Source organism: Streptomyces sp. RK62, assembly GCF_018070255.1.
GTDB lineage: Bacteria > Actinomycetota > Actinomycetes > Streptomycetales > Streptomycetaceae > Streptomyces > Streptomyces nigra.
This window is the reverse complement of the sequence record NZ_JAGPYD010000001.1, coordinates 115343-229954: the sequence shown is the minus strand read 5'-3', so window position 1 is coordinate 229954 and position 114612 is coordinate 115343. Positions and strand designations below refer to the sequence as shown.

At 72.2% G+C, this 114612-nt stretch carries 100 protein-coding genes and 2 pseudogenes (1 of these 102 running past the window's edge); 53 read left to right on the top strand and 49 right to left on the bottom strand.

Features of this window, described 5'->3' with window-relative positions:
- Positions 1-18 precede the first annotated feature (18 nt).
- A complete protein-coding gene (locus KBY32_RS00915) occupies positions 19-399 on the bottom strand; it encodes an MmcQ/YjbR family DNA-binding protein (protein WP_181890274.1) in 381 nt (126 codons plus the stop codon).
- Positions 400-490: 91 nt separating this feature from the next.
- Between KBY32_RS00915 and KBY32_RS00910 the strand changes: the two genes are divergently transcribed.
- Positions 491-1669, top strand: a complete 1179-nt coding sequence (locus KBY32_RS00910; protein ID WP_210978456.1) for a trans-acting enoyl reductase family protein — start codon at positions 491-493, stop codon at positions 1667-1669.
- A 4-nt stretch (positions 1670-1673) separates the two neighbouring features.
- Here KBY32_RS00910 and mmpA read toward each other — a convergent pair whose 3' ends face one another.
- From mmpA to KBY32_RS00890, 4 genes and pseudogenes are all read right to left on the bottom strand, one after another.
- Positions 1674-1820 carry a morphogenic membrane protein MmpA gene (gene mmpA / locus KBY32_RS00905; RefSeq protein WP_181890273.1) on the bottom strand — a complete coding sequence of 49 codons (147 nt, stop codon included), beginning with the start codon at positions 1818-1820 and terminating at the stop codon, positions 1674-1676.
- A gap of 523 nt (positions 1821-2343) precedes the next feature.
- Positions 2344-3027: pseudogene (locus KBY32_RS00900) on the bottom strand (endonuclease V); the annotation flags it as partial.
- Positions 3028-3209: 182 nt separating this feature from the next.
- Entirely contained in the window at positions 3210-3533 is a 324-nt protein-coding gene (locus KBY32_RS00895) for a plasmid stabilization protein (protein WP_115506050.1), read from the bottom strand.
- A gap of 45 nt (positions 3534-3578) precedes the next feature.
- The gene (locus KBY32_RS00890) at positions 3579-4664 is read right to left on the bottom strand and encodes an oxidoreductase (protein WP_210978455.1); all 1086 of its coding nucleotides are present in this window, start codon (positions 4662-4664) and stop codon (positions 3579-3581) included.
- A gap of 240 nt (positions 4665-4904) precedes the next feature.
- Between KBY32_RS00890 and KBY32_RS00885 the strand changes: the two genes are divergently transcribed.
- From KBY32_RS00885 to KBY32_RS00870, 4 genes are all read left to right on the top strand, one after another.
- Positions 4905-5321 carry an SsgA family sporulation/cell division regulator gene (locus KBY32_RS00885; RefSeq protein WP_055619186.1) on the top strand — a complete coding sequence of 139 codons (417 nt, stop codon included), beginning with the start codon at positions 4905-4907 and terminating at the stop codon, positions 5319-5321.
- Between the two features lie 322 nt (positions 5322-5643).
- On the top strand, positions 5644-7269 hold the full coding sequence (locus KBY32_RS00880; protein ID WP_210978454.1) for an ABC-F family ATP-binding cassette domain-containing protein: 1626 nt from the start codon (positions 5644-5646) through the stop codon (positions 7267-7269).
- Positions 7270-7433: 164 nt separating this feature from the next.
- Positions 7434-8210, top strand: a complete 777-nt coding sequence (gene ddaH / locus KBY32_RS00875) for a dimethylargininase (RefSeq protein WP_210978453.1) — start codon at positions 7434-7436, stop codon at positions 8208-8210.
- A 219-nt stretch (positions 8211-8429) separates the two neighbouring features.
- Positions 8430-9404: an acyl-ACP desaturase gene (locus tag KBY32_RS00870; protein ID WP_210978452.1), complete on the top strand. Its 975-nt coding sequence runs from the start codon at positions 8430-8432 to the stop codon at positions 9402-9404.
- A 46-nt stretch (positions 9405-9450) separates the two neighbouring features.
- Here the strand turns inward: KBY32_RS00870 and KBY32_RS00865 are convergent, their stop codons facing one another.
- Positions 9451-9720 carry a WhiB family transcriptional regulator gene (locus tag KBY32_RS00865; protein WP_210978451.1) on the bottom strand — a complete coding sequence of 90 codons (270 nt, stop codon included), beginning with the start codon at positions 9718-9720 and terminating at the stop codon, positions 9451-9453.
- Positions 9721-9946: 226 nt separating this feature from the next.
- Here KBY32_RS00865 and KBY32_RS00860 point away from each other — a divergent pair, with 226 nt between their 5' ends.
- Positions 9947-10753, top strand: a complete 807-nt coding sequence (locus tag KBY32_RS00860; RefSeq protein ID WP_210978856.1) for a VOC family protein — start codon at positions 9947-9949, stop codon at positions 10751-10753.
- Here the strand turns inward: KBY32_RS00860 and KBY32_RS00855 are convergent.
- Together KBY32_RS00855 and KBY32_RS00850 are read right to left on the bottom strand one after the other, a co-directional pair.
- Entirely contained in the window at positions 10750-11787 is a 1038-nt protein-coding gene (locus tag KBY32_RS00855; RefSeq protein ID WP_210978450.1) for a LacI family DNA-binding transcriptional regulator, read from the bottom strand. The two genes, KBY32_RS00860 and KBY32_RS00855, sit on opposite strands and share 4 nt — an antisense overlap.
- Positions 11788-11882: 95 nt before the next feature.
- Positions 11883-12878 (bottom strand): multicopper oxidase domain-containing protein, encoded by a 996-nt coding sequence (locus tag KBY32_RS00850; RefSeq protein ID WP_210978449.1) that lies wholly within the window; start codon positions 12876-12878, stop codon positions 11883-11885.
- A 178-nt stretch (positions 12879-13056) separates the two neighbouring features.
- On the opposite strand from KBY32_RS00850, the gene KBY32_RS00845 reads away from it, so the two are divergent.
- A complete protein-coding gene (locus KBY32_RS00845) occupies positions 13057-15534 on the top strand; it encodes a ThuA domain-containing protein (RefSeq protein WP_210978448.1) in 2478 nt (825 codons plus the stop codon).
- 35 nt (positions 15535-15569) lie between these two features.
- Positions 15570-17735: an OmpL47-type beta-barrel domain-containing protein gene (locus KBY32_RS00840; RefSeq protein WP_210978855.1), complete on the top strand. Its 2166-nt coding sequence runs from the start codon at positions 15570-15572 to the stop codon at positions 17733-17735.
- Here KBY32_RS00840 and ligD read toward each other — a convergent pair.
- Positions 17722-18771 carry a non-homologous end-joining DNA ligase gene (gene ligD, locus KBY32_RS00835; protein ID WP_210978447.1) on the bottom strand — a complete coding sequence of 350 codons (1050 nt, stop codon included), beginning with the start codon at positions 18769-18771 and terminating at the stop codon, positions 17722-17724. The genes KBY32_RS00840 and ligD overlap by 14 nt on opposite strands.
- Positions 18772-18845: 74 nt before the next feature.
- On the opposite strand from ligD, the gene KBY32_RS00830 reads away from it, so the two are divergent.
- Complete coding sequence (locus KBY32_RS00830; protein WP_210978446.1) at positions 18846-19916, top strand: ATP-dependent DNA ligase; 1071 nt, start codon at positions 18846-18848, stop codon at positions 19914-19916.
- A gap of 22 nt (positions 19917-19938) precedes the next feature.
- Here the strand turns inward: KBY32_RS00830 and KBY32_RS00825 are convergent, their stop codons facing one another.
- A complete protein-coding gene (locus KBY32_RS00825) occupies positions 19939-21129 on the bottom strand; it encodes a zinc-dependent alcohol dehydrogenase (RefSeq protein ID WP_055619196.1) in 1191 nt (396 codons plus the stop codon).
- Positions 21130-21366: 237 nt separating this feature from the next.
- Between KBY32_RS00825 and KBY32_RS00820 the strand changes: the two genes are divergently transcribed.
- The gene (locus tag KBY32_RS00820) at positions 21367-22332 is read left to right on the top strand and encodes a DUF3048 domain-containing protein (protein ID WP_258873031.1); all 966 of its coding nucleotides are present in this window, start codon (positions 21367-21369) and stop codon (positions 22330-22332) included.
- Positions 22333-22355: 23 nt separating this feature from the next.
- Here KBY32_RS00820 and KBY32_RS00815 read toward each other — a convergent pair whose 3' ends face one another.
- Positions 22356-22820: a MarR family winged helix-turn-helix transcriptional regulator gene (locus tag KBY32_RS00815; protein WP_210978445.1), complete on the bottom strand. Its 465-nt coding sequence runs from the start codon at positions 22818-22820 to the stop codon at positions 22356-22358.
- 246 nt (positions 22821-23066) lie between these two features.
- Between KBY32_RS00815 and KBY32_RS00810 the strand changes: the two genes are divergently transcribed.
- The 7 genes from KBY32_RS00810 to KBY32_RS00780 all read left to right on the top strand — a co-directional run bounded on the left by KBY32_RS00810 (position 23067) and on the right by KBY32_RS00780 (position 29168).
- Positions 23067-23849, top strand: a complete 783-nt coding sequence (locus KBY32_RS00810) for a CoA transferase subunit A (RefSeq protein WP_210978444.1) — start codon at positions 23067-23069, stop codon at positions 23847-23849.
- The gene (locus KBY32_RS00805; protein WP_210978443.1) at positions 23849-24508 is read left to right on the top strand and encodes a CoA transferase subunit B; all 660 of its coding nucleotides are present in this window, start codon (positions 23849-23851) and stop codon (positions 24506-24508) included. Before KBY32_RS00810 ends, KBY32_RS00805 begins: the two co-directional genes overlap by 1 nt.
- The gene (pcaH, locus tag KBY32_RS00800) at positions 24505-25278 is read left to right on the top strand and encodes a protocatechuate 3,4-dioxygenase subunit beta (protein WP_210978442.1); all 774 of its coding nucleotides are present in this window, start codon (positions 24505-24507) and stop codon (positions 25276-25278) included. Before KBY32_RS00805 ends, pcaH begins: the two co-directional genes overlap by 4 nt.
- Before the next feature lie 3 nt (positions 25279-25281).
- Positions 25282-25887 carry a protocatechuate 3,4-dioxygenase subunit alpha gene (gene pcaG / locus KBY32_RS00795; RefSeq protein ID WP_210978441.1) on the top strand — a complete coding sequence of 202 codons (606 nt, stop codon included), beginning with the start codon at positions 25282-25284 and terminating at the stop codon, positions 25885-25887.
- Positions 25884-27182, top strand: a complete 1299-nt coding sequence (gene pcaB / locus KBY32_RS00790) for a 3-carboxy-cis,cis-muconate cycloisomerase (protein ID WP_210978440.1) — start codon at positions 25884-25886, stop codon at positions 27180-27182. Before pcaG ends, pcaB begins: the two co-directional genes overlap by 4 nt.
- Positions 27179-28312, top strand: a complete 1134-nt coding sequence (pcaD, locus tag KBY32_RS00785) for a 3-oxoadipate enol-lactonase (protein WP_210978439.1) — start codon at positions 27179-27181, stop codon at positions 28310-28312. The genes pcaB and pcaD overlap by 4 nt, the downstream gene beginning before the upstream one ends.
- A gap of 64 nt (positions 28313-28376) precedes the next feature.
- A complete protein-coding gene (locus tag KBY32_RS00780; RefSeq protein ID WP_210978438.1) occupies positions 28377-29168 on the top strand; it encodes an SDR family NAD(P)-dependent oxidoreductase in 792 nt (263 codons plus the stop codon).
- 7 nt (positions 29169-29175) lie between these two features.
- Here the strand turns inward: KBY32_RS00780 and KBY32_RS00775 are convergent, their stop codons facing one another.
- Positions 29176-31845 (bottom strand): AAA family ATPase, encoded by a 2670-nt coding sequence (locus tag KBY32_RS00775; protein WP_210978437.1) that lies wholly within the window; start codon positions 31843-31845, stop codon positions 29176-29178.
- Between the two features lie 319 nt (positions 31846-32164).
- Here KBY32_RS00775 and KBY32_RS00770 point away from each other — a divergent pair, with 319 nt between their 5' ends.
- A complete protein-coding gene (locus KBY32_RS00770) occupies positions 32165-33115 on the top strand; it encodes a DUF2510 domain-containing protein (RefSeq protein ID WP_210978436.1) in 951 nt (316 codons plus the stop codon).
- 150 nt (positions 33116-33265) lie between these two features.
- On the opposite strand, the gene KBY32_RS00765 is transcribed toward KBY32_RS00770, so the two are convergent.
- Positions 33266-33880 carry a TetR/AcrR family transcriptional regulator gene (locus tag KBY32_RS00765; RefSeq protein WP_055619208.1) on the bottom strand — a complete coding sequence of 205 codons (615 nt, stop codon included), beginning with the start codon at positions 33878-33880 and terminating at the stop codon, positions 33266-33268.
- Between the two features lie 233 nt (positions 33881-34113).
- On the opposite strand from KBY32_RS00765, the gene KBY32_RS00760 reads away from it, so the two are divergent.
- Positions 34114-34920: a phosphatase PAP2 family protein gene (locus KBY32_RS00760; RefSeq protein ID WP_210978435.1), complete on the top strand. Its 807-nt coding sequence runs from the start codon at positions 34114-34116 to the stop codon at positions 34918-34920.
- Positions 34917-35882, top strand: a complete 966-nt coding sequence (locus KBY32_RS00755) for a DMT family transporter (RefSeq protein ID WP_210978434.1) — start codon at positions 34917-34919, stop codon at positions 35880-35882. Before KBY32_RS00760 ends, KBY32_RS00755 begins: the two co-directional genes overlap by 4 nt.
- 48 nt (positions 35883-35930) lie before the next feature.
- Here the strand turns inward: KBY32_RS00755 and KBY32_RS00750 are convergent, their stop codons facing one another.
- Positions 35931-37982 (bottom strand): phosphocholine-specific phospholipase C, encoded by a 2052-nt coding sequence (locus KBY32_RS00750; RefSeq protein ID WP_210978433.1) that lies wholly within the window; start codon positions 37980-37982, stop codon positions 35931-35933.
- Positions 37983-38233: 251 nt separating this feature from the next.
- On the opposite strand from KBY32_RS00750, the gene KBY32_RS00745 reads away from it, so the two are divergent.
- From KBY32_RS00745 to KBY32_RS00735, 3 genes are read left to right on the top strand one after another with little or no spacing between them, the layout of a single operon-like run.
- Entirely contained in the window at positions 38234-39304 is a 1071-nt protein-coding gene (locus tag KBY32_RS00745; RefSeq protein ID WP_210978432.1) for an aromatic ring-hydroxylating dioxygenase subunit alpha, read from the top strand.
- Positions 39301-39471 carry a hypothetical protein gene (locus KBY32_RS00740; RefSeq protein ID WP_107096642.1) on the top strand — a complete coding sequence of 57 codons (171 nt, stop codon included), beginning with the start codon at positions 39301-39303 and terminating at the stop codon, positions 39469-39471. The genes KBY32_RS00745 and KBY32_RS00740 overlap by 4 nt, the downstream gene beginning before the upstream one ends.
- Entirely contained in the window at positions 39468-40406 is a 939-nt protein-coding gene (locus KBY32_RS00735; RefSeq protein WP_210978431.1) for a PDR/VanB family oxidoreductase, read from the top strand. The genes KBY32_RS00740 and KBY32_RS00735 overlap by 4 nt, the downstream gene beginning before the upstream one ends.
- Before the next feature lie 15 nt (positions 40407-40421).
- On the opposite strand, the gene KBY32_RS00730 is transcribed toward KBY32_RS00735, so the two are convergent.
- Positions 40422-41210: an IclR family transcriptional regulator C-terminal domain-containing protein gene (locus KBY32_RS00730; protein ID WP_210978430.1), complete on the bottom strand. Its 789-nt coding sequence runs from the start codon at positions 41208-41210 to the stop codon at positions 40422-40424.
- 157 nt (positions 41211-41367) lie between these two features.
- Here KBY32_RS00730 and KBY32_RS00725 point away from each other — a divergent pair, with 157 nt between their 5' ends.
- Genes KBY32_RS00725 through KBY32_RS00710 form a run of 4 tightly spaced genes read left to right on the top strand, consistent with a single transcriptional unit; the run spans position 41368 to position 44732 of the window.
- Entirely contained in the window at positions 41368-42336 is a 969-nt protein-coding gene (locus KBY32_RS00725; RefSeq protein WP_210978429.1) for an ABC transporter substrate-binding protein, read from the top strand.
- A gap of 13 nt (positions 42337-42349) precedes the next feature.
- On the top strand, positions 42350-43123 hold the full coding sequence (locus KBY32_RS00720) for an ABC transporter permease (RefSeq protein ID WP_055619215.1): 774 nt from the start codon (positions 42350-42352) through the stop codon (positions 43121-43123).
- Complete coding sequence (locus tag KBY32_RS00715) at positions 43120-43899, top strand: ABC transporter permease (RefSeq protein WP_210978428.1); 780 nt, start codon at positions 43120-43122, stop codon at positions 43897-43899. Before KBY32_RS00720 ends, KBY32_RS00715 begins: the two co-directional genes overlap by 4 nt.
- A 20-nt stretch (positions 43900-43919) precedes the next feature.
- Positions 43920-44732 (top strand): ABC transporter ATP-binding protein, encoded by an 813-nt coding sequence (locus tag KBY32_RS00710; RefSeq protein WP_210978427.1) that lies wholly within the window; start codon positions 43920-43922, stop codon positions 44730-44732.
- Here the strand turns inward: KBY32_RS00710 and KBY32_RS00705 are convergent.
- The 13 genes from KBY32_RS00705 to KBY32_RS00645 all read right to left on the bottom strand — a co-directional run bounded on the left by KBY32_RS00705 (position 44701) and on the right by KBY32_RS00645 (position 59306).
- Positions 44701-46878: a discoidin domain-containing protein gene (locus KBY32_RS00705; RefSeq protein ID WP_210978426.1), complete on the bottom strand. Its 2178-nt coding sequence runs from the start codon at positions 46876-46878 to the stop codon at positions 44701-44703. The genes KBY32_RS00710 and KBY32_RS00705 overlap by 32 nt on opposite strands.
- A 46-nt stretch (positions 46879-46924) precedes the next feature.
- On the bottom strand, positions 46925-48526 hold the full coding sequence (locus KBY32_RS00700) for a glycoside hydrolase family 13 protein (RefSeq protein ID WP_210978425.1): 1602 nt from the start codon (positions 48524-48526) through the stop codon (positions 46925-46927).
- Positions 48527-48581: 55 nt separating this feature from the next.
- Complete coding sequence (locus KBY32_RS00695; protein ID WP_055619220.1) at positions 48582-49442, bottom strand: carbohydrate ABC transporter permease; 861 nt, start codon at positions 49440-49442, stop codon at positions 48582-48584.
- A complete protein-coding gene (locus KBY32_RS00690; RefSeq protein WP_210978424.1) occupies positions 49439-50395 on the bottom strand; it encodes a carbohydrate ABC transporter permease in 957 nt (318 codons plus the stop codon). The genes KBY32_RS00695 and KBY32_RS00690 overlap by 4 nt, the downstream gene beginning before the upstream one ends.
- A 6-nt stretch (positions 50396-50401) precedes the next feature.
- The gene (locus KBY32_RS00685; protein WP_210978423.1) at positions 50402-51751 is read right to left on the bottom strand and encodes an ABC transporter substrate-binding protein; all 1350 of its coding nucleotides are present in this window, start codon (positions 51749-51751) and stop codon (positions 50402-50404) included.
- A 143-nt stretch (positions 51752-51894) separates the two neighbouring features.
- On the bottom strand, positions 51895-52893 hold the full coding sequence (locus tag KBY32_RS00680) for a LacI family DNA-binding transcriptional regulator (RefSeq protein ID WP_181890270.1): 999 nt from the start codon (positions 52891-52893) through the stop codon (positions 51895-51897).
- Between the two features lie 88 nt (positions 52894-52981).
- Positions 52982-53686 (bottom strand): GntR family transcriptional regulator, encoded by a 705-nt coding sequence (locus KBY32_RS00675; protein ID WP_055619224.1) that lies wholly within the window; start codon positions 53684-53686, stop codon positions 52982-52984.
- 62 nt (positions 53687-53748) lie between these two features.
- Positions 53749-54750, bottom strand: coding sequence for a proline racemase family protein (locus KBY32_RS00670; protein WP_210978422.1), 1002 nt, complete (start codon positions 54748-54750; stop codon positions 53749-53751).
- A gap of 6 nt (positions 54751-54756) precedes the next feature.
- A complete protein-coding gene (locus tag KBY32_RS00665; RefSeq protein WP_210978421.1) occupies positions 54757-55653 on the bottom strand; it encodes a dihydrodipicolinate synthase family protein in 897 nt (298 codons plus the stop codon).
- Positions 55650-57089 (bottom strand): NAD(P)/FAD-dependent oxidoreductase, encoded by a 1440-nt coding sequence (locus tag KBY32_RS00660; protein WP_210978420.1) that lies wholly within the window; start codon positions 57087-57089, stop codon positions 55650-55652. The genes KBY32_RS00665 and KBY32_RS00660 overlap by 4 nt, the downstream gene beginning before the upstream one ends.
- Positions 57082-57384, bottom strand: a complete 303-nt coding sequence (locus tag KBY32_RS00655; protein WP_210978419.1) for a (2Fe-2S)-binding protein — start codon at positions 57382-57384, stop codon at positions 57082-57084. Before KBY32_RS00655 ends, KBY32_RS00660 begins: the two co-directional genes overlap by 8 nt.
- The gene (locus KBY32_RS00650) at positions 57381-58532 is read right to left on the bottom strand and encodes an FAD-binding oxidoreductase (protein WP_210978418.1); all 1152 of its coding nucleotides are present in this window, start codon (positions 58530-58532) and stop codon (positions 57381-57383) included. Before KBY32_RS00650 ends, KBY32_RS00655 begins: the two co-directional genes overlap by 4 nt.
- Positions 58533-58643: 111 nt before the next feature.
- On the bottom strand, positions 58644-59306 hold the full coding sequence (locus KBY32_RS00645; RefSeq protein WP_210978417.1) for a hypothetical protein: 663 nt from the start codon (positions 59304-59306) through the stop codon (positions 58644-58646).
- Between the two features lie 223 nt (positions 59307-59529).
- Between KBY32_RS00645 and KBY32_RS00640 the strand changes: the two genes are divergently transcribed.
- The 3 genes from KBY32_RS00640 to KBY32_RS00630 all read left to right on the top strand — a co-directional run bounded on the left by KBY32_RS00640 (position 59530) and on the right by KBY32_RS00630 (position 61097).
- Positions 59530-60180, top strand: coding sequence for a helix-turn-helix transcriptional regulator (locus KBY32_RS00640; RefSeq protein ID WP_210978416.1), 651 nt, complete (start codon positions 59530-59532; stop codon positions 60178-60180).
- 38 nt (positions 60181-60218) lie between these two features.
- Positions 60219-60743, top strand: a complete 525-nt coding sequence (locus KBY32_RS00635) for a toxin-antitoxin system, toxin component (protein ID WP_108709523.1) — start codon at positions 60219-60221, stop codon at positions 60741-60743.
- A gap of 129 nt (positions 60744-60872) precedes the next feature.
- Positions 60873-61097, top strand: a complete 225-nt coding sequence (locus KBY32_RS00630; RefSeq protein ID WP_108709522.1) for a hypothetical protein — start codon at positions 60873-60875, stop codon at positions 61095-61097.
- A 22-nt stretch (positions 61098-61119) separates the two neighbouring features.
- On the opposite strand, the gene KBY32_RS00625 is transcribed toward KBY32_RS00630, so the two are convergent.
- The gene (locus KBY32_RS00625; protein ID WP_210978415.1) at positions 61120-61794 is read right to left on the bottom strand and encodes a 4'-phosphopantetheinyl transferase; all 675 of its coding nucleotides are present in this window, start codon (positions 61792-61794) and stop codon (positions 61120-61122) included.
- Entirely contained in the window at positions 61791-62660 is an 870-nt protein-coding gene (locus KBY32_RS00620; protein ID WP_210978414.1) for a metallophosphoesterase, read from the bottom strand. The genes KBY32_RS00625 and KBY32_RS00620 overlap by 4 nt, the downstream gene beginning before the upstream one ends.
- 262 nt (positions 62661-62922) lie before the next feature.
- On the opposite strand from KBY32_RS00620, the gene KBY32_RS00615 reads away from it, so the two are divergent.
- Both KBY32_RS00615 and KBY32_RS00610 read left to right on the top strand, forming a co-directional pair.
- Positions 62923-64050: an ATP-grasp domain-containing protein gene (locus KBY32_RS00615; RefSeq protein ID WP_210978413.1), complete on the top strand. Its 1128-nt coding sequence runs from the start codon at positions 62923-62925 to the stop codon at positions 64048-64050.
- Positions 64051-64198: 148 nt separating this feature from the next.
- Positions 64199-65887 (top strand): carbohydrate binding domain-containing protein, encoded by a 1689-nt coding sequence (locus tag KBY32_RS00610; RefSeq protein ID WP_210978412.1) that lies wholly within the window; start codon positions 64199-64201, stop codon positions 65885-65887.
- 232 nt (positions 65888-66119) lie between these two features.
- On the opposite strand, the gene KBY32_RS00605 is transcribed toward KBY32_RS00610, so the two are convergent.
- The 3 genes from KBY32_RS00605 to KBY32_RS00595 are packed head-to-tail and all read right to left on the bottom strand — an operon-like array spanning position 66120 to position 71307.
- Positions 66120-69167 (bottom strand): glycoside hydrolase family 38 C-terminal domain-containing protein, encoded by a 3048-nt coding sequence (locus tag KBY32_RS00605; RefSeq protein ID WP_210978411.1) that lies wholly within the window; start codon positions 69165-69167, stop codon positions 66120-66122.
- A 35-nt stretch (positions 69168-69202) separates the two neighbouring features.
- Complete coding sequence (locus KBY32_RS00600; RefSeq protein WP_210978410.1) at positions 69203-70546, bottom strand: 6-phospho-beta-glucosidase; 1344 nt, start codon at positions 70544-70546, stop codon at positions 69203-69205.
- Positions 70543-71307 carry a DeoR/GlpR family DNA-binding transcription regulator gene (locus tag KBY32_RS00595; RefSeq protein WP_055619240.1) on the bottom strand — a complete coding sequence of 255 codons (765 nt, stop codon included), beginning with the start codon at positions 71305-71307 and terminating at the stop codon, positions 70543-70545. The genes KBY32_RS00600 and KBY32_RS00595 overlap by 4 nt, the downstream gene beginning before the upstream one ends.
- Before the next feature lie 154 nt (positions 71308-71461).
- Between KBY32_RS00595 and KBY32_RS00590 the strand changes: the two genes are divergently transcribed.
- From KBY32_RS00590 to KBY32_RS00560, 7 genes are all read left to right on the top strand, one after another.
- Entirely contained in the window at positions 71462-72481 is a 1020-nt protein-coding gene (locus KBY32_RS00590; protein ID WP_210978409.1) for a carbohydrate kinase family protein, read from the top strand.
- 63 nt (positions 72482-72544) lie between these two features.
- On the top strand, positions 72545-73831 hold the full coding sequence (locus KBY32_RS00585) for an ABC transporter substrate-binding protein (protein ID WP_210978408.1): 1287 nt from the start codon (positions 72545-72547) through the stop codon (positions 73829-73831).
- Positions 73831-74790: a carbohydrate ABC transporter permease gene (locus KBY32_RS00580; protein ID WP_210978407.1), complete on the top strand. Its 960-nt coding sequence runs from the start codon at positions 73831-73833 to the stop codon at positions 74788-74790. The genes KBY32_RS00585 and KBY32_RS00580 overlap by 1 nt, the downstream gene beginning before the upstream one ends.
- A 12-nt stretch (positions 74791-74802) precedes the next feature.
- Positions 74803-75642, top strand: coding sequence for a carbohydrate ABC transporter permease (locus tag KBY32_RS00575; protein WP_210978406.1), 840 nt, complete (start codon positions 74803-74805; stop codon positions 75640-75642).
- Positions 75639-78566: a glycoside hydrolase family 2 TIM barrel-domain containing protein gene (locus KBY32_RS00570; RefSeq protein ID WP_210978405.1), complete on the top strand. Its 2928-nt coding sequence runs from the start codon at positions 75639-75641 to the stop codon at positions 78564-78566. The genes KBY32_RS00575 and KBY32_RS00570 overlap by 4 nt, the downstream gene beginning before the upstream one ends.
- 152 nt (positions 78567-78718) lie before the next feature.
- Entirely contained in the window at positions 78719-79480 is a 762-nt protein-coding gene (locus KBY32_RS00565; protein ID WP_210978854.1) for an IclR family transcriptional regulator, read from the top strand.
- A 236-nt stretch (positions 79481-79716) separates the two neighbouring features.
- Positions 79717-81114: a glycoside hydrolase family 16 protein gene (locus KBY32_RS00560; protein WP_210978404.1), complete on the top strand. Its 1398-nt coding sequence runs from the start codon at positions 79717-79719 to the stop codon at positions 81112-81114.
- Positions 81115-81172: 58 nt separating this feature from the next.
- Here the strand turns inward: KBY32_RS00560 and KBY32_RS00555 are convergent, their stop codons facing one another.
- Together KBY32_RS00555 and KBY32_RS00550 are read right to left on the bottom strand one after the other, a co-directional pair.
- On the bottom strand, positions 81173-81571 hold the full coding sequence (locus KBY32_RS00555; RefSeq protein ID WP_210978403.1) for a GerW family sporulation protein: 399 nt from the start codon (positions 81569-81571) through the stop codon (positions 81173-81175).
- A gap of 93 nt (positions 81572-81664) precedes the next feature.
- Positions 81665-82603 (bottom strand): AraC family transcriptional regulator, encoded by a 939-nt coding sequence (locus tag KBY32_RS00550; protein WP_210978402.1) that lies wholly within the window; start codon positions 82601-82603, stop codon positions 81665-81667.
- 177 nt (positions 82604-82780) lie between these two features.
- On the opposite strand from KBY32_RS00550, the gene tkt reads away from it, so the two are divergent.
- The 7 genes from tkt to KBY32_RS00515 all read left to right on the top strand — a co-directional run bounded on the left by tkt (position 82781) and on the right by KBY32_RS00515 (position 92644).
- On the top strand, positions 82781-84856 hold the full coding sequence (gene tkt, locus KBY32_RS00545; RefSeq protein ID WP_210978401.1) for a transketolase: 2076 nt from the start codon (positions 82781-82783) through the stop codon (positions 84854-84856).
- Between the two features lie 18 nt (positions 84857-84874).
- Positions 84875-86020 carry a transaldolase gene (tal, locus tag KBY32_RS00540; RefSeq protein ID WP_055619251.1) on the top strand — a complete coding sequence of 382 codons (1146 nt, stop codon included), beginning with the start codon at positions 84875-84877 and terminating at the stop codon, positions 86018-86020.
- A complete protein-coding gene (gene zwf / locus KBY32_RS00535) occupies positions 86017-87546 on the top strand; it encodes a glucose-6-phosphate dehydrogenase (RefSeq protein ID WP_055619252.1) in 1530 nt (509 codons plus the stop codon). Before tal ends, zwf begins: the two co-directional genes overlap by 4 nt.
- Positions 87543-88478: a glucose-6-phosphate dehydrogenase assembly protein OpcA gene (opcA, locus tag KBY32_RS00530; protein WP_210978400.1), complete on the top strand. Its 936-nt coding sequence runs from the start codon at positions 87543-87545 to the stop codon at positions 88476-88478. The genes zwf and opcA overlap by 4 nt, the downstream gene beginning before the upstream one ends.
- Complete coding sequence (gene pgi / locus KBY32_RS00525; protein WP_210978399.1) at positions 88471-90189, top strand: glucose-6-phosphate isomerase; 1719 nt, start codon at positions 88471-88473, stop codon at positions 90187-90189. Before opcA ends, pgi begins: the two co-directional genes overlap by 8 nt.
- Before the next feature lies 1 nt (position 90190).
- Positions 90191-91066: a phosphogluconate dehydrogenase (NAD(+)-dependent, decarboxylating) gene (gene gnd / locus KBY32_RS00520; RefSeq protein ID WP_055619255.1), complete on the top strand. Its 876-nt coding sequence runs from the start codon at positions 90191-90193 to the stop codon at positions 91064-91066.
- A 111-nt stretch (positions 91067-91177) separates the two neighbouring features.
- Positions 91178-92644: a membrane-associated oxidoreductase gene (locus tag KBY32_RS00515; RefSeq protein WP_210978398.1), complete on the top strand. Its 1467-nt coding sequence runs from the start codon at positions 91178-91180 to the stop codon at positions 92642-92644.
- Between the two features lie 21 nt (positions 92645-92665).
- On the opposite strand, the gene KBY32_RS00510 is transcribed toward KBY32_RS00515, so the two are convergent.
- Positions 92666-93076: a VOC family protein gene (locus KBY32_RS00510; protein ID WP_210978397.1), complete on the bottom strand. Its 411-nt coding sequence runs from the start codon at positions 93074-93076 to the stop codon at positions 92666-92668.
- A gap of 150 nt (positions 93077-93226) precedes the next feature.
- Here KBY32_RS00510 and KBY32_RS00505 point away from each other — a divergent pair, with 150 nt between their 5' ends.
- The 3 genes from KBY32_RS00505 to KBY32_RS00495 all read left to right on the top strand — a co-directional run bounded on the left by KBY32_RS00505 (position 93227) and on the right by KBY32_RS00495 (position 96483).
- Complete coding sequence (locus KBY32_RS00505; RefSeq protein ID WP_247688865.1) at positions 93227-93847, top strand: TetR/AcrR family transcriptional regulator; 621 nt, start codon at positions 93227-93229, stop codon at positions 93845-93847.
- A complete protein-coding gene (locus KBY32_RS00500; RefSeq protein ID WP_210978396.1) occupies positions 93844-95187 on the top strand; it encodes an MFS transporter in 1344 nt (447 codons plus the stop codon). Before KBY32_RS00505 ends, KBY32_RS00500 begins: the two co-directional genes overlap by 4 nt.
- Positions 95188-95250: 63 nt before the next feature.
- Positions 95251-96483, top strand: coding sequence for a serine hydrolase (locus KBY32_RS00495; protein WP_210978395.1), 1233 nt, complete (start codon positions 95251-95253; stop codon positions 96481-96483).
- A gap of 7 nt (positions 96484-96490) precedes the next feature.
- On the opposite strand, the gene KBY32_RS00490 is transcribed toward KBY32_RS00495, so the two are convergent.
- The 4 genes from KBY32_RS00490 to ribA all read right to left on the bottom strand — a co-directional run bounded on the left by KBY32_RS00490 (position 96491) and on the right by ribA (position 100626).
- Entirely contained in the window at positions 96491-97648 is a 1158-nt protein-coding gene (locus tag KBY32_RS00490) for a saccharopine dehydrogenase family protein (protein WP_210978394.1), read from the bottom strand.
- Positions 97641-98702 carry a saccharopine dehydrogenase gene (locus tag KBY32_RS00485; RefSeq protein WP_210978393.1) on the bottom strand — a complete coding sequence of 354 codons (1062 nt, stop codon included), beginning with the start codon at positions 98700-98702 and terminating at the stop codon, positions 97641-97643. The genes KBY32_RS00490 and KBY32_RS00485 overlap by 8 nt, the downstream gene beginning before the upstream one ends.
- Entirely contained in the window at positions 98699-99844 is a 1146-nt protein-coding gene (locus KBY32_RS00480; protein ID WP_210978392.1) for an FAD-binding oxidoreductase, read from the bottom strand. The genes KBY32_RS00485 and KBY32_RS00480 overlap by 4 nt, the downstream gene beginning before the upstream one ends.
- Before the next feature lie 113 nt (positions 99845-99957).
- On the bottom strand, positions 99958-100626 hold the full coding sequence (ribA, locus tag KBY32_RS00475; RefSeq protein WP_115505694.1) for a GTP cyclohydrolase II: 669 nt from the start codon (positions 100624-100626) through the stop codon (positions 99958-99960).
- A gap of 41 nt (positions 100627-100667) precedes the next feature.
- Here ribA and KBY32_RS00470 point away from each other — a divergent pair.
- A pseudogene (locus tag KBY32_RS00470) lies at positions 100668-101417 on the top strand (creatininase family protein); the annotation flags it as partial.
- Here KBY32_RS00470 and KBY32_RS35190 read toward each other — a convergent pair.
- The 5 genes from KBY32_RS35190 to KBY32_RS00450 form a co-directional block, all read right to left on the bottom strand.
- A complete protein-coding gene (locus KBY32_RS35190; protein ID WP_247688864.1) occupies positions 101300-102583 on the bottom strand; it encodes a lysylphosphatidylglycerol synthase transmembrane domain-containing protein in 1284 nt (427 codons plus the stop codon). The pseudogene KBY32_RS00470 and the gene KBY32_RS35190 overlap by 118 nt on opposite strands.
- Positions 102580-103536 carry an SAM-dependent methyltransferase gene (locus KBY32_RS00465; protein ID WP_374224876.1) on the bottom strand — a complete coding sequence of 319 codons (957 nt, stop codon included), beginning with the start codon at positions 103534-103536 and terminating at the stop codon, positions 102580-102582. Before KBY32_RS00465 ends, KBY32_RS35190 begins: the two co-directional genes overlap by 4 nt.
- A 116-nt stretch (positions 103537-103652) precedes the next feature.
- Positions 103653-104852, bottom strand: a complete 1200-nt coding sequence (locus tag KBY32_RS00460; protein ID WP_210978390.1) for a glycosyltransferase family 4 protein — start codon at positions 104850-104852, stop codon at positions 103653-103655.
- On the bottom strand, positions 104849-105247 hold the full coding sequence (locus tag KBY32_RS00455; protein WP_055619267.1) for a 6-carboxytetrahydropterin synthase: 399 nt from the start codon (positions 105245-105247) through the stop codon (positions 104849-104851). Before KBY32_RS00455 ends, KBY32_RS00460 begins: the two co-directional genes overlap by 4 nt.
- A gap of 151 nt (positions 105248-105398) precedes the next feature.
- A complete protein-coding gene (locus tag KBY32_RS00450; protein WP_210978389.1) occupies positions 105399-106379 on the bottom strand; it encodes a zinc-binding alcohol dehydrogenase in 981 nt (326 codons plus the stop codon).
- A gap of 108 nt (positions 106380-106487) precedes the next feature.
- On the opposite strand from KBY32_RS00450, the gene KBY32_RS00445 reads away from it, so the two are divergent.
- Both KBY32_RS00445 and KBY32_RS00440 read left to right on the top strand, forming a co-directional pair.
- On the top strand, positions 106488-107261 hold the full coding sequence (locus KBY32_RS00445; protein WP_055619269.1) for a CDP-alcohol phosphatidyltransferase family protein: 774 nt from the start codon (positions 106488-106490) through the stop codon (positions 107259-107261).
- 42 nt (positions 107262-107303) lie between these two features.
- Positions 107304-107909, top strand: a complete 606-nt coding sequence (locus tag KBY32_RS00440; RefSeq protein ID WP_210978388.1) for an HD domain-containing protein — start codon at positions 107304-107306, stop codon at positions 107907-107909.
- Positions 107910-108174: 265 nt separating this feature from the next.
- Here the strand turns inward: KBY32_RS00440 and KBY32_RS00435 are convergent, their stop codons facing one another.
- From KBY32_RS00435 to KBY32_RS00420, 4 genes are read right to left on the bottom strand one after another with little or no spacing between them, the layout of a single operon-like run.
- Positions 108175-109539: a GH1 family beta-glucosidase gene (locus tag KBY32_RS00435; RefSeq protein WP_210978387.1), complete on the bottom strand. Its 1365-nt coding sequence runs from the start codon at positions 109537-109539 to the stop codon at positions 108175-108177.
- A 47-nt stretch (positions 109540-109586) separates the two neighbouring features.
- Complete coding sequence (locus KBY32_RS00430) at positions 109587-110426, bottom strand: carbohydrate ABC transporter permease (RefSeq protein WP_055619272.1); 840 nt, start codon at positions 110424-110426, stop codon at positions 109587-109589.
- Between the two features lie 37 nt (positions 110427-110463).
- Positions 110464-111453: a carbohydrate ABC transporter permease gene (locus tag KBY32_RS00425; RefSeq protein ID WP_210978386.1), complete on the bottom strand. Its 990-nt coding sequence runs from the start codon at positions 111451-111453 to the stop codon at positions 110464-110466.
- Between the two features lie 5 nt (positions 111454-111458).
- A complete protein-coding gene (locus KBY32_RS00420; protein WP_210978385.1) occupies positions 111459-112778 on the bottom strand; it encodes a sugar ABC transporter substrate-binding protein in 1320 nt (439 codons plus the stop codon).
- A gap of 207 nt (positions 112779-112985) precedes the next feature.
- Here KBY32_RS00420 and KBY32_RS00415 point away from each other — a divergent pair, with 207 nt between their 5' ends.
- Positions 112986-114612, top strand: partial view of a coagulation factor 5/8 type domain-containing protein gene (locus KBY32_RS00415; protein ID WP_210978384.1) — the 5' portion only. 173 nt of this gene lie beyond the right edge of the window; the window shows 1627 of its 1800 coding nt (coding positions 1-1627); the start codon lies at positions 112986-112988; the stop codon falls past the right edge of the window.

The following is a 114612-nucleotide window of genomic DNA, read 5'->3' as shown; positions in this document are numbered from 1 at the left end:
CCGAGCCGCCCCGCGCGGTCAGCGGGCGTCGAGCTCCGCCGCCAGCCGTTTCGGGGCGATGACGCGATAGCTCTCCTCCACCCACTCGCACAGCAGTCCGGCCGCCGGGGCGCCCGCCGGCTCCAGGGGCACCCGCACCCAGCCCGACCGGCCCAGCCCGTACCCGGCGGGCTCCGCGCCCGGGCTGGTCAGGGCGTGGGCGTGGACCGCCTCGTCCGTCAGCTTCACCGTCACCCCCAGGGGGTAGCCGCTGTCGGGTGCGCCGAGGAAGACGAACACCTTCTTGTTCACCTTCGCCACGGTGTCCCCCCAGGGGAAGTCCTCCGTCGCGCTCGGCAGGCCGAGGGCGAACTCGCGCACTTTTTCCCACTTCTTCAGGGCAGTCCTGGGCACGGTCACGCCCTCACCTCCGGGCTCGTCGTCGGGCTCCGCGTCCCTCACGCTAGCCTCGGCCACCGACAACGGCGCGTGGTGCGGAACGAGGGGTGTCATGAGCAGGCTGAGCAGGTCGGATCGTCCGTACGACATCGTGCTCTTCGGGGCGACGGGGTTCGTGGGGGTGCTGACCGCGGAGTACCTCGCCGCGCACGCGCCCGAGGGACTGCGGTGGGCCCTCGCGGGGCGCAGCAAGGCGAAGCTGGAGGCGCTGCGCGCGTCACTGCCGGACGCGGCGGGGGTCGACGTGCTGGAGGCCGACGTGGCCGACCCGGCGTCGGTGCGCCGGCTCGCGGAGCAGGCGCGTGTCGTGGCCTCGACGGTGGGGCCGTACGTGCGGTACGGCGAGGACCTGGTCGCGGCCTGCGCGGACACCGGCGCCGACTATCTCGACCTGTGCGGCGAGCCGGAGTTCGTGGACCTGACGTACGTCCGGCACGACGCACGCGCGCGGGAGACGGGCGCCCGGCTGGTGCACGCCTGCGGGTTCGACTCGGTCCCGCACGACCTCGGGGCGTACTTCACCGTGCGGCAGCTGCCGGAGGGGGTGCCGCTGACGGTCGACGCGTATGTGACGGCCGACGCCGCCTTCTCGGGCGGTACGTTCGCCTCGGCGCTCGGCCAGTTCGCGCGCGGGCGCCAGATGGCCGCCGCCGCCCGGGACCGCGCCCGGCACGAGCCGCGCCTGATGGGGCGGCGGGCGCTGGCGCCGACGGGGGCGCCCCGGTTCGCCGGGGAGGTCGGCGCGTGGGCGCTGCCGCTGCCGACGATCGACCCGCAGATCGTGAAGCGGTCCGCGCGGGCGCTGGAGCGCTACGGCCCCGACTTCCGCTACCGCCACTACGCGGCCGTACGGCGGCTGCCCATCGCGGTGGGCGGGGTCGCGGCGATGGCCGCCCTGCTCACGGCGGCCCAGTTGCCGCCGGCCCGGCGCTGGCTGTCGGACCGGCTCAAGCCGGGTGAGGGGCCGGGCCCGGAGAAGCGGGCGAAGAGCTGGTTCTCGGTGCGGTTCGTCGGCGAGGGCGGCGGGCGGCGGGTGTTCACCGAGGTCGCCGGGGGCGACCCGGGCTATGGCGAGACGGCGAAGATGTTCGCCGAGTCGGCCCTCTGCCTGGCCTTCGACGACCTGCCGGACACGGCCGGGCAGGTGACCACGGCGGTCGCGATGGGCGACACCCTGATCGAACGGCTGCGCGCGGCGGGCATCACGTTCCGGGTGGCCGCCACCCGCTGACCCCTCAGACCGGCCAGTTCACCAGCGTCCAGACCATCCCGACGATCCACCCGAGCCCCGCGAGCACCCCCACGACGAGCGCGGCCGTCACGGCCCGCTCGACGGGACGCTCGGGATCGGCAAGCGGCTTGTGCGCACGGTGAGTCGTCATGCCCCCCACCCTGCCGAGCCCCCTGGGACGACCACATCCGTACGGGTACTCAGTCGGGCTACTCAGGGTTCCCGTCCGGCGGCCACTCCCCCAGTGCCTCGGCGATCCGACTCCGGACCGCCGGGTCGCCGCCGGCCTCGGCCAGGCGGATGGCGAGCGGAGCGATCCGCCAGCCCGTGTGGTGGTCGAAGAAGGGCGCGGGGCCGGCCTCGTTGTGCGCGAGCTTCGCGACCAGTTCGGCCAGAAGGAAGAGGAGGAAGCGCTGCTCCCCCGCCACGTCGGCACCGATCGGTATGGCGGCCCGAACCTGCTCGAACACCTGGCGGCCATCGCTCCACCGGTCGCGGTCGGCCACCAGGTCCAGGACCGCCGAGATCTCGGGTGCGGGCGCGGTGCCCTCGACCGCCGCCGCGAGGACTCCACCGGCCCAGGTCACCGGGTCCCGACGGCGTTCGAAGACGGAGCGGCCCCAACTGACCGTCGGGTCGGCCGCGGCGCGGGCCGCTGGTTCCGGTCGGGGCGCCGTCGCCTGCTTCAGGGCCCGGCGGCACAAGGTGTCCGCGTGGCGGGTCGTTTCCGGGAGGCGGTACTTGGGGGTCAGGGTGAGGACGTGGGCGCGGGCCCTGGTGAGGGTCGTGCGGTGGCCCACCGAGACGAAGACCGGTTTCACGCCGTCCTGGGTGCGCAGGGCGCTGCCCACCTGCTCGGCGCCGGACAGGAGCGGGGTGGCCGAGCCGCGTGCGGTGGCCGGGGCGTCGTAGGTGAAGGTGAACGGGTTCTTGGCGACGCCGATCGTGGGCAGGCCGGTGAGCACGCCGAGGTGGCTGGCGAGGCCGAAGCGGCGGGGGTGGGCGAGGCCGTAGCCGTCGCAGACGACGAGGCCGGGCGGGCACGGCAGGGCGTCCAGGGCCGCCAGCACCGTCGGCAGCTCGCGGAAGGCGAGCAGGCCGGGGACGTACGGGAAGGAGATCCGCCCGACCGCGGTGGCCTCGGCGACGACGTCCAGGGTCGCCGCGTCCAGGACGACGGCCGCCGCAGCCACCACGTCCCGCTCATCGTCGTAGGCCACGTCCACCCCGGTGACATGCCCGGTGCCGGGCGCCGGCCCCGGTTCGTCGAGCACGACCCGGCGCCGCAGCTCGTCCTGGACGGCGCGGGCCTCTTCCTCGGTCGCGGGCCAGCCCGCGGGCACCCTCACGGTCGTCATGCGGAGAAGCGTACGAGCGCGGTGAAGACCCCCGTGACGGCGGAGGCTGGTTGGCCGTCGCGGGGGTCGGTCCAGGGGGGCGAACGACGTCTCGTGTGCGGTGCGTTCGCCCGGTCACCGGGTCCGTCGCCAGGAGGACGGGGCCCGGACGCGCACGGTCCCGTGGGACGCGGCGCTCAAGCTCACTTGCCCAGTGCCTGCTTGAGCTGGCTCTTGTTCATGTCCGAACGCCCGTGGATGTTCTTCTTCTTCGCCTCCTCGTACAGCTGGTCCCGGGTAGGGCCCTGCGGCCCCTTTCCCGACCGCTCGCCGCCCCGCTGACCCGAGGACTTGTCCTGGATCGAGGTACGGCTCGCCGTCCTGGACTCACCGGAGCGGGCGCGCTCCTTGTTCACCGTCCGCGAGGCGATCTCCTTGGCGCGCGAGGGGCTCTCGCCCCGGTCCTGGGCGCTCTTCTTGATGTGCTCGTACTGGCGTTCCCGCTTCGGGCTCGAACCGGCCGGCATGGTCATCTCCTCTCGCCGTCCGGTTCCGGGTACCCCGATTCCGGCTTATCTCTCCAGCCGCGCGACCCTGCCCTTCTCGCCGGCGGCCCAGCAGCCTCCGTCGGGCGTGCAGTCCACGGTGTCGAACGAGCCGGTGTCGACCGTCCGCCAGGTGCGGCCGCCGTCGGTGGTCAGGTCCGTGCCGGTGGGGCCGACCGCGAGGGCGGCGGAGCGGCTGTGCGGCAGCCAGGCGACGCCGGAGCGGTAGGCGGGCGGGGGCGTGCCCGCGGGACGCCAGTGCCGTCCGCCGTCGCCGGTGCGGGCGGCGGCCACCGGGGAGGACTGGTCGGGGCGGTAGTCACCGCCGACGGCGAGGCCGTGCGCCCGGTCACGGAAGGCGAGCGCGAACACCCCGCGGGCGGGGTCGCCCGCGGGGATCGGCGCGTCGGCGGCCGTCCAGGTGAGCCCCCGGTCGGCGGAGTGCAGCACACGCGCGCGTGCCGCCCCGCCGGTGGCCAGCCAGACGTCCTTGCCGCCGGCGGCGGTCAGGCACTGCCCGCTCGCCGCGAACCCGGCCTCACCCTCCAGCGCGGGCGGCATCCCGGCGTCGGGCAGGACCGTCCACGAACGGCCGCCGTCCTTGGTGGACAGGATGCGGAACCGGCCGTCGACCGGGTCGCTCATGGCCAGGCCGTGCCGGTGGTCGAAGAAGGTCATGCAGTCGTAGAAGGCGCGTGCGTCGGTGTTGCGGAAGGTCTCCGTCCAGGTCGTGCCGCCGTCGTCGGTGCGGTACACCCGGGACGCCTCGCCCTCGCCGATGGCCAGCGCCACGGCACGCCGCGCGCCGAACGCCTCGACGTCCCGGAACTGCAGCTCCCCGGCGCCGGGCGGCGACACGTTCCGCCAGTTCCGCCCGCCGTCGGTGGTGCGCAGGACGGTACCGGCGGTTCCGGCCAGCCACGCCGTGCTCCGGCTGACCGCGGCCAGCCCCCGGAAACGCACCTCGGGCGCGCCGCTGTCCTTCAATGACCAGCGCGGCTCCGGACCCCGCGGTTCCCGCGCCTGCGCGGGCGCGGCCGTCAGCGCGGCCAGCACCGCCCCGCACACCGCCGTCACCGCCAGAGCCCAACCCGTACGTCCCGGCCGTCGCATGCTCCCCGTACGCCTCATGGCGCGCGAAGCTAGTCCACCGTCATCCCCGCGTCCAGAGCGCCTCATCGGGCATGGACGACCTTCCGGGCACGGCGGGGCGAAGGCGGCACCCCGGTGCATGAAGGCGGTGACAGAGGTCACTCGCCCTCCGGGTGCACGGAATGGCCGATTCCATCGTCTCTACAAGTGCCGTCCCCGCCCGCCCGTATCTCCGTCCCGCCGTCACAAGGGAGCAAGGCGTTGTCCACCGTCATCGAGCAGCCCGTAGAGGCCCGCCTCGTCGCCGCCGCGCCGCGGATGCAGCGCATCCCCGCGACCCTGCACTACGACCGGCGCGACCCGTTCGCCATCCGTATGACCTTCCCGGCCCCCGCCACCCTGGAGGGGGTCGAGGTCTGCTGGACCTTCAGCCGGGACCTGCTGCTGGCCGGCCTGGAGGAACCCCAGGGCGACGGCGACGTCCGCGTACGGCCGTACGGCTACGACCGTACGGTCCTGGAGTTCCACGCCCCGGAGGGCACCGCCGTCGTGCACATCCGTTCGGGCGAGGTGCGCCGCTTCCTGCGCGCCACGAGCGAGCTGGTCCCCCTCGGCCTGGAGCACCTCCAGCTCGACATGGACCGCGATCTGGCCGAGCTGATGCGCGACGCCTGCTGAGGCGGGCCGTCGCCGGGCCCCTCATGGGGGCTCAGCACCGCGCCTCGTTATTCCGTTGACACCGTCGGCAGCCCCTCGTACGGTGTACAGCGGTCCTGTTGCCGTCGATTGGAGAAGGACGTTGCTCGTCTGAGGTCCTGAGACACCGCGTCACACCACACGTGTGTGCACGCAGCGTGCGACCTCGGCGTTCGAGCCGTCCCAGCCGTCCTCACGGAACAGGGCTTCTTCCATGCCCAGGGCCTCTCACCGCCCGTTGGTCGCCGGTGTCTCGATACGCGTTTGCCCTTGAAGATCCGAGCAACCGCGGAGGCGCCCCCTCATGTCCACTTCCATCAGCTGTACCTCCCTGTCCTTCTCCTGGCCCGACGGCTCCCCCGTCTTCGAGGGCCTGGACGTCGCGTTCGGTCCCGGCAGGACCGGGCTCGTCGGCGTCAACGGATCGGGGAAATCCACCCTGTTGAAGCTCATCGCCGGTGAGCTGCCTCCGGCCGACGGCGTCGTGCGCGTCGCGGGCGAGATCGGCTATCTGCCGCAGAACGTCACCCTCGACACCGCGCTCCGGGTCGACCAGGCGCTCGGCATCGCGGGGAAACGGGCCGCACTGCACGCCATCGAGGCGGGCGACGTGGCCGAGGAGCACTTCGAGACCGTCGGCGACGACTGGGACGTGGAGGAGCGCGCCCTCGCCACCCTCGGCGAACTCGGGCTCGGCCACGTCGAGTTGGACCGTACGATCGGCGAGGTGTCGGGCGGCGAGTCGGTGCTGCTGCGGCTGGCCGCGCTGCTGCTGCGCCGCCCGGACGTCCTGCTCCTGGACGAGCCGACCAACAACCTCGACCTGTACGCCCGCCGGCGGCTCTACGCGGCCGTCGAGTCCTGGCCGGGGGTGATGGTGGTGGTCAGCCACGACCGTGAACTCCTCGACCTGGTCGACCAGATCGCCGATCTGCGCTCCGGGGAGATCAGCTGGTACGGCGGCAACTACTCGGCGTACGAGGTGGCTCTCGCCACCGAGCAGGAGGCGGCCGAGCGCATGGTGCGGGTCGCCGAGGCCGACCTGAGGAAGCAGAAGCGCGAACTGATCGACGCCCAGGTCAAGCTGGCCCGCCGCAAGCGGTACGGCCAGAAGATGTGGGACCAGAAGCGTGAGCCGAAGATCGTCATGGGGGCGCGCAAGCGGGCGGCGCAGGAGTCCGCCGGCAAGCACCGCATCATGCACGAGGAGAAGCTCGCCGAGGCGAAGGAGCGCCTGGGCGACGCGGTGGACGCCGTGCGGGACGACGACGAGATCCGCGTCGACCTGCCGTACACGGCCGTCCCCCCGGGCCGGAGCGTTCTCGCGCTGCGGGAACTGGAGGTGAGCTACGGAGCACGGGTGCCCGGCGGTCTCGATGTGCACGGTCCGGAGCGGATCGCGCTGGTCGGACGCAACGGCGCCGGCAAGACGACGCTGCTGCGGACCATCGCGGGTGAACTGGCGCCGGTGGCGGGCGAGGTGACGGCCCATGTGCCGTTGCGCTTCCTGCCGCAGCGGCTGGACGTCCTGGACGACACGGTGTCCGTCGTCGACAACGTCGCCCGGTTCGCGCCGGGTGCCGGGAACAACCGGATCCGGGCGCAGCTGGCCCGCTTCCTGTTCCGGGGCGCCCGCGCGGACCAGCTCGCCGAGACGCTCTCGGGCGGCGAGCGGTTCCGGGCGGCGCTGGCCGCGCTGATGCTGGCCGAGCCCGCGCCGCAGCTGCTGATGCTGGACGAGCCGACGAACAACCTGGACATGGCGAGCGTGCGGCAGCTGACCTCGGCGCTGGAGTCGTACGAGGGGGCGCTGATCGTGGCCAGCCACGACCTGCCGTTCCTGGGGTCCATCGGCATCACGCGCTGGCTGATGATCGAGGAGGGAGAACTGAAGGAGACGACACCGGAAGCCGTCGGGGATCCCGCCTAGCCCCTGCTCGTGCCCCTCTGGAGACCTGCCCCCGTGCGTCTCGGGAGGGGCACGACCTGACCCCGGGGGGTTTTCTACGGACGGGTAACCCCTGCATGATGGCCGTCCGGCGCCCCCCTGCATCATGGGTCCCGGAACCTGCCACCGATCCGAAAGATCCCGTCGTGCCCAGCAAGAAGGCCCTCATCCGCCGCCCCGGCCCGCGTCTCGCCGAGGGGCTGGTCACGCATGTCGAGCGGGCGGAGGTCGACGTCGACCTCGCGCTCGAGCAGTGGGAGGCGTACGCGGAGGCCCTGCGCGCGCACGACTGGGAGACCGTCGAGGTGGACCCGGCCGACGACTGCCCCGACGCGGTGTTCGTCGAGGACACGGTCGTGATGTACCGCAACGTCGCCCTGATCACCCGGCCCGGCGCCGAGTCCCGGCGGCCCGAGACGGAGGGCGTGGAGGAGGCCGTCGCCTCGCTCGGCTGCTCGGTGAACTGGATCTGGGAGCCGGGCACCCTGGACGGCGGCGACGTCCTCAAGGTCGGCGACACGATCTACGTCGGCCGGGGCGGCCGTACCAACGCGGCCGGTGTGCAGCAGCTGCGGGCCGCGTTCGAGCCGCTCGGGGCGCGGGTGATCGCCGTACCGGTCAGCAAGGTGCTGCATCTGAAGTCGGCCATCACCGCCCTGCCCGACGGGACGATCCTGGGCCGTATCCCGCAGCTCGACGTGCCCTCGCTGTTCCCGCGCTTTATGCCGGTGCCGGAGGAGTCCGGGTCGCATGTGGTGCTGCTCGGCGGGGACCGGCTGCTGATCGCCGCGAGCGCCCCGAAGACGGCCGAGATGCTCGCCGATCTCGGCCATGAGCCGGTCGTCGTCGACATCAGCGAGTTCGAGAAGCTGGAGGGATGTGTGACATGCCTCTCGGTGCGGATGCGCGATCTCTACGCCTGACGCGCTGAGCGCGTCACTCGTCCGGCCCTGGGACCTGCGGGTCCCGGGGCTTTTCGCATTCCGGGCAGTCCCGGCGGAACACCCCGCTGATCAGCGGTCTTTACGGCGTTCTTAACCTACGGCTTCGTAACCTACGGATTCGTAGCCTACGATTCCGTAGGTTGCCGGCATCCGCTCGCCGGTGTTTTCCGCTCAGCCGTCCGTCCCCCTGGAGTTCCTGTGACGATCGCTTCCCCGCACCTCGGCAGCCCCGCCGTCTGGACCGACGCCCGCCTGCTGTACGCACTGGAGGAAGTCGTCGAGAAGGAGCTGAACCGGCATCTGCAGGTCGCCAAGGACTGGATGCCGCACGAGTACGTCCCGTGGACCGACGGCCGCAACTTCCCCGGTCTCTTCGACGACGGCGAGGCCTGGGACAAGGAGCAGTCCAAGGTCACCGAGATCGGCCGGATCGCGCTGGTCGTGAACCTGCTGACCGAGGACAACCTCCCCAGCTACCACCACGAGATCGCCTCGCTCTTCGGCCGCGACGGCGCCTGGGGCACCTGGGTGCACCGCTGGACCGCCGAGGAGGGCCGGCACGGCATCGTGATGCGCGACTACCTGCTGACCTCGCGCGCGGTCGACCCGGACAAGCTGGAGCAGTTCCGGATGGCCCACATGAGTGAGGGCTTCGAGTCCGACAACCGGCACTCGATGCTGCACTCGGTGGCGTACGTGGCCTTCCAGGAGCTCGCGACCCGTATCTCGCACCGCAACACCGGCCACCAGTCCGGCGACCCCGTCTGCGACCGCATGCTGGCGCGGATCGCGACCGACGAGAACCTCCACATGGTCTTCTACCGGAACCTGCTGAAGGCCGCCTTCGAGCTGGCGCCCGACCTCACCATGCAGGCCGTGCGCGACGTCGTCGTGAACTTCCGTATGCCCGGCCACGGCATGCCCGGCTTCGAGCGGTTCGCCGCGCAGATGGCGATCGGCGAGGTCTACAACCTGCGCATCCACCACGACGACGTGATCCAGCCCGTGCTGCGCTTCCTGAAGATCATGGAGATGGACGGCCTCGGCCCCGAGGGCAAGCAGGCGCAGGAGGAGCTGGGCCTGTTCATGGGCGGCCTGGACGCCGAGGCGTCGAAGTTCGACGAGAAGCTGGCGGCCCGCAAGGCCCGTATGGCGGCCCGCGACGCCGGCTGACCCGGCCGCGCGACGGGCTCGGACCGGCGGACTCGGGCCGGCGGGCTCAGGCCTGGCGCGCGGTGCGCCTGATCTCCAGGCGCTCCTTCTCGGACAGTCCGCCCCAGACACCGAAGCGCTCGTCGTGGTCGAGCGCGTAGTCCAGGCAGGCGGAGCGGATCGGGCACAGCCCGCAGATCCGCTTCGCCTCCCGGACGGAGCTGCCCGGCTCGGGGAAGAAGAAGTCCGCCCCGGTCTGTGCGCACAGCGCCCCCTCCTGCCAGGCCAGGTCGGCAGGGGTGATCGGCGGGAACGCCGTGGTCGTGTCGAAGTGCATGGGCCAGATCGTGCCGGGCGGCGAAAAACGTTCGATGAACGTGCGATCAACGCGGTGTCGCGGGGCCCCGGCCGCCTCGATGGTGCCGCTCCGCGCGGCCCGGCGCACGGCGGCGCGCGGGACCGGGCCCACGCCCCGGCGGACGGCGGCGTTCCGGCGGCGCCCGCCCGGACGCGGTGGAAGACTCGGCGGTGCAGACCCCGGGTCCCTTCCGAGGAGGGCGATGATGCTCACCACCCGCAATGTGACCGGAGCACCGAACTGGATCGACCTCGGCACCCCCGACCTCGACGGGGCCGGCGCCTTCTACGGCGGCCTGTTCGGCTGGCGGTTCCGGCCCGGCGGTCCCGAGTCCGGCGGCTACGGCTTCTTCCAGCTCGACGGCAGGACGACGGCCGGCGGGATGCAGACCTCCGAGGAGCAGGGGCCGCCCTCCTGGACGGTGTACTTCCGGACACCGGACGCGGACGCCACCGCGAAGGCGGCCGAGGAGGCGCACGGGTCGGTGCTGATGCAGCCGATGAACGTGCTGGACCAGGGCCGTATGGCCCTCCTCGCCGACAAGTCGGGGGTGCGCTTCGGGCTCTGGCAGCCCGGCGCGAACAAGGGCCTCGACGTCGTACGGGAGCCCGGGTCCCTGCGCTGGCTGGAGCTGTACACGACGGACGTACCGGCCGCCGCGGGCTTCTACAACGCCACGCTCGGCCTGGAGACCTTCGCCCTGGACTTCTACGGCGGCACCTATACGACCCTCAGCCCGGGCGGCGAGGGCGAGGACGCCATGTTCGGCGGTCTCGTCGACAAGGCCGACGATCCGGCGGAGGCGCGGGCGCCGTCGTACTGGCTGCCGTACTTCGAGGTCACCGACACCGACGCGGCCGTCGAGAAGGCCCGGGCGGCGGGCGGGACCGTGCGGATGCCGGCCACGGACCTCCCGGACGTCGGCCGGATCGCCAAGCTCGCCGACCCCTACGGCGCCCGCTTCGCGGTGATCAGAAGCGTGGACCGCCAGGGGGTGTCAGACACCCCCTAGGCGGAGGCGCGCCGGATCAGGGTGGTCGGCAGGACCACGCTGGACGGGGCGGCGGCGACGGGCTCGTCGGCGGGGCGGCGGTCGAGCTCGCGCAGCAGCAGCCGGGCCATCAGGCGTCCCATCTCCTCTATGTCCTGACGGACCGTGGTGAGAGCCGGGTCGGTCTGTTCGGCCACCGGCAGCATGTCGTCGAATCCGATCACGGCCACGTCGTCCGGGACCCGCCGGCCGGCCTCGCGCAGCACGCGCATGGCGCCCGCCGCGGTCAGGTCGTTGGCAGCGAACACGGCGTCGACGTCCGGGCAGCGCTCCAGCAGCTCGCGCATCGCGCGCTCACCGCCGGCCGGGGTGAAGTCGCCCTCGGCGACGAGCCGCGGATCGGCGTCGACCATGACGTCCCGGTACCCGTCCAGCCGGTCCACCGCGGACGTCTGGTCGAGGGCGCCCGCGATGTGCGCGATCCGGGTGCGGCCGAGTCCGGCGAGATGGCGCACGGCGTCGCGCGCTCCGCCCCGGTTGTCGACGTCGACGTAGACGACACCGCGGGTCTCGCCGCTCCAGCCGGGCCGGCCGCCGAACACGGTCGGCACCCCGGCGTTCTGGATCAGCACGGGCAGCGGGTCGTCGAGGTGCAGGGAGAAGACGAGCGCCCCGTCGACATGCCCGCCCGTGAGGTAGCGGGCGACGCGGGCGTGGTCGTCGCGGCCCTCGGTGAGCAGCAGGACGAGCTGGTTGTCGTGGGCGGTCAGCTCCTTGCTGATGCCCCGCAGCTGGAGCGCGAAGAACGGGTCGGCGAAGACCCGGGTCTCCGGTTCGGCGACGATGACCGCGACGGCGTCGTGCCGGCGGGTCACCAGGCTGCGCGCGGCCTGGTTGGGGACGTAGCCGAGTTCGTCGACCGCCTTGCGCACCCGTTCGACGAGGCGTTCACGGACGCCGTCGCCGCCGTTGACCACACGGGACACGGTGGCCCGTGAGACCCCGGCCCGGGCGGCCACGGCCTCCAGCGTGGGGCGCGGGGCGGTTTCGGTCACTTCACGGCTCCTCGTCGGCGGTTGCCGATCAGGATAGCCATGGCCGGGGCCGTTTGTGAGAGCGCTCTCGTAACCGTCTCCCCGGGCGGGGCCGCTCAGTGCTCGTGCGCCGTCCCCGTACCGCCCGTGGACGAGTCCTGTCCGTGGTCGTGCGGGTCGTATCCGGGGATCGTCCCGTCCTTCTTCCTGACCAGGAACAGCCCGACCATCCCCATGTCGGAGTGGCTCTGGACATGGCAGTGGTACATCCAGGCGCCCGCGCCGACGCCCTCGCCCGCGATCACCTGGAAGCCGAACGAGTCGGCCGGGCCGACGATCTTGTTGTCGACCACCTGGCTCGGGTCGTCGGGGCCGGTCAGCAGGCCGGTGCGATTGTCGGCCCAGCGGTGACCGTGCATATGGAACGTGTGGTAGTACTCGCCGTGCGTGATCACCACGAACTCGACGCGGTCGCCCACCGTGGCCTCGAAGTCCGGGCCGCTGTGCGCCGGTTTGTTGTTGATGAGCATGTCGTTGAAGACGATGGTGTGCGTCCTGTCCGGCAGGACGTCGCCCTTGCGCCGGACGACGACCGGCCCGTACAGGCCCTTGCGGATGCCGCCCGTGCCGTGTTCGGTGCCGACGACATGGTCGTGGTAGTGCCAGTAGCCCGCGCTGCCCGCCCGCCAGGTGCCGTCCGCGCGGCGGCCCGGGGCATGGGTGCGCCAGGTGTAGGTGCGGGTGGCGCCGGGCTCGACATGACTGCGGTTCAGCTTGGTGCCGTCGCTGGTGATCTCGTAGTCGAGGCCGTGGACGTGCAGGCTGGCGGGGATGTCCAGGGTGTTCTCGACCTCGATGTGCGCGGTGTCGCCCTCGTTGAGCTCGATCAGCGGGCCGGGGATCGATGCCTTGCCCTTCTCGAAGCCGTAGCCGAGCTGACCGTCGGCCAGTTTCTCGATGTAGAGCTTGAGATGGCGGACCTCACCTCCGGCCGGGGCGGTCCGCGCCGGTGATGCCGCGCCCGCCGCCTCGGGTACGGACGCCAGGGACAACGATGTCGCGACGGTCGCGCCGCCGAGCAGTACACGTCGGTTGAAACTGCGTCTGTCCATGCCGAACTCCCCACGGTGTTACGGAATTTACGGGGGTGAACCGGAGCGACGGTACCGGTCGCCCTCGCGTTTATCCACACTCAGGACAAAGTTCGTCCGAGTCCGGTCATAGGTATTGGCGAGTCGTTCAAAGCGGTCTAACTTCCTAGTCGCTGTTGCTGTGACCGTGGAGGTGCCCATGCACTTACGAGGGTTGAGCACGAGAAGACGTACCTGGGTGGCCGGTGTGGCTGCCGGGGCCGTCGCCGCCGGGCTGATGTCCGCGCCGGCGGCGACCGCGCGCCCGGCGCCGGATCCACCCCTGACAACGATGTCCATCAAGTCGCCGCCGGGCGGCGCGAATGTGCGGGTGCTCATCTTCTACGGGTCCGCGGCGGCCGGCGAGGAGTCGCCCGTCGTGAACGCCGGTATCGAGGCGATCGAGAAGATCGGCCTGTCCGGCCCCGCGGGGCAGCGCTTCGCGGTCACGGCCACCAAGGACGCCTCGGTCTTCACCGATGAGACCAAGCTCAGCCGCTTCAACGCGGTCGTGTTCCTCACCGGCGGCGGCGACGTCCTCGACCCCGAGCAGGAGGCGGGCCTCGAGGCGTACATGGAGGCGGGCGGCGGTTTCGTCGGCGTCCATGACGCGGCCCGCGCCGAGCCGTACTCGGACTGGTTCACCGGACTGATCGGGGCGCGTCCCGCGAGCGCGAGCCCGGCCACCGCGCAGCGCGCGGTCGTCGAGGTGGGCGACCGGCGGCACCCCGCCACCAAGGAGCTGCCGGTCCAGTGGAAGCGGCCCGACAAGTGGCTGAACTGGGCGAAGAACCCGTCCGGTGAGGTGCACACGGTCGCGCGGGTGCGCGAGTCGTCGTACCAGCCCGGGACCGGTGCCAACGGCTGGGACCACCCGGTGAGCTGGTGCCGTGACTACGACGGCGGCCGCTCCTTCTACACCGGCATGGGCGGCACGGTCTCCTCCTACGACGAGACGGACTTCCGCTCCCATCTGCGCGGCGCCCTGCTGTGGACGACACGGCTGGTCCAGGCCGACTGCAAGGCCACCATCACCGGCAACTACAAGGCGGAGCGGCTCACCCAGCCCAACCAGCCGGGCCAGAACGACCAGATCGGCGAACCGCACGGCCTGGTCACGGCCCCCGACGGGCGCGTCTTCTCCATCGGCCGGGGCGGCGCCGACTCCTCGCAGCCCGTGATCACGGACTGGAACAACCCGGACGTCGGCAAGGGCAAGGGCGAGATCCACGTCTACGACCCGAAGACCAAGAAGGTCACCCTCGCGGGGGCGCTCACCGTCTTCGGCAACAAGGGCGGCGGGGACGAGCTGACCAAGGTCGAGGAGGGCCTCCTCGGGATCGAGCTCGATCCGCGCTTCGAGGACAACGGCTGGGTGTACCTGCACTACACCCCGCACGCGCGGATCGACCGCGACAAGCGGATGGCCGAGCGGCGCGTCTCGCGCTTCACCCTCGACCGGGCGACGAACAAGCTGGACCTGGGCAGCGAGAAGGTGCTGCTCAAGTGGCCCGTGCAGATCCACAGTTGCTGCCACGCGGGCGGCGGGATGGCCTGGGACTCCAAGGGCAACCTGTACATCGCGACCGGCGACAACAACTCCAGCGGATTCAGCGGCGGTTACTCGGGCAACAACCCCGAGCCCAACTACAAGGGCGTGTCCTTCGCCGACGCGCGCCGCACCGCCGGCAACACCAACAACCTCAACGGCAAGATCCTGCGCATCCACCCGGAGCCGGACGGCACGTACACCCTGCCTGAAGGGAACCTCTTCACCGGTGAGGAGACGGCCGAGGGCGGCGGCAAGACCCGCGGCGAGATCTATGTGATGGGCGTCCGCAACCCGGCGCGCATCTCCGTCGACCAGCAGACCGACATTCTCTACGCCGGCTGGGTCGGCCCGGACGCCGGGGCGCCGTCGACGACCTGGGGTCCCGCCAAGTACGACACGTTCGCCGTCATCACCAAGGCGAGCAACCGGGGCTGGCCCTACTGCATGGGCAACAAGCAGCCCTACCGGGACCGCAATCTGCCCGACCCGAGCAAGCCGCTGGGCTGGTACGACTGCGACCACCCGAAGAACGAGTCGCCGAACAACGACGGCCTGGTCAACCTGCCGCCGGTCACCGGCAACAACATCTGGTACTCCCCGCAGGGCGGCGCCCCGGACTTCCCGCGCGACGCCAACGGCGTGCCGTCGTACAAGCAGGAGGAGGCCACCTACGCGCTGCCGTGGCTCAAGGGCGGCGGACAGGCGGCGATGAACGGCCCGGTGTACCGGTACGACGCGGACAGCTCCAGCGCCGCCAAGTGGCCGGCGTACTGGGACGGCAAGTGGTTCGTCGGCGACTTCTACGACTCCGACCAGCCGCGCAACGCGGTGATCACCGACCCGAAGAACCACGGGGACGGCGGCCTGCCGGTCCACTCCGAGTCGCTGAAGAAGATCGTGCCGATCGGCAACGACGGCATCAAGAACCTTATGGACTGGAAGTTCGGTCCGGACGGTGCGCTGTACGTGCTCGACTACGGCCGCGGGTTCTTCACCTCGGACGCCAAGTCGGCGCTGTGGCGCGTCACCTACACGGGCGGCGGGCCCACGCCGGCCGCCGGTCAGCTGGCGAGGGGGACGCAGTGACACGAAGAGCATGGGCGGCCCTGCTGGCCGCGCTGATGGTGGTGCTCGGCCTCCAGGCCCTGCCCGCGGCCGGACAGCCGCGGGCCGGGGCGGGGGCGGAGGCGGCCGCCGCCCAGGTCCTCACCTGGACCGCGGGCGACGACATCACGAAGTACGCCTCGGCGCCCACGACGGCCGTGGCGGGCCCGACGACGATCGTCTTCGAGAACAGCGCGGCGACCGGGAACACCACCGGGATGCCGCACACCCTGACGTTCGACACGTCGGACGTCGAGTACAACGACGACGTGCAGCTCAACATCCTGGCGAACCCGAACGACGACCAGGGCGGCCGGCACACGGCGGAGGTCACGCTCACCCCCGGCCGCTACCGCTACCACTGCACGATCCCCGGCCACGGGCAGATGCAGGGCACCCTGATCGTCACCGAGGGCACCGGCGAGGACACGACGGCCCCCGAGGCGTCGGCCCACGTCAGCGGGACGCAGAACGCGCAGGGTGAGTACGTCGGTTCGGCGAGCGTGGCCGTCCACGCCACCGACGAGGAGGGCGGCTCCGGCGTGGACCGCGTCGAGTACGCGCTCGGCGACGGCGCTTGGCAGCCGTACACCGCGCCGGTCGTGGTCGACCAGGTCGGCGACCACACGGTCCGCTACCGGGCGCTGGACAAGGCGGGGAACGTCTCGGCGGAGAAGAGCGTCACCTTCACGGTGGTGGCGCCGCAGTCCGACGACACGACCCCGCCGGAGACGTCGGCGACGGTCAGCGGCGACAAGGACGCCGACGGGGCGTACATCGGCATGGCGACCGTCACGGTCTCCGCGTCCGACACCGGTTCCGGGGTCAACGGCGTCGAGTACGCGCTGGGCGACGGCGCCTGGCAGCCGTACACCGCGCCGGTGATGGTGCACGAGCCGGGCGGCCACACGGTCCGCTACCGGGCGACGGACAAGGCGGGCAACGTGGCGCCCGCCAAGGACGTGCGGTTCACGGTCGTGCCGGCGCCGGAGGACGACACGACGGCACCGGTGACGGGTGTGACGGTCGAGGGCACGAAGAACTCGTCCGGGGCGTACGTCGGGAACGCGAAGGTGACCGTCACGGCCACCGACGAGCACCATGGTTCGGGCGTCGACCGGATCGAGTACTCGATCGACGCCGGTCCGTACCTGGCGTACACCGCGCCGGTCGTCGTGGACCGGGCCGGCACCCACACGCTGGCCTACCGGGCGACCGACAAGGCGGGCAACACCTCCGCCGCCCGCACGGTGACCTTCACCGTGGTCTCCAGTCAGGTCCCGGCGCCCAACTGCCCGGAGTTCGACGAGCGGCTGACGGTGATCGTGGGCACGGTCGACTCGGGCGTCCCGAACCGGCTCACCAACAGCCGGTGCCGGATCAACGAGCTGATCGAGGACGAGAAGGAGTGGACGTCGCACGCGCTGTTCGTCAAGCACGTGACCTCCGTCCTGGACAAGCTCCTCAAGGAGGGCGTCGTCGACCAGCGCGAGTACCGGGCGATCCGCAAGGCCGCCCGGCAGTCCGGGATCGGTGAGCCGGGCCAGACGGAGGGGTACCGCACGATCCTCGACGGCAGCCCCGAGTCGTTCGCCAAGTGGCAGCAGGTGGGCGGCGGTTCGTTCGCGCCGAACGGCGACGGGTCGATCACCAGCGGCACCAGCAGGCCGGGGCTGGGCATGCTGTGGTTCCCGGAGCGCAAGTACGGCGACTTCTCGCTGAAGCTCCAGTGGCGGGACGACGCTCCGGGCACCGGCAACGCCAACTCCGGTGTGTTCGTGCGCTTCCCGTGGATCCACGACCACCCCGAGGAGCCACGGCCGGAGTGGGCGGCCATCAAGTTCGGGCACGAGATCCAGGTGTTCGACTCGCCCACCGGCGACATGTACAAGACCGGGTCGGTCTACGGCTTCGACCGGGTGGGGCTGGCCGGTGCCGGCGTCACCCAGAAGGGCACGTGGAACGACTACGAGATCCGGGTGGTCGACCAGCACTACTCGGTCTACCGCAACGGCGTGCTGATCAACGAGTTCGAGAACACCGGCGGCCAGGTCTTCGAACCGCCGCGCTCGGACGACCCGGGCACGGACGGCCGGCGGTTCGCCTCCGGCTACATCGGGCTCCAGGTGCACGGCACGACGGACGTGGTCTCGTACCGGGACGTCCGGATCAAGGAGCTGTAGGCTCCGGCGGCGTCTCCTCGTGAGGCGCCGCCTTCCTGGCCCGGCTCGGCTGTACCCGCTTGGGTTCCCCCGGCATCTTCGGATACTCGGGCGGGTACGGCAGATCGCCGAGGCCGTGGTCGCGCTCGTCCTGGTTCGCGAGGTCCAGCAGCGCGTCCAGCGAGAAACGGTGGTCGTCCATGTCGGCGTGCACATCGCCGAGTTCGGCGAACCGGGCCGGCATGGTGGCGATGTCGAAGTCACGCGGGTGGGCGGTGCCCACCTCCTCCCAGCGCAGCGGTGCCGAGACGGGGGCGTGCGGCCGGGCCCGTACCGAGTAGGCGGACGCGATGGTGCGGTCCCGGGCGGTCTGGTTGTAGTCGAGGAAGATGCGCTCGCCGCGCTCCTCCTTCCACCACTTGATCGTGACCCGGTCCGGCATCCGGCGTTCCATCTCCCGGCCCACCGCGATGGCGGCGCGCCGGACCTGGGTGAACGTCCAGCGCGGCTCGATCGGCACGAAGACGTGCAGCCCGCGCCCGCCGGACGTCTTCGGCCAGCCCCGCAGGCCCCCGAACTCGTCGAGCACGGCCCGCAGTTCATGGGCGGCGCGCACGGCGTCGTCGTAGTCGGTGCCGGGCTGCGGGTCGAGGTCGATGCGCAGTTCGTCGGGGTGATCGACGTCCTCGCGGCGGACCGGCCAGGGGTGGAAGGTGAGCGTGCCGTACTGGGCGGCCCAGACGACGGCCGCCTCCTCGGTGGGGCACATCTCGTCGGCGCTGCGCCCGCTGGGGAAGGTGATGTGGGCCGTGGGGATCCAGTCGGGCATGTTCTTGGGCGCCCGCTTCTGGTAGAACCACTCGCCGTTCACCCCGTCGGGGTAGCGCTCCAGGGTGGTGGGCCGGTCGCGCAGGGCGCGCAGGATGCCGGGGCCGACGGCGGCGTAGTACTGAGCGAGGTCCAGCTTGGTGAAGCCGCGCTCCGGGAAGAAGATCTTGCCGGGGCTGGACAGCCGTACGGTCCGTCCGCCCGCCTCCAGTTCCACCGCTTCGCCCATGGCCGCCACGGTAGGCGTCGCACGGACGCCTCGCACATCGGGCGGGTGCGGCCGGAGCCCCGCAGAATCGGACCATGGACCTGCCGGTGATGCCGCCCGTGAAGCCGATGCTCGCCAAGTCGGTGACGAAGATCCCGCCGGGCATGCAGTACGAGGCGAAGTGGGACGGCTTCCGGGCGATCGTGTTCCGCGACGGCGACGAGATCGAGCTGAGCAGCCGTACCACGAAGCCGCTGACCAGGTACTTCCCCGAGCTGGCGACGGCGCTGAAGGAGCGGCTGCCCGAGCGGTGCGTGGTGGACGGGGAGATCGTGATCGCCCGGGAGGGGCGGCTGGACTTCGACGCGCTCACCGAGCGCATCCATCCGGCGGACTCCCGGGTGCGCACGCTGGCCGAGCGGACCCCGGCGTCGTTCGTGGCGTTCGACCTGCTGGCCCTGGACGACGCGTCGCTGATGCGGGCGCCCCTGACGGAGCGCAGGGAGCAGCTGACGTCGGCGCTCTCCGGGGTGACGGCACCCGTGCACGTGGCGCCCGCGACGACCGACATCGAGACGGCCCGGGGGTGGTTCGAGCAGTACGAGGGGGCCGGTCTCGACGGGGTCGTCGCCAAGCCGCTCACCCTGCGCTATCTGCCCGACGAACGCGCCATGTACAAGATCAAGCACGAGCGGACGGCGGACGTCGTCGTCGCCGGCTACCGCCTGCACAAGAGCGGCCCGGTCGTCGGCTCGCTGCTGCTCGGCCTGTACGACGACCGGGGCGCCTTGCAGCATGTGGGGGTGTCGGCGGCGTTCCCGATGAAGCGGCGGGCCGAGCTGATCGACGAGCTGGAGCCGCTGCGGATGGACGATGTCTCCGGGCACCCGTGGGCCGCCTGGGCCGAGGAGGCGGCCCATGAGTCGGCCCGGCTGCCGGGGGCGCCGAGCCGCTGGTCGGGCAAGAAGGACCTGTCCTGGGTGCCGCTGCGGCCGGAGCGGGTCGCCGAGGTGGCGTACGACCACATGGAGAACGGCGCCCGGTTCCGGCACACGGCCCGCTTCCGCCGCTGGCGCCCGGACCGCACCCCCGAGAGCTGCACGTACGCGCAACTGGAGGAGCCGGTGCGCTACGACCTGGCGGAGATCTTCGCGCCGCCGGGGTGACCGGGCGCCCCGGTGGTACCGGTCAGGGCTTCATCAGCACCTTGACCGCGCCGTCCTGCTTGCGCTGGAACATCTCGTAGGCGTGCGGGGCGTCGCTCAGCGGCACCCGGTGGGTGGCGAAGTCGTCGACGCCGAGCGGGTCCTCGTCCGTGAGGTACGGCAGGATCTCGTCGGCCCAGCGGCGCACGTTGGCCTGGCCCATCCGCAGCTGGATCTGCTTGTCGAACATGGTGAGCATCGGGAGTGGGTCGGCCATGCCGCCGTACACGCCGGACAGCGAGATGGTGCCGCCGCGCCGGACCAGCTCGATCGCCGTGTGGAAGGCGGCCAGCCGGTCGATGCTGAAGCGCTCGGCGAACGGGCCGCTGATCTTGCGCGGCATGATCGCGGCGGCCGACTGGGCCAGCTTGGCGGCGGCGCTGCCGTGCGCCTCGGTGCCGACGGCGTCGATGACGGCGTCCGGTCCGCGCCCGTTGGTGGCGTCGCGGATGGCGGTGACGAGTTCCTTCTCGTCGTCGAAGCTGCGCAGGTCGTAGGTCTCGACGCCCCGCTCGCGGACCCGCTTCAGCCGCTCGGGCACCAGGTCGACGCCGAACACCTGGCCGGCGCCCAGGAGCCGGGCGACCCGGCAGGCCATGTCGCCGATGGGGCCGAGGCCGAGGACCGCGACGCTGCCGCCCTGGGGGACGCCCGCGTACTTGACCGCCTGCCAGGCGGTGGGCAGCACGTCGGAGAGGTAGACGAACCGGTCGTCGGCGGGCCCCTCCGGGATCTTGATGGGGCCGAACTGGGCCTGCGGGACGCGCAGGTACTCGGCCTGGGCGCCCGGCACCGCGCCGTACAGCCGGGTGTAGCCGAACAGGGCCGCGCCCATGCCCTCGCTGCTGACCTGGGTGGTCTCGCACTGGGTCGGCAGGCCGGTCAGGCACATCCAGCAGTCGCCGCAGGCGATCTGGAACGGCACCACGACCCGGTCGCCCGCCTGGAGGTCCGGCACCCCGGCCCCGACCTCCTCGACGATGCCCATCGGTTCATGACCGAGGATGTCGCCGGGTGTCATGAACGGCGTCAGCACCTCGTACAGATGCAGGTCGGAGCCGCACAGTCCGGACGACGTGATGCGGATGACCGCGTCGGTGGGTTCCTCGATCCTGGGATCGGGCACGTTCTCCACGCGGACGTCCCGCTTCCCCTGCCAGGTCACTGCCCTCATCGCCCCGCACTCCCTCCGTCGCCTGTGCGCGTTCGTGCGTGGCGCCCGGGTACCCCTGGCTCCCCCACCGAACCGCGCGCCGGTCCCGGGCGAGGGGGGTGGGCCGTCCGGCCGCCCTGGTGATGGGCCGATCGACGGACGGGCGCACAGGAAGGCATCCGACCGGGTATGGCCCCTATGAACCGATAAGCGCACTATTTATGACATGGACAGGGTGGGTGGGCTCGGGTGACGACGGTGAGCGGACGACAGGCGCGCGGCCGGCGCGTCACGAGCGTGGCGGCCCTGGTCGCCGCCGCCCTGACGGCCTCCCTGGCGGCGGGCTGTACATCCGGGCCGGGCGACGACGGCCGCGGCCGGACACGGTCGCCGGACATGAGCGCGGGCCAGGCGTCCGTCCTCGCGGTGAAGATCGACAACGTCCGTGCCGCCCGCCCCCAGACCGGCCTGAACGCCGCGGACGTCGTGTACGTCGAGCAGGTCGAGGGGGGCTTGAGCCGGCTGATGGCGGTGTACGCGTCCCGGCTGCCGAAGAGCGTCGGGCCCGTGCGCAGCGCCCGGGAGTCCGATCTGGAGCTCCTCGCGCAGTTCGACCGGCCGACGCTCGCCTTCTCCGGGGCGCAGAGCAAGCTGCTGCCGCTGATCGACAAGGCGTCCCTGCGGGCGCGGCCGCCCGGCACGGCGTCCGGCGCGTACGTCAGGGACCCGGACCGGCGCTCCCCGCACAACCTGTATCTGCGGCCGGACCGGCTGATGCCCGCAGCGCCGGGCGCGGACGCCCTGACGACAGGCTTCCGCTTCGGCGCCGCCCCGGACGGCGGCCGTGCGACGGCCTCGGAGACGGTGCGGTACCCGGCCGCCCGGTACACCTTCACGTGGTCCCCGGACCGCGGGCGCTGGCTGGTCGGCATGGACGGCAGGGCCGCCGCGACGACGGACGGGGGCCGGATGGCGGCGGCGACGGTCGTGGTGCAGGAGGTGAAGGTACGGCCCTCCGCGTACCGCGACTTCCTCGGCAACAACACGCCGTTCACCGAGACGGTGGGCTCCGGGAAGGCGCGGGTGCTGCGCGACGGACGTGCCTACGACGTGCGGTGGAAGCGCCCGAAGGCCACGGACGGCACGACGTTCACGACGAAGGACGGCGACCCCGTGAAGTTCCGGCGGGGCCAGGTGTGGGTGCTGTTCACGAAGGCGTCCTGAGCGGTCACGGGCGTCCGCGTCGCTCAGGGCTGCCGTACGGCGGGCTCCCCCGGGTTGCGCAGCCCCTCCGCCGCGTCCGCGACCCGCCGGATCAGGTCGAGGAACAGGGTCTGCTCCTCGGCGGAGAGCGGGGCGAGGAAGACCTGGTTCATTCGCGCGGTGCGCACGGTCAGCCGCTTGTGCGTACGCAGCCCCTCGTCGGTGAGGCGCAGCAGGGAGCGGCGCCCGTCCTGCGGGTCGCGCACCTTGTCGAGCAGTCCGCGGCGCCCGAGCCGGCTGATCACCTCGGCGATGGTGGACCGGTCGAGCCCGACGCGCTCCCCCACCGTCCGCTGGTCGAGGCCGGGCTCGGCGACGAGGGTGTTGAGGACGGCGAACTGGGGCGAGGTGATCTCCTCGGAGACCATCGTGTTCCACAGCAGGTGGTGCGCCTGCTGGAGCCGCCGGGCCAGATGCCCGAGGTGGGTGCCGAGGTCCACGGCGGCCATGCGCGCTCCCTGACGTCTCGTCCCGGCTGGGTTCGTCGGTTTGTTTGTCGGTGCACTGAACGATACCGGATCGCCTCAGCGGCGTCCCCCGTCCGGAGAGCCGCCGAATCGGCTCAAGGGCGGGGTATTGACGTCCTCTCCCCCACGGTGGCAGCGTGAGTCGCACCTCGTGAAGATGCTCAGTGCGCTGACTACTTCGGCCGGCGTCCAGGCCGGCAGGCGCTCGGAAGAGATGGGGCTTCTCGGATGGACAAGGTGGTCGCCACGGCCCTGGAGGCGGTGGCCGACGTGGGCGACGGGTCGTCGCTGGCCGTGGGCGGCTTCGGCCTGAGCGGTGTGCCGAACGTGCTCATCCAGGCGCTGTACGAGCGCGGTGTGTCCGGGCTCGCGGTCGTCTCCAACAACTGCGGCGCGATGGAGTCCGGGCTGGCCGTGCTGCTGGCGGCGGGACGGATCGCCCGGGTCACCGGCTCCTACATCGGCGCGAACAAGGAGTTCGCCCGGCAGTATCTGTCCGGGGAGCTGGAGGTGGAGATGATCCCGCAGGGCACGCTGGCCGAGCGGCTGCGGGCCGGCGGCGCCGGCATCCCCGCCTTCTACACTCCGGCGGGGGTCGGCACCCAGGTCGCCGACGGCGGGCTGCCCTGGCGCTACGACGGTTCCGGCGGGGTCGCGCTCGCCTCGCCGCCGAAGGAGATCCGCGAGTTCGACGGCACCCAGTACGTACTGGAGCGCGGTATCCGCACCGACTTCGCGCTGGTCCGCGCCGCCCGGGGCGACCGGCACGGCAATCTGGTGTTCGCCAAGTCCGCCCGGAACTTCAACCCGCTGGCCGCGATGGCCGGGCGGATCACGATCGCCGAGGTCGAGGAGCTGGTCGAGCCCGGCGGCATCGACCCGGACGCGGTCCATCTGCCGGGGATCTTCGTGCAGCGGGTCGTGACGCTCACCCCGGAGCAGGCGGCCGACAAGGGCGTCGAACGGCGCACGGTGGCGCCGCGCACGGCGCGCGGGACGGTGGACGGCTGATGGCGTGGACACGCGAGGAGATGGCCGCGCGGGCCGCCCGCGAGCTGCGGGACGGGCAGTACGTCAACCTGGGCATCGGACTGCCGACGCTGATCCCGAACCATCTGCCGCCGGACGTCGAGGTCGTCCTGGAGTCCGAGAACGGCATCCTCGGCACGGGGCCGTACCCGGACGAGGACGAGGTCGACCCGGATCTGATCAACGCCGGCAAGGAGACCGTGACGGTCCTGCCGGGTGCCTCCTTCTTCGACTCGGCGCTGTCGTTCTCGATGATCCGGGGCGGGCACATCGATGTGGCCGTGCTGGGCGCCATGCAGGTGTCCGAGCGCGGCGACCTGGCGAACTGGGCCGTCCCCGGCCGGATGATCACCGGCATCGGCGGCGCCATGGACCTGGTGCACGGCGCCCGCACGGTCATCGTCGTGATGACCCACACCGCCAAGGACGGCTCCCCGAAGATCCTGCGGGAGTGCACGCTGCCGCTGACCGGCCGGGCGTGCGTGGACCGGATCGTCACCGACCTCGGCGTCCTGGACGTGACCCCGGACGGGCTGCGGCTCGTGGAGACCGCGCCCGGTGTCGGCGCCGAGGAGATCGCCGCCCGCACCGGTGCCCCCTTGATCACGGATGTCGACGACCCCCGAGGAACGACCCCATGACGCTCACCCAGCACGACATCGACCAGGAGATCGCGGCCGAACGCGCCGCCTATCAGAAGCGGATCGCGGACGGGGCGCCCGTCGAGCACCATCCGCGCCGGGACTACGCGCCGTACCGCTCGTCGCTGCTGCGCCACCCCAAGCAGCCGCCGGTCGCCATCGACGTCACGGCGGACCCGGAGCTGGTCGAGCTGCACTCCCCCGCCTTCGGTGACCGGGATGTCACCGAGATCGACAACGACCTCACCCGGCAGCACACCGGTGAGCCCCTCGGGGAGCGGATCACCGTCGCGGGGCGGCTCCTGGACCGTGCCGGGCGCCCGGTGCGCGGCCAGCTCATCGAGATCTGGCAGGCCAACGCGGCCGGCCGCTACGCCCATCGGCGCGAGCAGCACGACGCCCCGCTGGACCCGAACTTCACCGGGGTGGGCCGCACCCTCACGGACGCCGACGGCCGCTACCACTTCACGACCATCCAGCCGGGCCCGTACCCGTGGCGCAACCACCTCAACGCCTGGCGGCCCGCCCACATCCACTTCTCGATGTTCGGCTCGGCCTTCACCCAGCGGCTGGTCACCCAGATGTACTTCCCGGCCGACCCGCTGTTCCCCTACGACCCGATCATCCAGTCCGTGACCGACGACGCCGCCCGGCAGCGGCTCGTCGCCACCTATGACCACAGCCTGTCCGTACCGGAGTTCTCGATGGGCTACCGCTGGGACATCGTGCTCGACGGGCCGAACGCCACCGGGCGGGAAGAGGGGCACTGAGCCGTGACGACGACCGACGCGGACGGACCGGGCGGCGTCCTGCCCACGCCCTCCCACACGGTGGGCCCTTTCTACGGCTACGCGCTGCCCTTCCCCGGCGGCGAGGACATCGCCCCGCTCGGGCACCCCGACACCATCACCGTGCACGGGTACGTCCTCGACGGCGCGGGCGCTCCCCTGCCGGACGCGTTCCTCGAACTGTGGGGCGCCGGCCCGGACGGGAACATCCCCACGGCCGACGGCTCGATGCGGCGCGACCCGGCGAACGGCGGCCATCTGGGGCGCAACGGCGTGGAGTTCACCGGCTGGGGCCGGACGCAGACCGACGCGGACGGACACTGGTACGCGCGCACCCTGCGCCCCGGCGCCCGCGGCGCGAGCGCCCCGTATCTGAGCGTCTGCGTGTTCGCGCGGGGTCTGCTGGTGCACCTGTTCACCCGGCTCTATCTGCCGGAGGACACCGCGGCGCACGCTGCGGACCCGCTGCTCGCCGGGCTGCCCCCGGAGCGACGCGCCACGCTGGTCGCGCGGGACGAGGGCCGTGCCACGTACCGTTTCGACATCCGCCTTCAGGGCGAAGGCGAGACGGTCTTCCTGGAGTACCAGTGACTTCTGCCGAAACCGGCGACAGCGGTCTGCTCGCCCCCGGGTGGACGGGTTCGGCGGCGGCCCGCGCGACCGGCGACACGGCCTTCCTGCAGGCCCTGCTGGACGCGGAGGCCGCCCTGACCCGCGCCCAGGCGGCCCTGGGCCTCGCCCCGGAGGAGGCCGCCCGGGCGGTGACCGGCGCGGCGGACGCGGACCGCTTCGACGCGCGGGCGCTCGCCGAGGAGGCACGCGCGGGCGGCAACCCGGTCATCCCGCTGGTCGGCGCGCTCACCCGGGCCGTCGGCGAGGAGCACGGCCCCTACGTCCACCGGGGCGCGACCAGCCAGGACATCATGGACACCGCCCTGATGCTGGTGGCGGTGCGCGCCCTCGGTCCTGTCCTCGCCGACCTGGAGCGCACCCAGCGGGCGTTCGCCCGGCTGGCCGCCGCGCACCGCGACACCGCGCTGCCGGGCCGCACCCTCACCCAGCACGCCGTCCCGACGACGTTCGGGCTGAAGGCGGCCGGGTGGCGGGCGCTGGTCCTCGACGCGCGGGACCGCACGACGGCCGTACGGGACACGCTGCCCGCCCAGCTCGGGGGTGCCGCCGGGACGCTGGCGGTGTTCGGGGCGTACGGGGCTGCCGACCCGATCGCGCTGCCGACGGCCTACGCCCGTGAACTCGGGCTGCGCGCGCCGGAGTTGCCGTGGCACACGCTGCGCACCCCGGTCGCCGACCTGGCGGGCTGCCTGGCGTTCACGGCGGGCGCCCTCGGGAAGGCCGCCGTGGACGTGCTGACCCTGTCGCGCACCGAGATCGCCGAGGTCGCCGAGGGCAGCGGCGGCGGTTCCTCCGCGATGCCGCACAAGTCCAACCCCGTACGGTCCACCCTGGTCGTCGCCGCCGCCCGGCGGGCGCCGCAGCTCGCGGCCACCCTGTACGGGTCGCTGGTCGCCGAGGACGAACGGCCGGCCGGCGCCTGGCACGCGGAGTGGGAGCCGCTGCGGGATCTGCTGCGCCTGGTGGGCGGCGCCGCCCGGGACGCCGCCGAGCTGGCGGAGGGGCTGCGGGTGCGCCCGGACGCGATGCGCGCGAACCTGGACCTCACCGGCGGGGCGGTCGTCTCGGAACGGCTGTCCGCCGAACTCGCCCCGGTTCTGGGCCGCGCCCGCGCCAAGGAGCTGCTGACCCGGCTGGCCGCGGAGGGGCGCCCGCTCGCCGAGGCCCCCGAGCTGGCGGACGCCGACCTCGACCCGACGCACTACACCGGCTCCGCCGGAGCCCTCACCGACCGTGCCCTGGAGCGACGTTGACCCTTCTCCATCACCGCGCCGACGGCCCCGCCTCCGCGCCCCCGCTGCTGCTCGGACCCTCGCTCGGCACCTCGTACGCGCTGTGGGACGCGGTGGCGCCCGAGCTGTCGCCCACCCACCGGGTGATCCGCTGGGACCTGCCCGGGCACGGCGGCTCACCCGCCGGTCTGCTCAGTCCCAAGGCGACCGTCGCCGACCTGGCCGGCCTGGTGCTCACGCTCGCCGACTCCCTCGGCATCGAGCGGTTCGCGTACGCGGGTGTCTCGCTCGGCGGTGCCGTCGGGCTGCATCTGGCCGTCCACCACCCCGAGCGGGTCACCTCGCTGGCCGCGATCTGCTCGTCGGCTCACTTCGGCGGCTCCGCGCCCTGGGAGGAGCGGGCCGAGCGGGTACGGCGGGAGGGGCTGGCGGGACTCGCCGACACCGCCGACGCCCGCTGGTTCACCACCGGGTTCACCGTGCCCCGGCTGGTCCGCGACCACCGGGAGGCCGACCCCGCCTCCTACGCCGCCTGCTGCGACGCGCTGGCCGCGTTCGACCTGCGCGATCTGCTGGACCGGATCACCGCGCCCACCCTGCTGGTCGCCGGCCGCGAGGACCCGGCGACCCCGCCCGCGCATCTGCGGGCGATCGCGGACGCCGTGCCGGGTGCCGCGCTGGTCGAGATCCCGGGCGCCTCGCATCTGGCCCCCGCCGAACGGCCGGAGGCCGTGCTCACCGCGCTGCGCGCCCACCTCGGCGGCGACGGGCGGCGGGGCATGGCGGTGCGCCGCGAGGTGCTGGGCGACGCGCACGTGGACCGGGCCCAGGCCCGCCAGACCGCGTTCACCGCCCGTTTCCAGGACTTCATCACGCGCTACGCCTGGGGCGAGATCTGGACCGACCCGACGCTCAGCCGGCGCGAACGCAGCATGATCACCCTGACGGCGCTGGTCGCGCACGGCCATCACGAGGAGCTGGCCATGCACGTCCGCGCGGCCCGGCGCAACGGTCTGACGCCGGACGAGATCGGCGCCGTGCTGCTCCAGACGGCCGTGTACTGCGGGGTGCCGGCCGCGAACGCCGCGTTCGCCGTCGCCCAGCGGGTGCTGTCCGAGAAGTCCGACGCGGACGCCGGCACCGCCGGGTGACCCGGGCGGCCGTACACCGGGCCGCGGCGCGCGCGTGCCGTCCGGCGTGCCTACGGTTGAGGGCATGTCCACGCTGCTGCTCACCGGCGCCACCTCGGGCCTCGGCCGGTACGTCGCCTTCGAACTGGTCCGTGCCGGGCACCGGGTGCTCGCCCACGGGCGGGACGCCGACCGCACGGAACGCCTCGTCGAGGAGCTGCGCGCGCACGGGGAGGCCGACGGGTATGTGGCCGATCTGGCCTCGCTCGGCCAGGTGCGGGAGCTGGCCGCGCACGTCGCCGGCGACCACCCGGAACTGGACGTCCTCATCAACAACGCGGCCATCGGCGGCGGCCCGGACCCCACCCGCCGGGAGCTGAGCGCCGACGGCCACGAACTGCGGCTCGCGGTGAACTGTCTGGCGCCGGTGGTGCTGACCCGCGCGCTGCTGCCCGTGCTGCGCGCCAACGCCCCGGCCCGGATCGTGAACGTCGGCTCGGCGGGCCAGGAGCCGCTGGACCCCGCCGACCCGGAGATGACCCGCGGCTACGACGGCGTGTCCGCGTACTGCCGCAGCAAGTTCGCCCTGGCGGTGCACACCTTCGTCCTCGCCGACGAGCTGGCCGGCACCGGTGTGTCGGTGAACGTGGTGCACCCGGCGACGCACATGGACACCGCGATGGTCCGCGACAGCGGCTTCGCGCCCCTCCACACGGTCGCCGACGGCGCCCCCGGTGTCGTCGCGCTCGCCACCCGGGATCTGGGCTCTGGCGGCTACTTCGAGGGGACGTCACCGGCCCGGGCCCACCCGGCCGCCTACGACCCCGGCACGCGGGCGCGGCTGACCGCGATCACCGAGCAGCTGCTGAGCCTGTGACCGGACCTCAGAGCAGACCGGTGGCCAGCGCGGCCTCGGCCTGGAGCACCAGCCCGTCCGCGCCGCAGGAGCGGGCCAGCGTCAGGCCGCGCCGCAGTTCCGTGGCGGAGCGGGCGGCCAGGCCGTACTCGACGCGGGCGACGGCGTGCTCGTACTGGCAGGGTGACGCCTCCAGATAGGCGACGGCCCGCTCGGCCAGGCGCACGGCCCGCTGCCCGGTCTCCAGGGCCGCCGCGCAGCGCAGGGCCTCCCCGATCGCGGTGTCGGTGCCCAGCCGCTCGGCGTGCCGGCGGACCTCGGCGGCCAGCCGGGCGGCCCGCGTGGGGTCCTCGTTGGCGAGGGCGCGGGCGAGGTCGACCGCCCAGGGGACCAGGACGGGGTTGTGGTGGCCGCGGACGGCCGCCGCCTTCTCGGCGGCCTCCAGTTCGTTGATGCCGTCCTTGGTGCGGCCCACGGCGAGCAGCAGCCGGCCGCGGACCGAGCGCGGGTCCGGCAGCACGATGGTGGACGGGTAGGGCGGGGCGAAGCCGTACCGCTCGGCGATGTCCCAGGCCTCCTCGACATGGCCGCGGGCGAGCAGCGTGTCGACGAGGTTGCAGGTCGCGGACCAGTGCAGCGGCAGCCGCCGGCCGACGCGCTCGGCGAACGCCAGCGACTCGCGCAGGGACTCCTCGGCCTCCCGGAGCCTGCCGCGTCTGCGGTGACCGAGCCCGACGTAGGCGTGGGCGAGGGCGAGGTGGCCGCCGCTCCAGCCGACCGACTCGTAGGCCCGCAGCGCCTCATTGTAGAGGGTTTCGGCGCGGTCGAGGCGGTCGGTGAAGGCGTAGGCGCTGGCCAGCATCATCGGCAGCTCCAGGCCCCACTCGGGGTCGGTCCAGCCGAGGCCGGGGGCGAGACGGCCGTTGACGAGGGCCCGGTCGCACAGCTCGGCGACCTCCTCGGCGTTCTCGCCGCGCGCCATGGCGTCGAAGCCGCGCAGGATGAGCAGGGCGCGCTCGGAGTTGTCCCGCCCGGTGCAGGTGGCGGCCAGGTCGGCGAGGCGGGCGGAGCGTCCCGGTGAGGCGGCCTCGCCGTGGATGCCCTCCCACATGAACTGCACGGCCTGGAGCCGCAACCGGGTGGGTCCGCTCTGCCGGGCGGCCTCCGCCTCGACGGTGCGGACGGCCTCCTCCAGCTGGTCGTTGTGGAGCAGGGCCTGGGACAGGCGGTAGACGGCGTCGACGCGTTCGTCGCCGTCCAGGCCGGGCAGGGCGAGGGCCCGTTGCAGATGGTCGATGGTGACGGCGGGCGCGGTCAGCAGGGTGGCGCAGCCGAGTTCGTGCAGCACATGGGCGTGGATCTCGGCGCGGGGCGGCTCCACCAGGGCGCGCTCCAGACAGCGGCGCGCCGCGTCGGGGGCGCCGACGGCCAGATGCTCGCGGGCGGCCTCGCGCAGCTGCTCGACGAGTTCCTCGTCGCCGTCGGGGTGGACCTCCAGGAGGTGGCGGGCGGCGACCGCGGCACCCCGGCCGTTGTCGGTGACGACACGGGCGGCGATGCCGTGCATGGCGGTGCGCAGCGCGTCCGGGATGGAGTTGTAGACGGCGGTGGCGATCAGCGGGTGGACGAACTGGAACTCGCCGTCGTCGGGCTGCGCCCCGGCCGGGTCGGGTTCGGTCAGTATGCGGGCGCTGCGCAGGAGTGCGGCGCAGCGCACGGCGTCGTCGACGCCCATCGTGGCGAGTTCGGCGACCAGGTCGACGGTGATGCCGGTGCCGAGGATGGCGGCGGCCCAGGCGAACCGGGTGGCCTCGATGCCGAGGGTCTCCAGGCGGGCGACGAGGCCGCCGCCGCGCGCCGCGCGGTTGAGGGCGCGCAGCTCGCCGGCGGCCGCCTCGGTCGGCTCGAACTCGTTCTCCTGGACCTTGGCGAGGAGTTCGACGGTCTCGTACGGGTTGCCGCCGGTGACGGCCCAGACCTCTCGGCAGAACGGCCCGTCGGCGTGGGCGCCGAGGGTGGCGCGGGTGAGTCCGGCGGTGGCTTCCGGGGTGAGGGCGCTGAGCGTGGAGACGGAGTCGCCGGCGTCGGCGATGGCGTCGAGGTGGCGGGCGCTGTCGCCGCTGACCTCGCCGGGGCGGCGGGCCACGACCACTAAGACGTTCTGCTCGTCGAGGCGTTCGCTGAAGGCGGCGAGCCAGCGCAGGGTCTCCTGGTCGGCCCAGTGGGCGTCGTCGATCAGCAGCACCAGCGGCCACTCGCGCCGGGCGAGCCGGCGGACGGCGGCGACCAGTCCGTCGCACACGCCCTGCGGGTCGGCCTGGCGGTCGCCGGGTTCCGCTATCCCGAGGGCGGGGCCCGCGATGTCGTACCAGTCGCCGAGGTACTCGCGGGCCTCCTCGGGCATCAGCGACAGGAGCGCGGGCTGGAGCAGCTGCCGTACGACGTTGAAGGGCACGGAGCTGAGGGTCTCGCCGCCGCGGGCGGACCAGACGGTGCAGCCGCGGGCCTCGGCGATACGGCGGGTTTCGGCCAGCAGGGCGGTCTTGCCGAGGCCGGCCTCGGCCCGCAGCACCAGCAGGCTGCCCGAGGAGGTCTCGTCGGCGCACAGCCGGTCGAGGGCCCGCCCGATGGCGGCGACCTCCTCGTCGCGCTCCCAGAGGGAGGCCGAGGCGGCCTGCGTGGGCCGTGCCTCCGTCATCGCGCTACCTCCCCAAGTCGCCCGGACGGCGTACCGAACCCGAGCGTAGTCCTCCGGCGGACGGAATGGAGAGCGGTCGGGGGACCTGTTGCCGCGACGGGTGACGGCGGGTGCGGGCGGGCGACGCGCAGGGCCCGCGACATGGCCCGTATCGACTGAATGACAGTCAAATTCCGGTCAGGGAACGGCAGTCGGGGATCGGCGGCCTCCGTGGACGGCCGGGCTCCCCGGGCTCGTCGCGGAGGTTCCGGACCGGGCGGGGCGGCGCGGGGGCGGGCCCTCTCATCCGGCTTTCACCCGCACCTCATACGGTGGGCCCATGACGCAGGTGACTCCTCCCGGCTGGTACCCCGACCCAGGCCGGCACAGTGACGGCCCGCCCACCGAGCGCTGGTGGGACGGCAACGCGTGGACGGACCAGGTCCGGGCCGCGGGGACGGCCGCCACGGCGGGCCCGCCGGCCGGCGGGGCGTATCCGGCGTACCCCGTGCACCCCGGGTATCCCGGTGTGCCCGCGCCCGGCGCGCGGCGCGGGCTGCGCACCGGGATAGCCGCCGGCGTGGCGGCGGTGGTCCTCGCGTGCATAGGCGTCGGCGTGTACGCGCTGACGGCCGAGGACGGCCCGGACGGCACGGCGGCCGGTTCCCGGGAGGTGCCGGGCCGCCCTGACCTGCCCGAGGGCCCCGGCGGGGAGTCGGGCGGGCCGTCGCAGGCCCCGGAGGGGTCCGGGCCGCCGAAGGTGGAGAGCGGTTCGGTCGCCGACCCGCTGAACGGCATCAGCCTTCCGGTGCCGGACGGCTGGTACGGGCAGCAGATCCGCTTCGGCGCGCAGGTGGCGTCGAAGGACACCTATCCGTGCCCGGCGCAGACGTCCGAGACCTGCATGAAGGGCGGCGCGTACTCGGCCCCGGCCAGGGAGCTGGGCACGGCGGGCGACACTCCCGAGAAGGTCGCCAAGGCGGACATCGCGGAGAACGCGAAGGAGTCGTACGGCACCGGCTACGGAAAGATCACCTCGCACAAGGTGCTGGCGTCGAAGGCGGTGACCGTGGCCGGACGCAAGGGCTATCTGGTCCGCTGGCAGGCGGTCACCAGCAAGGGCTCGGACGGCTATGTCGAGTCGCTCGCCTTCCCCTCACCGGCCTCGGACGGCAAGGAGATCGTCGTCGTCCGTCTCGGTGTCGACGCCGACGAGGGCCAGGCCGTCCTCGACGAGATCGCGAAGGGCATCGAGGTGTCCTCGGGCGGCGGCCCCGGCCAGGACGTGTGAGCCCGGCGCCTCTGATGTGACTCGGCCGGGTGGGGCGGCCCCTCCGCTCAAGGGGCACCCCACCCGGCCGGGTGGTGCGCGCCGCCCCCGTCCCCACGGTGCGGCGCTTCAGGTCGCCGTCCAGTCATCCCGCGGACGGCGGCCTGGGTCTCAGGTGAGTCCGAGCGTGGGCAGCACGGCGGCCTCCACGAACCGGACGATGTACTCGGGGTCGGCGTCCTTGCCCTCCAGGACGGGACGGGCCCGCAGCACGCCGAAGATCTGCGCGGGGATGTAGTCGAGCGCCGGGTGGTCGGCGGGCACCTCGCCCCGTTCGACGCCGCGCCGCAGGATCTGCCGGAGCGCGTCGATCTCGGGGTCGATGAGCGCCTCGCGCAGCGCCGTGCGCAGCTCCTCGTCCTCGGTGACGGCGTGACCGAGGGCCTGCAGCAGCCGGGTGTCCTTGGCCGACCAGGCGCCCGCGGCGCGGGCGGCCTCCCGCAGGTCGTCGGCGAGGGAGCCGGTGTCGATGCCGTCGAAGCGGGTCTGCCGGCTGGCCCGCAGGGCGGCCGCGACGAACTGCGGCTTGGTCCGCCACTGCCGGTAGAGCGTGGCCTTGCTGCACCGTGTGCTGGCGGCGACGCCCTCCATGGTCACGGACTCGTACCCACAGGCCCGGATCTGATCGAGGACGGCGTCGAAGAACTCCTGCTCACGCTCCCGCGTGATCTTGGAGCGGCGCGAGGCGGCGACCGTGTCCGGTCCGTCCGCGGCCTGCGACGTCATCTGCTCGTCTCCTCGGTCCGGGTGCGGCTCCCGCGGTCGGCGGGGCCCGCCTTCCCGTGTGTCGCACGTCTATCGATACGCCACTGTACCGGAACGCTGGCGTATCGGTACAGTGGCGTATCGGTACAGTCCCGTTTCGGAACGGGCACGTATCGATGAGTTCGCCGAGCCGGAGCAGTCCCCAGCCCGACAAGCTCGCCCAGCACCACCTACGTCAGCGAAGGGGCCGGGGGATGAATGCCCGCACCGAGCCTTACCGGAAGGAGGCCGCGCCACCGCGGCCACCGCTGGTCCGCGAGCTGCTGCTCGTGGCCGGGTTCTTCCTCGCCTACAAGGCCGGCCGCCAACTGACCACCGGCCACACCGGCGAGGCCTTCCGCAACGCGGACCGGCTGTGGGACCTCGAACGCGCCGTCCACCTGCCCGGCGAGGGCGCGGTGCAGCACCTCCTGCTGCACGGCGACACCCTCATACGCCTGGCCAACACGTACTACGCGAGCGTCCACTTCCCGGCGACCCTGGCCTTCCTGGTCTGGCTGTATCTGCGGCGCCCGGCGCACTACGTCTGGGCCCGACGCGTCCTGACGGCCGTCACCGGCGCCGCCCTGCTGCTGCATCTCGCGTTCCCGCTCGCCCCGCCGCGGCTGCTCGCCGCGACCGGCCTGCTGGACACCGCCCGCCTCTACGGCCCCTCGGTGTACGGCCCCCCACAGACCGACCAGCTCTCCAACCAGTTCGCGGCGATGCCGTCGCTGCACTTCGGCTGGGCCCTGATGGTGGCGGTCGGCCTGATCGCGGCCACCCGGTCCCGGTGGCGGGTGCTGTGGCTGCTGCACCCCGCGCTGACCCTGCTGGTCATCGTCGGCACGGCCAACCACTACTGGCTCGACGCGATCGCGGCGACGGCCCTGCTGGGTCTCGCGCTCGCGCTGGTCCCCCGGCCCGGACGCACGGCCACCACGGCGGGCCGGCTCCTCCCGGCGCAGCGCCGGGGAGAGACCGCGGGCCGCGACGCCGTCCTCGCGGGAGCGGGACGATGACCGCCACCGTGCTCGCCGTCGTGCTCTCCCTGGTCTCCGCCGTCGCCTACGCCGCCGCAGCCGTCGCCCAGGAGCGGCTCGCCTCCCGCAGCGCCGGCACCGGCCTGCTACGGCTGCTGGGCTCCGGCGCCTGGTGGGGGACGGTACTGCTCAACGCCACCGGCGCCCTGCTGCACGTCATAGCCCTGAAGTACGGCCCGCTGACGGTGGTGCAGCCGCTCGGCGCGCTCACCCTGGTGGCCGCCGTGCCGCTGGGCGCGCGGCTCGCGGGCCGCCGGGTCCGCGCGGTGGAGTGGCGGGGCACCGCGCTGACGCTGACCGGTCTGGCCGTGATCCTGGTGATGGCGTCCGGCCCCGCGCCCGACGACGTGCTGAGCACACCGGAGGCGATCGGGGTCGCGGCGGTGACGGTCGCCCTGACCGGGATGCTGGCGTGGCCGGGCGCCCGGCCGGGACTGCGGCACGCGACCGCGTCCGGCTTCACCTCCGGCGTCGCCTCGGCCCTCACCCAGACGGTGACGGTGGCCGCCACCGACCACTCCGCCCCGGTGCTGAGCCTCCAGGTCACCGGGGTGGCCGTCCTGGTGGCCGCGCTCGCGGCGGGCGGGCTGCTGCTGTCCCAGACCGCCTACCGGGGCGGCCTGGGCGCCCCGCTCGCGGTGGTCACCCTCGCCAATCCGCTCGCGGCCGCCGTGATCGGCCTGGTCCTGCTCGGCGAACGGCTGCGGGGCGGTCCGGCCGGTGTGCTGGCCGCCGTGGCCGGGGCGGGCCTGGCGTCCTGGGGTGTGGTGCTCCTGACCCGCGCCACACCCGCACCGGCCGTCCCCGCGGAAGCCTCATCCTCGGTTGCGGACGAGGCGCACCCGGTGGCCGCCGTCCTGGCCCTGGAGCCGGAGTCGGCGGCCCCGGAACGGGTGGTGGTGCCCCGGCAGCCGGGCCCGGGACACCTGACACCGCTCTGAACTCGCTCTCCGGTCGATCTGCTCGGTGAGACTCGCTCTCTGAACGATCTACTCGGTGAGCGTCGCCGGGTCGCTCACCCCCGGCCGCCCGTTCTCCACGTGTCCGGCGAACCGCCTCAGGAACGCGCGGTCGCCGTCGGCGGTCACCGTCAGGTCGTACCAGCGGCGGCTCGCCGCCAGGCCGAAGACCCGGCGGACGGTGACGCCGGGCCGTACGGTCACCGTCGCGGGCCGGCCGCCGTACCCGTCGGCGATCCGCAACCGGACGCTCGACCGGCCCGCGTTGGTGAACCTCAGCTCGATGTCGTCGCCCCGGTGCCGGGCGGTGACCTCGGGCCCGGCGACCGTGTTCGTGCCCCGGAAGGCACGGAAGAAGCCGGCCGGCCCGTGCACGGTGAGGTCGTAGGATCCGTTCGAGTACGCCGAGTTCCAGGTGTCGTCGATGTCCTTGCCCGCCTCGGTCGTGTACATCCACGGGCCGTCGGCGCGATTGCCCGAGGTGACGTGGAAGGCGGCGCCCGCCTTGGCGCCGGAGGCGAACGCGAGCCGGAAGGTGCCGGCCGCCGCGTCGACGCGGCCGTCCACGGACGGGGCGTACTTCAGCGGGCGGCTGGGGCGCAGCCCGCGCTCCTGCCGGGGCAGGCCGCCCTCGGTGGGAGGCGTCGGCCGGTAGTCGGGGTGCCGCTCCCGGTCCGGCGGCTCGTAGGCGTCCGTGTCCGGGAGTCCGGCGGGGCGGCTGTCCTTGCGGGAGAAGTCGAACGCCGAGGTCAGATCGCCGCAGACGGCCCGCCGCCAGGGTGAGATCTGGGGCTCCTCGACCCCGAAGCGGCGCTCCATGAACCGCAGGATCGAGGTGTGGTCGAACGTCTCGGAGCAGACGTAGCCGCCCTTGCTCCAGGGTGAGACGACCAGCATCGGCACGCGCGGGCCGAGGCCGTAGGGCCCGGCCGTGCGGGTGGCGTCGCCCGGGTAGAGGTCCAGTGTGACGTCGACCGTGGAGCGGCCGCGGGAGGCATCTCGCGGCGGGAGCGGCGGCACGACGTGGTCGAAGAAGCCGTCGTTCTCGTCGTAGGTGATGAACAGCGCCGTCCGCGACCAGACCTCCGGATTGGAGGTGAGGGCGTCCAGGACCCGTGCGATGTACCAGGCGCCGTAGTTGGACGGCCAGTTGGAGTGCTCGGAGAACGCCTCGGGGGCGGCGATCCAGGAGATCTTCGGCAGGGTGCCGGCCCGGACGTCGGCGCGCAGCCGGTCGAAGTAGCCGTCGCCGGCCTTGGCGTCGGTGCCGGTGCGGGCCTTGTCGTACCAGGGGTCGCCGGGCCGGGCCTCGCGGTACTTGTCGAAGTACAGCAGGGAGTTGTCCCCGTAGTTGCCACGGTAGGCGTCGCTGATCCAGCCCCAGGAGCCGGCCGCGTCCAGTCCGTCGCCGATGTCCTGGTAGATCTTCCAGGAGACGCCGGCCTTCTCCAGGCGCTCGGGGTACGTCGTCCAGCCGTAGCCGAGTTCGTCGTTGCCCAGGACGGGGCCGCCGCCGGTGCCGTCGTTGCCGGTGTGACCGCTCCACAGGTAGTAGCGGTTGGGGTCGGTCGAGCCGATGAACGAGCAGTGGTAGGCGTCGCAGACGGTGAACGCGTCGGCGAGGGCGTAGTGGAAGGGGATGTCCTCGCGGGTCAGATACGCCATCGTCGTGGTGCCCTTGGCGGGGATCCAGCGGTCGTACTTCCCGCCGCCGTACGCCTGCTGGCCGTCGGACCAGCCGTGCGGAAGCCCTTCCAGGAACTGCATGCCGAGGTCGTCGGCGTCCGGGTGGAACGGCAGGAGGTCCTTGGTGCCGTCGGACTGGTACCAGATGGGCTTGCCGTCGTCCCGCCGCACCGGCCGGGGGTCGCCGAACCCGCGGACGCCGCGCAAGGTGCCGAAGTAGTGATCGAAGGAACGGTTCTCCTGCATCAGGACGACGATGTGCTCGACGTCCTCCAAAGAGCCCGTGCGCTGGTGCGCCGGGATCGCGGCGGCCCGCTGGATGCTGCTCGACAGAGCGCTGAACGCCGTCGTGGCACCCGCGATCTGGAGGAATCTGCGCCGGTTGACTTCGGGCATGGGTGGAAGACCTCTTCCCATCGTGAGGGGTGATCCGGCCGGTCGGTGACAACGCGCGCGACAGGAGTGTTCCAGGGGCACCGAACGAGGGGGAAGGGTGCGATGGCGCCGGCGTGAAGGTGGGGGGTACGTGGGGTGCGGCGACGCGGTGTCCTCGCCCTGCCCTCCTTCCGTGAGGCGGAAGCCGTGTTGCCTCCGCCCGGGCCCCTTCCCGACGATGTCGCCACGACACCTAGACGGGAGCCGCTGCCATGCCGCACATGACCGCGTATGCCAGGAACCAGTGGTACGTCGCCGCCTACAGTCATGAAGTGGGGCGGGAGTTGCTCGGGCGGAGTGTCTGTGGGGAGACGCTCGTGCTGTACCGGACCAAGGACGAGGGGACGCCGGTCGTGCTGCACGACCGGTGTGTGCACCGCCGGTATCCGCTGTCCGAGGCGCCCACGCGGCTCGACGGGGACCGGATCGTGTGCGGGTACCACGGCTTCACGTACGACACGACCGGGACGTGCGTGTACGTGCCCGGGCAGAAGCGGGTGCCGCGGACCGCGCGCGTCGCCTCGTACCCGGTGGTGGAGCAGGACTCGCTCATCTGGGTGTGGATCGGGGACCCCGAGCTCGCGGACCCGGCCGGCATCCCGCGGGCCCGGCATCTGGACGCGCCGGGCTGGGTCACCGTGCGCGGGATGGAGCCCATCGACTGCGACTACGGACTGCTGGTCGACAACCTCCTCGACCTGTCCCACGAGACGTATCTGCACGGCGGGTACATCGGCACCCCCGAGGTCGCCGAGACGCCGATCACCACCGAGGTGGACGAGGGCGCGGGCATCGTACGGGTGAGCCGGCACATGGACGACGCCGAGTGCCCGCCGTTCTACGCCCGTTCGACCGGGATCTCGGGCCGGATCACCCGCTGGCAGGACATCGAGTACCACGCGCCCTGCCTGTATGTGCTGCACAGCCGGGTCGCGCCGGTCGGCGTGGTGCCGAACCCCGACGGCAGCGACCCGGACGCCTTCCACACCGAGGTCACCTACGCCATCACGCCCTCAGGGGACGGGACGGTGTACGACTTCTGGGCGGTGTCCCGGGACTGGGCGACCGAGGACGACGAGGTCACCGAGTTCCTGCGCGCCAACAACCACACCGTGGTGATGCAGGACGTCGACGCCCTCAACCTCCTCCAGCGGACCCTCGGCACCGAACGCCACGGCTACCAGGAGCTCAGCATCAACATCGACACCGGGGGCCTCGCCGCGCGCCGCATCCTCGCCCGGCTGGTCGAGGAGGGCGCGAAGCCCGAGGAGAAGGTCAAGTGAGCGGCCGCACCGGGGAGGTGTACCGGGTCGACTGGGTGCCGGGCACCGACCTGCTGCACGGGACCTGTCACTGCGGCCGCGAGCACCGCGCCGAGGACCCGGTGCGGATGTGGGAGTGGATGCTCGCCCATCCGCAGGGCCATCGGATGCCGGAGGACGACTCGTGACGGAGGCGTACGAGGCCGAACTCGTCGTCGAGGGGATCGAGTTCGCAGCCGACGGCGTGCTCGTCCTTCTGCTGCGCGACCCGTCGGGTGAGCCGCTGCCCGGCTGGGAGCCCGGCGCCCATGTCGACCTCCTGCTCCGGCCCGGGCTCGAACGGCAGTTCTCGCTGTGCGGTGACCCGGCGGACCGGACGCGGTGGCGGATCGCCGTCCTGCGGGAGCCCGCCGGGCGCGGCGGGTCCGCCCATGTGCACGACCGGCTGGGACCCGGCGACAAGGTGCGGGTGCGCGGTCCGCGCAACCACTTCCGGCTGGAACCCGCCCCCGCCTACCGGTTCGTCGCGGGCGGTATCGGCATCACCCCGATCCTGCCGATGCTGGCCGCGGCCGAGGCGGCGGGCGCCGAGTGGAGCCTGCTGTACGGCGGCCGCACCCGCCGGTCCATGGCGTTCACCGCCGAACTGGCCGCGTACGGCGGGCGGGTCACCCTGGCGCCCGAGGACGAGTGCGGGCTGCTCGACCTCGGTTCGGTGCTGGACGACCTTCCCGAGGGCACTCTCGTCTACTGCTGCGGTCCCGGTCCGCTGCTGGACGCCGTGGAGGGGCGCTGCCCGGCCGGCGCCCTGCGCGTCGAGCGGTTCCAGCCGCGCGATCAACCAGTCGAGGGAGACGGGGAGTTCGAAGTCGAGCTGGCCCGCAGCGGGCTGACCGTCACCGTCGGGCCCGGCGTCTCCGTGCTCGACGCCGTGCGGGCCGCGGGTGTCGAGGTGCTGTACTCCTGCACCGAGGGCACCTGCGGCACCTGCGAGACCGACGTACTCGACGGCACCCCCGACCACCGGGACTCCGTGCTCACCGCCGAGGAGCAGGAAAGCGGCGAGACGATGATGATCTGTGTGTCCCGGTGCCGGGGGCGGCGGCTGCTGCTCGATCTGTGAGCCGCCGCCCGGGCGCTACGGCCGGTGCGCGGGGGCCATCCTGAGGTCGGCCTCGATCGCGGCGGCCGTCGCGCGCAGCGGCGGCAGCAGATCGCGGCGTACGGCGTCGACGGTGTGCCGACCCGCGTGCACGGCGATGTTGACGGCGGCGACGACCGTGCCGTCGCGGTCCCGTACCGGGGCGGCGACCGACCGCAGCCCCTCCTCCAGCTCCTGGTCGACGAGGGCGTAGCCCTGCGCGCGGACCCGGTGCAGCTCCGCGCGCAGGGCCGCCAGTGTCGTGAGGGTGCGGGCCGTCAGGGGTTTCAAATCGGCGCGATCCAAGAGTTGTTCGGACTCGGTCTCCGGCAGGTGCGCCAGGATCACCCGGCCCACCGACGTGACATGGGCGGGGAAGCGGGTGCCGACCGTGATGGACGCCGTCATGATGCGCCGGGTGGGGACGCGGGCGACGTACACGATGTCGTCGCCGTCGAGGACGCACAGCGACGACGACTCCCGTATGCGCGCGACGAGTTGCTCGAGGTGCGGTTCGGCGATCTCGGGCAGGGTGTAGCTCGAGAGGTAGGAGTAGCCGAGTTCCAGCACCCGCGGGGTGAGCCGGAAGTGGCGGCCGTCCTGGTGGACATAGCCCAGGTCGGCGAGGGTCAGCAGCAGCCGGCGGGCGGCGGCGCGGGTCAGGTCGCAGGTCTGGGCGACCTCGCTGAGCGTGCGGACGGGATGGCCGGCGTCGAAGCAGCGGATCACGGCCAGGCCGCGCTCGAAGGACCTCACGAAATGCGGTGCGCGGGCGTCGGCTTGCACGGCGCCACCTCCAAAATGTCAACAATGTTGTCAGCAACCCATTGACCGGATCCGGTGGAAGCTTCTACCTTCCCGCTGGGTGAAGTCGCGCACTACTGTGCGCGGTGCGCACAACCTGTCGGAACACCGTTGCACCGTTGTCTGTACAGGAGGAGCCATGCGTCGTCTGTCCGCCGGTCTCACCGCCGGCGCCCTGCTGCTCGTCGCGACGGCCTGTGGCTCGTCCGGCGACGAACCGTCCAAGGGGGGCGGGTCGTCCGGCGGGGTCACGACCGTGAAGGTCGGACTCATTCCCATCGTCGATGTCGCCCCGCTTTATCTGGGCCAGAAGAAGGGCTTCTTCAAGGAGCAGGGCCTGGAGCTGGAGTTCACCACGGCGCAGGGCGGCGCCGCGATCGTGCCCGGGGTGGCGAGCGGTCAGTTCCAGTTCGGGTTCAGCAATGTGACGTCCCTGATGGTCGCGCAGTCCAACGGCGTTCCCGTGAAGGCGGTCGCCAACGGCATCGCCTCGACCGGCGAGCCCGGCGAGGACTTCGGCGCGCTGATGGTGAAGAAGGGCAGCCCTCTGAAGTCCCCCAAGGAGTTGGAGGGCAAGAAGGTCGCCATCAACACGCTGAAGAACATCAACGAGACGGCCGTCCGCGCCTCGGTGCGCTCGGCGGGCGGCGATCCCGACGAGGTGGAGTTCGTCGAGCTGCCCTTCGACCAGATGCCGGCCGCCCTGGACAAGGGGCAGATCGACGCCGCCATGGTGGTGGAGCCGGCGACCGCGACCATCAAGAGCCAGGACGGCGTGGAGATCGCCTCGCCGCTGGTCGACGTGGCGCCCGACCTCACCGTCGCCCTGTACTTCACGTCCAAGCAGTACGCGGAGCGCAACCCCGAGGTGGTCGAGAAGTTCCAGAAAGCCACCGCGCAGTCCCTCGCCTACGCCGACGCCCACCCGGACGAGGCACGCGAGACCATCACTACGTACACGAAGATCCCGGCGGAGGTGCTGGCGAAGGTCACCCTGCCGAAGTGGCCCGCCGAGCCCAACCGGGCGTCGATCGAGGCCCTGATGAAACTCGGCCGGTCGGACGGCCTGTTCAAGACCGACCCGAACCTCGACGAGCTGCTGCCGTGAGGGACACGGACCGGTGAGGGGGACGAACGCCGCACTCGGCGTGGCGGGGCTCGCCGGCTTCCTGGCGCTGGCGGAGGCGGCCCCCCGGCTCGGCCTGGTGGACGAGGAGTACGTGCCGCCGGCCAGCCGGATCGCGGTCGCGCTCGGCGACGAGGCCGGCGACCCCGCGTTCTGGACCGCGCTCGGCGACACGCTCACGGGCTGGGCGCTGGGGCTCGCGATCGCGTCCTGCGCGGGTGTCGTGCTGGGCGTCGTCCTGTCGGTCGTGCCGTACCTGCGGCAGGCCACCGCCTCCACCATCGAGTTCCTGCGGCCCATCCCCTCCGTCGCCCTCATCCCGCTCGCGGTCCTGCTCTACGGTTCCGAACTGCGCTCGGTGCTCCTCCTCGTCGTCTACGCGTCCTTCTGGCAGGTGCTGATCCAGGTCCTGTACGGCGTCCAGGACGTCGACCCGGTCGCCGAGGAGACGGCACGGTCGTACGGGCTGGGCACCTGGGCGCGGATCCGGTACGTGCTGTGGCCGACCGCGCTGCCGTATGTGATGACCGGGGTGCGGCTCGCCGCCGCGGTCGCGCTGATCCTCGCCATCACCGCCGAACTGGTCATCGGGGCACCGGGGCTGGGTCAGCGGATCGGGGTGGCGCAGACCTCGCAGGCGGTGCCCGAGATGTACGCGCTGATCGTGGTGACGGGCCTGCTGGGGCTCGTGATCAACGTGGGGGCGCGGGCGGTGGAGCGCCGGGCGCTGGCCTGGCACCAGTCGGTGCGCGGGGAGGTGGCGGTGTGACCCGGGTGCTGCTGCGGCTGATCCTGGCGGGCGCGCTGCCCGCCCTGCTGGTCGTCGTGTGGTGGGTGGCGTCGGCGGGCAGCACGGATGTGTACTGGCCGCCGCTGCGGACGATCCTCTCGGCCTTCCCGGACGTGTGGACGCCGGAGCGGCTGGGCGCCGACGTGCTGCCCAGCGTGTGGCGGCTGGCGGCCGGTTACGCCCTGGCGGCGGTCGCCGGGGTGGCGCTGGGCACGGTGATCGGCTCGCACCGGCGGGTGCGGGCGGTGTGCGAACCGGTGCTGGAGTTCCTGCGCGCGGTGCCGCCGCCCGTACTGGTGCCGGTCATCATGCTGTTCGCGGGGATCGGCGACACGATGAAGGTCGCGGTGATCGCGAGCGGCTGTGTCTGGCCGGTGCTGCTGAACACCGTCGAGGGCGTCCGCGCGGTGGACCCGGTGATGGCGGAGGCGGCACGGTCGTACGGGATCAGGGGGGTGGCCCGACTGCGGAGCCTGGTGCTGCCGTCGGCGAACCCGCAGATCTTCGCGGGGCTGCGCCAGGCGCTGTCCATCGGGATCATCCTCATGGTGATCAGCGAGATGTTCGCCGCCAGCAACGGACTCGGTTTCACCATCGTGCAGTTCCAGCGCGGTTTCGCGATCCCGGACATGTGGACCGGCATCCTGCTGCTCGGGATGCTGGGCGTGGTGCTGTCGGTCCTCTTCCGGCTGGTCGAGCGGCGGGTGCTCGGCTGGTACCACGGTCTGCGCGACGCGGCCCGGCGGTCGCCGTGAACCTTCAGAAAGGGCGTTCCATGCTGGACGTACGGGGTCTGCGGAAGGTCTACGAGGGCTCGGGACGGCGGGTGGAGGCGGTCCGCGACCTGACCTTCGCCGTCGACCCGGGCGAACTGGTCTGTCTCGTCGGCCCGTCGGGCTGCGGCAAGACCACCCTGCTGAAGTGCATGGCGGGGCTGCTCGCGCCGACCGGCGGCGAGGTGCTGCTGGAGGGGCGGCGGGTCGACGGGCCGCCTCGCGGGATGGCGTTCGTCTTCCAGGAGTACGGGCGCAGTCTGTTCCCGTGGATGCGGGTCGGCGAGAACGTCGAACTGCCGTTGCGGCAAAAGGGCTTGGGTAAAACGCGCCGCCGGGTGCTGGTGCGGGACGCGCTGGAATCGGTGGGGCTCGCGGACGCGGCCGGCGCCTACCCCTGGCAGTTGTCCGGCGGGATGCAGCAGCGGGTCGCGATCGCGCGGGCGCTGGCGTACGAGCCCCGGGTGCTGCTGATGGACGAGCCGTTCGCCGCCGTGGACGCGCAGACCAGGGCCGATCTGGAGGACCTGGTCCGGCGGCTGTGGCGGGAGCGCGGCATCACGATCCTGTTCGTCACCCACGACATCGACGAGGCCGTGTATCTCGGCGAGCGGGTGATCGTGCTGTCCGCGTCCCCGACGGTCGTACGCGAGCAGCTGACGGTCGATCTGCCCGCCGAGCGGGATCAGTTGCACACGCGGGTGGACCCGCGCTTCGCCGGTCTGCGCACCCGTGTGTACGAGCAGATCCAGGCGGCGAAGCGCGGGGACGTGCCGGATGTGCTCACGAAATCGAGTACGCCTCCACCTCGCTGAACTGGGCGGCGGGCCAGCCGGTGTTCGCGCTGACGGAGAGCCGCAGATGGCGCAGGCTGGTGCCGGCGGGCAGGGGGATGGTGACCGTGTTGCCGGTGGCCGGGTCGAAGCGGTGGCCGGTGGCGCCGACGACCGTGGAGTACGTCGAGCCGTCGGTGCTGCCCAGGACCGTGACGGTCTGGGTGCGGGCGCCCCAGGCGGCGGACGGGGGCAGCTTCAGCACCAGCCTGCGGACCGTCCGGGACGAGCCGAGGTCGACGGTGAGGGCCTGCGGAAAGGCGTGGTTGGCGGACTCCCAGTAGGTGCCGGCGTCGCCGTCGACGGCCTTGCCGGGTGTGTAGACGTCCTGTGAGCCGGTGGCGGTGGCCGGGCGGCCCTTGGCGAGGTTGCCGGACTCGCCGGGGTCCGGGTCCGGGTTGCCCTGGCCGGGCTGCGGCCAGGTGGAGCAGTCCGACCAGGTGCTGCTCCAGCCGGAGTTGCCGCCTCCGTCGGTGAGGGCGAAGGTGCCGGAGCCGGCCGGGTAGGGGCAGTTGTAGACGCCCGCTGCGCCGACGCCGGTCGCCGTGACGTTGCGGAAGGTGGCGGCGCCCGGGGTCTCGGCCTGGACGACGACCGTGCCGGTGTTGCGGACGGTCGCCCCGTCGACGGTGACGTTCTTCGCCGCGAACCCGCGTCCGCCGCCGGAGACGAACTCGAAGGCGCTGTACGGACTGTCGGTGACGGTGGTGTTCGTGATCCGGACCTGTGCCTCGATGGCGCTGTCGTAGCTGTCGACCCGCAGGGCGCCCATCGGGTGGTTCCAGTTGGGGTTCATGGCGCCGGTGCGGACCAGGGTGTTGCCGTCGACGGTGATGGTGCCGGACAGCGGGTGGAACGGGTCGAGGAACTTCTGGTTGGAGATCGCGATGCCGCTGCCGAGCGCGTTGGTGTCGGAGATCAGGTTGCCGCGGACGGTGATGTCGGTGCCGCCGTAGATCGCGATGCCGTTGGCGAGGTTCGGCTGGGTGATGGTGTTGTTCTCGAAGCTGCTGCCGACGTCCGGCGCGTTCAGCGACCACATGGCGAGCGCGTCGTCGCCCTGGTTGCGCAGGAAGTTGTGGCGGACCTTCACTCCGCGCGCGTTGCCGTTGAGGTTCAGGCCGTCGGCGGTCATGTCGAGGAAGCGGTTGTTCTCCACGACGAGGTTGTCGTTGGTGCCGGTCAGCCAGAGGCCGACCTTGAGGTGCTGCAGCCACATCCCGGAGACGGAGCTGTTCGGCCCGAGCGAGCCGTTGACGAAGTTGTCGGGGTTGGAGTCGACGCGCTCGGTGACCTCGCCGATCACGGCGAAGTCCTTGATGTGGACGTTGCCGGAGGAGCCCGTCTGGTCGATGAACCGGGAGGAGCGCACGATCGAGTGCCAGTGCCCGGCGCCCTGGAGGGTCACGTTCTGCACGCCGCTGAGCGACGACGTCAGCCGGTACTCCCCCGGCGGGATCCACACCACCCCGCCCCGCGCGGCGGCGACGGCGTCCCGGAAGGCCTGCGTGGAGTCGCCCTGGCCGGTGGGATCGGCCCCCTTGGAGACGACGGACACCGATCCGGCGGGCTGCCCTGCCGCGCCGGCGACCTGCTCGAAGTCGGCGACGTCCACGGTGACCTGGACCCCGGTCGCCTGGAAGGCCACCTTGTCGCCGGCCCGTACGTCCCGGCCGAGGAGCAGCCGCGCGTTGTCGTAGAAGTGGTGGGTCTTCGAGCCGGTGATCCAGCCGGTGTCGACGTACGAGTACTTCGAGGTGACCGGAAGGGTCTTGGCGAGCTTCTGGCCGTTGACGTAGACGTCGAGCGTGCCGGACTGGCCGTCCGGGACGCTGTAGGCGAGGTTCACGGCGTTGGCGGCGCGCGGGACGGTGAACTCGACGCGCTGACCGGCGCCGAGGCGTACGGCCCGGCGTCCGGACGCCTCGGAGGCGAGCGTGCCCTGGGTGAGGTCCGGTCCGATCGCGGTTCCGGTCGTGGTGGCGGACTCGGCCTCCACGGAGGTGAACGGCAGGTCGGCCCCGGCCGCCGCGTGGGCGGCGGGGGCGGTGACGGTGACCAGGCCGGCGGCGAGCGCGACGGCCACCGCGACTGGCATGAGCCTGACACTCGTACGGGTGGGGTGCATGGGCTGATCCCTTCGTGGGGGGGTGACGGGATAGCGGGAGGCGGTCTCAGGCGCGCAGCCAGACCGCGGTGTCCTGGGGCAGCCGACCGTCGGCGTCCAACGGGGCGCTGGACAGGAGGAGTTCGGTGTGCGCGGGCAGGTCGGCGGGGGTGTCCGACAGATTGACCACGCACAGGGCGCCGGAGGCGCGGGCGAAGGCGAGCACGCCGTCGGACGACGGCAGCCAGGTGAGGGGTCCGTCGCCGAACTCGGGGCGCAGGGCGATGGCCCGGCGGTACAGGGTGAGCATGGAGCCGGGGTCGTCCGCCTGGCGGTCGGCGGCGTACGCGGCCCAGCCCTCCGGCTGCGGCAGCCAGGGCTCCGCCTGGGCGCCGAAGCCCGCGTACGGCTCCTCCGCCCCCCAGGGCAGCGGCACCCTGCAGCCGTCGCGGCCCGGGTCTGTGCCGCCGGAGCGGGCGTGCATCGGGTCCTGGATGCGGTCGAGGGGGATGTCCGCCTCGGGCAGGCCCAGTTCCTCGCCCTGGTAGAGGTAGACGGACCCGGGCAGCGCCAGGGAGAGCAGCGCGGCGGCGCGGGCGCGGCGGGTGCCGAGGGCGAGGTCGGTGGGGGTGCCGAACGCCTTGGTGGCGAAGTCGAAGCCGGTGTCGGCGCGGCCGTAGCGGGTGACCGTGCGGGTGACGTCGTGGTTGCACAGCACCCAGGTGGCGGGGGCGCCGACCGGGGCGTGCTCGGCGAGGGTGGTGTCGATCGAGGTCCGCAGCCGCTCCGCGTCCCACGGGCAGGACAGGAACGAGAAGTTGAAGGCGGTGTGGAGTTCGTCGGGGCGCAGATAGCGGGCGAACCGCTCGGCGTCGGGGAGCCAGACCTCGCCGACGAAGACGCCGTCGTAGGCGTCGGCGACGGCCCGCCAGGAGCGGTAGATGTCGTGCAGCTCGTTGCGGTCGACGTAGGGGTGCGGGTCGGGGGCGGAGGCGAGGTCGGGCAGCTCCGGGTCCTTGGCGAGCAGGGCGGCGGAGTCGATGCGGACGCCGGCCACGCCCCGCTCGAACCAGAAGCGCAGGATGTCCTCGTGTTCCTGGCGGACGGAGGGGTGGGCCCAGTTGAGGTCGGGCTGTTCGGGGGTGAACAGGTGCAGGTACCACTCGCCGTCGGGCAGCCGCGTCCAGACGGGGTCGGTGGAGCCGACGAACTCCGACGGCCAGTCGTTGGGCGGTAGGGAGCCGTCGGGGCCGCGTCCGGGCCGGAAGTGGAACAGCTCGCGCTCGGGGCTGCCGGGTCCGGCCTCGCGGGCGGCGCGGAACCAGGGGTGCTGGTCGGAGACGTGGTTGGGCACGATGTCGACGATCGTGCGGATGCCGAGTTCACCGGCCTCCGCGATGAGCTTCTCCGCCTCGGCGAGGGTGCCGAAGGCCGGGTCGATGGCCCGGTAGTCGGCGACGTCGTAACCGCCGTCCTTCAGCGGCGAGACGTACCAGGGGGTGAACCACAGCGCGTCCAGGCCGAGTTCGGCGAGGTACGGCAGCCGGGCGCGGACGCCCGCGAGGTCGCCGGTGCCGTCGCCGTCGCCGTCCGCGAAGCTGCGGACGTAGACCTGGTAGATGACGGCGGAGCGCCACCACGGTGCGGCGTCAGGACGGGACTGTGCCACGGTGTGGCCCTTTCTGTCGGGAGGGAGTGGACGTCCGGGGGGTGGGTGGGGGACGTCAGCCCTTGGTGCTGCCCGCGCCGATCCCCGCGATGATGTGCCGCTGGAAGGCGAGGAACATCGCGACCATGGGGATGCTCGCGATGACCATCGCGGCGATGAGCACGGTCAGCGGGATGTTCTGCGACAGCTGGACGAGGGCGACGCTGATGGGCTGTTTGTCGGTGTCGGAGAACACCATCAGCGGCCAGAGGAAGTCCTGCCAGACGGCGACCAGGGCGAAGATCGACACCACGCCGAGGACGGGCCGGGACATCGGGAGCACGATCGACCACAGGGTGCGCAGCCGGCCGGCGCCGTCCATCTCGGCGGCCTCCAGTACATCGCGCGGGAGCTGGTCGAAGAACCGCTTGAGCAGATAGAGGTTGAAGGCGTTGGCGACGGCCGGCAGCCAGATCGCGACGGGGTCGTTGAGCAGCCCGAGGTCGGCCACGGTCAGGTACTTCGGCACGACCAGGGCCTGGGCGGGGACCATGAGGGTGGCGAGGATGCCGCCGAGGATCACGTTGCCGAAGGCGGGCCGCAGCTTGGACAGCGCGTAGGCGGCGGCCGTGCAGAACACCAGCTGGAACAGCCAGGCGCCGGCGGCCTGGACGACGGTGTTCCACAGGTGTTCGGGCAGCTGCATCAGGTCCCAGGCGTCGGTGTATCCGCTGACCTGCCAGCGTTCCGGGACCAGGGTGGGCGGGGTCCTGGCGACCTCGTCCGCCGACTTCATCGCGCCCGTGACCATCCAGTAGACGGGGAAGAGGAACGCGATCACGAACAGCAGGACGGTGCCGGTGAAGACGGTCCAGTAGGCGGCCTTGCCGCGCGGCCGGGCCAGGGCGGCCGGCGAGAGGAGGGTCCGGGTGCTCATGCGCTCTCCCCTTCGGTGCGGGTCAGTCGCAGGTACACGGCGGAGAAGGCGCCGAGGAGCACGAGGAGCATCACGCTCAGGGCGCAGGCGCCGCCGAAGTCGTTGTAGAGGAAGGCGTACTTGTAGATCAGGTAGAGGACGGTGACCGTGGCGTTCTCCGGGCCGCCGCCGGTGATCACGAAGGGTTCGGTGAACACCTGCATGGTGGCGATGATCTGAAGGAGCATCAGCATCAGGATCACGAACCGGGTCTGCGGGATCGTGATGTGCCGGACGCGCTGCAGCAGGTTGGCGCCGTCGAGTTCGGCCGCCTCGTACAGCTCTCCGGGGATGGACTGGAGCGCCGCGAGGTAGATCAGCACGGTGCCGCCCATGTTGGCCCAGGTGGCGACGATGACGAGGGAGACCAGCGCGGTGTCGGCGCCGTTGGACCAGTTCGAGGTCGGCAGGTGCAGAAAGCGCAGCGCCTCGTTGGCGAGCCCGGTGCCCGGGTCGTAGAACCACTTCCACAGCAGGGCGCTGACCACCGGCGGGATCATCACCGGCAGATAGACCACGACCCGGAAGAAGGCCTTGGCGTGCCGGAGTTCGTTGAGGACCAGGGCGAGCACGAAGGGGATCGCGAAGCCGATCAGCAGGGCGAGCAGGGTGAAGGTGAGCGTGTTGCGCCAGGCCGCCGTGAACTCCGGGTCCTGGAAGACGCGGGTGAAGTTGGCGGTGCCGACCCACTCGGGTTCGCCGCCCGGCGTGTACTTCTGGAAGGCGATCACGACCGCGCGGATCGCCGGGTACCAGGAGAACAGGGCGAAGCAGACGAGTCCGCCGACGAGGAAGCCGTAGGCGCGGGCCTGGTCGGCGAGGCGGCGCCGCCTCCGGTCCCCTGCCGGGGGCGGCGCCTGCACGGGGTGCACCGCGACCTTCGCGACGGTCCGTCGCTGAGCCGTGTCGGTCATGACGGGTCAGCCCCGGTCCAGGATTCCGTCGATCTTGCCGGACGCGTCCTTCAGGAGCTGGTCGATGTCGGCGTCCTCCTTGGTGAGGACGGCGGAGACGACCCCGTCGAGGACGGAGTAGATCTGCTGGGCGCTCGGCGGCTCGATCTTCATGTCGAGGTTCTGGTTGCCGTCGAGGAACGGCTGGTAGTTCTCCACCGGGACGTTGGCGTTGGCCTTCTTCACCTCCTGGTCCTTGGCGTCGGCGGCGCCGGTGAAGAGGCGGGGTTCGGGCAGGCCCACGGGGGCGTCGTTCTTCTTGGCGCGGGCGTAGTCGCCGAGGAAGCCGTCTCCGGGGGTGAGGAACATGTGGTCGAGCCACTTCAGGCCGGCCCGGATCTGCTCGGGGCTCGCCTTCTTGTTGAACATGTAGCCGTCGCCGCCGATGAGGGTGCCCTTGCCGCCGGGCATGGGGGCGAGGGCGAGGTCCTTGTAGTTTCCGCCCTTCTCCTTGACGAGGATCGGGATGTTGTCGGGGGCGGCCAGGTACATGCCGAGCTTGCCCGAACCCATCATCTGCTGGACGTCGTTGATGACGAGCAGCTGCTTGCTGCCCATCGAGTCGTCCTTCCACCGCATGTCGTGGAGGGTCCGCAGGACGGCGCGGCCCTCGGGCGAGTCGACGGTGGCCTTCTTGCCGTCGGGGCTGACGACGTCGCCGCCCTGGGAGTACAGCTCGGCGGTGAAGTGCCAGCCGCCCTGGTTCTGGGCGCTGTAGTCGGCGTAGCCGACGGTGCCGCCGCCGAGGCCGGCGATCCTCTTGGCCGCGGTGCGGACCTCGTCCCAGGTGGCCGGGGGCTTCTCGGGGTCGAGGCCGGCCTTCTCGAAGAGCGCCTTGTTGTAGATCAGGCCCATCGAGTAGCCGGTCCGCGGGACGCCGTAGACCTTGCCGTCGACGGTGTAGATGTCGCGCAGCTGCTGCTGGATGGTGCCGTAGCTCTTGAGTTCCTTGACGTACGGCGTGATGTCGGCCGCCTGATTGATGTCGACGACGTGCCGGGCGTCGGTGAAGTACGTGTAGAAGACGTCCTCCATCTGCCCGCCGGCGAGCTTGGCGTCGAAGGTCTTCGGGTCCTGGCAGGGGAACGCGTCGTGCGGCACGACGTCGATGTCCGGGTTCTGCCGCTCGAAGTCGGCGACGTCCTGCTCGAAGAACTGGCGGTCGACCTTGGCGCTCTTGGGCGGCATGCAGTTGACCGTGATGCGGGTCTTGCCGCTCGCCGAGTCGTCCTCGCCCGAACCGCAGGCGGAGGCGGCGAGGGCGAGCGAACAGGCGCTCAGCGCGGCAAAGGTACGGCGGAACCCGGTGCTTCTCATCGGTGGACCCCTCTGGGCATGGAGCGGTGGGCGCCGCACACTCAAGCACCGACGACATCCGAGCGCAAGATGTCGCGCGAGATTTGCAATTTTTGAACAGCAGGTCGGTTGCCGGTGATGCGCCTTTCGCGAGGGGTCCTCCGTCAGGGACGCGGCGCCTGCGCCGTGGAGCCCCGGACGACCAGCTCGGGCTCGAAGAGCAGCTCCTCGGCGGGGACCGGGGTGCCCGCGATCTGGGCGTTCAGCAGTTCGACGGCCGCCCGGCCCATGGCCTCGATCGGCTGGCGGACGGTGGTGAGCGGGGGCTCGGTGCAGTTCATGAACGCGGAGTCGTCGTAGCCGACGACGGAGATCTCCGACGGCACGTCGAGTCCCTTGCGGCGTGCGGCCCGTACGGCGCCGAGGGCCAGCGGGTCGCTCGCGCAGATGATGCCGGTGACGCCCCGGTCGATCAGCCGGGAGGCGGCCGCGTGCCCGCCCTCGATCGAGAAGATGGCCCGCGCCACATGCTCCTCGGGCAGCTCCCCGGCGATCTCCCGCGCGGCCGCCAGCTTGCGCGCCGACGGCACATGGTCGGCCGGGCCCAGCACCAGCCCGATGCGCTCGTGGCCCAGCGAGGCCAGATGCCGCCACGCCTGCTCCACCGCCACCGCGTCGTCGCAGGAGACGGCCGGGAAGCCCAGGTGCTCGATGGCCGCGTTGACCAGCACCACCGGGATGTTGCGGCCCGCGAGTTCCTTGTAGTGGTCGTGCGGCGCGTCCGCCTGCGCGTACAGGCCGCCGGCGAAGACCACCCCGGAGACCTGCTGCTGGAGCAGCAGCGTGACGTAGTCGGCCTCGGAGACCCCGCCCTTGGTCTGTGTGCACAGCACCGGGGTCAGGCCGAGCTGGGCGAGCGCCCCGCCGATCACCTCGGCGAACGCCGGGAAGATCGGGTTCTGCAGCTCGGGCAGGACCAGGCCGACCAGACGCGCACGCTCGCCGCGCAGCTGGGTGGGGCGCTCGTAGCCGAGCACGTCGAGGGCGGAGAGCACCGCCTGCCGGGTGGCCTCGGAGACACCGGGCTTGTCGTTGAGCACCCGGCTGACCGTGGCCTGGCTGACCCCGACCTTCTTCGCCACTTCAGCAAGTCGTCGCGTCATGAACGCAAGAATAGCGCAAGAAATGCAAACTGCTTGCGTATGGGTCAGCCCTCGTGCCGCGCCGCGTCAGCCCTCGCTTCGCGGCGCCTCAGCCCTCGTTCCCCGCCGCCCACAGGCCCCGGACATGCCCCAGATGCCGGGTCATGACCTCCCGTACGGCCCGCTCGTCCCGGGCGAGCAGCGCGTCGAGCAGTTCCAGGTGCTCCTCGGCGGACGCGAGCAGGCGCCCGGCCTCGACCAGCGCCGTCAGCCCGTACAGCCGGGAGCGTTTGCGCAGGTCGCGGACGACCTCCACCAGATGGGCGTTCCCGGCGAGGGCGAGCAGGCCCAGATGGAAGCGCGTGTCGGCCTCGACGTACGCGATGAGGTCACCGTCGGCCGCGGCCCGCACGATCTCCCGGGCGGCGGGCCGCAGCGCCTCCAGGGACACCGGGTCGGCGGTGGCGGCCAGTTCCACGACCGTCGGGATCTCGATGAGCGCGCGGATGTGCTTGTACTCGTCGAGCTGCTTCTCGGAGACCGCCGTGACCCGGAACCCCTTGTTGGGCACCGTGTCGACCAGCCCCTCCTTGGCCAGGTCGAGCATGGCCTCGCGCACCGGGGTCGCCGAGACGCCGAAGCGGGCGGCGAGCCCGGGCGCCGAGTACACCTCGCCGGGCCGCAGTTCCCCGGCGATCAGCGCGGCCCGCAGGGCGTCGGCGACCTTCTCCCGGTAGCTGCTCCTGCGTCCGCCCAGGGAGGGCAGCGCGGGAGCGGCGGCGGTGGACGGGGCGCCGGTGCGCTGGGCGGCCATACGGTGTCTCCTCGGGTCGTGCCGCTGTGCAATGTCACGCGGTACCGGGCATTATCCCCCGCTCACAGCACGAACCCCTCCGGGAACGGGTCCGTGGGATCGAGCAGGTACTGGGCCGTGCCCGTGATCCAGGCGCGCCCGGTGAAGCTGGGCAGCACGGCGGGGTGGTCGCCGACGCGCGTGGTGCCGAGGAGACGGCCCGTGAACCGGGTGCCGATGAACGACTCGTTCACGAACTCGGTGTGCAGCGGGAGTTCACCGCGCGCGTGGAGCTGCGCCATGCGCGCGCTGGTGCCCGTCCCGCACGGCGAGCGGTCGAACCAGCCCGGGTGGATGGCCATGGCGTGCCGGGAGTGCCGGGCGGTGGAGCCGGCCGCGAGCAGATGGACGTGGTGGCAGCCGCGGATGGAGGGGTCCTCCGGGTGGACGGGCTCGTCCTCGGCGTTGACCGCCTCCATCAACGCGAGCCCGGCGGCGAGGATGTCGTCCTTGCGGGAACGCTCGAAGGGCAGTCCGAACCGCTCCAGCGGCAGGATCGCGTAGAAGTTGCCGCCGTACGCCAGGTCGTAGGTCACCGTGCGGCCGTCGGCGAGGGTGGCGCGGCGGTCGAGGGCGACCGCGAAGGACGGCACGTTCCGCAGGGTGACCTCCTTCGCGGCGCCGTCCTCGACGGCCACCTCGGCGACGACGACACCGGCCGGGGTGTCCAGCCGGATCGTGGTGACCGGCTCCACCACCTCGACCATGCCGGTCTCCACCAGCACGGTCGCCACGCCGATGGTGCCGTGCCCGCACATCGGCAGATAGCCCGACACCTCGATGTAGATCACGCCCCAGTCGCAGTCGGGGCGGGTCGGCGGCTGGAGGATCGCGCCGCTCATGGCGGCGTGCCCGCGCGGCTCGTTCATCAGCAGCCGCTTGACGTGGTCGCGGTGCTCACGGAAGTACAGGCGCCGTTCGTTCATCGTCGCGCCGGGCACGGTGCCGACGCCGCCGGTGACGACCCGGGTGGGCATGCCCTCGGTGTGCGAGTCGACGGCGTGCAGGACGAGCTTGCTGCGCATGGTCCCCTACGCCCATCCGGCCGCGACGGCCTTCTCCGTGGCCGCCCGTACGGCGGCCTCCTGCTCGGGCAGCAGCGGGACGCGCGGCGGACGTACGGGTCCCCCGTGGCGGCCCACGACGTCCATGGACAGCTTGATGGCCTGGACGAACTCCACCCGGGAGTCCCAGCGCAGCAGCGGGTGCAGCTGTGAGTACAACTCCTTGGCCGTGTCCAGATCGCCCGACACGGCGGCCCGGTACAGCCGTACCGACTCCCGCGGCAGCGCGTTCGGGTACCCGGCGACCCAGCCCTTGGCGCCGGCCAGGGCCAGTTCCAGCAGGACGTCGTCCGCGCCGATCAACAGGTCGAGTCCGGGGGCGAGTTCAGCGATCCGGTAGGCGCGGCGGACGTCACCGGAGAACTCCTTGACCGCGTGGATGTGCCCCTCGGCGTGCAGCCTGGCGAGCAGTTCGGGCACCAGGTCGACCTTGGTGTCGATGGGGTTGTTGTACGCCACGATCGGCACGCCCGCCTTCGCGACCTCCGCGTAGTGCGCGAGCACCGAACGCTCGTCGGCGCGGTACGCGTTGGGCGGCAGCAGCATCACGGAGGCGCAGCCCGCGTCACGGGCCTGCTCGGCCCAGCGCCGGGCCTCGGCGGAGCCGTACGCGGCGACACCGGGCATCACCCGTGCGCCGCCGACGGCCGCCACCGCCGTCTCGACGACCTTCGCGCGTTCCTCGGGGGTGAGGACCTGGTACTCCCCCAGCGAGCCGTTGGGGACGACGCCGTCGCAGCCGTTCTCGACGAGCCAGGCGCAGTGCTCGGCGTACCGGCCGTGGTCGACGCGCAGATCCTCGTCGAACGGCAGCGCGGTGGCGACGAGGACGCCGCGCCAGGGGCGGTGCTCGGTGACGGTCATCCGGATTCCCTCCCAGTGGGGTCTGACATGTCATCGCGGTGGTCCGGCCCGCCCGCGAGCACCCCGAGGGGCACGGGACGGGCGAACGGCCTGCGGGTCGGGGTGAGCGCGCAGCCGGTGAGTCCGGCGACCGCGGGGGCGCAGATCCGGCCCTGGCACCAGCCCATTCCGGCCCGGGTCAGCAGCTTCACCGTGCGGACGTCGCCCGCGCCGAGGTCGGTCACGGCCTCACGGACGGCGCCGGCGGTGACCTCCTCGCAGCGGCAGACGAGCGTGTCGTCGGTGATCTGCTCGGTCCCGTGCGCGGGCGGCGCGTACACGGACTCCAGCGCGGCGGCGAAGGCCCGCAGCCGGTCCCGTGCCCGGGCGGCCCGCGCCCAGCCCTCCGGGTCGGGCCTGGTTCCGTGCAGCCGGGCCGCGGCGGACCGGCCGGCGATATGCCCCTCGGCGAGGGAGAGTTCGGCGCCGCCGATACCGGTGGTCTCCCCCGCCGCCCACACGCCGGGCACGTCCGTGCGCTGCTCGGCGTCGACGCGTACGGCGAGGCCGTCCATCCGGCAGCCGAGGGTCTCGGCGAGGTCGGTCTGCGGCAGCATGCCGTGGCCGACGGCGAGCGTCGCGCACGGGATGCGCCGCCCGGTGCCGGGGCGGACGCGTCCGTCGCCGTCGAGGGCGGCGACGGTGACGGCCTCCAGCCGGTCGGTGCCGTGCGCCTCGACCACGGTGTGCCGGGTGAGGACCGGCACGCGCCGGCGCAGCAACGCGGCCGCGTATCCGGCGCCTTCGGCGAGCTTGGCGGGGTGGGCCGCCCATACGGGCGTACGCCGCAGGAGGGCCTTCGGGTCGGCGGACTCCACGAGCGCGGCGACGGTGACACCGGCCGCCGCGAGCCCGGCCGCGACCGGGAGCAGCAGCGGGCCGGTGCCGGCGACGACGGCGGTACGGCCGGACACGGTCAGGGTGCCCTTCAGCATGGCCTGGGCGCCGCCCGCGGTGACGACCCCGGGAAGCGTCCAGCCGGGGAACGGCAGGACCTTCTCGTAGCCGCCGGTGGCGAGGACGAGGGCGTCCGCCCGCACCTCGGCGGGCTCGCGCTGCTCGGGGCCGTGCAGGGCGTGCACGGTGAATCCGGTGCCGGGTCCGGGCTCGGCGCACCAGACGTGATGGTCCGTCAAGTGCCGTACCCGGCCTGCCCGCACGTGCGCCTCCAGGCTCTCCCTGAGCCGCTCCGCCGTGCGCCACGCGTGGTGCAGCGCCTGGGGTCTGCGGGCGCCGAGCGCGGCGGCGGGCCTGCGGTGGAACTGGCCGCCCGCCTGCGGTGCCGCGTCCAGCAGCGTGACCCGTACGCCCCGTGCGGCGGCTGCGAGGGCCGCGGCGAGCCCGGCGGGCCCGGCGCCGACGACGGCGAGGTGCGGGGCGGGGGCGCGGTCAGTCATCGTGGCCCGTCCCGTCCTGGGTGCGGATCGCGTCGCCGGGGTTCAACGGGAGCAGGCAGGCCCGCTGGTTGGGGCGGTCGTTGACGGTGACGAGGCAGTCGAAGCAGACGCCGATGCCGCAGAACACCCCGCGCGGGCGGCCCTGGGCGCGGGTGGTGCGCCAGGAGGTGACGCCGGCCGTCCACAGGGCGGCGGCGACGGTGTGGCCGGGCAGTGCCTGGATCTCCCGGCCGTCGAGGGTCACCGTGAAGGCGGGGCCGGGGTGGGCGTCGGCGAGGTCCAGGGGGCTGGTCACACGGCCTCCTCGGGGAAGCGGTCGGGGCGGAACGGCGTCAGGCCGAGCGCGGGGGTCCGCCCGGTCAGGGCCTGGGCGATCAAGTGGCCGGTGGCGGGGGCCAGTCCGATGCCGGCGCCCTCGTGGCCGCAGGCGTGGTGGAGCCCGGCGACACGGGGGTCGGGGCCGACGGCGGGCAGATGGTCGGGGGTGTAGGGGCGGAAGCCGAGGTAGGCGCGTATCGCGTGGACGTCCCGGAGGAACGGGAAGAGCCGGGTCGCGCCGGCGGCCAGGGCCCGGACGACGGGCAGCGAGAACGTCCGGTCGAAGCCGACGCGTTCGCGGCTCGCGCCGATCAGGACGGGGCCCGCTGCCGTGCCCTCGACGACCGGGGAGGTCTGCAGCGCGGCCGAGTCGCTGGCGACGTCGGCCACGTAGTCGGCGGCGTACACCTTGTGCCGGATCCGGCGCGGCAGGGGCTCGGTGACGAGGACGAAGCCGCGCCGGGGCAGGACGGGGAGGTGGACGCCGGCGAGCGCGGCGAGGTCGCCGCCCCAGGTGCCGGCCGCGTTCACGACGGCGGGCGCGTGCAGGTCGCCCCGGTCGGTGCGCACCCCGCGGACCGCGCCGTCACGGGTGCGCAGGACGCCGGTCACGGTGACGCCGGTCAGGAGGCGGGCCTTCGAGGCGCGGGCCAGGGTGGCGGCGGCGAGGGCGGGCATGACCTGGCTGTCCTGCGGATAGTGGACGCCGCCGGGGAGACCGGGGGCAAGATCCGGTTCGAGGTCGTACAAGGCCCCGCCCGTGACGGGTTCGGCGGTGACTCCGGCGGCGCGCTGGGCGGAGGCGAACCGCTCGAGCGCGGTGAGCCCGTCCGGGGTGGACGCCACGACGAGGCCGCCCTTCGCCTCGTACTCGACGGACGGCCCGTACTCCTCGGCCAGCTCCCGCCACAGGCGCGCGGAGAGCAGCGCGAGGTCGAGCTCGGGTCCCGGTTCCTTGTCGGAGACCAGGATGTTGCCCTCGCCGGCGCCGGTGGTGCCGCCCGCGACCGGGCCGCGGTCGACGAGGATCACGTCGAGGCCGGCCCGGGCCGCGTACAGGGCGCAGGCGGCGCCCGTGATACCGGCTCCGACGACCACGACGTCGCAGGTCAGTCCCTGGGTCACACCAGTACTATGTCACACACCACTGTCGGACGGAACAGTGCGGAACCTGGGTGAACGCAGGGAGGTGCTGACGGGGCGCCGTCGGCGACCTGAACGCCGACGGTGCCCCGTTCAGTCCTCGGGCGGACGCACCACGCGTAGATACGAGGCGTCACGACGCGCCCCGCGCGCCCTGCCCCGCTCACGGCGCGCCTCGCGCAGCACCAGCGTCAGCCGCGTATAACCCAGTTCGCGCAGGGTCGCCGGCGTCTCGTCGACGACCCGGCACTCGGTGGAGCCCCAGCGCGGATCGGGGTGGTGCAGCGGGCGGACCGCGCCGTCCTCCTCGACGGCCCGCTCCCCCACCGCGCGGATCCAGTGCGGCAGGCCCTGCCGGTAGGCGGCCTCCATCAGGGGGTCCTGGGCGACGTCCCGGCGGACGGCCTGGAGCGCGTGGTCATGGCCGTGCCGCTCCAGCGCCTCGGAGAGGTGCGCCAGCATCGGCAGGCACCAGCCGGTCTCGTGGTCGCCGAGGACCGAGGCGGCGTCCGGGTGGAAGAGGACGAAGCGCAGGAGGTTGTCGTGCGGCATGGCGGTGGGATGCGGGCCCACGGCGCTGAAAAGTGACGCGAAAGCGCTGTTCGCCAGGATGACGTCCCAGCGGTGGTCGACGACGACGGACGGGAAGGGCACGGCCTCCACGAGGGCGGCGTAGTCCCGGAGGTACGCCTGGACCTCGGGGCGGTCGGGGACGGGCCGCGGTACGGACCGCTGCCCACCTGCCTGATATGCCATCGGGAGGTCACCCCTCTTGCCTATGCGGCCTTCACGCGGCGCCCCGATCCTGGTGCCCGTGCCCGAGCCATGTCAACTATCGTGGCATTCCCCGCCTGTTGACGGCTGAAATTGGCCACAGTTGTGGCGGAACCTGGATGCGCGTTCGAACCACCCGGTAATCTTCGTCGAGTTCACGGCAACAGGTTGTGAGAAGCCTGTGAGAGACGTAGGAGATCTGTCGGTGACGGATGGCTTCGGGGGCCCTGGCGCCACGGTGACGGCCGCGCTGCCCGCCGTCGTCGCCCGCGTCACCGCGCTCGCCGACCGGCTCGACGTCCCGCACACGGAGGTCTTCGACACCGGCCGGCTGTCCGCCGCCTCCGGAGTCCCGGAGTCCGTGGTCAAGGCCCTGCTGAGCGGCCGGCCCGCGGGCGAGCCGGATGTGCAGGCCCGGTTCCTCCAGCGGCTCGACCTCCTGCGCCGCACCCGCCTCAAGCCCAACGGCCGCCGGTACACCCAGCAGGAGATCGCGGACGGCGCCGGCATGTCCCGGCAGCAGGCGGGCGCCCTCATCAACGGCGACCGGCGGCCCACCATGGAGCACTGCGACGCCATCCAGCGCTTCTTCCGCGTGCACGCCGGCTTCCTGACCGCCGAGGACCCCGAGGCGCTGGCCGGGGCGCTCCAGCGCACCGAGCAGGACCTGCTGCAGAGACTCGCGGAGCGCGAGGCGGTCCAGCCCGCCGAGGACCCGCTGGAGAGGCTCCTGCAGGACCACGGTGTGCGCGGCATCGCCTGGCGGGCCGCCCAGCTCCCCACCGACCAGCACCGCGACAAGGTCGCCGAGTGGCTGGACATGCTCCTGGAGAGCGTCAAGCGGCCCGAGTCGTGACCGGGAGGAACGGGAGACCATTGGGCATCGGTAGGGAAATGCGCCGCCTGTGCGGCGAGTTGGTCGCGGAGCTGAGGCTTCCCGCGCCCGCGGCGCCCGAGACGCTGTACGGCGCGCTGTGCGACGCCATGGGCAGACGCCGCGGCCGCCCCGTCCACTTCCGTACGGCCGCCTTCCCGCCCGGCACCGCGAGCGGCCTGTGGCTCGACATGGCCGACCAGGACCTCGTGGTGATCGAGGAGCGCACCGCGCCCGACCACCAGCTGGTGATCCTCGGCCACGAGCTGTGGCACATGAAGGCCGGCCACTGCAGCCACAGCATCGAGGGCGCCTCCGTGGCGGCCCGGATGCTGGGCAGCGAGGCCGACCTGCGCTCGGCGGTCCTGAAGGTCGCCGCCCGCAACCACTTCGACCAGGCGGAGGAGAAGGAGGCCGAGGCCTTCGGCCTGCTGCTGGCGAGCAAGTGCCGCGCCTGGCTGGCGGTTTCCTCGGAGCGGGGCCGGCGCGACCATCTGGCGGGCCGGATCGAGGCGTCGCTCGGTTATCTGGGTCCACAGAGCTGACCCGCTGACCTGCGCGTATCCGGTGAACGGACGGCCGGGCCCGACCCGTTGTCAGTGGTGGACGGCAAGCTGGTGGGTGGCGCCCCTGCGTGCGGGGCGCGACGACGCCGACCCGGGGAGAGCCGACCGATGCCCACCGCCGTACTGACCGACCGCGAGCGCACCGCCGTCCAGGCCTACCTGCGGCTGCTGCACACCGTGCGAGCCGCGTTCGACGGTGCCTCAGGACCGGGCCGGCCACCCGTCGTGCCGCCCTCCGTCCTCGCCGAGGCCGAACAGGCCCTGGCGGACGCGGGGCTGACGGGCCACGAGGAGGAGTTCTTCCATCTCCTGCGGACCTGGTGCCCGGACTAGAGAGCGGCGGCCGACGCCGGGGTCAGGTGTGCGGCACGGTCACCGCTGTCGCCACCAGCCCCCGCCCGACGGTCCAGCGGCCCTCGAACCGCTCGAGCCGGCGCCCGCCGACCACCGGGCCCGGCACGAGGAGCCGGGCATCGAACCGGCCCGCGCGCGGATCGGAGTCTCCGGCCCGGATGTCGATGTCGGCCTCGGAGAAGTCCAGCCACCGTCCGGTGAGGGGGAACCACGCCTTGTAAACGGACTCCTTGGCGCTGAACAGGAGCCGGTCCCAGTGGACCGCGGGGTGCTCGGCGGCGAGCCGGCGGAGCCGCTCCGTCTCACCGGGCAGCGCGACGGCGTCCAGCACCCCGTCCGGCAGCGGCAGGTGGGTCTCGGCGTCGATGCCGAGCGAGGCCAGGTCGGCGGCGCGGGCCAGCGCGGCGGCGGCGTACCCGTCGCAGTGGGTCATGCTGCCGATGAGTCCGGGCGGCCAGCCGGGGGCGCCGCGCTCGCCGGGGAGCACGGCCCGCGGGGGCACGCCGAGCTTCTCCATGGCGCGGCGCGCGCAGGAGCGTACGGCGGTGAACTCGCGGCGGCGCTTGACGACCGCGCGGGCGACGACCGCCTCCTCCTCGGGGTAGAGCGGCGGGTGCTCCTCGTCTCCGTACGTCTCGACGCCGACCGTGTCGTCCGTCAGCAGCTCCTCGATCAACGGACCGTGCCCTCCCCGTCCGGCGCGGGCAGCACACGGCGCAGCCGGCCCGGTGGTTCCGGTCGGCGGCGCCACTCGCGGGGGTAGCCGACGGAGACCTCCTCGAAGCGGACGCCCTCGTGCCAGGTGGTCCGCGGGATGTGGAGGTGGCCGTACACCATGGCGGCGACGCGGAAGCGGCGGTGCCAGTCGGCGGTCCGGGTGGTGCCGCACCACATCGCGAACTCGGGGTACCACAGCACGTCCGTCGGGTGCCGGTGCAGCGGGTAGTGGTTGACGAGGACGGTGGGCAGGTCCTCGGGGAGGGCGGCGAGCCGGCGTTCGGTCGCGGCGACCCGGGCCGCGCACCACGCGTCGCGGGTCGGGTAGGGGTCGGGGTGCAGCAGGAACTCGTCGTTGCAGACGACGCCGGTCCCGTGCGCGTACTCCAGGCCCTCCTCCTTGGTCGCGCAGCCCGCGGGGAGGAAGGAGTAGTCGTAGAGGAGGAAGAGCGGGGCGACGGCGACCGGGCCGCCGGGGCCGTCCCAGACGGGGTAGGGGTCCTCGGGTGTGGTCACGCCGAGGTCCCGGCACACCTCGACGAGGTGCTCGTAGCGGGCGGTGCCGCGCAGCGTGACGGAGTCCTTGGGGTGTGTCCACAGCTCGTGGTTGCCGGGGACCCAGACGACCCGGCGGAAGCGGCCGGCGAGCGTCTTCAGCGCCCAGGTGACGTCGTCCACGGTCTCCGCGACATCGCCGGCGACCAGCAGCCAGTCGTCGTCGGTGCCGGGGCGCATGCCCTCCACGAGGGCGCGGTTCTCCTCGTACCCGATGTGCAGATCGCTGACGGCCAGCAATTGGCTGGTCCCCGCGGCCGTCGACGTCACCCTCGCCCCTCCCCCGATCACCCGATGGACACCACGAGAACACAGGCTGTGCACCGGCGACAAGGCCGGGCCGGCCGGGCGCCCGGGCGGTGGCGGAATCCGTAACACGTACGTTGCACGCGGCACCCGTTGAAGGTCGTATGATCGCCCCGACACCACCGCCGCGACACCCTTCGCCAGGGGCGGTTCGGTGTACCTCCATCCTCCCTGCCCGGGCACGGGCCGCTTCGCCGTGCCCGCGAACCCCGAAAGGACGGCCTGCATGGTCTCTCGCGTACGCGTCTGGCTCAACCGCACGTACGCGGAGAACGTGTTCTTCATGGATCAGCTCCGCAGAAATCCCAGCGACAGAGCGGTGGAGATCCATGCGACGCACGGGGACGCCGACTCCCCCGTGCTGGCCGCCGCCGACACCGCGGAGCTGGAGCCCGAGGGCCTGTCCCCCGCCGGATACGTCGAGTACGCCCTCGCCCAGTGCCGGCGCCGCGGCATCGACGTCTTCGTGCCGCGGCTGCACCAGTCGGCGATCGTGGCGCATCGCGCGGAGTTCGAGGCGGTCGGCACCGCGCTGCTGGCGCCGCCGCCGGAGGCCGTGGCCGTCTTCCAGGACAAGGTCGTCGCGTACGAGGCCGTCCAGGCGGTCGGGGTACCGGTGCCGCCGTGGTTCCGGGTCCGTGACGCCGACGAACTCCTCGCCGCCGTCGAGGAGTTGGAGGCGGGCGGGCACCGGGCGTGCTTCAAGCCGGCGTCCGGCGCGGGCGGGGTCGGCTTCCGGATGATCACCCGCTCCCCGTTCTCGCTGACGCACCTCAGCGGCTTTCCGACGCCCTATGTGCAGCTGGACCTGGTCCTGGACGCGCTGCGGCGGTCCGAGGAGCCGGTGGACTGGCTGGTGATGCCGCGCCTGGAGCAGCCGGAGGTGTCGGTGGACTGCCTGACCGGTCCGGACAACCGGGTGCGGCTGGCGATCGGCCGGGTCAAGAACGGGCGCCGGCGCGGCTTCACCCTGCAGGAGCAGTGGCTGGAGCCGGCGCGGCTGGTCGTGGAGGGCTTCGGGCTGCACTATCTGTCCAATGTGCAGTTCCGGATGTTCGGCGACACCCCGGTGCTGATGGACGTCAACACCCGCCCGGCGGGCGGGCTGCACCAGCTGTCGCTGTGCGGGGTGAACGTGCCGTGGCTGGCCGTGCAGCTGGCGCTCGGCGACGACCCGGGCACGGTGACCCCGCCGTTCCTGGGCCAGGACTACACGGTGGTCGCGGGTCCGCGTCCGCTGCGTCCGGTGTCGATCCCGCAGCAGCGCCCGGAGACGGAGGCGCCGCTGCTCCCCGCGGTGCCCGCGCCCGCGCAGCCCGGCTCCGTCCAGACCGGGGCGGCTCTGCCCCTGTAGGACGTCTGCAGGACCCCGGCGGTATGCCATCGGTATGGACCAATCCCGCGTGAGTGCTTGACAGCGGAATTGGTCCATACCATTTTGTTCAGCGCACCTCTCAGCACCTGTGCACTCCCGAACACCCCACCTCTCGCAGGGAGATCACGTGCGCAACCGACCCCTCGCGCGGCTCAGACGCCGTGTCCTCGCCCTCGTCGGCAGTGCGGCGCTCGCGGTCACCGCGGCCGTCGCCCTGCCCGGCACCGCTCACGCGGCCAACGTCCTCGGCAACCCCGGCTTCGAGTCGGGCGGCCTCTCGCCGTGGTCCTGTACCGGCAACCTCGGCTCCGTCGTCTCCTCCCCCGTCCACGGCGGCACCAAGGCGCTGGCCGGGGCCGCGAGTTCCAGTGACAACGCCCGGTGCTCCCAGAGCGTCGCGGTCCAGCCGAACACCACGTACTCGCTCAGCGGCTGGGTGCGGGGCTCCTACGTCTACCTCGGCGTGGACGGCGGTGCCTCCACCTGGACGTCGTCGCCGTCGGCGTACTCCAGGCTGTCGCTCAGCTTCACGACCGGCGCCTCCCAGACCAGCGCCACGATTTATCTGCACGGCTGGTACGGGCAGGGCACCTACCACGCCGACGACATCAGCCTCGACGGGCCGGGCGGCGGCGGCTCGGACGGGCAGGCGCCGAGCGCCCCGGGCGGTCTGCGCTCCACCGGCACGTCCTCCACCAGCGTCTCGCTCGCCTGGAACGCCTCCACCGACAACGTCGGCGTGACCGGCTACGACGTCTTCCGCGGCTCGACCCAGGTGCTCAGCGGCGTCTCCGGCACCAGCGCCACGGTCGGCGGGCTGTCGCCCAGCACCTCCTACACGTTCACGGTGAAGGCGCGGGACGCGGCCGGGAACGTCTCGGCGGCCTCCAACGCGGTCTCCGTCACCACCGACCCGGGCGGCGGGGGCGGCACCGGCTTCAAGCAGGCCGCGCCCTATCTCTACCTGGGCTGGGGCGATCCGCCGAGCGCGACATCGGTGATGAGCGCGACCGGGATCAAGTGGTACACGATGGCCTTCATCCTGTCCTCCGGCGGCTGCAACCCGGCCTGGGACGGACAGCGTCCGCTCACCGGCGGCAACGACCAGACCGTCATCAACGCCATCCGGTCCGCCGGCGGTGACATCGTCCCGTCGATCGGCGGCTGGAGCGGCAACAAGCTCGGGCCGAACTGCTCCAGCGCCGAGGCGCTGGCGGGCGCGTACCAGAAGGTCATCGACGCCTACGGGCTGAAGGCGATCGACGTCGACATCGAGAACACCGACGAGTTCGAGAACGCCACCGTGCAGGACCGCATCCTGAACGCCCTGAAGATCGTCAAGGCGAACAACCCGGGGCTGAGGACCATCATCACCTTCGGCACCTCCACCACCGGCCCGAACTACTGGGGCAACCGGCTGATCGAGCAGGCCAAGGCGCTGAACGCGGACATCGACGTCTTCACGATCATGCCGTTCGACTTCGGCGGCGGCGCCGACATGTACGGCAGCACCGTGGGCGCGGCCGAGGGGCTGAAGACCAAGCTGAAGTCGACGTTCGGCTGGGACGACGCCACCGCCTACGCCCATCTCGGCATCTCCGGCATGAACGGGCTGTCCGACCAGCAGGAGCTGACCTCGCCCGGGACCTGGACGCAGATCCGCGACTGGGCGAACTCCAAGCACATCGCGCGGCTCGCCTTCTGGTCGGTCAACCGCGACCGGCCCTGCCCGGGCGGCGGTGTGACGAGCAACTGCTCCGGCATCAGCCAGAGCACCTGGCAGTTCACGTCGATCACGGCCGGCTTCACCGGCTGAGTCCCCGATCGCGCACACCGATCGTCCACGCGAGATCACCCACGCCGGAGAAAAAAAACTTCCGGCGTGGGTGTATCAGACCGCCCCTCGCGCGCTCATGACACTGAGCAAGGCCAACGGGGGGTCCTGCGGGGGAAGCACGGGGGACCGACGGGGGAAGCACGGGGGCTTCGGGCCGGCCGGCGCTGTCACGGGGGTGGCGGCCGGCCGGCCCGAAGGTGTTTCCCAGAGCTCAGCCCTCGGTGCCCCGCCGGAGCCGCAGGGTCAGCACCTGGAAGGGGCGCAGCGAGACCGGCACCCCGCCGTCCGTGCCGACCGTCTCCAGGGGCCGCTCCAGCAGATCCGTGATCTGCGCGTCGGCCAGCGGGAACCCGGTGCGCAGCACACCCTCCGCCCGCCCGCCCCGGGACTCGTAGAGGCGGACGACGACGTCGCCGGAGCGGTCGTCGGCCAGCTTGACAGCCTCGACCGTGATCCCATCGCCGTCCACGGACACCACCGGCTCGGGCGCGCCCGCCGCGTCCGCCACCCGCAGCGGCAGGTTGAGGGCGTAGCCCTCGGCGACGGCGTCCTCGATGCTCGCGCCGGGCAGCAGCGCGTAGGTGAACCGGTGCATGCCCTGGTCGGCCTCGGGGTCGGGGATGCGCGGGGCACGGACCAGGCTGAGGCTGACGCGGGTCGTCGTACCGCCGTCCTCGCGGACCGTGCGGGTCACGTCGTGCCCGTACGTCGAGTCGTTGACGACGGCGACGCCGTAGCCGGGCTCGGCGAGGTGCACCCAGCGGTGCCCGGAGACCTCGAAGCGGGCCGCCTCCCAGGTGGTGTTGGTGTGCGTGGGCCGCTGAACGTGCCCGAACTGGATCTCGGCGGAGGAGTGCGGGGCGCGGATGTCCACCGGGAAGCCCGCCTTGAGGATCTTCTCGGCCTCGTGCCAGTCGATCTCGGTGGCGAAGTCGATCCGGGGGCTGCCGGCCCGCAGCGTGATCGTCTGGGTGATCGTGGAGCCCTTGCCGAAGGCCCGGGTGACCCGGACGGCGCCGAGGAGCGGGCCGTCCTCGACGACGGTGACGGACTCGGTCTCCCGCAGCTCGCGGTAGCGGTTGCGGTAGTGCTTGTCGATGTCCCAGGCGTCCCAGTAGTTGGGCAGGTCGGTGTGCAGGCGCAGCAGGTTGCCGGCGCCGACGAGCACCTCGCGGTCGGCCCGCAGGTCGAACACGGAGGACAGGGTGCCGTCCTCGGCGATCTCGACGCGGACCAGGCCGTTGTCGAGGACGCGCCCGGAGACGGTGACGGGCCGCTCGGGCTCCGTCGCCTCGAGGGGCGCGCTGCCGTTCGCGGGGACGGTGACATAGGCGGGCGTGCCCTCGGAGGTGCGGACCACCTCGGCGCGGTCGAACGGGCTGGTGTTGAACACGCGGGCCGCTCCCCCGCCGAGCGCGGCCACCGCCTCGCCGGTCAGCTCCTCCAGCTCCCGTGCCACACGGGCGTACTCGGCCTCGGCCTCGCGATGCACCCAGGCGATCGAGGAACCCGGCAGGATGTCGTGGAACTGGTGCAGCAGGACCGTCTTCCAGAGCCGGTCCAGCCTCTCGTACGGGTAGGTGTAGCCAGGCGCGTGCAGTGCGGCCGTCGTCGCCCACAACTCGGCCTCGCGCAGCAGGTGTTCGCTGCGCCGGTTGCCCTGCTTGGTGCGGGCCTGGGAGGTGTAGGTGGCGCGGTGCAGCTCCAGGTAGAGCTCGCCGTTCCAGACGGGGGCGTCCTCGTACTCGGCGCGGGCCTTGGCGAAGAACGCGTCCGGGTGCTCGACGACGACCTTGGGCGAACCCTCCAGGTCGGCGAGCCGGCGGGCCCGCTCCATGATCTCGCGGGTGGGGCCGCCACCGCCGTCGCCCCAGCCGAACGGGGCGAGGGAGCGGGTGCCGCCGCCCTTCTCCTGGTAGTTGCGGACGGCGCGGTCCATCTCCTCGCCGCTGAAGCAGGCGTTGTAGGTGTCGACGGGCGGGAAGTGCGTGAAGATGCGGGTGCCGTCGATGCCCTCCCACCAGAAGGTGTGGTGGGGGAACTTGTTGGTCTGGTTCCAGGAGATCTTCTGGGTCAGGAACCACTCGTTGCCGGCGAGCTTGGCGAGCTGCGGGTAGGCGGCGGTGTAGCCGAAGGAGTCGGGCAGCCACACGCCCTTGGTCTCGACGCCGAAGTGCTCGATGAAGAACCGCTTGCCGTGGATCAGCTGGCGGGCGAGGGCCTCGCCGCCGGGCAGATTGCCGTCGGCCTCGACCCACATGCCGCCGACCGGCGCCCACTGGCCCTTCTTCACCGACTCCTGGATACGGGCCCACACCTGCGGGTAGTTGTCGCGCACCCACTCGTACTGCTGGGCCTGCGAGCAGGCGAAGACGAACTCCTCGTACTCGTCGGCGAGGGACGTGACGTTGGAGAAGGTGCGGGACGTCTTGCGCCTGGTCTCGCGGATGGGCCACAGCCAGGCGGAGTCGATGTGCGCGTGCCCGACGCCGGAGATGGTGTGGGCGCTGGCGTGCGCGGGCCTGGCGAGGACCGGTGCGAGCACCTCGCGGACGGCGGGGGCGCTGCCGGAGACGTCGTCCAGGTCGAGGGTGTCCATGGCGCGGTCGAGGGCGTGCAGGATCTCGTGCCGGCGCGGCTCGTGCTCGCCGAGGTGGACCATGAGTTCGCGCAGCACCGCGAGGTCGAGGTCGAGGTGCCAGACCTCCTCGTCCAGGACGGCGAGGTCGGCGCGCCGGAAGGTGTAGAGGGGCTGGTCGCCGGCGGTGCGGATGTCGCCGAGCGGGGTGGGGTGGACGAAGCCGTCGGCGAGGATGTCGGGGTTGGAGGCGGCCTCGACGAGGTAGTGGACGTCCTCGCCGCCCGCGGCCGGGTTGCCGATGGGCACGTACTGGTTGAGCGGGTTGACGGCTTTCAGGGGGCGGCCGTCGGCGAGGTGCACGAGGCCCTCGGCCTGGTTGCCGGGCCAGTCACTGACGAACCCGAGGTCGATGACGGCTTCCACGCGCCGCCCGGCCCACTCGGCGGGCACCCGGCCGCGCATCCTGAACCAGGTGGTGCCCCAGGGCGGCCCCCACGGGGTGCCGGTCGCGAAGGGCGTGTAGGGCGCGGCCGCGGCCTCCTCGAAGGGGACCGGCTCGCCCGGGGCCTGCCAGGCCTCGACCTCGAACGGGACGGTGGCCGCGTAGATCGCGGGCTTGATGCGCTGGGTGTGGACGCGCTCGACGCGCTCCTCGATCCGGCGGCGTTCGTCGTGCATCAGGGTCTCCAGGGAGGCAGAGAACGGGGGCGGAATTATTGGGTGAGGTAGGCGAGCCCCGGGTGGACGGAGGTGTAGCCCTCGACGAGGCGGCGGGCCACGCCCACCGAGTCGACCAGGGGGTGCAGCGCGAACGCCTTGACGGCCGTGGTGCGTGAGCCGGACTCGGCGGCGGCCAGCACCTCGCGTTCGACGGCCTTGACCGAGCAGACGAGGCCGGTGGCGTGGTCGGGCAGCGGGGCGACGGCGACCGGGTGGGCGCCGTTGGCGTCGACCAGGCAGGGCACCTCGATGACGGCGTCGGCGTCGAGCACCGACAGGGTGTGCTGGTTGCGGACGTTGAGGATCAGGGTGGTGCGTTCGTCGCGGGCGATGGCCCGCATCAGCGCCAGCGCCACCTTCTCGTAGCCGCCGGACAGGTCGTCGGCGTCGCGTTCGCCGGCGCCGGCCGTCTCCCGGTTCTCGGACATGTAGGTGGCCTCGCGCTCGGCGCGGGTGCGGTCCCAGATCTCCAGGGCGGGGGCGTCCGGGTCGCGCATCCGGTCGTAGAAGCCGGCCTGCTGGTCGCGCAGGAAGGCGCCGCGGGTCCGCTCGGCCTCCTGGTAGGCGCGCACGGCCTCCCGGTTGAAGTAGTAGTAGTGCAGATACTCGTTGGGGATGGCGCCGAGCGAGCGCAACCAGTCGGTGCCGAAGAGCTTGCCCTCCTCGAAGGAGCCGAGCAGTCCGGGGTCGGCGAGCAGGCGCGGGAGTTCGTCCCGGCCGGCGACGCGCAGGCCGCGCACCCAGCCGAGGTGGTTGAGGCCGACGTAGTCGATCCACGCCTCGGCGGGGTTCTTCACGCCGAGCACGCGGGCGATACGGCGGCCGAGGCCGACCGGGGAGTCGCAGATGCCGATGACGCGGTCGCCGAGGTGGCGGGACATGGCCTCGGTGACCAGTCCGGCGGGGTTGGTGAAGTTGATGACCCAGGCGTCGGGTGCGAGGCGGGCCACGCGGCGCGCGATGTCGACGGCGACCGGGACCGTGCGCAGGCCGTAGGCGATGCCGCCCGCGCCGACCGTCTCCTGGCCGAGGACGCCCTCGGCGAGCGCGACCCGTTCGTCGTCGGCGCGGCCCTCGAGGCCGCCGACGCGGATCGCGGAGAAGACGAAGTCGGCGCCGCGCAGCGCTTCGTCGAGGTCGGTGGTGGCGGTGACCTCGGGGGCGTCGGGCACCCCGGCGGCCTGTTCGGCGAGCACCCGGGTCACGGCGTCGAGCCGGCCGGCGTCCAGGTCGTGCAGCACGACCCGGGTGACCCGGCCCTCGGCGTGGTCCGTCAGGAGCGCGCCGTACACGAGCGGTACGCGGAATCCTCCGCCGCCCAGAATCGTCAGCCTCACGTCTGCACCTTTCCCGCCACGACGACCTCGACGCCGGCCTCCTCGAAGGAGGTCCGCGTCGCCGTGTCGACCGGCGCGTTCGTCACCACCACGTCCAGGTCCTCGGGACCGCACACCTTGGCCATGCCCTGGCCGGGGAACTTCGTCGCGTCCGCGAGCAGGACGACCTTGGCGCCGGCCTTGATCATGGCCCGTTTCACCGGTACCTCGACGACGGTCGTGTCCATCACCTGCCCGCCGGGCCGCACTCCGCTGGTGCCGAGGAAGACCCAGTCGGCGTGGAGCTGGCGGAGGTTGTCCTCGGTGAGGAAGCCGACCAGGGAGCGGTACTCGCGGCGGACCATGCCGCCGAGCAGGACCAGCTCGATGCCGTCGTCGTCGGCGAGTTCCTCGTAGACCACCAGATTGCTGGTGATCACGGTGAGGCGGCGGCCGTGCAGCTGCCGGGCCAGCCGGAAGGCCGTGGTGCCGATGTCCAGCAGCACCGACTGACCGTCCTCGACCATCGCGGCGGCGTGCGCCGCTATGGCGTCCTTCTCGGGCACCCGCACCTCGGCGACCTCGGCGAAGGGCTGGTCGCCCTCGTCCGCCACGGCGCCGCCGTGCACCCGGGTGAGCAGGCCGTCCTCCTCCAGCTTGACCAGGTCGCGCCGGATGGTGGCGGGGCTGACGCCCAGTTGCTCGGAGAGATCGGTCACGGCCGCGGGCCCGCCGGAGCGCAGGGCCCGCAGGATGAGTTGGTGTCGTCGTTCTGCCAGCACGGCGTGAACACTACTCGTCATTTTCAATCAACGCCATGCTCATTTCTGCTCGGGTATTGACCAATCGCGCCGAGCGGCGCACGATTCCGGTCACCGAAATGAACAGTTCTGACGATCTCTCCTCCGGGGGAGCTCCGAGCGAGAGGACGCATCCGTGGACGACGACCGGCCCGATGTGCTGCTGACCGGGCTGCTCTTCTACGACCTCGTCCTCACCGGGCTCGGCGGACCGCCCACCCCGGGCGAGGAGATCTGGACGAAGGGCATGGGCTGCGGCCCCGGCGGCATCGCCAACCTCGCGGTCGCCGCCGCCCGCCTCGGCCTGCGCACCTCGCTCGCGACCGTCTTCGGCGACGACCTGTACGGCGTCCACTGCCGGGACGTCCTCGGCGCCCAGGAGGGCATCGACCTCTCGCTCGCCCGCACGGCCGGCGGCTGGCCCACCCCGGTCACCGTCTCCCTGGCCTACGGCGGCGACCGGGCCCTTGTCACGCATGGCCAGGAACCCCCGTACAGCCAGGACGCGCTGATGGCCGACCCGCCCCCGGCGCGCACCGCCCTCGTGCACCTGGAGCCGGAGCCCCGCGCCTGGCTCGCCGAGGCCGCCGCGCACGGCACCCAGGTGTACGCCGACGTCGGCTGGGACGCCTCCGGGCAGTGGCCCCGGGACCTCCTCGACCAGCTCTCCCTGTGCCACGCGTTCCTCCCCAACGAGGCCGAGGCCATGGCGTACACCCGCACCGGCAGCGCCTCCGCCGCGCTGAAGGAGCTCGCCGAACTGGTGCCGGTGGCCGTGGTGACCCGCGGCGGCCGGGGCGCCGTCGCCGTGGACCAGACGACCGGCGAGTACGCCGACGTGCCCGCTCTTGACATCGATGTCCTCGACCCGACGGGTGCCGGGGACGTCTTCGGGGCGAGCTTCGTCGCGGCCTCCCTCGGCGGCTGGCCGCTGGAGGAGCGCCTGCGCTTCGCCGTCCTCGCCGCCGGCCTCTCGGTCGGCCACCCGGGCGGGGCGCTCGCCGCGCCCGGCTGGTACGGCGTCGACCGCTGGTGGCGCTCCCTGACCGACCCCGGCCTGCGGCGGGCGTACGGCTTCCTCGCGGACCGGCTCCCGGACGACCCCGGGCCGCCGGTCGCGTATCCGCCCGTCACCCCGCCCGCACCGCGGCACTGACCCACCCACCCCCACACCCCCTCCCTGCGAAGTCCCGAACAGATCCGAAAGGCGGTGGGAGCTGTGCGGCTCTCACGAAGAGGCCTGCTGCGCGCGGGCCTGGCCGGTACGGCCGCCACCGCGCTGGGCGGCCTGGCGTCCGGCTGTGCCGTACCGACCGGCTCCACCGGCCGGAACATGGTCCTGTGGTACTGGAGCGGCGGCCTGAGCGACACGGTCGTGAAGAAGGCCAAGGCCCGGTACGGCGGCTCCGTGGACCTCGACGCCATCCAGATCGGCGGCTACTACCGCTCCAAGCTGATCACCACGCTGGCCGGCCGGGCCCACATCCCGGACATCGCCGGACTGCGGGGCGAGGACATGGCGTCCTACCTCCCGAACGCCGACCAGTTCGTGGACCTGCGCACACTCGGCGCGGAGAAGCTCAAGGACCGGTACCTGGACTGGAAGTGGCAGCAGGCCGTCGCCCCGGACGGCAGCCTCATCGGCCTGCCCATCGACGTCGGCCCGGTCGTGCACTACTACCAGCCCGCCGTCTACGAGCGGGGTGGCCTCCCCCACGAATCCGCGGACGTCTCGCGTGAGCTGGACACCTGGGAGAAGTTCTTCGCGGCCGGCGAGCGCCTGAAGAAGCGGCTGCCCGGCACGTACATCCTGACCGACGTCGTCAGCGTCTTCGAGATGTCGATCGGACAGGGCACCACCCGGTTCGTCGACGAGGACCGGCACTTCATCGGGGACGGCCCGCATGTGCGCGCCTGCTGGGAGCGGGCCGTGGAGGCCAAGCGGCGCGGCATCGTGTCGAACATCGTGGCGGGCACCCCCGACTCCATCTCGGCCACCGAGAAGGGCAAACTGCCCAGCCAGCTCAACGCCTCCTGGGCCGCGGGCGACCTCAAGCTCGCCTACCCGAAGACCGAGGGCCACTGGCGGGTGGCCGACTGCCCGGGCGGCCCGTCCAACGTCGGCGGCTCCTTCCTGGCGATCACGAAGGCGTGCCGGGAGCCCGAGCGGGCGTTCGAGATCATCAGCTGGATGCTCGACGCGCGCAATCAGGCGCAGGGCTTCGTGGACGCCGGTCTGTTCCCGTCGACCCCGGCGTCGTACGGGATGCCGAAGCTGCGGGAGCCGGACCCGTTCTTCGGCGGGCAGATCACCATGGATGTCTTCGGGCCGGCCGCGGAGAAGATCCCGGTCGCCTTCAACAGCCCGTACGACATCGCGCTCGGGCAGCCGATCCGGGACGAGATCAAGAACGTCGGTGTCCTCGGCAAGGACCCCGCGAAGGCCTGGGAGGACGCCATGGGCAAGTGCCGGCGCATCGCCAAGCACCTGGGGGTGACCTTCTGATGGCCGTCGCCGAACAGACCCCGCCCGCCGTGGACCGGCCACGCCCCGCCACGGCCCCGCCGCGGACCGGCTGGCGCAAGCACTGGCACCTCTACGCCGCGATCTCCCCCTTCTATCTGCTGTTCCTGGCCTTCGGCCTGATCCCCGTCGGCTTCTCGCTCTATCTCTCCCTGCACCGCTGGGACGGCCTGGGCTCGATGGAATGGGCGGGCCTCACGCAGTACCAATACCTCTTCACCGACACCGACTTCTGGCAGTCGATCGGCACCACCCTGATCATCTGGGCGCTCGCCACCTTCCCCATGATCTTCCTGGCGATGGTGACGGCCGTGATGCTCAACTCGGCGGTCCGCTTCAAGAACGCCTACCGGTTCGCGTACTTCCTGCCGAACGTCACCTCCGTCGTCGCCGTCGCCATCGTGTTCGGGTCGGTCTTCTCCACCAACTTCGGCCTGGTGAACGCCCTACTGCAGGCGGTCGGCCTGGACCAGGTGGCCTGGCTGAACACCCCGTGGGGCATCAAGATCGCCGTCGCCACCCTGATGACCTGGCAGTGGACCGGCTACAACGCGATCATCTTCCTCGCCGGGCTCCAGACGATCCCCGGCGACCTGTACGAGGCGGCCCGTATCGACGGCGCCGGTCCCGTGCAGACCTTCTTCCGGATCACGCTGCCGCTGCTGCGGCCGACGCTGCTGTTCGTGCTCGTCGTCTCGACGGTCACCGGACTGCAGAGCTTCTCCGAACCGCAGGTGCTGCTCCAGACCACCGCCAACGAGTCCACGTTCTCGGGCGGCCCGGACCACGCCGGCCGGACGATGGTCCTCTACTTCTTCCAGCAGACCTTCGACAACAACGACTTCGGGTACGGCGCCGCCGTGGCATGGGGCATCTTCCTGGTCGTCGTCCTCTTCTCCATCATCAACTGGCGCCTGGTGCAGCGCCGGGGCGAACAGTAGGAAGGCCGCGACATGGCATCCATCAAGGGCTCCGGACGCCGGGGCATCGCGCTGCACACATCCCTGATCGCCGGTGTGCTGCTGTCGGCCTTCCCGTTCTACTGGGCCGTGATCATGTCGACGCACACCTCGTCGGAGATCTTCTCGTACCCGCCTAAGCTGCTGCCGGGCTCGCACTTCGCGGAGAACGTCCGCCACCTGTTCGACACGGTCGACTTCTTCGGCTCGATGGCGAACTCGCTGCTGGTCGCCACCGTGGTGACCTTCCTGGTGCTGTTCCTCGACTCGCTCGCCGCCTTCGTCTTCGCCAAGTTCGAGTTCCCCGGCAAGAACGCGCTGTTCGCGCTGCTCATGCTGATCTTCATGGTCCCGGCGCAGATGGCCGCGATCCCGCAGTTCGTGATCATGGCGAAGCTCGGCTGGATCGGCTCGATGACCTCGCTGATCGTGCCGGCCGCCGCCAACGCCTTCGGCATCTTCTGGATGCGCCAGTACATGCGCAGCGCCATCCACGACGAACTGCTCGACGCCTCCCGGCTGGACGGCGCGAACTTCCTGCGCCAGTACTGGCACGTCGCGCTCCCGGTGGTCCGCCCCGGGCTGGCCTTCCTCGGCATCTTCACCTTCATGAGCCAGTGGAACGACTACGCCTGGCCCCTGATCGCCCTCACCAACCCGGACAACGTCACCCTCCAGGTCGCACTGTCCCAGCTCAACGGGACCCACGGCACCACCGACTACGGCATGGTGATGACCGGCGCGGTCCTCGCCCTGATCCCGCTGCTGATCGTCTTCGCGGTCGGCGCCCGGCAGATCATCGGCGACCTCGCCAAGGGAGCCGTCCGCGGATGACCACCTCTCCCGACCCCCTGATCGCGCTGCGCCCCTGGGAGGCGCCCGAGCTGACCTCCTGGAACCGCCTCCCCATGAACGCCGTCGACCGGCGTGCCGGAGCCATCCCCTTGGACGGCGACTGGCGTTTCCAGTTGCTGCCCGCTCCGGACGCGCCGGTCGGCGGTGCCTGGTCGACGGCGTACGTGCCGGGCGCCTGGACCGTCCAGGACAGCGGCGACCTGCCGCAGTACACCAACGTCACGATGCCGTTCCCCGACATCCCGCCGCGCTCCCCCGCCGCCAACCCGACCGGGGTGTACGAGCGTGAGGTGGACGTGCCGGCCGGCTGGGCCGGACGCCGGATCGTGCTCCAGGCAGGCGCGGCCGAGAGCGTGCTGCTGGTCCACGTGGACGGCCGGCCCGTGGGCGTCTCCAAGGACTCCCACCTGGCCGCCGAGTTCGACCTGACGGCACTGGTGCGTCCCGGCGCGCGGACGACCGTACGACTGACCGTCGTCAAGTGGTCCGACGCCTCGCACATCGAGGACCAGGACCAGTGGTGGCACGGCGGCCTCACCCGCTCCGTCCTGCTGTACGCCACCGACCCGCTGCACCTGGCCGACGTCACGGTGCGCGCACGGCGCGACGGCGAACTCCGGGTCGACTGCCAGGTGCGGGACGCACGGGGCACGCTCCCGGCCGGCTGGTACCTGACCGGCGACCTGGACGGCCCGCCCCTCGCCCAGGACGCCGATTTCGACCGGCTCAACGCCGAGGACGAACGGGTCTCGACGTTCCTGGGCGAGGCCCGCCTGACGACGACGGTGCCGCAGGTACGCCCCTGGACCGCCGAAACCCCCCACCTGTACGCCCTGACCATCCGACTTCACCGAGCCGACGGCACGGTGGCCGACACCTCCCGGCACCGGGTCGGCTTCCGGGACGTGGAGATCGTGGGCAGGGACCTTCTGGTCAACGGGGAACGGATCTACATCCGAGGCGTGAACCGGCACGACTTCCACCCCTCGACCGGCCGAACGGTCTCCCCCGAGGACATGCGCGCCGACCTCACCCTCCTCAAACGCTTCGGCTTCAACGCGATCCGCACCGCCCACTACCCGAACGACCCCGCGCTGTACGACCTCGCCGACGAACTCGGCTTCTACGTCGTCGACGAGGCCGACATCGAGTCGCACGACCACGCGCACGAGATCGCCGACGACCCGCGCTACCTCAACGCCTTCGTCGACCGGGTGTCGCGCATGGTGCTGCGCGACAAGAACCACCCGTCGGTCGTCGTCTGGTCGCTGGGCAACGAGTCCGACTACGGCGCCCACCACGACGCGGCGGCCGGCTGGGTCCGCCACCACGACCCGACGCGGCCGCTCCAGTACGAGGGGGCCGCGAAGCTCGACTGGGCGGCGACGGACGACGCCTCCGACATCGCCTGCCCCATGTACGCGCCGATCGAGGAGTGCGTGGCGCACGCCCGCTCGGGCCGCCAGACCCGGCCGCTCATCCAGTGCGAGTACTCCCACGCGATGGGCAACAGCAACGGCACGCTCGCCGACTTCTGGGCGGCCGTGGAGTCCACACCGGGCCTCCAGGGCGGCTTCATCTGGGAGTTCTGGGACCACGGCATCCTGCAACGCCTGAGCGACGGCCGCCCGGCCGGCCGCACGGGCCCCGCGCTCCGGGGAGACGGCGTCGCCCCGCACGGCCACCGCTGGGCCTACGGCGGCGACTTCGGCGAACGCGTCCACGACGGCCCGTTCATCGCGGACGGCGTGGTCTTCCCCGACCGCGCCCCCAAGCCGGCCCTGTACGAGCACCGCGAGATCGCGGCACCGGTACGGATCGAGGGCGCAGAGCAGGGGGGTGTCGTGATCGGGAACCACCAGCACTTCCGAACCCTGGACTGGCTGACCGGCGAGTGGCGCCTGGACCTGGCTGACGGCACGACGCTGTACGCCCCCGCCGACCTGCCCGATCTGCGCCCCGGCCGAACGGCCGCCGTACCGCTGCCCTTCGAGCTGCCGGAGGAGGGCGGCGAGGCGTGGCTGACGCTCCGGGTGACGGTGGCGAAGGCCCAGCCGTGGGCGCCGAGCGACACGGAACTGTGTGTGCCGCAGGTGCGCCTGCGCGGCCCGTCCCCGGTGCCCGTGCCACCGGTGAGCGGCGCGGTGCAGGTGGACGCCGAAGGCCTCCTCCGCCACCCCCTGCTGACGGCACCCCCCACCCTCACCCTCTGGCGGGCGCCCACCGACAACGACGAGATCGGCGGCATGGCCGACCGCTGGCGCGACTGGGGCCTGAACGCCCTGTCCCGCAAGGTCGTCTCGGTCCGGGAGGAGGCCGGCCGGATCACGGTGGAGGCCCTCTACACGGGAGGCCCGGCGGACGTACGGCACCGGCAGGTGCTGACGCCGGTGGCGGGCGGCGTACGGATCGAGGAGGAGGCCGAGCTGCCGGCGGGGTTCGGTGACGTGGCGAGGGTCGGCACGGTCTTCGAGACGGTGGCCGGCCTGGACCGCCTTGAGTGGTTCGGCCAGGGGCCGTGGGAGTCGTACCCCGACCGCGCGGCGGGGGCGCCGGTGGGCCACCACGCCCTCCCCGTGGACGAGTTGTTCACGCCGTACCTGCGCCCCCAGGAGAGCGGCGGCCGGCACGGTGTCCGCCACTTCACCCTGACGGGCCCGGAGTCGGGCGGCCTACGGATCACGCTGGACGAGCCCCGCCAGATCTCGGTGACCCGCTACCGCGCGGGGGACCTCACGGAGGCCGCCCACCACGACGAACTGGTCCCCCGCCCGGGCTGTGTGGTCCACGTCGACGCGGCCCACCGCGGCCTGGGGACGGCGTCGTGCGGCCCCGACACGTCACCGGGCTACCTGGTGGCACCGGGGGTGCATCGGTGGAGCTGGGTGCTGGGCGAAGGCTGAGCAAGTGTGCGGCGAACCGGCCTCCGTGACCTTCACGGCGGCCGGCCCGTCGGCCAGGATGGGGCTCTCGGGCAGTCGGCTCCCACGGCCCGCTCCGTGCCGGTCGCGCGCCCGGACTCCACCCGCCCGGGACCTCGACCAGGGAGCCCTTCATCATCACGCCCGACACCCCCCGTTCCGCCCCCGCCCGTCTTCTCTCCGTGCTCGGGGCGTTCGATCTGGAGCATCCGGCGCTGAGTCTCACGGACATCGCTCGGCGGGCCGGGCTGAGTCTGAGTACCGCGCATCGGCTGGTGGGCGCTCTCGCGGAGTGGGGGGCGTTGGAGCGGGACGAGCGGGGGCTGTATCACGTCGGGCTGCGGCTGTGGGAGCTCGCGGCGCTCGCGCCGCGCGGGCCGGCGTTGCGGCAGATCGCGTTGCCGTACCTGGAGGACCTGTACGAAGCGACGCACGAGAACGTGCAGTTGGCGGTGCGGGACGGAGGCGAGGTCGTCTACATCGAGTGGCTGTCGGGGCGTTCGGCGGTCGGGGTGCACATCCGGGTCGGCGCGCGGTGGCCGTTGCACGCCACCGGCGTCGGGCTCGCGCTGCTCGCGCACGGCGGGGCGGAGGACCAGGAGGCGTACTGTGCCGGGCCGCTCGCCTCGTTCACGCCGTACACCGTCACCGAACCGGCGCGGCTGCGCCGTATGTTGGCCGAGGTGCGCCGGACCGGGGTGGCGGTGAGCAGTCGTCAGGTCACCGAGGACGCCCTGTCCGTGGCCGCCCCGGTCCGTGATCCCGCCGGTGCCGTGGTCGCCGCCGTGTCGGTCGTCGTGCCGTACGCCGACGCGCAGGTCCCGGTGCTGGCTCCCGCCGTACGGCTGGCGGCGCGAGGGATCTCCCGGGGGCTCGGGTGGCGGCCGGAGCCGTAGGGTCGTCCGGCACCCGGGCGGAGCACGTACGGCGCCGCCGAGTCCGCGTCACGCTTCACACGGTGAACTTGGGTGTGGCGTCTGGGATTTACCTGCTTCATCTCTTGACGGCCCGCACTCCGGGGAGCACATTGACCTCACCCTCACCCTGAGAGCGCTCTCAAGGTGGGATTGAGCCACCCCCCACGCCACCTCTCCACTCCCCACTCCTCACTCCCCACCCGAGAGGCACCCCCATGAGCGAACTCTCCGGTATGCCCCCAAGACGCCGCTCCGTCCGGCGGGCGGTCGTGGCCGTGCTCGGCACCCTCGGTCTGGCGGCGGCCGCCGCCGGTGTCGTCGTCCCGTCCGCCAGCGCCTCCGCGCCCACGCCCCCGTCGGGCTGGACCCAGGTCTTCCTCGACGACTTCACCGGCCCCGCCGGCTCCGGTGTGAACACCTCGAACTGGCGCTACGACACCGGCACGGGCTACCCCGGCGGCCCCGCCAACTGGGGCACCGGCGAGATCGAGACGATGACGAGCAGCACCGACAACGTCTCGCTCGACGGCAACGGCAATCTGCGCATCACACCGCGCCGGGACGGGGCCGGGCGCTGGACCTCGGGGCGGATCGAGACCAACCGCACCGACTTCCAGCCCCCGTCGGGCGGCAAGCTCCGCGTCGAGGCCCGGATCCAGGTGCCGAATGTGACGGGGGCCGCCGCCAAGGGCTACTGGCCGGCGTTCTGGATGCTGGGCGCGCCCTACCGGGGCAACTACTGGAACTGGCCCGGCGTCGGCGAGCTGGACATCATGGAGAACACCCAGGGCATGAACACGGTGTTCGCCACCATGCACTGCGGCACCGCGCCGGGCGGCCCGTGCAACGAGAACAGCGGGATCGGCGGCAACACGACCTGTTCCGGCACGACCTGCCAGGCGGGCTTCCACACCTACCGGCTGGAGTGGGACCGCTCGACGAGCGTCGAGGAGATCCGCTTCTACCTGGACGGCGTCAACTTCCACACCGTGCGCGCCAACCAGGTCGACGCGACGACGTGGGCCAACGCCACGAACCACGGGTACTTCATCATCCTCAACGTGGCCATGGGCGGCGGCTTCCCGGACGCCTTCGGCGGGGGCCCGGACGGCGGGACACAGCCGGGGCACTCCATGGTCGTCGACTACGTCCAGGTGCTGACGTCCGGCGGGGGCGGTACGACGCCGCCGCCGACGGGCAACCGTGACGCCTACAGCGCCATCCAGGCCGAGTCGTTCGACGGGCAGAGCGGTGTCTACACCGAGTCGACGTCGGACACGGGCGGCGGGCAGAACATCGGGGCCCTCGCCAACGGGGACTGGGCGCTCTACCGAGGCGTCAACTTCGGGTCGTCGGCGGCACGGCAGTTCGTCGCGCGGGTGGCGAGCGGTGCGGCGAGCGGGGTCAGCGGTCTGGTCGAGGTGCGCCTGGACAGCCGTACGAACGCGCCCGTCGGCAGTTTCGCGGTGGGCGGCACCGGCGGGTGGCAGTCGTGGCGGACGATCCCCGCGAACATCGGCGCGGTGACCGGTACGCACGACGTGTATCTCACCTTCACCAGCGGACAGCCCGCCGACTTCGTCAACGTCAACTGGTTCAACTTCGGGCATTAGTAGGTGCGTTGGTGCCGCCCCGCGAGGTCCCGTCCGGCCTCGCGGGGCGGCTGTGCGTTCAGCGGTGGCGGCGTAGTGCCCTGAGCAGTTTGGGAAGGGCGGCGCCTAGTAGCAGGCCTCCGGCGACGGGTGCGGCCATGGCCCAGGGGTCGCGGATCGGTTTGTAGGTGCTGACGCCGTCGCGGATCTCGATGTAGCCGAGGGGGCGGGCCTCCACCCCTCCCCCGCCGCCTCCGCCGTCGTTCGTCTTCGTGCCCTCCACCGAATGTCCGGTGCCACCGCCGAGGCCGAAGGCGACCCGGGCGACGGGGACGACGGTGACGCCTTCGGCGGTGACGGGTTCGCCGTAGACGGCGGTGACAGTGGCCCGGCCGCCCAGTTTCTCGGCGAGGCGTTCCAGGAGGCTCACGGTGGGGTGGGAGGCCGGTCCGGGTGTGGGTGCTTGAGGGTCGGTCATGCAGGACTCGTAGACGCGGGCGGCGTTCCCGTCAACCCGGCGCGCCGGTCCGGTGCCGGATGACCCACGACGAGCTCCACAGCCAGGCGTCCGTCAGCGGAGCTCCGCCCGGAACGCCGCCGGTGTCGTGTCCGTGTGCTGCTGGAAGTACTTGGAGAAGTTCGCCGCGTCCGAGAAGCCGACGGCCGCGCCGATCCGGCCGATCGGCATGTCCGTGTGGGCCAGGAGCCGTTTGGCCTCCAGGACCACGCGCCGGTCGATGAAGCCCTTCGGGGTCTGGCCGGTTGCGGCGCGGACCGCGCGGACGAGGGTGCGGCGGGAGTAGCCGAGCTGGTCGGCGTAGGCGCTGACGCTGTGGTTGGTGGCGAAGCCGCGTTCCACGGCGTCCCGGAAGAGCGTGAACGTGGTGTCGCCCTGCCGGGGCGTGGCCGCCGAGCTCACGGCGAGGTGGGAGAGGCGCAGCAGGAGCGCCGTCAGGGAGTGGCGCAGGACGGCGGTGTGCAGGCTGAGCGGCAGGGTCGTGGAGTCCTCGTACTCGCGGCGGAGCTGGACGAGGGCCGCGCGCAGGGCGGCGAGCTGGGCCTCGTCGGGGCGCAGCAGGGGTGGCAGGTCGTAGCGGTAGAGGCCGGTGGCCTCGACGGTGGCGCGGGGCAGGAAGCCGGGCTGCATCGCCAGGACGGTGCCGCGGTAGTCGGCGTTCACTGCGAACCGGTGGACCTGGCCGGGGCGGATCCACAGCAGGTCGCCGGCGTGCGCCTCGTGCTCGGTGAAGTCGACCATGTGCCGGACGGGTCCCTCGTCGAAGAGCATCACGACGTGGAAGTCGATGCGGTGCACCCGGCCCAGGGGCGCGTCGGCGTGCCAGGTGCGACCCTCGCCCATCGGGCCGACCTGGATGCCGACGCCGAGCACGCTCAGATCCACCGGGAAGGGGAAGGTGCGGATCGTGTCCCCGGCGCGGACCGAGCCCACCGCCCCACCCACGCCGGCTCTCCCGGCGCCTGGCCCGCCTTCGGCTGTTGTGTCCACCATGTCCGTCTCATGCCGTCTCAGTCGTGCGGGGCGTCCGCTCAGCCGTGCGCCGCGGCCCGCGCGGTGTCCCACTTTCACCACAGCGTGACACACGCCGACCTTCCCAGCGAAAAGTCAGACTTTTAGTTTTGAACGCGTTGGACCAGCTACTCCACCGCGATCGAGGACTTGTTGAAGATGAGCACGCAGACACCGGACAGCTTCGAATGGACCGAACTCGACCGGCGTGCCGTCGACACGGCGCGGCTGCTGGCGGCGGACGCCGTGCAGAAGGTCGGCAACGGGCACCCGGGCACGGCGATGAGCCTCGCCCCGGCCGCGTACACGCTCTTTCAGAAGGTGATGCGCCATGACCCCGCCGACCCGGAGTGGACCGGCCGGGACCGCTTCGTGCTGTCCCCCGGGCACACCTCGCTGACCCTCTACACCCAGCTCTTCCTCGCCGGGTACGAGCTGAGCCTCGACGACCTCAAGTCGTTCCGTACGCACGGGGCGAAGACCCCGGGTCACCCCGAGTACGGGCACACGGCGGGCGTCGAGACGACGACCGGCCCGCTCGGTCAGGGCGTCGCCAACGCCGTCGGGATGGCCATGGCCGCCCGCTACGAGCGCGGCCTGTTCGACCCGGAGGCACCCGAGGGCGAGTCCCCGTTCGACCACATGATCTGGGCGATCGTCTCCGACGGCGACCTCCAGGAGGGCGTGTCCGCCGAGGCGTCGTCCCTCGCCGGCCACCAGCGGCTCGGCAACCTGGTCTTCCTGTACGACGACAACCACATCTCCATCGAGGGCGACACCGCGACCGCCTTCTCCGAGGACGTCCTCAAGCGCTACGAGGCGTACGGCTGGCACGTGCAGCGCATCACGCCGGCCGAGAACGGCGACATCGACGTGGCCGCCCTGTACGGGGCCCTGAAGGCGGCGCAGGCCGAGACGGGCCGCCCCTCGATCATCGCGATGCGCACGATCATCGCCTGGCCCGCCCCCAACGCCCAGAACACGGAGGCCTCGCACGGCTCCGCGCTCGGCGCCGAGGAGATCGCCGCCACCAAGCGCGTCCTCGGCTTCGACCCGGAGCAGTCCTTCGAGGTGGCCGACGACGTCCTCGCGCACACCCGCCGGGCCCTGGACCGGGGCGCCGAGGCGCACGCCGCCTGGGACAAGGAGCTCGACGCGTGGCGGACCGCGGCGCCGGAGCGCGCGCGGCTGTTCGACCGGATCGTCGCGGGCCGGCTGCCCGAGGGCTGGGAGGACGCGCTGCCGGTGTTCGAGGAGGGCAAGGCGGTCGCCACGCGTGCCGCGTCCGGCAAGGTGCTGCAGGCGCTCGGCCCGGTCCTGCCGGAGCTGTGGGGCGGCTCGGCCGACCTGGCCGGCTCCAACAACACGACCATCGACAAGACGAGTTCGTTCCTGCCGGTGGGCAACCCGCTGCCGGAGGCCGACCCGTACGGCCGTACCGTCCACTTCGGCATCCGCGAGTTCTCGATGGCCGCGGAGATGAACGGCATCGCGCTGCACGGCAACACCCGTGTCTACGGCGGCACGTTCCTGGTGTTCTCCGACTACATGCGCAACGCCGTGCGCATGTCCGCGCTGATGCAGCTGCCGGTGACGTACGTGTGGACGCACGACTCCATCGGCCTCGGCGAGGACGGCCCGACGCACCAGCCGGTCGAGCACCTGGCCGCGCTGCGTGCCATCCCCGGTCTGAACGTGGTCCGGCCCGCCGACGCCAACGAGACCTCGATCGTGTGGGCGGAGATCCTGCGCCGCCATTCCACCGACCCTGCCCCGCACGGCCTGGCGCTGACCCGCCAGGGGGTGCCCACGTACGCCCCCGACGCCGATGCCGCGAAGGGCGGTTACGTCCTGCGGGATGCCTCCACCGGGACCCCCGAGGTCGTCCTCGTCGCCACCGGCTCCGAGGTGCAGCTGGCCGTCGCCGCGCGCGAGTTGCTGGAGGCGGAGGGGGTCGGCACGCGGGTGGTGTCGATGCCGTCCGTGGAGTGGTTCGAGCAGCAGCCGCGCGAGTACCGCGACAGCGTGCTGCCGCCGGCCGTGCGGGCCCGGGTCGCCGTCGAGGCCGGGATCGGCCTGACCTGGTACCGGTTCGTCGGGGACGCCGGCCGCATCGTCTCCCTGGAGCACTTCGGCGCCTCCGCCGACGCCACGACCCTGTTCGCCGAGTACGGCTTCACCCCCGAGCGCGTGGCCGCCGCCGCCCGGGAATCCCTCGCCGCCGCCCGCGGTTGATCCGCACGCAGAAAGAAGATGATCGCAGTGACCACCGAAGCAACCGCCGCCGGTAACCTCAAGCGCCTGTCCGACGAGGGCGTCTCCATCTGGCTGGACGACCTGTCGCGCCGCCGCATCGAGTCCGGCAACCTCGCCGCGCTCGTCGCGGAGAAGCACGTCGTGGGCGTCACCACCAACCCGTCCATCTTCCAGGCCGCCATCGGCTCCGGCGAGGGCTATGAGGAGCAGCTGGCCGACCTCGCGGTGCGGGGCGTCACGGTCGACGAGGCCGTACGGATGATGACGACGGCCGACGTACGGGCCGCCGCGGACGTCCTGCGGCCCGTGTACGACGCCACCGGCGGCCGGGACGGCCGGGTCTCCATCGAGGTCGACCCGCGTCTCGCGCACCAGACGGCGGCCACGGTCGCCGAGGCCCGTCAGCTGGCCTGGCTCGTCGACCGCCCGAACGTGATGATCAAGATTCCGGCGACGAAGGCGGGGCTGCCCGCCATCACCGAGGTCGTCGCGGCGGGCATCAGCGTCAACGTCACGCTGATCTTCTCGCTGGAGCGCTACCGCGAGGTCATGGACGCCTACCTGGCCGGTCTGGAGAAGGCGGCCGCGAAGGGCCTGGACCTGTCCGTCGTCCACTCGGTGGCGTCGTTCTTCGTCTCCCGCGTCGACGCCGACATCGACCGCCGGCTCACGGAGATCGGCACCGACGAGGCCCTGGCGCTCAAGGGCCGGGCGGCGCTCGCGAACGCGCGGCTCGCCTACGAGGCGTACGAGCAGGTGTTCGCCTCGGAGCGCTGGACGGCCCTCGAGGCCGCCGGGGCGAACCGGCAGCGCCCGCTGTGGGCGTCCACGGGCGTTAAGGATCCCTCGTACAGGGACACCCTGTACGTGGACCAGCTGGTCGCGCCGGGCACCGTGAACACGATGCCCGAGGCCACGCTCGACGCCACCGCCGACCATGGCGAGATCACCGGTGACACGGTGACCGGCGGCTATGAGCGGGCCCGCGCCGATCTGGCCGCGGTGGAGGCCCTCGGGGTCTCGTACGACGACGTCGTCACCCGGTTGGAGGACGAGGGCGTCGCCAAGTTCGAGGTGGCGTGGCAGGACCTGTTGGACGCCGTGAAGAAGTCGCTCGGCAGCAAGGGAGCTGACGCAGAATGACCTCCGACTGGGACAACCCGCTTCGCGACCCCCGCGACCGCCGCCTCCCCCGGATCGCGGGCCCGTCCGGGCTCGTCATCTTCGGGGTCACCGGCGACCTGTCCCGCAAGAAGCTGATGCCGGCCGTGTACGACCTCGCGAACCGCGGCCTGCTGCCGCCGGGCTTCTCCCTGGTCGGGTTCGCCCGGCGGGACTGGGAGGACCAGGACTTCGCGCAGGTCGTGCACGACTCGGTGCGCGAGCACGCCCGGACCGAGTTCCGTGAGGAGGTCTGGCAGCAGCTCGCCGAGGGCATGCGGTTCATCCCGGGTGACTTCGACGACGACACCGCCTTCAAGCAGCTGCGGGACACCGTCCACGAACTGGACGCGGCCCGCGGGACCAGCGGGAACTACGCCTTCTACCTGTCCGTGCCGCCGAAGTTCTTCCCGAAGGTCGTGCAGCAGCTCAAGCGGCACGGTCTGGCGGACGCCCCGGAGGGGTCGTGGCGGCGGGCGGTCATCGAGAAGCCGTTCGGACGGGATCTCGCGAGCGCGCGTGAGCTGAACGCGATCGTGCACGACGTGTTCGATCCGGAGCAGGTCTTCCGGATCGACCACTACCTGGGCAAGGAGACCGTCCAGAACATCCTGGCGCTGCGCTTCGCCAACCAGATGTTCGAACCGATCTGGAACCGCTCGTACGTCGACCATGTGCAGATCACGATGGCCGAGGACATCGGCATCGGCGGCCGCGCGGGCTACTACGACGGCATCGGGTCGGCCCGGGACGTCATCCAGAACCATCTGCTGCAGCTGATGGCGCTCACCGCGATGGAGGAACCGGCCGCGTTCGACGCGGCGTCGCTGCTCACCGAGAAGCTGAAGGTCCTCAAGGCGGTCAAGCTGCCCGAGGACCTGGGCCGGCACACCGTGCGCGGCCAGTACGCGGCGGCCTGGCAGGGCGGCGTGAAGGTGCGCGGCTACCTCGAGGAGGAGGGCATCGACCCGGCCTCCAAGACCGACACCTATGCGGCCATCCGGCTGAACGTGGACAACCGGCGCTGGGCGGGTGTGCCGTTCTACCTGCGCACCGGCAAACGGCTGGGCCGGCGCGTCACGGAGATCGCGGTGGTCTTCCAGCGGGCCCCGCACTCCCCCTTCGACTCCACGGCCACCGAGGAGCTGGGCCAGAACGCCATCGTCATCCGGGTACAGCCGGACGAGGGCATGACGGTCCGCTTCGGTTCCAAGGTGCCGGGCACGTCGATGGAGATCCGGGACGTGACGATGGACTTCGCGTACGGCGAGTCCTTCACGGAGTCCTCGCCGGAGGCGTACGAGCGGCTCATCCTGGACGTCCTCCTCGGGGACGCCAACCTGTTCCCCCGCCACCAGGAGGTGGAAGAGTCCTGGAAGATCCTCGATCCGATCGAGGAGTACTGGGAGACGCACGGCAGGCCGGCGCGGTACGCGGCCGGGAGCTGGGGACCCGAGGAGGCGGACGAGATGCTCGCACGAGACGGACGGAGCTGGCGCAGGCCATGAAGATCGACCTGACCGACACCACGGCAAGCAAGATCAACAAGGCGCTGGTCCAGGGCCGCCGCGCGATCGGCACCCCGGCGGTGGGCATGGTCCTGACGATGGTCATCGTCACGGACGAGGAGAACGCCTACGACTCGATCAAGGCGGCCGAGGAGGCCTCGCACGAGCACCCCTCGCGCACCCTGGTCGTGATCAAGCGGCACGCCCGCACCCCGCGCGACCGCACCCGCTCCCACCTCGACGCCGAGGTCCGGGTGGGCGCCGACGCGGGCACCGGCGAGACGGTCATCCTGCGGATGTACGGCGAGGTGTCCGAGCACGCCGACTCGGTGGTACTGCCGCTGCTGCTGCCGGACGCCCCGGTCGTGGTGTGGTGGCCGGTGGACGCGCCGGAGAACCCGTCGAAGGACCCGCTGGGCGCGCTCGCCCAGCGCCGGATCACCGACCTGTACACCTCCGAGAACCCGCTGGCCGACCTGGAGACCCGCGCCCGCAACTACGCGCCCGGCGACACGGACCTGGCGTGGACCCGGCTCACACCGTGGCGTTCCATGCTGGCCGCCGCCCTGGACCAGGCGCGGGTGCCGGTCGTGTCCGCGGTCGTGGAGGCCGAGGCCGACAACCCGGCCGCGGAGCTGCTGGCCCGCTGGCTGGAGGCCCGGCTGCACGTCACCGCCGAGCGGGTCGTCACAGCCGGCCCGGTCGTCACGGGCGTCCGGCTGGGCACCGAGAACGGCGAGATCGTCATCGACCGCCCCGAGGGCCCGCTGGCCACGCTGCACCTTCCGGGCCAGCCGTCGCGCACCCTGGCGCTGAAGGTCCGCACCACCTCCGAACTCATCGCCGAGGAGCTGCGGCGCCTCGACGCCGACGAGATGTACGCCATCGCCCTGCGGGGCGAGGCCGGCAAGGAGACGCCCTCCCATGTCTGAGACCCCCCGGCTCACCCGGCGCCCCGAGTGGGTGGCCCTGGAGGACCACCGCGCGGAGGCCTTCCAGCAGCCGAGTCTGCGGGAGCTGTTCGCCGCGGACCCGGCGCGCGCGGAGCGGTACGTCCTGCGCGTCGGCGATCTGCGCATCGACTACTCCAAGCACCTGGTGAACGACGAGACGCTCGCCCTGCTGCGCGAACTGGCCGCCGCCACCGATGTGTTCGGGCTGCGGGACGCCATGTTCCGCGGCGAGCGGATCAACGTCACCGAGGACCGGGCGGTGCTGCACACCGCGCTGCGCGCGCCCCGGGACGCGGTGATCGAGGTCGACGGCGAGAACGTCGTGCCGAAGGTGCACGCCGTCCTCGACAAGATGGCGGACTTCGCCGGACGGGTCCGCTCCGGGGCCTGGACCGGCCACACCGGCAAGCTGATCCGCAACGTCGTCAACATCGGCATCGGCGGCTCCGACCTCGGGCCGGCGATGGCCTACGAGGCCCTGCGCCCGTTCAGCGCACGGGAGTTGACGTTCCGGTTCGTGTCGAACGTCGACGGCTCGGATCTGCACGAGGCGATCCGGGACCTGGACCCGGCCGAGACGCTGTTCATCGTCGCGTCGAAGACGTTCACCACGATCGAGACGATCACCAACGCCACCTCGGCCCGCTCCTGGCTGCTCGCCGGGCTCGGGGATGGGGGTACCTCCCGCTCGAGCGAAGCCGAGAGTGGGGGAGAGAAGGCCGTCGCCAAGCACTTCGTGGCGCTGTCGACGAACGCCGAGAAGGTCACCGGCTTCGGGATCGACCCGGACAACATGTTCGAGTTCTGGGACTGGGTCGGCGGCCGCTACTCGTTCGACTCCGCGATCGGGCTGTCCCTCATGATCGCGATCGGCCCGGACCGGTTCCGGGAGATGCTCGACGGCTTCCACACCGTCGACGAGCACTTCCGCACCGCGCCCGCCGAGTCCAACGCCCCGCTGCTGCTCGGCCTGCTGGGCATCTGGTACGTCAACTTCTTCCACGCCGAGTCGCACGCGGTGCTGCCGTACTCGCACTACCTGTCGAAGTTCACGGCGTACCTCCAGCAGCTGGACATGGAGTCCAACGGCAAGTCCGTCGACCGGGACGGGAACGTCGTGGGCTGGGAGACCGGGCCAGTGGTGTGGGGCACGCCCGGCACCAACGGGCAGCACGCCTACTACCAGCTGATCCACCAGGGCACCCGGCTGATCCCGGCCGACCTGATCGGCTTCGCCCGCCCGGTCGCCGAGCTCAGCGACGAACTGAAGGCGCAGCACGACCTGCTGATGGCCAACATGTTCGCGCAGGGGCAGGCGCTCGCGTTCGGCAAGACGGCGGACGAGGTCCGCGCGGAGGGCGTGCCCGAGGAGCAGGTCCCGCACCGCACCTTCCAGGGCAACCACCCCACGACCACGATCCTCGCCCCGGAGCTGACCCCGTCGGTCCTCGGCCAGCTGGTCGCCCTGTACGAGCACAAGGTGTTCACGCAGGGCGCCGTGTGGAACATCGACTCCTTCGACCAGTGGGGCGTGGAGCTCGGCAAGGTCCTGGCCAAGCGGGTCGAGCCCGCCCTCACGGACGGCGCCGAGGTCCCCGGCCTCGACCCGTCGACCGCCGCCCTCGTGGCCGCGTACCGCTCACTCAAGACCGCGTCGGACGCGCAGGGCGTCCAGGAGGAAGTGAACTGACATGCAGATCGGCCTTGTTGGTCTCGGCAAGATGGGCGGCAACATGCGCGAGCGTCTGCGCACCGCCGGCCACACCGTCGTCGGCTACGACACCAACCCGGACCTGTCCGACGTGGCGAGCCTGGCCGACCTCGTCGAGCGGCTCGACGCGCCGCGCACGGTGTGGGTGATGGTGCCGGCCGGGCACGCCACGCAGACGGTGATCGACCAGCTGGGGGGCCTGCTCAAGCCCTACGACACGGTCGTCGACGGCGGCAACTCCCGGTGGACGGACGACGAGAAGCACGCCAAGGAGCTCGCCGCGCACGGCATCGGTTTCGTCGACGCCGGTGTGTCCGGCGGCGTGTGGGGCCTGCAGAACGGCTACGCCCTGATGGTGGGCGGCGAGAAGGAGCACGTCGACCGGCTCCGGCCGATCTTCGAGGCGCTCAAGCCGGAGGGGCCGTACGGATTCGTGCACGCGGGCCGGGTCGGCGCCGGGCACTTCTCGAAGATGGTCCACAACGGCATCGAGTACGCCATGATGCAGGCGTACGCCGAGGGCTGGGAGCTGCTGGAGAAGGTGAACTCGGTGGACAACGTCCGCGAGGTCTTCCGCTCCTGGCAGGAGGGCACCGTCATCCGTTCCTGGCTGCTGGACCTCGCGGTGAACGCGCTGGACGAGGACGAGCACCTGCAGAAGCTGAAGGGCTACGCGCAGGACTCCGGTGAGGGCCGCTGGACCGTGGAGGCCGCCATCGACAACGCGGTGCCGCTGCCCGCGATCACGGCGTCCCTGTTCGCGCGGTTCGCGTCCCGGCAGGACGACTCCCCGCAGATGAAGATGGTCGCGGCGCTGCGCAACCAGTTCGGCGGGCACGCCGTCGAGTCGAAGTAGCGGCTCGACCCTTTCCTCGGGCCGGGGTGGCGCGTCAGCCACCCCGGCCCGAACGTGCTTCGTCCGGGCGTGAGTTGACAGCGGCGGCGGCCGGCGTCAGAGTCCCCGCTGATGGAGATCGACGAGCTGACACCGGCCGAGCGCACCGTGTGGGAGGCCTTCCCCAAGGGTCGGCCCGTGGACTTCCGCCGGACGGCGGACGAGAGCCCTGCCGACGGCGGCGGGTGGGGGCCGGAGCGGACCGTACGCGCCGTCGTCCTGAAGGCGCTGCTGCTCGACGGCCCCGAGGAGCGCGGCGAGGTGGCGGCGCTGAAGCTGGCGGGCGCCCGGATCACCGGTGGGACGGATTTGCGGTACGCGACCGTCGACCACATCGTCCGGCTGAGCGACTGCTTCTTCGACGGCGTCCTGAACATCTCCGGCACCCAGTTGAGATACCTCAACCTGTCCGGCTCGCACCTGCCCGGGCTGACCGGCGCGCGGACCCGGGTCGACGGCGGACTGCGGCTGACGGGCTGCCGGTTCCGGGGTCCCGTACGGCTGGGCGGGGCGCAGATCGCGGGCGCGCTGTATCTGGAGGACGCCGAGATCACGGCGGACGGGGCACGGCCGGGGCCGGTCCTCCAACTCCACCAGGTGACCGTCGGCGAGGACCTGTGCGCGAGCCGGCTGCGCACCCGGGGCGAGATCCGGCTCAACGGCGCCACGATCAGCGGCTCGCTCCGGCTGGAGGAGGCGCGGCTGAGCGGTCCCGGCGACTTCGTGCTCAACGCGGAGGCGCTGGAGGTGGGGGCCAACGTCCTCGGCCGGCGGCTGAGCACGGACGGCCGTATCGATCTGCGCGGCGCCCGTATACCCGGCCGCCTCGACCTGCTGTACAGCCGGCTGTCCAACCCCGGGGGCACCGCCCTGCGCGCGAGCAGCTGTGTCATCGGCGAGGTGTGGCTGCGCGACGGCGAGACGATCCGGGGCCGGCTCAATCTGCGCCGCTCCCAGATCGACCATCTCGATCTGGCGCCGGAGATGCTGCCGGAGCAGGTCCGCCTCCTCGACCTCACCTACACGTCCCTGACCCCGCACGAGCCGCCCGAGCGGCGGCTGCCCATGCTGGAGCGGGACGAGGACACCTACGACCCGCACGGCTACGAGCAGTTGACGGCCGCGTACCGCCGCACCGGCGACGACCACGCCGCCCGGCTCGTCCAGCTCGCCAAGCAGCGCCGTCACCGCACCACCCTGCCCTGGTACGGCCGTTGGTGGGGCCGGGTGCAGGACGCGACCGTCGGCTACGGGTTCCGTCCGATGCGGGCGCTGGGCTGGCTGCTGTCCCTGCTCGCGATCGGATCGGTCGCCTTCGCGCTGGACGCGCCACCCGCGCTGAAGGCGGACGAGGCGCCGCCGTTCAACCCGGTCTTCTACACGCTGGACCTGCTGCTGCCGGTGATCTCCTTCGGCCAGGAGTCGGCGTTCGCCCCTCGGGGCCTCCAACAGGCCCTCGCGTACATCCTGGTCCTGACGGGCTGGATCCTGGCCACGACGGTCATCGCGGGCGTGACCCGAACCGTCTCCCGCCAGTAGCCCCTCACGCGTTGGACCAGTTCAAGCGTTGGACCAGGCCCGGGTGCAGAGCACCAGCCGATAGCCGTCCGGGTCCTCGACCGTGACACCCCACTCGTTCCAGTACGGGTTCGGGGAGACGACCCGCCGCCCACCGCACTCCTCCAGCCGGGCCACCAGATCGTCCGGCACAGGACCGTCGAGGTAGATCACGAGGAGATCCTCGTCGGTGGGCCGGGGTTCGACCGGGCGGGCGGGTTCGTGGACGAGTTCCAGATGCCAGTCCGCGTCGGGCCAACCGAGCATCAGCAGGTCGTGCTCGCCGGGTTCCGCCCCACCGGCCGCCCGCCACACGACCGTCAGGCCTAGCCCGTCGGCCCAGAATCGCTCGGCCGCCACGAGATCGCGGGAGGGGCGGGCGATACGGATGTGACTGCGGCCGCTGACGGACACGGGGCCTCCGGGGGTGAGGTGGGAACGTCCGGCAGCCTAGGCGGCCGGTGCGACGCGGTCATCGGGCCTTGGCCCTGGGTCCGAGGTCCTGGTCCCGCGCCGTGAGGAGCTTGGTAGACACTGTCTACTCATCTCTGGTAGACAGTGTCTATGACGGACGTGCCAGAGAAGGACGTGTCGGAGAAGGACGTGTCGGAGAAGGACACCGGAGGGCTGCGGGAGCGGCTGGTCGAGGTCGGGGTGGAACTCGTGGCCCGTGAGGGCGCCCAAGCCCTCACGCTGCGGGAGATCGCCCGGCGGGCCGGTGTCTCGCACGGCGCCCCGCGCCGCTACTTCCCCACCCACCTGGATCTGCTGTCGGCCATCGCCCGCCGTGGCTTCGGCGAACTGGCCCGCCGGGTCGCCGCGGTGACCGGTGACGGTACGGCGGATCCGCGGACGCGGATCGCCGCGCTGGCCCGTGTCTACCTGGAGTTCGCGCTGGGCGACCGCGGCATGTACGAGCTGATGTTCCGTCACGATCTGCTGGAGAGCGGGCGGCTGGGGCTGCGGGACACCAGCCTGCCCCTATTCGGGCTCCTGGCCGATCTCGTCGGGCAGGTCCGTACGGACGCGGACCCCCGGCTGGTCGCCGGCGCCCTCTGGGCGAACCTGCACGGCATCGCCCAGCTGTGGAGTTGGGGCAGCCTTCAACTTGCCGCCGACGCGCAGGACTTCGAGCCCCTGTTGGCGGCCGCCCTCGACGCGCACCTCGGGCCGGTGCAGCGGTGAACCCCCGTCTCGCACTCGTCGGCAGTGTGGTCGGCGCCGTGATCGTCGCGCTCGACGGTACGGTCCTGACCGTCGCGCAGCCCGCCCTGCGCCGCGATCTCGATACCTCCTTCGCGGCCGTCCAGTGGACCAGCACCGGCTATCTGATCGCCGTGGCGTCCCTGCTGGTGTTCGCGGGACGGCTCGGCGACCGGTACGGGCACCACCGGCTCTTCGGCATCGGCATGCTCGGCTTCGGGGGCGCCTCGGCCGGGATCGCCGTGGCGCCGGACGTCGGCTGGCTGATCGGACTGCGGGTCGTGCAGGGCGTGTTCGGCGCGCTGCTGCAACCGGCGACGCTCGGGATGCTGCGCGCCTCGTATCCCCCGGACCGGCTGCGCGGCGCGATCGCGCTGCGAACCGCCTCGATCGGTGTGGCGGCGGCTCTGGGGCCGCTCGTGGGCGGTGCGTTGGTGGCGGGGCCCGGCTGGCGCACCGCGTTCCTCCTCAATGTCGTCCCCGCGCTCGTCCTCGGCGCCCTCGCCCTCTCCGCCCGGGCCCGGCCCGTGGCGCACCCGGTCCGGCTCGATCTGCCGGGCGCGCTGCTGCTCGCCGTGACCCTGGCCTGTCTGGTGCACGCCCTCATCGCCTCCCCCGGGTGGGCGCTGTCGGCGACGGGGGCCTGCCTGACCGGCGCCGCGTTCGTCCGCCACGAACTCCGGACCGCGCATCCGCTGCTGCCCACCCGTGTCGTCGGTCCTGCCGCTCCCGCGCTCGGCATGCTCGTGGCCGCGTCGGCGGCGCTGTCGGGCACGCTCTTCGCCGGTACGTTCCTGCTGCAGGGCGCGCTGGGCATGGACGCGTTCCGCAGCGCGCTGACGAGTCTGCCGCTGGCCGTGCTGATGGTGGCGGCGGCCCTCGCGAGCCCGCTGCTGCTGCGCCGGGCCGGGACCCGGCGTACGACGACGGTGGCGATGGGTGTCCTGGCCGCCGGCATTCTCGTCCTGTCCCAGGTGACCTCGGCGCCCGCGCTGTGCACGGGGTTCGCGCTGATCGGCGCCGGGTTCGGGACGGTGATGACGGCGGCCACGCACGGTGTCGTACGGCAGGCCGCCGTCGAGTCGGCCGGGGTGGCGGGCGGGCTCCAGCAGACCGCGATGAACGTCGGACCGGTGCTGGGGATCGCCGGCGCGACCGCGCTCATGGGGAGCGACGGCGATGTGGCCGGACCGATGGCGGTGCTGTCCGCCCTGGTCCTGGCCGGTGCGTGTCTCGGCCGTCTCCTTCCCGGTCCGGACGGTGACGAGCGGAATGATCATCGCCGTTCGGAGGACCGTCCGCCGGTTCCTGAGCGACGATGAGAGCGGAGGCCGCCGCGGTGGGCACCGGGGCGCACCTCGTCGTACGCACGCGAAGGAGAGCCGATGGCACTGCTGACACAACAGATCGACCCGGGCGAGGCCGGGCTGGACGTCAAGGCGCTGGACCGCCTCGACCAGCACTTCGCCCACCGGGTCGACGAGGGGCGGCTGCCCGGCTTCCTGGTGTCCGTCGCCCGCGGCGGACGCGTCGCGCATCTCACCGCGTACGGGATGCGGGACGTGGCCGCCGGTCTGCCGGTCGAGGCCGACACCCTGTGGCGCGTCTACTCCATGACCAAGCCGATGACCTCGGTCGCCGCCCTGATACTGGTGGAGGAGGGCAGGCTCTCCCTCGACGACCCGGTGGGCAAGCACATTCCCGCGTTCGCCGAACCCCGTGTGTACGTCGGCGGATCGGGTGCCGACATGGTGACCCGTCCCGCCGAGGGGCCGATGACGGTACGGCATCTGCTGACCCACACCGCCGGGCTCACGTTCGCCTTCTACCACCAGCATCCCGTCGACGCCCTCTACCGGGACGCGGGCCTGCACTCGGCGGTGCTGCCCGGCTCGGACCTGGCCACCACGGTCGACGTGTACGCGGGCCTGCCGCTCCAGTTCGAGCCCGGCACACAGTGGAACTACTCGGTGGCCTCCAACGTGCTCGGCCGGATCATCGAGGTGGTGTCCGGGCAGCCGCTCGACGTGTTCCTCGGCGAGCGCGTGTTCGGACCGCTCGGCATGACGGACGCCGGGTTCCACGTGAGCGGCGAACAGGAGGACCGGCTGGCCGAGTTGTACGGCGACACCGAGTCCGGCGGGATCGAGCCGATCGCCGGTCTGCCGCTGCACGGGCGTCCCCGGTTCCTGTCCGGCAGCGGCGGTGTGGTGGCCTCCGCGCACGATGTGCACCGCTTCATGGAGATGCTGCGGCGCCGCGGCGAACTGGACGGCAGCCGGCTGCTGAAGCCCGGGACGGTCGCACTGATGACGTCCAACCACCTGCCCGGGGGCGCCGATCTGAGGTCCTGCGGCAGCCGTCCCGCGCATGACGAGCCCGGCAACGACGGTGTCGGCTTCGGCCTCGGGGTGTCCGTGGTGATCGACCCCGACCGCACCCGTGACCCGTCCGTGCGGGGCGCCTTCGGCTGGAGCGGGGTCGCCACGACCACCTTCTGGGTCGATCCGCGTCACGACCTCACCGTGCAGTTCATGACGCAGGTGCGGCACGGGACCTCGCACACGGTCTTCCAGGACCTGAAGCGGTTCGTGCACGAGGCCCTCACCGGGGACTGACGGCTCCTCAGGTGTCCGTGTGCTGCGTGAACCGCACTCCGTCGGCGGCGAGTTCGCGCAGCCACTCCTGCGAGCGGGCCGCCGTCCCGGCGGACCGGTGCAGGCCCGCCGGCAGGGAGCCGTCCAGGATGTGGCGTACGCCCAGGGCGAGCGGGCGGGAGACACAGCGGGCCATCGCGCTCTCCTCCGCGTCGCCCACCAGGTCCAGCAGACAGCTCCTGGACCAGGACCCGCCCTTCTCGCCGCGCACGTCGAGGGAGACGGCGAGGACGACCCGGTCCCGGTCGGCGTCCGTGGTCGGGTGGGCCCGCGCCAGTTCCCCGGCCAGGGCGGCGATCCGGGCGTCGTCCCCCGCCCTCAGCTCCGCGAACACACCGGCCCAGGCGTCCAGCCAGCCGTCCAGGCGCAGGGTGCCGCGCACGAAGGTGTCCGGGCGCCAGGCCCCGGGCAGCCCGTACTGCCCGATGAAGGGGACGCTGTCGCGGTTCGGGTACGCCTCGAACGTCTCGCCGTCGACGTCGTGCCGCCGGGTCGCCTCCCACGGCCGTTCCGTGACCCGCTCGGCGCCGTCCTCGATGTACCGGGCGGGGGCGCGCAGCGCGTTGAGCACTCCGGCGGGCGCCCAGCTGAAGCGGTACCGGAAGTCGTTGGGGACCGCGGGGACGCCGCCGCAGTACGAGGTGAGGGTGTAGGCGGCCGGTGTGTCGTCGCCGACGGCCTCGCGGGCCCGGCCGACCAGGCTGTGGGCGAAGAGGTGGTCGATGCCGGGGTCGAGTCCGGCCTCGGTGAGGACGGTGAGCCCGGCCGCGCCGGCCGCGGGGACCTGCTCCAGGACCGCGTTGGAGACATAGCTGGAGCAGGCGAAGTGGGCGCCCTCGCGGACGCAGGCCGCCAGCAGCGCGGCGTGCTCGGTGGTGGGCAGCATCGACACGACGACGTCGCCGGGCGCCAGCTCGGCGGTGAGCGCGTCGGGGGTGTACGCCCGGGGTGCGGCCCGGCCGGTGAGCCCGAGACGGTCCAGGGCGTCGGCGGCCCGCCGCTCGGTGCGATGCCACAGCCGTACCCGTGCGGCGGTGTCGCACAGACGGGCGAGCCCGCTGCCGGTGGAGAGTCCGGCGCCGACCCAGTGGACGGTGCCGCTCGCGGGGACCCGTGTGTCAGGCATCCTTCGGCTCCTCCTTGTCCAGGCCGAGTTCACGCAGGGCCTGGTGGAACCGGTCGAGGCAGCGGTCCCACGCCGGGTCGGTGCCGAAGGCGAGCAGCAGGGGTGTCAGGGCGGACGAGAAGTCGGCGCTGGACTCACGGGGCAGCAGGGATGGCAGGTTGTCGATGGCGATGAGGTCGAGCGGCGGGTCCTCGCGCAGCCGGCGTACCGGGGCGGTCCAGTCGGTGACGCGGTCGTAGACCGGCAGCACGTTCAGCGGCGAGCCGACGTCGACGGTGACGTCGCAGACCGTGCGCAGCCGCCGGTCCGGGGCATCGAGGTCCTGCGGGCGGAGGAAGGGCGGCACGGATGTGGTGGCGAGGACTGCGTTCACCAGGACGTCGTGCGCGAGCAGGACCCGGCGGTCCAGATCGCGGGTCTCGGCGACGTCCCACGCGGTGGCCTCGACACCGGCCGTGAGCAGGGCGAGCCGCGCGCCGCGTCCGCTGCGGCCGAGGGCGCCGATCACGAGCGCGGTGAACTCCTCGTCCCCCGCGGCTGGCCGGAGCAGGCGGTCCAGCTCGTCCTTGGCCGTCGGGGTCAGGGGTGCGGTGAGCCGGCCGCGCTGCTGGAGCACGGCGAGCGCGGCCCCGAGGTACCCGGCCCAGAACCCGAAGGCGGCGAGCCGGCGGCCGGAGTCGTCCACCAGGTACTCCAGGTCGAGCAGGGCCCCGCCGCCCGCCGCGAACCGGCGCAGCAGGTCCCCGGCTCCGGGCTGCCCCTTGTAGGCGTGCCCGAAGTAGAGGTGGCGGTGGGTGAGTTCGGCGGGGTCGGGCGGCAGTTCCTTCAGTCCGGTCACGACGGCGGTGGCGGGCGCGGACGTCCAGGAGCCGGCGGGTGCGATCCGGCAGCCGGCCGCCTCGTACTCCTCGACGGGGTGGATCCGCTGCGGGGACTCCTCCACGGTCACGGTCGCCCCGCTGTCGACGAGGCGCCGCGCGTCGGACGGGACGATCGGGGTGCGTCGCTCGGTGGATCGGATCTCGTGGCGCAGCCACAGGTGCAGCTCGGTCATACGCGATGGGCCTCCGGTCGCGGGGCACCGGCCACGAACCGGCCGGCGCTCAACGGGCTGACGTCCACGAAGGGTACGCGGCCGAGGTACAGGTCCCGGACGACCTCGCCGACGGCCGGGCCCTGGAGGAAGCCGTGGCCGGAGAACCCGGTCGCGTACAGGAACCGGGACACGGAAGTCGCCTCGCCGATCAGCGCGTTGTGGTCGGGGGTGACCTCGTACAGGCCGGCCCAGCCTCCGGTGCGGCGCAGGTCGAGCAGGGCCGGTGCGCGGTGCCGCATGGCGTCGGCCAGGCGGGCGATCCAGCGGTCGTGGGTGCTGGTGTCGAAGCCGGGACGTTCGTCGGGGTCGGACATGCCGAGGAGCAGTCCGGGTCCCTCGGTGTGGAAGTAGAGGCTGGTGGTGAAGTCGATCGTCATGGGCAGCCGGGGCGGCAGTGCGTCGACGGGTGCGGTGACGGCGATCTGGCGGCGCAGCGGCTCCACGGGGAGGTCGACGCCGGCCATCGCGCCGACGGACCGGGACCAGGCGCCGGCCGCGCAGATCACGGTGTCGGTGGCGATCCGGCCGGCGTTGGTGGTGACGCCGGTGATGCGGTCGCCGTGCCGTTCGATGCCGGTGACGGTGGTGTGCCGCAGGATGCGGGCGCCGTGCCGGCGGGCGGCGGCCGCGTAGCCGTGGACGACGGACTCGGGGGTGCAGTGGCCGTCGTCCGGGGAGTACGCGGCGGCCAGGAGCCCGTCGGTGCTGATCAGCGGGGACAGCTCGCGCGCCTCGGCCGGGTCGATCATGCGGCTCGGTACGCCGAGGGAGTTCTGCAGCCGGACGGCCGCCTCGAACGCGGTGACGTCCTCGGGCGTCGACAGCAGGAACAGATAGCCCACGCGGTGCAGCCCGATGTCGTACCCCGTGTCCTGCTCGAACCGGGCGAACGCCTCCAGGCTTCGGGCGCCGAGCCGGATGTTCAGTTCGTCGGAGAACTGGGCGCGCACCCCGCCGGCCGCCTTGGAGGTGGAGCCGGACGCCAGTTCGTCCCGCTCGACCAGGACGACGTCGGGGACGCCCGCCCGCGCGAGGTGGTAGACGATGCCGGTGCCGATCACACCGCCCCCGACGACGACGGCGCTCGCGTGCGCGGTCATGGCCGGGGGCCTTCCGCCCGCGCCCGCGTCCGCGTGCCCGGGTCACCGGCCGGTCCGGTCAGGAAGAGGTCGTCGGTCATGCCCTCTTCCTGTCCGGGCGGGCCGTCCCGCAATCAGGTCAGCTGGCCGACGGCGTCCAGGTGGGGCAGGTGGTGGTCCATGCGCTCCCGCTTGGTGCGCAGATAGGTGATGTTGCTCTCGCACGGCTGGATCAGCAGCGGGACCTGCTCGGTCACCTCGATGCCGTGCTCGACCAGCGCCTCGCGCTTGCGCGGGTTGTTCGACATCAGACGGACGCTGCGGACGTCCAGGTCGCGCAGGATGCCGGCGGCGGCGCCGTAGTCGCGGGCGTCCACGGGCAGTCCGAGCGCGAGATTGGCCTCGACGGTGTCCAGGCCCTCCGCCTGCAGGGCCATGGCGCGCAGCTTGGCGAGCAGGCCGATGCCGCGGCCCTCGTGGCCCCGCAGATAGACGACTATGCCGCTGCCCTCGGCGACGACGGCGCGCAGGGCGGCCGCGAGCTGGTCGCCGCACTCGCAGTGCTGGGAGCCGAACGCGTCGCCGGTCAGGCACTCGGAGTGCAGCCGGACCAGGACGCCGTCGGTGCCGGGTTCGCCGTGGACGAGGGCCACCTGTTCGTCGCCGCGATCGTGGTCGATGTAACCGATCGCCCGGAATTGCCCGTAAACGGTGGGCAGGGGGGCGTTCACCACGCGTTCGACTCCGGAACGCTGCGTCCGCTGGCCGGACTTCTTGCCGAGCACGCCAATCTTGTCTGTCATGATTCTTCAGTTCCTATGCAGAGACGAAAGGCCGGTAAAAGATGAGTGATGCGCAGACGCGGCCGGCGGCACACTCGCTGGTGCCGGCGGACACCACCGAAGATGTACGGGCGCGGGGAGCTGGCGTCTCACGACAGGTCGCGGTCCTTCCCGTCGGGAGCTTCGAACAGCACGGCGCATTCCTGCCGCTGGCCACCGACACCCTCGTGGCGTGCGCGATCGCGCGCGAGGTGGCCGCCGTGCACCCCGTACACCTGCTGCCGCCGGTGACGATCTCGTGCTCGCACGAGCACGCGGCCTGGCCGGGGACCGTCAGCATCTCTTCGGTGACCCTTCATGCGGTGATACGGGACATTGCGGATTCGCTCCGCCGTTCGGGCGTCGACGCCCTGGTGCTGGTCAACGGGCACGGCGGCAACTACGTACTGGGCAACGTCGTTCAGGAGTCCTCCGCGCGAGGTGAGCGGATGGCGCTGTTCCCGGCTCCGGAGGACTGGGAGACGGCGCTGGAGCGGGCGGGTGTGGAGACCTCGCTGCTCACCGACATGCACGCGGGGGAAATCGAGACCTCCATCCTTCTGCACGCTCATCCCGAATTGATCCGACCCGGTTATGAGACTTCCGATTTCGTCGCGGACGACCGGCGTCATCTGCTCACCCTCGGCATGTCCGCCTATACCGATTCGGGGGTCATCGGCCGTCCGTCGCTGGGTTCCGCGGAAAAGGGGAAGCGGCTGCTGGAGAGCCTCGCGGATTCCTTCGGCGCGTATGTGTCACTGCTGACCTCCGCGGGCGACTCCGTCGCGGACACGACGGACGGACGAAAATAGCCGCTGGCAACCGGGTCCGCCACGGTCTCGGCGGATCCGGTGCCCCGGGTCCGCAGACCCGTGCACCAGCGGGCGACGAGGACGAGGGCGCCCGGCAGGGCGGCCACGAAGCTGAGGACGCCGTACACGACGGCGACCGCGAGACCGGTGTCGGCACCGAGTCCCGCGGCGGCGAACGCCCAGGCGGTGACGCCCTCCCGGGGGCCGAACCCGCCGACGTTCAGGGGCAGTCCCATCGCGAGCAGCGCCAGCACGGCGAGCGGCACCAGGGTGGCGACGGAGGCGGCGGAGCCGGCGATCCGCGCGGCGAGCACGAACATCGCGAGGTGACCGGCGAGGACGACCGCCGAGGAGACGGCGACGCCGGGCCCGTTGCGGCGTGACAGCAGGCTCTCGCGGGCCTGCGCGAGCGCGGTGCGCAGGGCGGAGGGCTTCGCCCCGGCCCGGCGGGAGGGCGCCCGGTTCATGCGGACGGCGGCGACGACGGCGAATGTCCCGGCCGCCGCGAACAGCAGGACCGGGGTGAGGTCGCGGGCCTGGTCGAGCACCGGCGACGGCATCGTCAGCAGGACGACCGCGCCGACGGCGGCCAGGGCGACCTGCCCGGCCGCCCGCTCCAGGACGACCGCGCGGACGCCGCGTCCGAGGTCGCCGGCGCTCTGCCCGTGCCGCACCGCCCGGTGGACGTCGCCGAGGACGCCGCCGGGGAGGGCCGCGTTGAGGAACAGCGCCCGGTAGTAGTCGGCGACGGCCGCCGCGAACGGCAGCCTGATCCGCAGCCCGCGCGCCACCAACTGCCAGCGCCAGGCGCTGAACACGGTGGTGACGAGCCCGATGCCGAGCGCCCCGAGCAGGGCGGGCCCGTCGATGCGGCGCAGCCCGTCGAGGAACACGCCGGTGCCGAGCCGCCAGAACAGCACGGCGAGGATGAGGACTCCGGCGGCCGTGCCCAGATGGGTGCGGACCTTCGGGTTCCCCAGGAGGGCCTTCACTCGGGAGACGGAGGCGTCCGCGGTGCTCGCCCCGGCCCGGGCGTCCGCGGTCTCCCCCGTACGGTCCGCGCGCCGGGCGCGCGGGGTGAGGCCCTCGCGCCCGGTGTGCGTCCGCGCCACCGTCTCCACGGTCATGACGCCCCGCCCGTCGGCCGGGCGAGAGCCAGCAGGTCGGTGTGGTGGACGACGACCCGCAGCTCGCCCGCCGCACAGGCGGCGAGGCGTTCGCGCAGATAGCGGTCGGCGCGTTCGCGCAGTTCGGGCCGCTGTTCGACGGCCGCGCCGACCCAGCCGCGCAGCCACTGCGCGGTGAGCGCCGCCTCGTCGGGGCCGAGCCGCCAGGGGCTCGGGTGCAGCTGGACGGTGGCGCCGTGCTCGGAGAAGACCTCGGCAGCCACCGTGGCGGCGTCCGGGCCGAGCAGTCCGGTGCGCTTCTGGTGCGCGTTGAACGCCTCGGTGATCTCCTCGTCCAGCGGGTCGGACGGGGTGAGTTCGACGCGGCCGGCGACGGACAGGGTCAGCAGCGCCGTGCAGCCGGCGCCCGCGCAGGCGGCGGCGAGCGTGGTGATCTCGTCGCGGGTGAGGACGTCGAGCAGCGCGGACGCCGTCACCAGGGAGGCGCCGTGCAGGGCGTCGGGGGTGAGCCGGCCGACGTCGCCGCGGCGGGTCTCGACGGTGACGCGGCTGCCGTCGGCGGAGGAGCGCGGGGAGGCGACGGCGGCGAAGTGCAGCAGATAGGGGTCGCGGTCGTGCAGGACCCAGTGCTGGGCGCCGTCCAGGTGGGGGGCGAGCCAGCGGCCCATGGAGCCGGTGCCGCAGCCCAGGTCGTGGATGACGAGTCCGCCGGCGCGGCCCGGCAGATTGGCGAGCCGGATCCGCAGCGGGTCGAGCAGGTCGTGCGCCCGGGCGGCGGCGTCCGCGCCCTCGCGCAGCTCCAGCCACTCGGGGGCGTAGCGCGGCGGGTCGTCCGGAGCGGCCTCCCGCAGCCGTACGGTGGCCCGCTCGCCCGGCCGGCCGGTGGGGCCCGCGCCGAGGATCACGACGTCGGAGTCGGCGCCGTGCGCCTCGGGTCCGGACGCGTCGCTCATGTCACCCTCCGCCGAAACGATCCCGCTGTCGGGTCCCCGGCGTGCCGGACCGGCCGCGTCCCTGGGTCCCGGCTGGGCCGGGATCGTGCCCCCGCCCTGTGTCGTCGCCGTCTTGCTCATGCCGCCCTCCGCGGTTCGTCAGGCAGTCGGCCCAGTACCGCGGCCAGGCTGCGGGCCGTGCCGGCCCAGCCGTTCAGAGCGGCCCGGCGCCCCCGGGCCGCCGCCTTCAGCCGGCGTCGTACGTCCGCCTCGCCGAACCAGCCGCGCAGTTCGGCGGCGATCGCGGCGGGGTTCTCCGGCGGCACGAGGATGCCGGGGACACCGCCGTCGGGGGCCCGGCCGACGGCCTCCGGCACCCCGCCGACGTCGGTGGCGAGCACCGGGATGCCGCGCGCGAGCGCCTCGGTCACCGCCATGCCGTACGTCTCGGCGTAGGAGGTGAGGACCATCAGGTCGGCGGAGTTGTAGCTGGCGTCGAGTTCGGCGCCGGCCTGCGGGCCCGCCAGGACCAGACGGTCGGTCAGACCGTGCCGGGCGATCAGGTCGCGCAGTCCGTCGACGTACTCGGGGTCGTGGTTGAGGCCGCCGACGAGAGAGCAGCTCCACGGCAGGTCGGTCACCGTCGCCAGCGCCTCGATCAGCCGGTGCTGGCCCTTGCGCGGGGTCACGGCGGCCACGCACAGCAGGCGGGAGACGCCGTCGGTGCCGGACGCGAGGGGCGCGATGTCGGCGCCGGGGGCGGCGACATGGACCCGCTCGGGGGCGAGGCCGTGATGGGAGACGAGCCGGCGGACCGCCCAGTCGCTGGTGGCGACGACCGCGTCGACGGCCCGCAGCACCGTGCGCTCCCGGGCGTCCAGGTCGGCCGCGACGGACGGCTCCAGGCCGGTCTCGTCGCCGAGCGGCAGATGGACGAGGACGGCGAGCCGCAGCCGCTCCGCCTCCGGTACGACGATCTCGGGCACCCCGCAGGCGACCAGGCCGTCCAGCAGGACGACGGCCCCGTCCGGGAACTCGCTTAGGGTCCGGGCGAGTTCGGCGCGGGCCGCGGCCTCGGGGCGGGGCCATGCGCCGGCCACCGCGTGCTTGTGGACCTGCCAGCCGAACCCGGGCAGGTCCAGGCTGACCCGTCGGTCGTAGGCGTTGCCGCCGCTGGGGGCCGCCGGGTCGTCGACGCCGCCCGGCATGACGAAGTGCACGGAGCGCAGGGACATCGGGATGATCTCCGCGTTCTTCAGGACGGAATGCTGCGCCGGCACATAGCCGAGCGTCACCTTCTCGGGCCGCGGCTGCTTCTCCAGGGTCACGTCGGTCACAGGGCACGCTCGTAACTCGCCCAGGCGACGTGCGACTCGTGCAGGGTGACGGTGATCCCGGCGAGACCCCGCGCGCCCTCGCCCAGCGCGCCCTTCTCGACGCGCTCCGCGAGCCGGTCGGCGATGACCTTCGCCAGGAACTCGGTGGAGGTGTTGATCCCGGCGAAGTCGGGTTCGTTGTCGAGGTTGCGGTAGTTCAGCTCGGCAACGACGGCGCCGAGCTCCTGGGTGGCCAGTCCGATGTCGACGACGATGTTGTCGTCGTCCAGCTGCTCACGCCGGAACGTGGCGTCCACGAGGAACGTCGCCCCGTGCAGACGCTGCGCGGGCCCGAAGACCTCGCCGTGGAAGCTGTGGGCGATCATGATGTGATCGCGGACGGTGATGCTGAACAACGGACGACCCTCCAGGTGCGGTGCGCCTAGTCCCCGGCCGATCGGCGCCGGGGATGCCGTGTAGTACGGCTCTTCGGTTCCCCGTGTTCAGCGCGTCCTCACTCTTTTCTCAGGTCAGGCGCTCTTGCCGGCCCGCGGGGAAAGACGGGCGTCAGGGCGTGTCCGGATACCTGACCCGGTGACAGAGCGCCGGGATGTGCCCGGACGCCAGCTTCGGCAGCACGTCGGGCAGCTCCTCGAAGGCGCTCTCCCCGGTGACGAGCGCGTCCAGCGCGGGGTCGGCGAGCAGGTCGAGGGCGAGCGCGAGACGGTCGGCGTAGGTGCGGGTGGCGCGGTTCGGTGAGACGGTGCCGACCTGGCTGCTGCGGATGACGAGGCGCCGGGAATGGAACGCCTCGCCGAGCGGGACGGCCACCTGCCGGTCGCCGTACCAGCTGAGTTCGAGGACGGTGCCCTCGGGGCGGAGCAGTTCGAGGGAGCGGGCGAGCCCCTGCTCGCTGGCGCTGGCGTGCACGACGAGGTCGCAGTCGCCGCGCGCGTCCTCGGGGGACGCGAAGTCCACGCCGAGGGCCTTGGCGACGTCGGCGCGGGACGGATCGGCGTCGACGAGTTGCAGCCGTACGCCGGGGAAGCGGGCCAGCAGGGCGGCCACCGAGCAGCCCACCATGCCGCCGCCGACCACGGCGATCCGGTCGCCGACCAGCGGCGCCGCGTCCCACAGGGCGTTGACGGCGGTCTCGACGGTGCCGGCGAGGACGGCCCGTGCGGCGGGCACGGCGTCCGGGACCACGGTCACCGCGCTCGCGGGGACGACGTACCGCGTCTGATGCGGATACAGGCAGAAGACCGTACGTCCGGCCAGGTCGTCCGGCCCCTCTTCCACCACCCCGACGCTGAGATAGCCGTACTTCACCGGGGCGGGGAAGTCGCCCTCCTGGAACGGCGCCCGCATGGCCGCGTGCTGACTCTCCGGGACGCCGCCGCGGAACACGAGTGTCTCCGTGCCCCGGCTGACCCCCGAGTAGAGCGACCGCACGACCACGTCACCCTCGCCGGGCTCGGGCAGGGTGACCTCCCGGATCTCCCCGGCGCCCGGGGAGCTGAGCCAGAACGCACGTGCGGTGCGGTTCATCGGGATCCTCCTGAACGATCTGCGAGCTGTTCACGTACCGAGGTGTGCACAGGCCGCGCACAGTACGCGGCCTTGATCGACTCTGTCATCTGGCCGGAGGAATGTGCGGTGGCCCTGAACAACACGTACGAAGCAAGGCTGGTCCAGCAGGAGACCGCGGTGGGAGCGGGCGTGCAGATCCTGTTGCTGGCCCTGCTGGGATCGGCGATCGGCATGGGTCCGGCGGGCTGGCTGACCGGCCTCGCCTTCGCCGTCGCCTCCTGGGCGCTGCTCTCCCTGGCCCTGCACCGGTCCAGGCTCCGCTCGTTCGGCCCGGCCAACCGGGTCACGCTCGGCCGCGCCACCCTGGTCGGCGGGGTGACGGCCCTGGTCGCCGACTCCTTCCAGGACTCGCCGCCGGTCACGCTGTTCGTCGGCCTGACCGCGGTCGCGCTGATCCTCGACGGCGTGGACGGCAAGGTGGCCCGCCGCACCGGCACCTCCACGGCGCTGGGCGCCCGCTTCGACATGGAAGTGGACGCCTTCCTGATCCTGGTGCTCAGCGTGTACGTGTCCATGTCGCAGGGCCCGTGGGTCCTGCTGATCGGCGCCATGCGCTACGGCTTCGTCGCCGCCGCGCGGGTCTGGCCGTGGCTGAACACGCCGCTGCCGCCGAGCACGGCCCGCAAGACGGTCGCCGCCCTTCAGGGGGTGCTGCTGCTGGTGGCGGCCTCCGGGCTCCTGCCGCACCTGGCGAACGCCGGTGTCACGGCGCTCGCCCTGGGCCTGCTGGTGTGGTCGTTCGGCCGTGACGTGCTGTGGCTGTGGCGCACGCACCGGGCGACGCGGGTGGCGCCGGCGGTCGTGGAGCCCATGCCCCGGCGGGAACTGGTCACGAGCTGAGGGCCCGCCCCCGTGCTCACCCGCGGTTGTTACGCTCGCCGGATGCACATACCGGGACCGGAAGAGATCCGCGCGCTGCACGAGGAACACGCGCCGACCACCGAGGCGTTCGCCTCCGTCCACCGCCACTGCGAGATCGTCTGGAGCGTCGCCGAGCAGCTGCTGGCGTCGCCGCACCTCGCCCATCTGGACGCGGAGCTGGTCCGGGCCGGCTGCCTCCTGCACGACATCGGCGTCTACCGCCTCTACGACGCCGACGGGCGGCTGGACCACAAGAACTACATCCGGCACGGCCTGCTCGGTCAGGAACTGCTGGAGAGCGTGGGCCTGCCCGCCGTCCTGTGCCGTTTCTGCGCCCACCACACCGGTGTCGGCGTGACCCGGGAGGACGTCGTACGCCAGAACCTCCCCGTGCCGCCCGCCGACTACCTGGCGGAGACACCGGAGGAGCGGCTGGTGATGTACGCGGACAAGTTCCACTCCAAGTCACGGCCCGACCGGTTCCTCTCCCCCGACGCCTTCGCCGCCCGCGTCCGCCGCTTCGGCGAGGAGAAGGTGGCCGCCTTCCAGGCGCTGCGCGACGAGTTCGGCGACCCGGACCTCGCTCTTCTCACACCGGACGTGACACGACCGCCCGTCGCCGGCTGAGGGGTGGTCCCTCTCACTCCTCCGGAAGGTGCGCGTCCGGTGGGTCCGGGCCTCCCGAGCGGCAGCCCCACCCCGGACGAGAAGTACCGCGCCACCGTCCATACGTACACGGTCACGGTGCGCAAGCCATGAGCCCCGCGCGATGAACTCCGCGCGATGAACTCCGCGCGATGAGCGGCAGCCGGAACACGGGCCTGATCGCCGAGGCCACCGTCTGGGAGACGGTGGCCTCGACCTCGGCTGACCGCCCGTCACACGGCGGGCGTCACGCCGCCCGCCGCACCCTCCCCCCATGCGCCCGCACGATGTCCGCGTACAGATGGCCCGTGCCCTTGATCGTCCGTACCTGCGTGTCGTAGTCCACGTGGATCAGGCCGAAGCGCTTCGCGTAGCCGTACGCCCACTCGAAGTTGTCGAGGAGCGACCACGCGAAGTAGCCGGCGAGCGGGGCGCCCTTGCGGGCGGCCGAGGCGCAGGCCGCGAGGTGGCGGACCAGGTAGTCCTGGCGTTCCGGGTCGTCGACCGTGCCGTCGGGGCGGACGACGTCCGGGAAGGCGGAGCCGTTCTCGGTCACGTAGATCTTGCGGGCGCCGTACTCCTCGGCCAGGCGCAGCAGCAGGGTCTCGATGCCGCCGGCGTCGATCTCCCAGTCCATGCCGGTGCGCGGGACGTCGGGGCGGCGGACCGAGCGGGCGTACGGGGCCGGGCCCTCGGGGTCGTCGACGACGTACGCCGGGAAGTAGTAGTTCAGGCCGAGCCAGTCCAGCGGGGCGGCGATCGTCTCCAAGTCGCCGGGCTGCTGAGGGAGTTCGACGCCGTATGTCTCGACCATGTCGGACGGGAAGCCGCGGCCGTGGATCGGGTCGAGCCACCAGCGGTTGACGTGGCCGTCGTGGCGGCGGGCGGCGGCCGCGTCCTCGGGGCGGTCGCCGGCCGCGAACACCGTGGAGAGGTTGTTGACGATGCCGACCTCGGCGCCGGGTGCTGCGGCGCGGATCGCCTGGGTGGCGAGGCCGTGGCCGAGGAGGAGGTGGTAGGAGGCGCGGACGGCGGCCGTGAGGTCGGTCAGGCCCGGGGCCATCGTGCCCTCCAGGTGCCCGATCCAGGCCGAGCAGGAGGGTTCGTTGAGGGTGGCGAAGTGGCGTACGCGGTCGCCGAGCCGGGCGGCCACCACCGAGGCGTACTCGGCGAAGTGCTCGGCCGTCGCCCGCTCGGGCCAGCCGCCCCGGTCCTGGAGGGCCTGCGGCAGGTCCCAGTGGTAGAGGGTGACGGACGGGGTGATGCCCGCCTCCAGCAGGGCGTCCACCAACTCGTCGTAGAAGGCCAATCCCTTGGCGTTCACGGGGCCGTCGCCGCCGGGCAGGACGCGAGGCCATGCCACGGACAGGCGGTAGGCGTTGGTGCCGAGCGTGCGCATGAGGGCGAGGTCCTCGCGCCAGCGGTGGTAGTGGTCGCAGGCGATGTCCCCGGTGTCGCCGTTGTCGATCTTTCCGGGGGTGTGCGAGAACGTGTCCCAGATCGACGGGGAACGGCCGTCCTCCGCCACGGCTCCCTCGATCTGGTACGCCGCTGTGGCGGTGCCCCAGAGGAAGTCGTTCGGGAGTGCGGCGAGGTCGATACGGTCGGGCACGGAGTTCCTTTCGGGGCGGGGGTGGCACTCGGGGCGGGGCTGCTCGGTCACTTGACGGCGCCCGCGGTCAGTCCGGCGACGAGGTAGCGCTGGAGGAGGAGGAAGCCGGCCACCACGGGGACGCTCACGACGAGGGAGGCGGCCATGATCTGGTTCCAGTACACGTCGTTGAGCGTGGAGTAGCCCTGGAGGCCCACGGCGAGGGTGCGGGTGGTGTCGTTCGTCATGACGGACGCGAACAGCACTTCGCCCCAGGCGGTCATGAAGGCGTAGACGGCGACGGCGACGATGCCGGGGACGGCGGCCGGGACGACGACCCGGAACAGCGCGCCGAGCGGTCCGCAGCCGTCCACGAGGGCGGCCTCGTCCAGGTCGCGCGGCACGGAGTCGAAGTACCCGATCAGCATCCAGATGGAGAACGGCAGGGAGAAGGTCAGATACGTCAGGATCAGACCGCCGCGGGAGCCGAACAGGGCGATGCCGGTGGCTTGGCCGATGTTGACGTAGATGAGGAACAGCGGGAGCAGGAAGAGGATGCCCGGGAACATCTGGGTGGACAGCACGGTGACCGTGAAGACGCGCTTGCCGCGGAAGTCGTAGCGGCTGACGGCGTAGGCGGCGAAGACCGCGATCACCACCGAGCAGACGGTCGCCGCACCCGCCACGATGAGCGAGTTCACGAAGTACGTGGCGAGCGGGACCGTCGACCAGATGTCGATGTACGGGCGGATGGTCAGGTCGCTGGGCAGCCAGCGGAAGGTGCCCGACACGTCGGCCAGCGGCTTGAGCGAGCTGGAGACCATGACGTAGACGGGGACCAGGACGAAGCCGGTCAGCAGGGTGAGGAAGATCCGCCGGGACCAGAGGAAGGACCGGGGCGGTGCCATCGGGGACCTGTGCGCCCCGGCGAGGGAGGGTGCGGACTCAGACATCGGCGGTCCTCCGTCCGCGCGAGGTGATCACGAGATAGACGCCGGTCACCACGAGCAGGAACAGCAGCAGGAGCACGGACATCGCCGAGCCGGTGCCGAAGTTCCAGGTGACGAAGGACGCCTGGTAGATGTGCACGGAGATCAGGTCGGCGGCCTCGGGCGCGGTCTTGCCGAACAGGACGTACGGCGTGTTGAAGTCGTTGAACGTCCACAGGAACAGGACGAGCACGAGCACCTGGTTGACGGGGCGCAGCGACGGCAGGGTGATCCGGCGGATCTGCTGCCACAGGCCGGCACCGTCGAGGGACGCGGCCTCGTACAGCTCCTTCGGGATGTTCTGCAGGCCGGCCATGACGATGAGGAAGGCGAACGGCCAGCCCTTCCACACGGACACGGTGAGCAGCGCGATGAAGCTGTTGTCGCCGATGAGCCAGAACGACGGCTTGTCGGTGAGGCCGAGCTGGTCGTGCAGGACGTGGTTCACCAGGCCGTTGTCGTGCTGGAACATGAAGACCCAGGTGATGACGGCGGTGTAGACGGGCAGCGCGTACGGCACCAGGAAGAGGGCGCGCAGCAGGCCCCGGCCGCGGAATGTGTCCTGCATGAAGATCGCGGCGGCGGTGCCGATGAGCCAGCACAGGGCGACGGACAGGAGTGTGAAGGCGACCGTGACCAGGAACGAGTGGAGCAGCGCCGCGCCGACCGGGGCGTCGAAGTCCACGGAGACGCTGTAGTTCTCGAGGCCGTTCCAGGGGGCGGTGGTCCAGTCGCGGATGTAGAACTGCGTGAGCTCCTTGAAGCTCATCACCATGCCGATGACCATCGGCACGAGATGGACGAGGAGTTCGAGGAGCAGGGCGGGCAGGAGGAGCAGGTAGGGCAGGCCGATGCGGCGGATCCGCCCGGGACGGCGGCGAGGGCCGCTCGCCGTCCCGGGGGAGCTCGGACGCACCGCGGCCTCGGTGGGGACCGTGGTCGTCATCGTGCTCACTTCGTAGGCATCTGCTGCTGGGCCTTCTCGAGGGCGGCCTTCACCGACTCCTCCGTGACCTTGCGTCCGGCGGCGGCTTCGGCGAACAGCCCCTTGATGGCCGTACCGACGGCGGTCTCGAACTGGGACTCGTCGGCGACCTGCGGCGCGGCGACGGCGCTCTTGGCGAGGGTGTCCTTGAGGACGGCGTTGGCCGGGGTGTTGAAGGCGGCGTCGGCCTGGGCGCCCTTGACCGGCGGTATGGAGCTGTAGGCCTGGTTGAGGACCTTCTGCTCGGCGTCGCTCGTCATGAACTTCACGAACTTGGTGGCGCCGTCGATGTTGTCGGTGTTCTTGAAGACGGCCATGTTGATGCCCATGACCATGGAGTTGACGCCGGTGCCGGTGCCGGGGGCGCCGGACTGCACGGGCACCGGGGCGATGCCGTAGGCGTCCTCGCTCATGCCCTGGGACTTGAGGTTGGCGGAGGCGGACTGCCAGAGCAGCATCGCCGTCTTGCCCTTGGCGAAGTCACTGACGGACTGGTTCTGCGCGTACTCGGCGTTGCCGGGCGCGATGATCTTGTCCTTGGCCATCAGGTCGACGAACTGCTTGACGCCGGCGACGGCCTTGTCGGAGGTGAAGTCGGGCTTGCCGTCGGCGGTGAAGAAGTCGGCGCCGTGCTGCTTGGCGAAGACGACGGCGTGGTGGATGTTCTCGGAGGGGTTGGAGCCCTCTACGCCGAGGGCCCACTTGCCGTCACCGGTGAGCTTCTTGCCGTCGGCGACGAGTTCGTCCCAGGTGGCCGGCGGCTCGGAGATGCCCGCGTCGGCGAACGCCTTCTTGTTGTAGTAGAGCGCGTACGCCATCGAGTACAGCGGGACGGCGGCCGGGTCCTGGCCCTCGGCGCCGGTGGAGCCGAGCGCGGAGTCGACGAAGCGGTCCTTGCCGCCGATCTTGTCGAACTGGGCCTTGTCCCACGGCAGGAGGGCGCCGGTGGCCTGGAGCGAGGCGGACCAGGTGTTGCCGATGTTCAGCACGTCCGGGCCCTGGCCGGAGGTGGTGGCGGTGAGGATGCGGTTGAGCAGGTCGGACCAGGGCACGACCTCCAGCTTCACCTCGATGCCGGTCTCCTTCTCGAACTTGTCGAGTTCGGGCTGGAGGACCTTCTTGTCGACCTCGATGCTGGCGCCCTGGTTCGAGGCCCAGTAGGTGAGGGTCTTCGGGGAGTCGTTCGACCCCCCGCCGTCGGTCGACGAACCGCCTCCGCAGGCCGTGGCGGCCAGGGCGAGAGACATGGTGACGGCAGCTACGGCCGCGGCTCGCGTTGTACGCATGGCTCCGGTGTCCCTTCCGGGGGTTTCACTGCTTAATTTAGAGCGTGAGTTAAGCCCTTGAGCGGGGCGGCGTCAAGGCTTTGGACGCACTTGCCGGACCTCTGTCCAACCTCTTGACTCTTTCATTTCGGGGTTGAACCATTCAGCGGCGAGAGAGCGCTCCCGTACCCCCACCACGTTCACTTCCTGAACCAGGAGAGCCGCCCCATGCCTGATTCCTCCCCGTCCTCGTCACGCCCGCCCCAGGTCGGCCGCCGCACTCTGCTGGGCGCCGCCGCGGCCGCCACCGCCGCACCCGTGGTGCTGGGTCCGGCGAGCCGCGCCGCCGCCGCGCCGGCGCCCCGCAAGAAGCCGCGCGCCCTGCCCGGCGGTGGCGACCTCGGCCCCAACGTCCTCGTCTTCGACCCGTCGACCCCCGGCATCCAGGACCGCCTCGACGAGGTGTTCCGGCAGCAGGAGTCCGCCCAGTTCGGCACCGGCCGCTACGCCCTGCTGTTCAAGCCCGGCACCTACAGCGGCCTCAACGCCCAGCTCGGCTTCTACACGTCCATCGCGGGCCTCGGCCTCTCCCCCGACGACACGACCATCAACGGGGACGTCACCGTCGACGCCGGCTGGTTCAACGGCAACGCGACGCAGAACTTCTGGCGTTCGGCGGAGAACCTCGCCCTGGTGCCTGCCAACGGCACCAACCGCTGGGCGGTCGCGCAGGCGGCCCCCTTCCGCCGGATGCACGTCCGCGGCGGCCTCAACCTCGCCCCCAGCGGCTACGGCTGGGCCAGCGGCGGCTACATCGCCGACAGCCGGATCGACGGCCAGGTCGGCCCGTACTCGCAGCAGCAGTGGTACACCCGCGACAGCGCGATCGGCAGCTGGCTCAACGGCGTCTGGAACATGGTGTTCTCGGGCGTCGAGGGCGCCCCCGCGCAGAGCTTCCCCAACCCGCCGTACACCACCCTGGCCACCACGCCGGTCTCCCGCGAGAAGCCGTTCCTGTACCTCCAGGGCAGCGAGTACCGGGTCTTCCTGCCCGAGAAGCGGACCAACGCGCGCGGCGTGACCTGGGGCAACGGCACCCCGCGCGGCACCTCCCTGCCGCTCACGCAGTTCTACGTCGCGCGCCCCGGCGTCTCGGCGGCGACGCTCAACCAGGCGCTCGAGCAGGGTCTGCACCTGCTTCTGACCCCCGGCATCTACCACCTGTCGGAACCTCTGCGGATCAACCGGGCGAACACGGTCGTCCTGGGCCTCGGCTACGCGACCCTCATCCCGGACGGCGGTGTCACGGCGGTGAAGGTCGCGGACGTCGACGGCGTCCGGCTGGCCGGCTTCCTGGTGGACGCCGGGCCGGTCAACTCCCCCACCCTGCTGGAGATCGGACCGCGCGGCGCGTCCCGCGACCACTCCGCGAACCCGACCACCGTCCAGGACGTGTTCATCCGCATCGGCGGCGCGGGCCCCGGCAAGGCCACCACGAGCATGGTCGTCAACAGCCGCCACACGATCATCGACCACACGTGGGTGTGGCGCGCCGACCACGGCGACGGCGTCGGCTGGGAGACCAACCGCGCCGACTACGGCGTCGTCGTCAACGGCGACGACGTCCTGGCGACGGGCCTGTTCGTCGAGCACTTCAACAAGTACGACGTGCAGTGGTTCGGCCAGCGCGGCCGCACGATCTTCTTCCAGAACGAGAAGGCGTACGACGCCCCGAACCAGGCCGCCATCCAGAACGGCTCGACCAAGGGCTACGCCGCCTACCGCGTCGGCGACGCCGTGACCTCGCACGAGGGCTGGGGCCTGGGCAGCTACTGCTACTACAACGTCGACCCGA

Coding starts and splice junctions, on each gene's coding strand:
- KBY32_RS00580 (WP_210978407.1), top strand. CDS start 73,831: ATGGCCGTCGCCGAACAGACCCCGCCCGCCGTGGACCGGCCACGCCCC.
- KBY32_RS00575 (WP_210978406.1), top strand. CDS start 74,803: ATGGCATCCATCAAGGGCTCCGGACGCCGGGGCATCGCGCTGCACACA.
- KBY32_RS35190 (WP_247688864.1), bottom strand. CDS start 102,583: ATGACCGTGGAGACGGTGGCGCGGACGCACACCGGGCGCGAGGGCCTC.
- gnd (WP_055619255.1), top strand. CDS start 90,191: ATGCAGATCGGCCTTGTTGGTCTCGGCAAGATGGGCGGCAACATGCGC.
- ligD (WP_210978447.1), bottom strand. CDS start 18,771: ATGGGCGAAGCGGTGGAACTGGAGGCGGGCGGACGGACCGTACGGCTG.
- KBY32_RS00480 (WP_210978392.1), bottom strand. CDS start 99,844: ATGACCGCGCACGCGAGCGCCGTCGTCGTCGGGGGCGGTGTGATCGGC.
- KBY32_RS00845 (WP_210978448.1), top strand. CDS start 13,057: ATGCACTTACGAGGGTTGAGCACGAGAAGACGTACCTGGGTGGCCGGT.
- KBY32_RS00890 (WP_210978455.1), bottom strand. CDS start 4,664: ATGCGACGGCCGGGACGTACGGGTTGGGCTCTGGCGGTGACGGCGGTG.
- KBY32_RS00830 (WP_210978446.1), top strand. CDS start 18,846: ATGGACCTGCCGGTGATGCCGCCCGTGAAGCCGATGCTCGCCAAGTCG.
- pgi (WP_210978399.1), top strand. CDS start 88,471: ATGTCTGAGACCCCCCGGCTCACCCGGCGCCCCGAGTGGGTGGCCCTG.
- KBY32_RS00725 (WP_210978429.1), top strand. CDS start 41,368: ATGCGTCGTCTGTCCGCCGGTCTCACCGCCGGCGCCCTGCTGCTCGTC.
- ribA (WP_115505694.1), bottom strand. CDS start 100,626: ATGACAGACAAGATTGGCGTGCTCGGCAAGAAGTCCGGCCAGCGGACG.
- KBY32_RS00615 (WP_210978413.1), top strand. CDS start 62,923: ATGGTCTCTCGCGTACGCGTCTGGCTCAACCGCACGTACGCGGAGAAC.
- KBY32_RS00605 (WP_210978411.1), bottom strand. CDS start 69,167: ATGCACGACGAACGCCGCCGGATCGAGGAGCGCGTCGAGCGCGTCCAC.
- KBY32_RS00690 (WP_210978424.1), bottom strand. CDS start 50,395: ATGACCGACACGGCTCAGCGACGGACCGTCGCGAAGGTCGCGGTGCAC.
- KBY32_RS00895 (WP_115506050.1), bottom strand. CDS start 3,533: ATGCCGGCCGGTTCGAGCCCGAAGCGGGAACGCCAGTACGAGCACATC.
- KBY32_RS00705 (WP_210978426.1), bottom strand. CDS start 46,878: ATGCACCCCACCCGTACGAGTGTCAGGCTCATGCCAGTCGCGGTGGCC.
- KBY32_RS00780 (WP_210978438.1), top strand. CDS start 28,377: ATGTCCACGCTGCTGCTCACCGGCGCCACCTCGGGCCTCGGCCGGTAC.
- KBY32_RS00515 (WP_210978398.1), top strand. CDS start 91,178: ATGGAGATCGACGAGCTGACACCGGCCGAGCGCACCGTGTGGGAGGCC.
- zwf (WP_055619252.1), top strand. CDS start 86,017: ATGACCTCCGACTGGGACAACCCGCTTCGCGACCCCCGCGACCGCCGC.
- KBY32_RS00760 (WP_210978435.1), top strand. CDS start 34,114: ATGAATGCCCGCACCGAGCCTTACCGGAAGGAGGCCGCGCCACCGCGG.
- KBY32_RS00810 (WP_210978444.1), top strand. CDS start 23,067: ATGGACAAGGTGGTCGCCACGGCCCTGGAGGCGGTGGCCGACGTGGGC.
- KBY32_RS00775 (WP_210978437.1), bottom strand. CDS start 31,845: ATGACGGAGGCACGGCCCACGCAGGCCGCCTCGGCCTCCCTCTGGGAG.
- KBY32_RS00675 (WP_055619224.1), bottom strand. CDS start 53,686: ATGGCCGCCCAGCGCACCGGCGCCCCGTCCACCGCCGCCGCTCCCGCG.
- KBY32_RS00665 (WP_210978421.1), bottom strand. CDS start 55,653: ATGACCGTCACCGAGCACCGCCCCTGGCGCGGCGTCCTCGTCGCCACC.
- KBY32_RS00430 (WP_055619272.1), bottom strand. CDS start 110,426: ATGGCACCGCCCCGGTCCTTCCTCTGGTCCCGGCGGATCTTCCTCACC.
- KBY32_RS00450 (WP_210978389.1), bottom strand. CDS start 106,379: ATGAACCGCACCGCACGTGCGTTCTGGCTCAGCTCCCCGGGCGCCGGG.
- KBY32_RS00630 (WP_108709522.1), top strand. CDS start 60,873: ATGCCCACCGCCGTACTGACCGACCGCGAGCGCACCGCCGTCCAGGCC.
- KBY32_RS00555 (WP_210978403.1), bottom strand. CDS start 81,571: ATGACCGACCCTCAAGCACCCACACCCGGACCGGCCTCCCACCCCACC.
- KBY32_RS00770 (WP_210978436.1), top strand. CDS start 32,165: ATGACGCAGGTGACTCCTCCCGGCTGGTACCCCGACCCAGGCCGGCAC.
- KBY32_RS00645 (WP_210978417.1), bottom strand. CDS start 59,306: ATGGCATATCAGGCAGGTGGGCAGCGGTCCGTACCGCGGCCCGTCCCC.
- KBY32_RS00680 (WP_181890270.1), bottom strand. CDS start 52,893: ATGACGCGACGACTTGCTGAAGTGGCGAAGAAGGTCGGGGTCAGCCAG.
- KBY32_RS00755 (WP_210978434.1), top strand. CDS start 34,917: ATGACCGCCACCGTGCTCGCCGTCGTGCTCTCCCTGGTCTCCGCCGTC.
- KBY32_RS00440 (WP_210978388.1), top strand. CDS start 107,304: ATGCACATACCGGGACCGGAAGAGATCCGCGCGCTGCACGAGGAACAC.
- KBY32_RS00750 (WP_210978433.1), bottom strand. CDS start 37,982: ATGCCCGAAGTCAACCGGCGCAGATTCCTCCAGATCGCGGGTGCCACG.
- tal (WP_055619251.1), top strand. CDS start 84,875: ATGATCGCAGTGACCACCGAAGCAACCGCCGCCGGTAACCTCAAGCGC.
- KBY32_RS00485 (WP_210978393.1), bottom strand. CDS start 98,702: ATGACCGAGCTGCACCTGTGGCTGCGCCACGAGATCCGATCCACCGAG.
- KBY32_RS00505 (WP_247688865.1), top strand. CDS start 93,227: ATGACGGACGTGCCAGAGAAGGACGTGTCGGAGAAGGACGTGTCGGAG.
- KBY32_RS00880 (WP_210978454.1), top strand. CDS start 5,644: ATGTCCACTTCCATCAGCTGTACCTCCCTGTCCTTCTCCTGGCCCGAC.
- KBY32_RS00425 (WP_210978386.1), bottom strand. CDS start 111,453: ATGACGACCACGGTCCCCACCGAGGCCGCGGTGCGTCCGAGCTCCCCC.
- KBY32_RS00670 (WP_210978422.1), bottom strand. CDS start 54,750: ATGCGCAGCAAGCTCGTCCTGCACGCCGTCGACTCGCACACCGAGGGC.
- KBY32_RS00635 (WP_108709523.1), top strand. CDS start 60,219: ATGCGCCGCCTGTGCGGCGAGTTGGTCGCGGAGCTGAGGCTTCCCGCG.
- KBY32_RS00815 (WP_210978445.1), bottom strand. CDS start 22,820: ATGGCCGCCGTGGACCTCGGCACCCACCTCGGGCATCTGGCCCGGCGG.
- KBY32_RS00840 (WP_210978855.1), top strand. CDS start 15,570: ATGGTGGTGCTCGGCCTCCAGGCCCTGCCCGCGGCCGGACAGCCGCGG.
- KBY32_RS00465 (WP_374224876.1), bottom strand. CDS start 103,536: ATGAGCGACGCGTCCGGACCCGAGGCGCACGGCGCCGACTCCGACGTC.
- KBY32_RS00695 (WP_055619220.1), bottom strand. CDS start 49,442: ATGAGCACCCGGACCCTCCTCTCGCCGGCCGCCCTGGCCCGGCCGCGC.
- KBY32_RS00490 (WP_210978394.1), bottom strand. CDS start 97,648: ATGCCTGACACACGGGTCCCCGCGAGCGGCACCGTCCACTGGGTCGGC.
- KBY32_RS00805 (WP_210978443.1), top strand. CDS start 23,849: ATGGCGTGGACACGCGAGGAGATGGCCGCGCGGGCCGCCCGCGAGCTG.
- KBY32_RS00910 (WP_210978456.1), top strand. CDS start 491: ATGAGCAGGCTGAGCAGGTCGGATCGTCCGTACGACATCGTGCTCTTC.
- KBY32_RS00550 (WP_210978402.1), bottom strand. CDS start 82,603: ATGGTGGACACAACAGCCGAAGGCGGGCCAGGCGCCGGGAGAGCCGGC.
- KBY32_RS00765 (WP_055619208.1), bottom strand. CDS start 33,880: ATGACGTCGCAGGCCGCGGACGGACCGGACACGGTCGCCGCCTCGCGC.
- KBY32_RS00560 (WP_210978404.1), top strand. CDS start 79,717: ATGAGCGAACTCTCCGGTATGCCCCCAAGACGCCGCTCCGTCCGGCGG.
- KBY32_RS00860 (WP_210978856.1), top strand. CDS start 9,947: ATGCTCACCACCCGCAATGTGACCGGAGCACCGAACTGGATCGACCTC.
- KBY32_RS00420 (WP_210978385.1), bottom strand. CDS start 112,778: ATGCGTACAACGCGAGCCGCGGCCGTAGCTGCCGTCACCATGTCTCTC.
- KBY32_RS00570 (WP_210978405.1), top strand. CDS start 75,639: ATGACCACCTCTCCCGACCCCCTGATCGCGCTGCGCCCCTGGGAGGCG.
- KBY32_RS00745 (WP_210978432.1), top strand. CDS start 38,234: ATGCCGCACATGACCGCGTATGCCAGGAACCAGTGGTACGTCGCCGCC.
- KBY32_RS00710 (WP_210978427.1), top strand. CDS start 43,920: ATGCTGGACGTACGGGGTCTGCGGAAGGTCTACGAGGGCTCGGGACGG.
- KBY32_RS00495 (WP_210978395.1), top strand. CDS start 95,251: ATGGCACTGCTGACACAACAGATCGACCCGGGCGAGGCCGGGCTGGAC.
- KBY32_RS00825 (WP_055619196.1), bottom strand. CDS start 21,129: ATGAGGGCAGTGACCTGGCAGGGGAAGCGGGACGTCCGCGTGGAGAAC.
- tkt (WP_210978401.1), top strand. CDS start 82,781: ATGAGCACGCAGACACCGGACAGCTTCGAATGGACCGAACTCGACCGG.
- KBY32_RS00685 (WP_210978423.1), bottom strand. CDS start 51,751: ATGAGAAGCACCGGGTTCCGCCGTACCTTTGCCGCGCTGAGCGCCTGT.
- mmpA (WP_181890273.1), bottom strand. CDS start 1,820: ATGACGACTCACCGTGCGCACAAGCCGCTTGCCGATCCCGAGCGTCCC.
- KBY32_RS00850 (WP_210978449.1), bottom strand. CDS start 12,878: ATGGACAGACGCAGTTTCAACCGACGTGTACTGCTCGGCGGCGCGACC.
- opcA (WP_210978400.1), top strand. CDS start 87,543: ATGAAGATCGACCTGACCGACACCACGGCAAGCAAGATCAACAAGGCG.
- KBY32_RS00660 (WP_210978420.1), bottom strand. CDS start 57,089: ATGACTGACCGCGCCCCCGCCCCGCACCTCGCCGTCGTCGGCGCCGGG.
- pcaH (WP_210978442.1), top strand. CDS start 24,505: ATGACGCTCACCCAGCACGACATCGACCAGGAGATCGCGGCCGAACGC.
- KBY32_RS00865 (WP_210978451.1), bottom strand. CDS start 9,720: ATGCACTTCGACACGACCACGGCGTTCCCGCCGATCACCCCTGCCGAC.